At 65.7% G+C, this 113,773-nt stretch carries 91 protein-coding genes, 49 pseudogenes and 2 other annotated features (1 of these 142 cut by a window edge); of the genes and pseudogenes, 59 read left to right on the top strand and 81 right to left on the bottom strand.

Annotation, left to right across the window (positions count from 1 at the left end; all coding sequences use genetic code 11):
- Positions 1–79 precede the first annotated feature (79 nt).
- The 5 genes and pseudogenes from AC3IYI_RS41865 to AC3IYI_RS41845 all read left to right on the top strand — a co-directional run.
- Positions 80–265 (top strand): annotated as a pseudogene (locus AC3IYI_RS41865) (IS1380 family transposase); the annotation flags it as partial.
- Positions 266–380: 115 nt separating this feature from the next.
- Positions 381–638 carry a transposase gene (locus tag AC3IYI_RS41860; protein WP_489412261.1) on the top strand — a complete coding sequence of 86 codons (258 nt, stop codon included), beginning with the start codon at positions 381–383 and terminating at the stop codon, positions 636–638.
- Between the two features lie 143 nt (positions 639–781).
- Positions 782–868, top strand: a pseudogene (locus AC3IYI_RS41855) (IS3 family transposase); the annotation flags it as partial.
- Positions 869–1,287: 419 nt separating this feature from the next.
- The gene (locus AC3IYI_RS41850; RefSeq protein ID WP_489412119.1) at positions 1,288–1,551 is read left to right on the top strand and encodes an IS3 family transposase; all 264 of its coding nucleotides are present in this window, start codon (positions 1,288–1,290) and stop codon (positions 1,549–1,551) included.
- Positions 1,552–1,737: 186 nt separating this feature from the next.
- A complete protein-coding gene (locus AC3IYI_RS41845; protein ID WP_489411986.1) occupies positions 1,738–2,550 on the top strand; it encodes an IS5 family transposase in 813 nt (270 codons plus the stop codon).
- Here the strand turns inward: AC3IYI_RS41845 and AC3IYI_RS41840 are convergent.
- The gene (locus AC3IYI_RS41840; protein ID WP_489412256.1) at positions 2,525–3,001 is read right to left on the bottom strand and encodes a hypothetical protein; all 477 of its coding nucleotides are present in this window, start codon (positions 2,999–3,001) and stop codon (positions 2,525–2,527) included. The genes AC3IYI_RS41845 and AC3IYI_RS41840 overlap by 26 nt on opposite strands.
- 597 nt (positions 3,002–3,598) lie before the next feature.
- On the opposite strand from AC3IYI_RS41840, the gene AC3IYI_RS41835 reads away from it, so the two are divergent.
- Together AC3IYI_RS41835 and AC3IYI_RS41830 are read left to right on the top strand one after the other, a co-directional pair.
- Complete coding sequence (locus AC3IYI_RS41835) at positions 3,599–3,904, top strand: transposase (protein ID WP_489412164.1); 306 nt, start codon at positions 3,599–3,601, stop codon at positions 3,902–3,904.
- 11 nt (positions 3,905–3,915) lie between these two features.
- Positions 3,916–4,839, top strand: coding sequence for an IS3 family transposase (locus AC3IYI_RS41830; protein ID WP_489412163.1), 924 nt, complete (start codon positions 3,916–3,918; stop codon positions 4,837–4,839).
- A 17-nt stretch (positions 4,840–4,856) separates the two neighbouring features.
- Here AC3IYI_RS41830 and AC3IYI_RS41825 read toward each other — a convergent pair whose 3' ends face one another.
- The 3 genes and pseudogenes from AC3IYI_RS41825 to AC3IYI_RS41815 all read right to left on the bottom strand — a co-directional run bounded on the left by AC3IYI_RS41825 (position 4,857) and on the right by AC3IYI_RS41815 (position 6,718).
- Positions 4,857–5,513 (bottom strand): ISL3 family transposase, encoded by a 657-nt coding sequence (locus AC3IYI_RS41825; protein WP_489412193.1) that lies wholly within the window; start codon positions 5,511–5,513, stop codon positions 4,857–4,859.
- A 367-nt stretch (positions 5,514–5,880) separates the two neighbouring features.
- Positions 5,881–6,042, bottom strand: a pseudogene (locus tag AC3IYI_RS41820) (IS6 family transposase); the annotation flags it as partial.
- 79 nt (positions 6,043–6,121) lie between these two features.
- The gene (locus AC3IYI_RS41815; RefSeq protein WP_489412192.1) at positions 6,122–6,718 is read right to left on the bottom strand and encodes a short chain dehydrogenase; all 597 of its coding nucleotides are present in this window, start codon (positions 6,716–6,718) and stop codon (positions 6,122–6,124) included.
- Between the two features lie 292 nt (positions 6,719–7,010).
- Here AC3IYI_RS41815 and AC3IYI_RS41810 point away from each other — a divergent pair.
- The 5 genes and pseudogenes from AC3IYI_RS41810 to AC3IYI_RS41790 form a co-directional block, all read left to right on the top strand.
- Positions 7,011–7,418, top strand: a pseudogene (locus AC3IYI_RS41810) (IS6 family transposase); the annotation flags it as partial.
- Positions 7,419–7,536: 118 nt separating this feature from the next.
- Positions 7,537–8,287 (top strand): annotated as a pseudogene (locus AC3IYI_RS41805) (transposase).
- A gap of 315 nt (positions 8,288–8,602) precedes the next feature.
- Positions 8,603–9,694, top strand: a complete 1,092-nt coding sequence (locus AC3IYI_RS41800) for an IS110 family RNA-guided transposase (protein WP_489412276.1) — start codon at positions 8,603–8,605, stop codon at positions 9,692–9,694.
- A 75-nt stretch (positions 9,695–9,769) separates the two neighbouring features.
- Positions 9,770–9,862 (top strand): annotated as a pseudogene (locus AC3IYI_RS41795) (IS5/IS1182 family transposase); the annotation flags it as partial.
- A 129-nt stretch (positions 9,863–9,991) separates the two neighbouring features.
- On the top strand, positions 9,992–11,623 hold the full coding sequence (locus AC3IYI_RS41790) for an ISAzo13 family transposase (RefSeq protein WP_489412191.1): 1,632 nt from the start codon (positions 9,992–9,994) through the stop codon (positions 11,621–11,623).
- Positions 11,624–11,682: 59 nt separating this feature from the next.
- On the opposite strand, the gene AC3IYI_RS41785 is transcribed toward AC3IYI_RS41790, so the two are convergent.
- From AC3IYI_RS41785 to AC3IYI_RS41745, 9 genes and pseudogenes are all read right to left on the bottom strand, one after another.
- Entirely contained in the window at positions 11,683–12,009 is a 327-nt protein-coding gene (locus AC3IYI_RS41785; RefSeq protein ID WP_489412190.1) for a hypothetical protein, read from the bottom strand.
- 45 nt (positions 12,010–12,054) lie between these two features.
- Positions 12,055–12,866: pseudogene (locus AC3IYI_RS41780) on the bottom strand (IS5 family transposase).
- 55 nt (positions 12,867–12,921) lie between these two features.
- Entirely contained in the window at positions 12,922–13,167 is a 246-nt protein-coding gene (locus AC3IYI_RS41775) for a hypothetical protein (protein WP_489412189.1), read from the bottom strand.
- A 1,020-nt stretch (positions 13,168–14,187) separates the two neighbouring features.
- Positions 14,188–15,557: pseudogene (locus AC3IYI_RS41770) on the bottom strand (IS701 family transposase).
- An 87-nt stretch (positions 15,558–15,644) separates the two neighbouring features.
- A complete protein-coding gene (locus AC3IYI_RS41765) occupies positions 15,645–15,833 on the bottom strand; it encodes an IS3 family transposase (RefSeq protein WP_489412188.1) in 189 nt (62 codons plus the stop codon).
- Positions 15,834–15,886: 53 nt separating this feature from the next.
- Positions 15,887–16,213, bottom strand: coding sequence for a transposase (locus AC3IYI_RS41760; RefSeq protein WP_489412267.1), 327 nt, complete (start codon positions 16,211–16,213; stop codon positions 15,887–15,889).
- A gap of 28 nt (positions 16,214–16,241) precedes the next feature.
- Positions 16,242–16,643 (bottom strand): hypothetical protein, encoded by a 402-nt coding sequence (locus AC3IYI_RS41755; protein ID WP_489412187.1) that lies wholly within the window; start codon positions 16,641–16,643, stop codon positions 16,242–16,244.
- Between the two features lie 32 nt (positions 16,644–16,675).
- Complete coding sequence (locus AC3IYI_RS41750; RefSeq protein ID WP_489412186.1) at positions 16,676–16,852, bottom strand: transposase domain-containing protein; 177 nt, start codon at positions 16,850–16,852, stop codon at positions 16,676–16,678.
- Between the two features lie 615 nt (positions 16,853–17,467).
- On the bottom strand, positions 17,468–18,271 hold the full coding sequence (locus AC3IYI_RS41745; RefSeq protein ID WP_489412185.1) for a sigma-70 family RNA polymerase sigma factor: 804 nt from the start codon (positions 18,269–18,271) through the stop codon (positions 17,468–17,470).
- 127 nt (positions 18,272–18,398) lie between these two features.
- On the opposite strand from AC3IYI_RS41745, the pseudogene AC3IYI_RS41740 reads away from it, so the two are divergent.
- Positions 18,399–18,679, top strand: a pseudogene (locus AC3IYI_RS41740) (transposase); the annotation flags it as partial.
- On the opposite strand, the gene AC3IYI_RS41735 reads toward AC3IYI_RS41740, so the two are convergent.
- From AC3IYI_RS41735 to AC3IYI_RS41725, 3 genes and pseudogenes are all read right to left on the bottom strand, one after another.
- The gene (locus AC3IYI_RS41735; RefSeq protein WP_489412283.1) at positions 18,676–18,822 is read right to left on the bottom strand and encodes a hypothetical protein; all 147 of its coding nucleotides are present in this window, start codon (positions 18,820–18,822) and stop codon (positions 18,676–18,678) included. The pseudogene AC3IYI_RS41740 and the gene AC3IYI_RS41735 sit on opposite strands and share 4 nt — an antisense overlap.
- An 87-nt stretch (positions 18,823–18,909) precedes the next feature.
- Positions 18,910–19,539 carry an ISAs1 family transposase gene (locus tag AC3IYI_RS41730; RefSeq protein ID WP_489412184.1) on the bottom strand — a complete coding sequence of 210 codons (630 nt, stop codon included), beginning with the start codon at positions 19,537–19,539 and terminating at the stop codon, positions 18,910–18,912.
- A gap of 50 nt (positions 19,540–19,589) precedes the next feature.
- Positions 19,590–19,841, bottom strand: a pseudogene (locus AC3IYI_RS41725) (transposase family protein); the annotation flags it as partial.
- Positions 19,842–19,973: 132 nt separating this feature from the next.
- Between AC3IYI_RS41725 and AC3IYI_RS41720 the strand changes: the two are divergent.
- The 4 genes and pseudogenes from AC3IYI_RS41720 to AC3IYI_RS41705 form a co-directional block, all read left to right on the top strand.
- Positions 19,974–20,093, top strand: a pseudogene (locus AC3IYI_RS41720) (IS5/IS1182 family transposase); the annotation flags it as partial.
- Between the two features lie 181 nt (positions 20,094–20,274).
- Positions 20,275–20,496 (top strand): annotated as a pseudogene (locus AC3IYI_RS41715) (DDE-type integrase/transposase/recombinase); the annotation flags it as partial.
- A gap of 106 nt (positions 20,497–20,602) precedes the next feature.
- Entirely contained in the window at positions 20,603–21,382 is a 780-nt protein-coding gene (locus tag AC3IYI_RS41710) for a transposase family protein (RefSeq protein WP_489412183.1), read from the top strand.
- A gap of 91 nt (positions 21,383–21,473) precedes the next feature.
- A pseudogene (locus AC3IYI_RS41705) lies at positions 21,474–21,644 on the top strand (integrase core domain-containing protein); the annotation flags it as partial.
- A 371-nt stretch (positions 21,645–22,015) separates the two neighbouring features.
- On the opposite strand, the gene AC3IYI_RS41700 reads toward AC3IYI_RS41705, so the two are convergent.
- The 11 genes and pseudogenes from AC3IYI_RS41700 to AC3IYI_RS41650 all read right to left on the bottom strand — a co-directional run bounded on the left by AC3IYI_RS41700 (position 22,016) and on the right by AC3IYI_RS41650 (position 30,808).
- Positions 22,016–22,765, bottom strand: a complete 750-nt coding sequence (locus AC3IYI_RS41700; protein WP_489412159.1) for a transposase — start codon at positions 22,763–22,765, stop codon at positions 22,016–22,018.
- A gap of 88 nt (positions 22,766–22,853) precedes the next feature.
- Entirely contained in the window at positions 22,854–23,081 is a 228-nt protein-coding gene (locus AC3IYI_RS41695) for a hypothetical protein (RefSeq protein WP_489412182.1), read from the bottom strand.
- Positions 23,082–23,350: 269 nt separating this feature from the next.
- On the bottom strand, positions 23,351–24,223 hold the full coding sequence (locus tag AC3IYI_RS41690) for an IS3 family transposase (protein WP_489412021.1): 873 nt from the start codon (positions 24,221–24,223) through the stop codon (positions 23,351–23,353).
- Positions 24,220–24,519 carry a transposase gene (locus AC3IYI_RS41685; RefSeq protein ID WP_489412022.1) on the bottom strand — a complete coding sequence of 100 codons (300 nt, stop codon included), beginning with the start codon at positions 24,517–24,519 and terminating at the stop codon, positions 24,220–24,222. Before AC3IYI_RS41685 ends, AC3IYI_RS41690 begins: the two co-directional genes overlap by 4 nt.
- Positions 24,520–24,596: 77 nt before the next feature.
- A pseudogene (locus AC3IYI_RS41680) lies at positions 24,597–25,478 on the bottom strand (IS701 family transposase); the annotation flags it as partial.
- 77 nt (positions 25,479–25,555) lie between these two features.
- A complete protein-coding gene (locus tag AC3IYI_RS41675) occupies positions 25,556–26,827 on the bottom strand; it encodes an ISAs1 family transposase (protein WP_489411998.1) in 1,272 nt (423 codons plus the stop codon).
- A gap of 153 nt (positions 26,828–26,980) precedes the next feature.
- The gene (locus AC3IYI_RS41670; protein ID WP_489412181.1) at positions 26,981–28,699 is read right to left on the bottom strand and encodes a cation:proton antiporter domain-containing protein; all 1,719 of its coding nucleotides are present in this window, start codon (positions 28,697–28,699) and stop codon (positions 26,981–26,983) included.
- Complete coding sequence (gene mihF / locus AC3IYI_RS41665; RefSeq protein ID WP_489412180.1) at positions 28,696–29,034, bottom strand: integration host factor, actinobacterial type; 339 nt, start codon at positions 29,032–29,034, stop codon at positions 28,696–28,698. The genes AC3IYI_RS41670 and mihF overlap by 4 nt, the downstream gene beginning before the upstream one ends.
- Positions 29,035–29,172: 138 nt before the next feature.
- A pseudogene (locus tag AC3IYI_RS41660) lies at positions 29,173–29,535 on the bottom strand (ISL3 family transposase); the annotation flags it as partial.
- 32 nt (positions 29,536–29,567) lie between these two features.
- Positions 29,568–30,491, bottom strand: coding sequence for an IS3 family transposase (locus tag AC3IYI_RS41655; protein WP_489412163.1), 924 nt, complete (start codon positions 30,489–30,491; stop codon positions 29,568–29,570).
- Positions 30,492–30,502: 11 nt separating this feature from the next.
- Complete coding sequence (locus tag AC3IYI_RS41650) at positions 30,503–30,808, bottom strand: transposase (protein ID WP_489412164.1); 306 nt, start codon at positions 30,806–30,808, stop codon at positions 30,503–30,505.
- A 70-nt stretch (positions 30,809–30,878) separates the two neighbouring features.
- Between AC3IYI_RS41650 and AC3IYI_RS41645 the strand changes: the two are divergent.
- Positions 30,879–31,891, top strand: a pseudogene (locus AC3IYI_RS41645) (IS701 family transposase); the annotation flags it as partial.
- 12 nt (positions 31,892–31,903) lie between these two features.
- Here AC3IYI_RS41645 and AC3IYI_RS41640 read toward each other — a convergent pair.
- From AC3IYI_RS41640 to AC3IYI_RS41620, 5 genes and pseudogenes are all read right to left on the bottom strand, one after another.
- Positions 31,904–32,275, bottom strand: a pseudogene (locus AC3IYI_RS41640) (transposase); the annotation flags it as partial.
- 166 nt (positions 32,276–32,441) lie between these two features.
- Positions 32,442–33,951 (bottom strand): annotated as a pseudogene (locus tag AC3IYI_RS41635) (ISL3 family transposase).
- A 108-nt stretch (positions 33,952–34,059) separates the two neighbouring features.
- On the bottom strand, positions 34,060–35,151 hold the full coding sequence (locus AC3IYI_RS41630; RefSeq protein ID WP_489412179.1) for a class I SAM-dependent methyltransferase: 1,092 nt from the start codon (positions 35,149–35,151) through the stop codon (positions 34,060–34,062).
- A gap of 420 nt (positions 35,152–35,571) precedes the next feature.
- Positions 35,572–36,351 (bottom strand): transposase family protein, encoded by a 780-nt coding sequence (locus tag AC3IYI_RS41625; RefSeq protein WP_489411985.1) that lies wholly within the window; start codon positions 36,349–36,351, stop codon positions 35,572–35,574.
- Between the two features lie 477 nt (positions 36,352–36,828).
- Positions 36,829–37,686, bottom strand: a complete 858-nt coding sequence (locus AC3IYI_RS41620) for an ETX/MTX2 family pore-forming toxin (protein ID WP_489412178.1) — start codon at positions 37,684–37,686, stop codon at positions 36,829–36,831.
- A 416-nt stretch (positions 37,687–38,102) separates the two neighbouring features.
- Here AC3IYI_RS41620 and AC3IYI_RS41615 point away from each other — a divergent pair, with 416 nt between their 5' ends.
- From AC3IYI_RS41615 to AC3IYI_RS41595, 5 genes and pseudogenes are all read left to right on the top strand, one after another.
- The gene (locus AC3IYI_RS41615) at positions 38,103–39,413 is read left to right on the top strand and encodes an IS701 family transposase (protein ID WP_489412177.1); all 1,311 of its coding nucleotides are present in this window, start codon (positions 38,103–38,105) and stop codon (positions 39,411–39,413) included.
- Positions 39,414–39,438: 25 nt separating this feature from the next.
- Positions 39,439–39,690, top strand: a pseudogene (locus AC3IYI_RS41610) (transposase); the annotation flags it as partial.
- Positions 39,691–39,865: 175 nt separating this feature from the next.
- Complete coding sequence (locus AC3IYI_RS41605) at positions 39,866–40,165, top strand: transposase (protein ID WP_489408527.1); 300 nt, start codon at positions 39,866–39,868, stop codon at positions 40,163–40,165.
- Positions 40,162–41,049: an IS3 family transposase gene (locus tag AC3IYI_RS41600; protein ID WP_489408528.1), complete on the top strand. Its 888-nt coding sequence runs from the start codon at positions 40,162–40,164 to the stop codon at positions 41,047–41,049. The genes AC3IYI_RS41605 and AC3IYI_RS41600 overlap by 4 nt, the downstream gene beginning before the upstream one ends.
- A gap of 52 nt (positions 41,050–41,101) precedes the next feature.
- Positions 41,102–41,461, top strand: a pseudogene (locus AC3IYI_RS41595) (transposase); the annotation flags it as partial.
- 7 nt (positions 41,462–41,468) lie between these two features.
- Here AC3IYI_RS41595 and AC3IYI_RS41590 read toward each other — a convergent pair.
- On the bottom strand, positions 41,469–42,218 hold the full coding sequence (locus AC3IYI_RS41590; RefSeq protein ID WP_489412176.1) for a transposase: 750 nt from the start codon (positions 42,216–42,218) through the stop codon (positions 41,469–41,471).
- A 131-nt stretch (positions 42,219–42,349) separates the two neighbouring features.
- Between AC3IYI_RS41590 and AC3IYI_RS41585 the strand changes: the two genes are divergently transcribed.
- Positions 42,350–43,270 carry an ISAs1 family transposase gene (locus AC3IYI_RS41585; RefSeq protein ID WP_489412175.1) on the top strand — a complete coding sequence of 307 codons (921 nt, stop codon included), beginning with the start codon at positions 42,350–42,352 and terminating at the stop codon, positions 43,268–43,270.
- Positions 43,271–43,311: 41 nt separating this feature from the next.
- Positions 43,312–43,566 (top strand): annotated as a pseudogene (locus tag AC3IYI_RS41580) (transposase); the annotation flags it as partial.
- An 8-nt stretch (positions 43,567–43,574) separates the two neighbouring features.
- On the opposite strand, the gene AC3IYI_RS41575 reads toward AC3IYI_RS41580, so the two are convergent.
- A protein-coding gene (locus tag AC3IYI_RS41575) for an IS5 family transposase (RefSeq protein ID WP_489412170.1) occupies positions 43,575–44,383 on the bottom strand; the annotation gives its coding sequence in 2 pieces (ribosomal slippage) (positions 43,575–44,035 and positions 44,035–44,383; 810 coding nt in all).
- A gap of 39 nt (positions 44,384–44,422) precedes the next feature.
- Between AC3IYI_RS41575 and AC3IYI_RS41570 the strand changes: the two are divergent.
- The 3 genes and pseudogenes from AC3IYI_RS41570 to AC3IYI_RS41560 form a co-directional block, all read left to right on the top strand.
- Positions 44,423–44,982: pseudogene (locus AC3IYI_RS41570) on the top strand (IS5 family transposase); the annotation flags it as partial.
- Positions 44,983–45,309: 327 nt separating this feature from the next.
- Positions 45,310–45,441 carry a hypothetical protein gene (locus tag AC3IYI_RS41565; RefSeq protein ID WP_489412174.1) on the top strand — a complete coding sequence of 44 codons (132 nt, stop codon included), beginning with the start codon at positions 45,310–45,312 and terminating at the stop codon, positions 45,439–45,441.
- A 185-nt stretch (positions 45,442–45,626) separates the two neighbouring features.
- Positions 45,627–46,115, top strand: coding sequence for a beta-class carbonic anhydrase (locus AC3IYI_RS41560; RefSeq protein ID WP_489412173.1), 489 nt, complete (start codon positions 45,627–45,629; stop codon positions 46,113–46,115).
- A gap of 162 nt (positions 46,116–46,277) precedes the next feature.
- Here the strand turns inward: AC3IYI_RS41560 and AC3IYI_RS41555 are convergent, their stop codons facing one another.
- Positions 46,278–47,369: an IS110 family RNA-guided transposase gene (locus tag AC3IYI_RS41555; RefSeq protein WP_489412276.1), complete on the bottom strand. Its 1,092-nt coding sequence runs from the start codon at positions 47,367–47,369 to the stop codon at positions 46,278–46,280.
- 383 nt (positions 47,370–47,752) lie between these two features.
- Positions 47,753–48,442, bottom strand: a pseudogene (locus tag AC3IYI_RS41550) (transposase family protein); the annotation flags it as partial.
- 36 nt (positions 48,443–48,478) lie between these two features.
- Here AC3IYI_RS41550 and AC3IYI_RS41545 point away from each other — a divergent pair.
- Together AC3IYI_RS41545 and AC3IYI_RS41540 are read left to right on the top strand one after the other, a co-directional pair.
- Positions 48,479–48,820, top strand: a pseudogene (locus tag AC3IYI_RS41545) (transposase family protein); the annotation flags it as partial.
- A 12-nt stretch (positions 48,821–48,832) separates the two neighbouring features.
- Positions 48,833–49,318, top strand: a pseudogene (locus AC3IYI_RS41540) (IS6 family transposase); the annotation flags it as partial.
- A 146-nt stretch (positions 49,319–49,464) separates the two neighbouring features.
- Here AC3IYI_RS41540 and AC3IYI_RS41535 read toward each other — a convergent pair.
- From AC3IYI_RS41535 to AC3IYI_RS41495, 9 genes and pseudogenes are all read right to left on the bottom strand, one after another.
- Positions 49,465–50,656: pseudogene (locus tag AC3IYI_RS41535) on the bottom strand (IS3 family transposase).
- 67 nt (positions 50,657–50,723) lie between these two features.
- Positions 50,724–50,963 carry an integrase core domain-containing protein gene (locus tag AC3IYI_RS41530; RefSeq protein ID WP_489412275.1) on the bottom strand — a complete coding sequence of 80 codons (240 nt, stop codon included), beginning with the start codon at positions 50,961–50,963 and terminating at the stop codon, positions 50,724–50,726.
- A 44-nt stretch (positions 50,964–51,007) separates the two neighbouring features.
- Positions 51,008–51,757: a transposase gene (locus AC3IYI_RS41525; protein WP_489412172.1), complete on the bottom strand. Its 750-nt coding sequence runs from the start codon at positions 51,755–51,757 to the stop codon at positions 51,008–51,010.
- A 109-nt stretch (positions 51,758–51,866) separates the two neighbouring features.
- Positions 51,867–52,049, bottom strand: a pseudogene (locus AC3IYI_RS41520) (DDE-type integrase/transposase/recombinase); the annotation flags it as partial.
- A 43-nt stretch (positions 52,050–52,092) separates the two neighbouring features.
- Positions 52,093–52,383, bottom strand: a pseudogene (locus AC3IYI_RS41515) (integrase core domain-containing protein); the annotation flags it as partial.
- Between the two features lie 4 nt (positions 52,384–52,387).
- A pseudogene (locus AC3IYI_RS41510) lies at positions 52,388–53,748 on the bottom strand (IS30 family transposase).
- A 4-nt stretch (positions 53,749–53,752) separates the two neighbouring features.
- Positions 53,753–54,466 (bottom strand): IS3 family transposase, encoded by a 714-nt coding sequence (locus AC3IYI_RS41505; protein ID WP_489412171.1) that lies wholly within the window; start codon positions 54,464–54,466, stop codon positions 53,753–53,755.
- Entirely contained in the window at positions 54,463–54,756 is a 294-nt protein-coding gene (locus AC3IYI_RS41500) for a transposase (RefSeq protein ID WP_489411963.1), read from the bottom strand. The genes AC3IYI_RS41505 and AC3IYI_RS41500 overlap by 4 nt, the downstream gene beginning before the upstream one ends.
- 61 nt (positions 54,757–54,817) lie before the next feature.
- Positions 54,818–55,087 (bottom strand): annotated as a pseudogene (locus AC3IYI_RS41495) (IS3 family transposase); the annotation flags it as partial.
- Between the two features lie 91 nt (positions 55,088–55,178).
- On the opposite strand from AC3IYI_RS41495, the gene AC3IYI_RS41490 reads away from it, so the two are divergent.
- Positions 55,179–55,987 (top strand): IS5 family transposase gene (locus tag AC3IYI_RS41490; protein WP_489412170.1). Its coding sequence is split into 2 segments (ribosomal slippage): positions 55,179–55,527 and positions 55,527–55,987, totalling 810 coding nucleotides; the frame shifts between segments, so codons are not numbered across the junction.
- Positions 55,988–56,034: 47 nt separating this feature from the next.
- Here AC3IYI_RS41490 and AC3IYI_RS41485 read toward each other — a convergent pair.
- The 5 genes and pseudogenes from AC3IYI_RS41485 to AC3IYI_RS41465 form a co-directional block, all read right to left on the bottom strand.
- Positions 56,035–57,021: pseudogene (locus tag AC3IYI_RS41485) on the bottom strand (IS30 family transposase); the annotation flags it as partial.
- A gap of 26 nt (positions 57,022–57,047) precedes the next feature.
- On the bottom strand, positions 57,048–57,278 hold the full coding sequence (locus AC3IYI_RS41480) for a transposase (RefSeq protein WP_489412169.1): 231 nt from the start codon (positions 57,276–57,278) through the stop codon (positions 57,048–57,050).
- Between the two features lie 63 nt (positions 57,279–57,341).
- Complete coding sequence (locus AC3IYI_RS41475; RefSeq protein WP_489412168.1) at positions 57,342–58,073, bottom strand: transposase; 732 nt, start codon at positions 58,071–58,073, stop codon at positions 57,342–57,344.
- 295 nt (positions 58,074–58,368) lie between these two features.
- Complete coding sequence (locus AC3IYI_RS41470) at positions 58,369–58,752, bottom strand: transposase (RefSeq protein ID WP_489412167.1); 384 nt, start codon at positions 58,750–58,752, stop codon at positions 58,369–58,371.
- Between the two features lie 272 nt (positions 58,753–59,024).
- On the bottom strand, positions 59,025–59,852 hold the full coding sequence (locus tag AC3IYI_RS41465) for a DUF4396 domain-containing protein (protein WP_489412166.1): 828 nt from the start codon (positions 59,850–59,852) through the stop codon (positions 59,025–59,027).
- Between the two features lie 166 nt (positions 59,853–60,018).
- Here AC3IYI_RS41465 and AC3IYI_RS41460 point away from each other — a divergent pair, with 166 nt between their 5' ends.
- From AC3IYI_RS41460 to AC3IYI_RS41450, 3 genes are all read left to right on the top strand, one after another.
- Entirely contained in the window at positions 60,019–60,198 is a 180-nt protein-coding gene (locus AC3IYI_RS41460) for a hypothetical protein (RefSeq protein ID WP_489412165.1), read from the top strand.
- 131 nt (positions 60,199–60,329) lie between these two features.
- Positions 60,330–60,635 (top strand): transposase, encoded by a 306-nt coding sequence (locus AC3IYI_RS41455; protein WP_489412164.1) that lies wholly within the window; start codon positions 60,330–60,332, stop codon positions 60,633–60,635.
- A gap of 11 nt (positions 60,636–60,646) precedes the next feature.
- A complete protein-coding gene (locus AC3IYI_RS41450) occupies positions 60,647–61,570 on the top strand; it encodes an IS3 family transposase (RefSeq protein ID WP_489412163.1) in 924 nt (307 codons plus the stop codon).
- 32 nt (positions 61,571–61,602) lie between these two features.
- Here AC3IYI_RS41450 and AC3IYI_RS41445 read toward each other — a convergent pair.
- A pseudogene (locus tag AC3IYI_RS41445) lies at positions 61,603–61,971 on the bottom strand (transposase); the annotation flags it as partial.
- A gap of 81 nt (positions 61,972–62,052) precedes the next feature.
- Here AC3IYI_RS41445 and AC3IYI_RS41440 point away from each other — a divergent pair.
- Together AC3IYI_RS41440 and AC3IYI_RS41435 are read left to right on the top strand one after the other, a co-directional pair.
- Positions 62,053–62,835 (top strand): annotated as a pseudogene (locus tag AC3IYI_RS41440) (IS701 family transposase); the annotation flags it as partial.
- Between the two features lie 111 nt (positions 62,836–62,946).
- Positions 62,947–63,111, top strand: a pseudogene (locus AC3IYI_RS41435) (helix-turn-helix domain-containing protein); the annotation flags it as partial.
- A gap of 8 nt (positions 63,112–63,119) precedes the next feature.
- Here the strand turns inward: AC3IYI_RS41435 and AC3IYI_RS41430 are convergent.
- Entirely contained in the window at positions 63,120–63,899 is a 780-nt protein-coding gene (locus AC3IYI_RS41430) for a transposase family protein (RefSeq protein ID WP_489412073.1), read from the bottom strand.
- A gap of 106 nt (positions 63,900–64,005) precedes the next feature.
- Between AC3IYI_RS41430 and AC3IYI_RS41425 the strand changes: the two are divergent.
- A pseudogene (locus AC3IYI_RS41425) lies at positions 64,006–64,272 on the top strand (helix-turn-helix domain-containing protein); the annotation flags it as partial.
- 173 nt (positions 64,273–64,445) lie between these two features.
- Here AC3IYI_RS41425 and AC3IYI_RS41420 read toward each other — a convergent pair.
- Positions 64,446–65,663 (bottom strand): IS4 family transposase, encoded by a 1,218-nt coding sequence (locus AC3IYI_RS41420; RefSeq protein WP_489412120.1) that lies wholly within the window; start codon positions 65,661–65,663, stop codon positions 64,446–64,448.
- 59 nt (positions 65,664–65,722) lie between these two features.
- On the opposite strand from AC3IYI_RS41420, the pseudogene AC3IYI_RS41415 reads away from it, so the two are divergent.
- Positions 65,723–66,064 (top strand): annotated as a pseudogene (locus AC3IYI_RS41415) (transposase family protein); the annotation flags it as partial.
- Positions 66,065–66,070: 6 nt separating this feature from the next.
- Positions 66,071–66,322, top strand: a pseudogene (locus tag AC3IYI_RS41410) (IS701 family transposase); the annotation flags it as partial.
- Positions 66,323–66,355: 33 nt separating this feature from the next.
- Here AC3IYI_RS41410 and AC3IYI_RS41405 read toward each other — a convergent pair.
- Positions 66,356–66,568, bottom strand: a complete 213-nt coding sequence (locus AC3IYI_RS41405; RefSeq protein ID WP_489412162.1) for a hypothetical protein — start codon at positions 66,566–66,568, stop codon at positions 66,356–66,358.
- 381 nt (positions 66,569–66,949) lie between these two features.
- On the opposite strand from AC3IYI_RS41405, the gene AC3IYI_RS41400 reads away from it, so the two are divergent.
- On the top strand, positions 66,950–67,801 hold the full coding sequence (locus AC3IYI_RS41400) for an IS5 family transposase (protein ID WP_489409039.1): 852 nt from the start codon (positions 66,950–66,952) through the stop codon (positions 67,799–67,801).
- 78 nt (positions 67,802–67,879) lie between these two features.
- Positions 67,880–69,113: pseudogene (locus AC3IYI_RS41395) on the top strand (IS3 family transposase).
- On the opposite strand, the gene AC3IYI_RS41390 reads toward AC3IYI_RS41395, so the two are convergent.
- The 3 genes from AC3IYI_RS41390 to AC3IYI_RS41380 all read right to left on the bottom strand — a co-directional run bounded on the left by AC3IYI_RS41390 (position 69,017) and on the right by AC3IYI_RS41380 (position 71,809).
- Positions 69,017–69,301 (bottom strand): transposase domain-containing protein, encoded by a 285-nt coding sequence (locus AC3IYI_RS41390; protein WP_489412274.1) that lies wholly within the window; start codon positions 69,299–69,301, stop codon positions 69,017–69,019. The pseudogene AC3IYI_RS41395 and the gene AC3IYI_RS41390 sit on opposite strands and share 97 nt — an antisense overlap.
- A 387-nt stretch (positions 69,302–69,688) precedes the next feature.
- Positions 69,689–70,468, bottom strand: a complete 780-nt coding sequence (locus tag AC3IYI_RS41385; protein ID WP_489411985.1) for a transposase family protein — start codon at positions 70,466–70,468, stop codon at positions 69,689–69,691.
- A 132-nt stretch (positions 70,469–70,600) separates the two neighbouring features.
- Positions 70,601–71,809: a M23 family metallopeptidase gene (locus AC3IYI_RS41380; protein WP_489412273.1), complete on the bottom strand. Its 1,209-nt coding sequence runs from the start codon at positions 71,807–71,809 to the stop codon at positions 70,601–70,603.
- A gap of 258 nt (positions 71,810–72,067) precedes the next feature.
- Here AC3IYI_RS41380 and AC3IYI_RS41375 point away from each other — a divergent pair.
- Positions 72,068–72,876, top strand: a protein-coding gene (locus AC3IYI_RS41375; protein ID WP_489412161.1) for an IS5 family transposase whose coding sequence is annotated in 2 segments (ribosomal slippage) — positions 72,068–72,416 and positions 72,416–72,876 — 810 coding nt in all. Because the reading frame shifts where the segments join, the coding sequence is not laid out codon by codon here.
- 135 nt (positions 72,877–73,011) lie between these two features.
- Here AC3IYI_RS41375 and AC3IYI_RS41370 read toward each other — a convergent pair.
- Entirely contained in the window at positions 73,012–73,542 is a 531-nt protein-coding gene (locus AC3IYI_RS41370; protein WP_489412160.1) for a transposase family protein, read from the bottom strand.
- 145 nt (positions 73,543–73,687) lie between these two features.
- Between AC3IYI_RS41370 and AC3IYI_RS41365 the strand changes: the two genes are divergently transcribed.
- From AC3IYI_RS41365 to AC3IYI_RS41350, 4 genes and pseudogenes are all read left to right on the top strand, one after another.
- Positions 73,688–74,437: a transposase gene (locus AC3IYI_RS41365; RefSeq protein ID WP_489412159.1), complete on the top strand. Its 750-nt coding sequence runs from the start codon at positions 73,688–73,690 to the stop codon at positions 74,435–74,437.
- A gap of 215 nt (positions 74,438–74,652) precedes the next feature.
- Positions 74,653–74,808, top strand: a pseudogene (locus AC3IYI_RS41360) (ISL3 family transposase); the annotation flags it as partial.
- Positions 74,809–74,908: 100 nt separating this feature from the next.
- Positions 74,909–76,279 (top strand): IS701 family transposase, encoded by a 1,371-nt coding sequence (locus AC3IYI_RS41355; RefSeq protein WP_489412158.1) that lies wholly within the window; start codon positions 74,909–74,911, stop codon positions 76,277–76,279.
- A gap of 152 nt (positions 76,280–76,431) precedes the next feature.
- Positions 76,432–77,184: a transposase family protein gene (locus AC3IYI_RS41350; RefSeq protein WP_489412078.1), complete on the top strand. Its 753-nt coding sequence runs from the start codon at positions 76,432–76,434 to the stop codon at positions 77,182–77,184.
- Between the two features lie 1,436 nt (positions 77,185–78,620).
- Here AC3IYI_RS41350 and AC3IYI_RS41345 read toward each other — a convergent pair.
- The 3 genes and pseudogenes from AC3IYI_RS41345 to AC3IYI_RS41335 all read right to left on the bottom strand — a co-directional run.
- On the bottom strand, positions 78,621–79,865 hold the full coding sequence (locus AC3IYI_RS41345) for an outer membrane protein assembly factor BamB family protein (protein WP_489412272.1): 1,245 nt from the start codon (positions 79,863–79,865) through the stop codon (positions 78,621–78,623).
- 1,595 nt (positions 79,866–81,460) lie between these two features.
- Complete coding sequence (locus AC3IYI_RS41340) at positions 81,461–81,859, bottom strand: hypothetical protein (RefSeq protein ID WP_489412140.1); 399 nt, start codon at positions 81,857–81,859, stop codon at positions 81,461–81,463.
- Positions 81,856–82,545: pseudogene (locus AC3IYI_RS41335) on the bottom strand (IS5 family transposase); the annotation flags it as partial. The pseudogene AC3IYI_RS41335 and the gene AC3IYI_RS41340, both read right to left, overlap by 4 nt.
- A 135-nt stretch (positions 82,546–82,680) precedes the next feature.
- Here AC3IYI_RS41335 and AC3IYI_RS41330 point away from each other — a divergent pair.
- Positions 82,681–83,010, top strand: a complete 330-nt coding sequence (locus AC3IYI_RS41330) for a transposase (RefSeq protein WP_489412157.1) — start codon at positions 82,681–82,683, stop codon at positions 83,008–83,010.
- Positions 83,011–83,031: 21 nt separating this feature from the next.
- Here AC3IYI_RS41330 and AC3IYI_RS41325 read toward each other — a convergent pair whose 3' ends face one another.
- Together AC3IYI_RS41325 and AC3IYI_RS41320 are read right to left on the bottom strand one after the other, a co-directional pair.
- The gene (locus tag AC3IYI_RS41325) at positions 83,032–83,904 is read right to left on the bottom strand and encodes an IS3 family transposase (RefSeq protein ID WP_489412156.1); all 873 of its coding nucleotides are present in this window, start codon (positions 83,902–83,904) and stop codon (positions 83,032–83,034) included.
- Complete coding sequence (locus AC3IYI_RS41320) at positions 83,901–84,200, bottom strand: transposase (protein ID WP_489412022.1); 300 nt, start codon at positions 84,198–84,200, stop codon at positions 83,901–83,903. The genes AC3IYI_RS41325 and AC3IYI_RS41320 overlap by 4 nt, the downstream gene beginning before the upstream one ends.
- A gap of 50 nt (positions 84,201–84,250) precedes the next feature.
- Here AC3IYI_RS41320 and AC3IYI_RS41315 point away from each other — a divergent pair, with 50 nt between their 5' ends.
- A complete protein-coding gene (locus AC3IYI_RS41315; protein ID WP_489412155.1) occupies positions 84,251–84,694 on the top strand; it encodes a transposase in 444 nt (147 codons plus the stop codon).
- Here the strand turns inward: AC3IYI_RS41315 and AC3IYI_RS41310 are convergent.
- Complete coding sequence (locus AC3IYI_RS41310) at positions 84,672–85,421, bottom strand: transposase (RefSeq protein WP_489412154.1); 750 nt, start codon at positions 85,419–85,421, stop codon at positions 84,672–84,674. The two genes, AC3IYI_RS41315 and AC3IYI_RS41310, sit on opposite strands and share 23 nt — an antisense overlap.
- Before the next feature lie 125 nt (positions 85,422–85,546).
- Here AC3IYI_RS41310 and AC3IYI_RS41305 point away from each other — a divergent pair.
- Positions 85,547–85,780: pseudogene (locus AC3IYI_RS41305) on the top strand (transposase); the annotation flags it as partial.
- On the opposite strand, the gene AC3IYI_RS41300 reads toward AC3IYI_RS41305, so the two are convergent.
- From AC3IYI_RS41300 to AC3IYI_RS41285, 4 genes are all read right to left on the bottom strand, one after another.
- Positions 85,755–86,231, bottom strand: a complete 477-nt coding sequence (locus tag AC3IYI_RS41300; RefSeq protein WP_489412271.1) for a hypothetical protein — start codon at positions 86,229–86,231, stop codon at positions 85,755–85,757. The pseudogene AC3IYI_RS41305 and the gene AC3IYI_RS41300 sit on opposite strands and share 26 nt — an antisense overlap.
- A 297-nt stretch (positions 86,232–86,528) precedes the next feature.
- Positions 86,529–87,601, bottom strand: a protein-coding gene (locus tag AC3IYI_RS41295; protein ID WP_489406316.1) for an IS630 family transposase whose coding sequence is annotated in 2 segments (ribosomal slippage) — positions 86,529–87,091 and positions 87,091–87,601 — 1,074 coding nt in all. Because the reading frame shifts where the segments join, the coding sequence is not laid out codon by codon here.
- A gap of 497 nt (positions 87,602–88,098) precedes the next feature.
- Positions 88,099–89,361, bottom strand: coding sequence for an IS110 family RNA-guided transposase (locus AC3IYI_RS41290; protein WP_489412153.1), 1,263 nt, complete (start codon positions 89,359–89,361; stop codon positions 88,099–88,101).
- A 278-nt stretch (positions 89,362–89,639) separates the two neighbouring features.
- Positions 89,640–91,226 carry an ISL3 family transposase gene (locus AC3IYI_RS41285; protein WP_489412270.1) on the bottom strand — a complete coding sequence of 529 codons (1,587 nt, stop codon included), beginning with the start codon at positions 91,224–91,226 and terminating at the stop codon, positions 89,640–89,642.
- A 370-nt stretch (positions 91,227–91,596) separates the two neighbouring features.
- Between AC3IYI_RS41285 and AC3IYI_RS41280 the strand changes: the two genes are divergently transcribed.
- Positions 91,597–92,859 (top strand): IS110 family RNA-guided transposase, encoded by a 1,263-nt coding sequence (locus AC3IYI_RS41280; protein WP_489412153.1) that lies wholly within the window; start codon positions 91,597–91,599, stop codon positions 92,857–92,859.
- Positions 92,860–92,881: 22 nt separating this feature from the next.
- Here AC3IYI_RS41280 and AC3IYI_RS41275 read toward each other — a convergent pair.
- A pseudogene (locus AC3IYI_RS41275) lies at positions 92,882–93,298 on the bottom strand (winged helix-turn-helix domain-containing protein); the annotation flags it as partial.
- A 1,219-nt stretch (positions 93,299–94,517) separates the two neighbouring features.
- Between AC3IYI_RS41275 and AC3IYI_RS41270 the strand changes: the two are divergent.
- Positions 94,518–95,735 (top strand): annotated as a pseudogene (locus AC3IYI_RS41270) (IS3 family transposase).
- Positions 94,795–94,909: a sequence feature (AL1L pseudoknot), on the top strand. Its footprint overlaps the pseudogene before it by 115 nt.
- Positions 95,736–95,745: 10 nt before the next feature.
- Here AC3IYI_RS41270 and AC3IYI_RS41265 read toward each other — a convergent pair.
- The 5 genes and pseudogenes from AC3IYI_RS41265 to AC3IYI_RS41245 form a co-directional block, all read right to left on the bottom strand.
- Positions 95,746–96,557: pseudogene (locus tag AC3IYI_RS41265) on the bottom strand (IS5 family transposase).
- Entirely contained in the window at positions 96,542–97,573 is a 1,032-nt protein-coding gene (locus tag AC3IYI_RS41260) for an ISL3 family transposase (RefSeq protein WP_489412152.1), read from the bottom strand. Before AC3IYI_RS41260 ends, AC3IYI_RS41265 begins: the two are co-directional and overlap by 16 nt.
- Before the next feature lie 107 nt (positions 97,574–97,680).
- Positions 97,681–98,757, bottom strand: coding sequence for a ParB/RepB/Spo0J family partition protein (locus tag AC3IYI_RS41255; RefSeq protein ID WP_489412151.1), 1,077 nt, complete (start codon positions 98,755–98,757; stop codon positions 97,681–97,683).
- Entirely contained in the window at positions 98,754–99,938 is a 1,185-nt protein-coding gene (locus AC3IYI_RS41250) for a ParA family protein (protein WP_489412150.1), read from the bottom strand. The genes AC3IYI_RS41255 and AC3IYI_RS41250 overlap by 4 nt, the downstream gene beginning before the upstream one ends.
- Before the next feature lie 593 nt (positions 99,939–100,531).
- Positions 100,532–101,311 carry a transposase family protein gene (locus AC3IYI_RS41245; protein WP_489412073.1) on the bottom strand — a complete coding sequence of 260 codons (780 nt, stop codon included), beginning with the start codon at positions 101,309–101,311 and terminating at the stop codon, positions 100,532–100,534.
- 951 nt (positions 101,312–102,262) lie between these two features.
- Here AC3IYI_RS41245 and AC3IYI_RS41240 point away from each other — a divergent pair.
- Positions 102,263–103,015 carry a transposase family protein gene (locus AC3IYI_RS41240; protein WP_489412078.1) on the top strand — a complete coding sequence of 251 codons (753 nt, stop codon included), beginning with the start codon at positions 102,263–102,265 and terminating at the stop codon, positions 103,013–103,015.
- A gap of 51 nt (positions 103,016–103,066) precedes the next feature.
- Here AC3IYI_RS41240 and AC3IYI_RS41235 read toward each other — a convergent pair whose 3' ends face one another.
- Both AC3IYI_RS41235 and AC3IYI_RS41230 read right to left on the bottom strand, forming a co-directional pair.
- Positions 103,067–103,339: an IS3 family transposase gene (locus AC3IYI_RS41235; RefSeq protein WP_489412149.1), complete on the bottom strand. Its 273-nt coding sequence runs from the start codon at positions 103,337–103,339 to the stop codon at positions 103,067–103,069.
- 419 nt (positions 103,340–103,758) lie between these two features.
- Positions 103,759–103,845, bottom strand: a pseudogene (locus tag AC3IYI_RS41230) (IS3 family transposase); the annotation flags it as partial.
- A 228-nt stretch (positions 103,846–104,073) separates the two neighbouring features.
- Between AC3IYI_RS41230 and AC3IYI_RS41225 the strand changes: the two are divergent.
- The gene (locus AC3IYI_RS41225; protein WP_489412148.1) at positions 104,074–105,060 is read left to right on the top strand and encodes an IS481 family transposase; all 987 of its coding nucleotides are present in this window, start codon (positions 104,074–104,076) and stop codon (positions 105,058–105,060) included.
- 22 nt (positions 105,061–105,082) lie between these two features.
- Here AC3IYI_RS41225 and AC3IYI_RS41220 read toward each other — a convergent pair whose 3' ends face one another.
- Positions 105,083–105,316 (bottom strand): transposase, encoded by a 234-nt coding sequence (locus tag AC3IYI_RS41220; protein WP_489412269.1) that lies wholly within the window; start codon positions 105,314–105,316, stop codon positions 105,083–105,085.
- Between the two features lie 253 nt (positions 105,317–105,569).
- On the opposite strand from AC3IYI_RS41220, the pseudogene AC3IYI_RS41215 reads away from it, so the two are divergent.
- The 4 genes and pseudogenes from AC3IYI_RS41215 (at position 105,570) to AC3IYI_RS41200 (ending at position 109,304) form a co-directional block, all read left to right on the top strand.
- Positions 105,570–106,766 (top strand): annotated as a pseudogene (locus AC3IYI_RS41215) (IS3 family transposase).
- Positions 105,847–105,961 (top strand) — a sequence feature (AL1L pseudoknot). (Overlaps the previous pseudogene by 115 nt.)
- A 34-nt stretch (positions 106,767–106,800) precedes the next feature.
- Positions 106,801–108,310 (top strand): annotated as a pseudogene (locus tag AC3IYI_RS41210) (ISL3 family transposase).
- A 110-nt stretch (positions 108,311–108,420) separates the two neighbouring features.
- Positions 108,421–108,864 (top strand): transposase, encoded by a 444-nt coding sequence (locus tag AC3IYI_RS41205; protein ID WP_489412268.1) that lies wholly within the window; start codon positions 108,421–108,423, stop codon positions 108,862–108,864.
- A gap of 317 nt (positions 108,865–109,181) precedes the next feature.
- Positions 109,182–109,304 (top strand): hypothetical protein, encoded by a 123-nt coding sequence (locus AC3IYI_RS41200; RefSeq protein ID WP_489412147.1) that lies wholly within the window; start codon positions 109,182–109,184, stop codon positions 109,302–109,304.
- A 45-nt stretch (positions 109,305–109,349) separates the two neighbouring features.
- On the opposite strand, the gene AC3IYI_RS41195 is transcribed toward AC3IYI_RS41200, so the two are convergent.
- Positions 109,350–110,587, bottom strand: a protein-coding gene (locus tag AC3IYI_RS41195; RefSeq protein WP_489412064.1) for an IS3 family transposase whose coding sequence is annotated in 2 segments (ribosomal slippage) — positions 109,350–110,257 and positions 110,257–110,587 — 1,239 coding nt in all. Because the reading frame shifts where the segments join, the coding sequence is not laid out codon by codon here.
- Positions 110,588–110,653: 66 nt separating this feature from the next.
- Positions 110,654–110,923, bottom strand: a pseudogene (locus AC3IYI_RS41190) (IS30 family transposase); the annotation flags it as partial.
- Positions 110,924–111,129: 206 nt separating this feature from the next.
- Between AC3IYI_RS41190 and AC3IYI_RS41185 the strand changes: the two are divergent.
- A pseudogene (locus AC3IYI_RS41185) lies at positions 111,130–112,302 on the top strand (IS3 family transposase).
- Positions 112,303–112,341: 39 nt separating this feature from the next.
- Here AC3IYI_RS41185 and AC3IYI_RS41180 read toward each other — a convergent pair.
- The gene (locus tag AC3IYI_RS41180) at positions 112,342–112,863 is read right to left on the bottom strand and encodes an IS3 family transposase (RefSeq protein WP_489412146.1); all 522 of its coding nucleotides are present in this window, start codon (positions 112,861–112,863) and stop codon (positions 112,342–112,344) included.
- Positions 112,860–113,150 carry a transposase gene (locus AC3IYI_RS41175; protein WP_489412145.1) on the bottom strand — a complete coding sequence of 97 codons (291 nt, stop codon included), beginning with the start codon at positions 113,148–113,150 and terminating at the stop codon, positions 112,860–112,862. Before AC3IYI_RS41175 ends, AC3IYI_RS41180 begins: the two co-directional genes overlap by 4 nt.
- Before the next feature lie 459 nt (positions 113,151–113,609).
- On the opposite strand from AC3IYI_RS41175, the gene AC3IYI_RS41170 reads away from it, so the two are divergent.
- Positions 113,610–113,773, top strand: the 5' portion of a protein-coding gene (locus tag AC3IYI_RS41170) for a hypothetical protein (RefSeq protein WP_489412144.1). 145 nt of this gene lie beyond the right edge of the window; only the first 164 of its 309 coding nucleotides appear in the window; its start codon is at positions 113,610–113,612; its stop codon lies beyond the right edge, outside the window.

Raw genomic sequence — 113,773 nt, 5'->3', positions numbered from 1 at the left:
CACCTGGTATGAGGCCGATTGGTGGACGGGAACGCGAAAGTGCCTTCTGAACTGGGACGATGAACCTTGTCGAGGGGTTCTGTCGGTCCAAGCGGAAGGCACTTTCTGCGTGCAGGGTATCGGTTCGCGTCCCAGGCTCCATGTCTCGGCTGGCGGCACGGGGGCAGTTGGTCACGCCGGGGCACGTTTGCCGGCTGATCTCGCTGATGCCACCGGGCTGGCCAGCGCGTACTCCATCACGTTGAGACCACTTCGGCCACGTGAGATTCCCCCGGGGTGCGGAAGTGGCTGGTGGAGTGTCAGATGGGGATCGTGAAGGGAGATGTCACGATGTCCGCACCGATGAAGTACCCGCTGGAGTTGCGTGAGCGGCGGTGGCCATGTATCGGGCCGCTGATCCGGAGCCGGTGATCCGTCACATGGCGAGGGATCTGGGCGTGCACCACGAGGCCCTGCGCAACTGGATCCGCCAGGACGAGGCCGACCGCGGTGAGCGCGGGGATCGGCTGACCAGCGAGGAGAACAGCGAGCTGGTGGCTCTGCGGAAGGAGGTCCGGGACCTGCGCCGGGCAAACGAGGTCCTGCGCACTGCCTCGGCGTTTTTCGCGGCCCAGCTCGACCCGACCCGGCCCAGGTGACCGCGCTCATCGACGAGCACCCCCACCTGGGAATCGAGCTGGTACTCCGGGAGACGAACACCCTGCCCTCCACCTACTACCGTCGGCGCCGCAGGCAGAAGAACCCGTGCCGCCGTGAGCGCGAGGACGCTGCACTCCTGGAGATGATCAGAGAGATCCACACCCAGTCGCACGGTGTCTACGGCTCGCCGCGAATCCACGCGGCACTGGCCCGGCGCGGGATGAGGGTGGGCCGCAAACGGGTGGAGCGGCTGATGCGCCAGGCCGGCATCCAGGGTGTCAGCCCCCGCACCCGGCGCTGGAAGACCACCATCGCCGACCCGTCCGCCACTTTGGCTCCCGATCTGGTCAAGCGGGACTTCACCGCCCCGGCCCCGGACCGGCTGTGGGTCACCGACCTGACCGTGATCGACACCGCCGAAGGACCCTTGTGGCTCTCGGCGATCCGTGACGCGTTCTCCCGCCGCGTGGTGGCCCGGGAAACCTCCGCCCGAGCGGACACCGACCTGGTCCCCTCGCGTCACTCGAGTACGCCCTCGCCTCCCGCAGCCCCGAGCACGGACGGCTGGTCCATCACGCCGATCACGGCTGTCAATACACGAGCATCAAGCTCACAACTCGCCTGCTCAGAGCGGGGATCGCGGCTTCGATGGGATCGGTGGGCGACTCGTACGACAACGCCCTCGCCGAGAACCTGTGGACCCTCATCAAGAGCGAAGGGATCCGCGGCCGCGTCTTCGCCACCCGGGCCCAGGCCAACCAGGCCCTGTTCGAGTACATCGACGGCTCCTACAACACCACCCGCATCCAAAAACGCCCCGGCTACCTGAGTAGCCGTTGTCGTACCGAGAGGTTCGCTTGGTGGTCGAACGAGGGTTCCCGGGCGGGTGGTCTTCTGGTGGCACGGGCATGAAGGCAGGGCCTCCTGCACAGCTCGTGGGTGTCGAATCCATCCGAGCAACAGGAGGCCCTGTTGTCGCAGTCTTCCGTGCCGACGCCCGCCGGGTCCAACTCGGTTACCCGGTCGTGTGATTGCCTCGCCCATCAGTACGGGAACGCGGGCGACCATGCCGAGCGTGCGCCCGCCTATCCCTCCGACATGACGGATGAGGAATGGGCGGCGGTGCGCGATCAGCTGCCCGTGCCCGCATGGCTGAACGGGAAGGGCAGACAGCCTGAGGGCTACTGCCACCGGCAGATGATCGACGCGATCCGCTACCTGGTCGACAACGGCATCAAGTGGCGGGCGATGCCGGTCGATTTTCCCACCTGGGACCGGGGCTACGCCTTCTTCCGGCGCTGGCGCGACAAGGGGCTGATCACCGAGTTCCACGACCGGCTGCGCGGGAAGGTCCGCGCGAGCGAGGGCCGCGCCCCGGAGCCGGCCGCCGCGATCATCGACTCGCAGTCGGTGAAAGCAGCCGCGTCGGTGCCGGCCGCCTCACGCGGCTTCGACGGCGGCAAGAAAATCAACGGGCGTAAGCGGCACGTCATCGTGGACACGCTCGGCCTGCTGCTGATGGTGCTGGTCACGGCGGCCGACGTGACCGACCGCGATGCCGCCTGCAGCATGCTGGAAAAGCTCCGTGCCCGCTACCGGAAGATCAGCCTGGTCTGGGCCGACGGCGGCTACACCGGCCGCCTGGTCGACTGGGCGAAGGAGACACTCCGGCTCACGCTGGAGATCGTCAAACGCAGTGACGACATGAGCGGGTTCGTGGTGCTTCCGCGCAGGTGGGTGGTGGAGAGGACGCTGAGCTGGCTGATGCGCTCGCGGCGCCTGGGCCGGGACTACGAGACCCGGCCCGAAAGCAGCGAAGCCGCCGCCCTGTGGTCGATGACCATGCTCATGGGGCGCCGCCTCGCCCGCCACCGGAGCCGAAACGTCACCCGGCCACCCGCCGCGGCGTGAACACCCCAGGACGCTCCTCGGCCAGCCAGCCCCGCTCCACCAGCCGCTTAACCTTCGACCGCACCCCCTCAACCTTCGCCGGCACCCCCTCCAGACCCAGCCGCCCGGCCAACTCCCGTGCCCGCAGCCCGGACCCGCCCGCCTCCGCCTCCAGCACGCCCACCAGCCGCTGGTAGTCCGGCGCGAGCGCCTCCACCGCCAGGCCCTCCCGCCAGTGCGGCACCACCGACCCCGCCACCGGCGCCTTCGCCACAGCCGACCCCGCCTCCGGCGGCTGTTCGGCCTCCGGCTCCGGCGCGGCCAGGGCCTCGGCCAGCTCCACGCGGGCGATGGCCCGCCGCTCCAGCACCGCCTCCGCCTCCGCAAGCTCGGCCAGCACCCGCTCCACCTCCTCGCGAAGCTCTTCGACCCGAACCTGCGCAGCCGTCTCGCGTGCTTCCAACAAGCCCATGACCGAAGCCATCGACGACCTCCGTGTCATCCCGACAAACGTGACGGCCCGACTCTTCCTCGATGCCACGGAGTGCATGCCTGACCAGCGGAAACCCACCGATCACGTCCGGAAAGACAACGGCTACTCAGCCCCATCGAATACGAGGAGAAGTTCTACGCCGAACAGGCAGCGGCCGAACGAGCGAACCTGAATACCCATCAACCCATCACGGCCAGCTGATCAGCACCCCCAGCTCACCGGGGGAACCTCACGGCGGCTTGACCCGCAACGTGACTGGCCGTGTGCCTTGGCGCTGATCTGTCGGCCGCCTGCTCGGAGCGGCACGTGCTGCCGCCGGGCAGGGGACGTGTCCCGATAGGGGCCTCGCGACAGGCACCGTCACAGTCTTGACCGCCCCGGCCCGGCGGCGGCCACCCGGCTTCCCAGGCGATCAGGAGAGGGCGACCATGCCCAGCATCACGTACCCCGATGCCCCGTGTCACTTCCCGGGCCAGCCCGCCGAACAGGTGCTGCTCGGCGTCGACTGAAGTTTTCCCCTGAACTTGGACAGCCTCATACTGGGACGAATCGTTCCGGAGGAAGCAGTTCCAGGCAGTGAGTAAGAAGAGCAACAGCAACAAGCGATACACGGCCGAGTTCAAACGGGATGCCATCGCGTTGGCCCGCTCGTCGGACAAGACGGTGACCGAGGTCGCCCGCGACCTCGGGGTCAGTCCCGAAGGCCTGCGGGGTTGGGTAAAGCAGGAGGCCGTTGACCGAGGTCAGGGCAGTTCCGGGGCGCTGACCAGCGCCGAGCGGGAGGAACTGGGACGGCTCCGTCGGCGCAACCGCGAGCTGGAGCAGACGGTGACCATCCTGAAAAAAGCCACGGCTCTCTTCGCGACGGACACGTTGAAGTAGACACCGCCACAGTGTGCGGCTTCATCGACGCGCAGAGAGCCGATTCCCACCCCGACACCCCCGATGACCAGCCGATACCCGGGCTGTCGCTGCTATGCCGCGTGCTGGAGGTGCCACGCTCGACGTACTACGCCTGGAAGGCCGCGCGCCCGGCGGCCCGGGCGCGGCAGGCCTCCGAGGACGAGCTGGCCAACGAGATCCGGGCGATCCACGGCGGCCCTGGCTCCCGAAGAGCCTACGGCGCCCCACGCATCCACGCCGAACTGCGCAGACGAGGCCGGACGGTCAACAGGAAGAAGGTGGTGCGGATCATGGCCGAGCGTGACATCCATGGCGTCACGCGCCGCAAGCGGCGCGGCCTGACCAAGCCCGACCGCAAGGCCAAACCCGCTCCTGACCTGGTCGGACGCGACTTCACCGCTCCTCAGCCGGGCGTGAAGCTGGTCGGGGACATCACGTTCCTGCCGACGCTCCAGGGCTGGTGGTACCTGGCGACCGTGCTCGACCTGGGGACACGCGAGATCATCGGGTACGCGATGGCCAGTCACCACCGGGCCGGACTGGTCACCGACGCACTGCGCATGGCCGCCGGCCGCGGCGACCTCCAGCCCGGCTGCATCATGCACAGCGACCGCGGGTCGGAGTACACCTCGGGCGAATTCCGCCAGGCGGTACAGGAGTTGGGCCTGAGGCAGAGCATGGGACGAACCGGCTCATGTTACGATAACGCCGCAGCTGAGAGCTTTTTCGGCTTGATGAAAGCGGAGATCGGCACCACCGTCTGGGAGAACCACGAGGCCGCCCGCACCGACGTCTTCCGCTTCATCGAGGTCGAGTACAACCGCGCCAGGCTCCGCAAGCACCCCGAGTTCGGATACCTCACCCCACTCGAAACCCGGACCCTGCTGCAGCAAGACCTCACCCCCGCAGCGTAAGCACACGCTGTCCAAGTTCAGGGGTCAACTTCAGAGCGGTCGCGGCAGATCACCTGGACGCCCGGGTGCTCGATCAGCCAGCGGGCGACGGTCTCGACGGTGCGGTCGGGCAGCAGATCGACGGGGCGACGCGTCTCGATGTCGACCAGGATCGTCGCGTAGACGTGTCCTTTACGCAGTGCGAACTCGTCCACGCCAAGCACGCGGGGCGTCGTCGGCGCGCTTTCGGGTAACGCTCGTATCAGCCGCAGCAACGTGGAACGGCTCACCGGAGCGGCGAGCGCGTCCGCCAACCGGGCGCCGGCACGGCCCGCGAGCATGAGGGCCACCTGCTGCAGAGCGCTCTGCAGGCCCTGACTCCGCCGCCCGTGACGGAAGGTCAAACCTGGCACCTGCTCTGCGAACGTTGCCTGAGGGCAGGCCTGTTGGCGGCATCGGAACCGTCGGACCTGCAACTCGATGACCACACGGCGCTGGCCCGCCGCGGTGTCGTCGAGACGGCGCACGTACCGGCTGTGCACCCGCGTCGAGCTGGTTCCACAGGCCGGGCACTCAGCCCGGCCGGCCCTCGCGGCGGCCTGGACGGTCACCAGCTCGCCGGGGATGGCGATGGTGTCGAGCACGACGTCGTCGGCCCGGTGGAACCAGAGGTCTTGGAGGAACGCGTCAGTCACGAAGGTTCATGATCGCGGTTTCGGTGACCCTCCGTGGCCCTGGCACGGAAAGTGATCCAGAACCACGGTTCAAGCGACGCCGACAATGGGACCGGTCCCCGGGCGGGACAGCAAAGATACGAGGGACCCGCCCGGGCCGGTGTGCATTTCCCAGCCCTTCAACGACCCGCCCCCGTCCCGGACACGGCATCACCCCGAACCACACCGCGGGTATGCGTACCCCCTTCGCAGGGAACTTCCTCAACTCTCCGCCGCGCCCCGGGCGGTCCTGGGACCGTGGCTTCATGGACACCACCACCGGCCCCCGGCCAGCCACCGCGCAGCGGGTGCAGCCATGGTGAGGGCGGGTCGCTCGCCACCTCAGGCACCAGCGCCGGACCGTCTCGTAGGAGACGGTCACCCCGCGCTCGAGCGTCAGCTCCTCGACCTCGCGGAAGCTGAGCGGGAAGCGGAAGTACAGCCACACGCAGTGCGAGATGATCTCCGCCGGGTACCGGAACCCCTTGTGCGACGGCGCCGCCGTGTCCATGAACAGCCCATCCCCAACACCCCACCACCGGCAAGATGATCATCCTACGGGCAGGCCTCAGCCAAGTTGACAGTGCCCTCTACAAAGCGTAGACCTGCCCGGTCTGGGCGCCCTCGACGGAACGGACGTAGGCCTGGGCGACATCGGCTACATCGACCGACGCCATGCCCGGGAAGTAGTCCCCGTACCTGGCGAGGCTCTCGGTGAAGACCGTGGGGCTGACCGCGTTGATGCGCTGCGGGGCGATCTCGATGGCGGCGGCGCGTACGAATGCCTCCAGCGCGCCGTTGGCCATGGAGGCCGCGCTGCCAGTGGGGATCGGCTCGCGGCTCAGGATACCTGTGATCAGGGTGAAGGAGCCGCGCTCCGCAATGCGGGGGATCCCCTGCCGCACCAGGTCGATCTGGCTGAGCACCTTGCCCAGGAAGGCCGCCAGGTAGTCCTCGGCCGTCATCTCGGTGAGCGGTCGGTACGGCACGCTACCGGCGGCGCTGACGACCGCGTCCACCCGGCCTACCCGGTCGTACAGTTCCGTGATCTGTGCCGGGTCAGCGATGTCGTAGCGCAGGTCACCGCCAGTGCGCCCAACGGTGAGGATCTCGTGGCCACGCGTAGCCAACTCCTTGTTGACGGCCGTGCCGAGCATGCCGGTGGCGCCTATGAGAAGAACCTTCATGACTGCGACACTAGGCCTCGCCCGCACGGCAAGGGAAATGCCGACTTGTGGCGCCAAGCCCGCATAAACCGCTCCTGGGTCGGCAGAGATCTCAGATTGTGGCTTTGACCTGGGGTTTTATAGTTGCTCGAGGCGTTGTCACGTTGCCCGGGCGGGGGTGGGATGATCTTCAGGTTGTCCGTGTCCTGGGAGGGGGCCGTCGTGTCCGACGTGGTGCCGTCGTACAGGAATCACCGGTACCCGGTCGAGGTGATCTCGCACTGTGTGTGGCTGCACTTCCGCATTTTGAAACGATCAGTTGGTCCAGAACCGGCGTGACAAGGCCGCGGCCAGCAGGTTCTTCCGCCGACTCCTCACCACCACCGCGACGATGCCCAGAGTGATCGTCACCGACAAGCTCCGCTCCTACGGGGCTGCGCACCGTGAGGTGATGCCCTCGGTCGAACACCGCTCCCACAAGGGATTGAACAACCGGGCCGAGAACTCCCACCAGCCGACCAGGCAACGAGAGCGCGCAATGAAGGGCTTCCGGTCGGTCTGGGCAGCGCAGCGGTTCCTGTCCGCGTTCACCGTCATCTCACCCCACTTCCGACCCCACCGGCACCTCATGACCGCCAGCCGATACCGCTTCGAGATGAGCATCCGCTTCACCATCTGGAACCACATCACCGGTACTGCCGGCCTGCCCGCCACCGCCTGAACCACAGAGCATTTTCAACTTGGCCACTGATCGGGTGACGAGGTGGTGGTGAAACGGGCAGAGCCCCCGGGCTGTTGAGCAAGGTATCGATGCTCAACTCTTCAGCCTGGGGGCTCTGTTGGTTCCCTGTCGTGCCGTACTCGATGTTGCGCATGCCCTCGTGGAGTGGGTGACGATGCTGATCGTCACCCGGGAGGGTGACCGCCGGTGCAAGCTGCCGCCCTCCGAGCGGGCCCTGGCCGCACTGGTGTACCTGAAGAAGAACGACACCCTGACTCAGATCGCGGCGGGTTTCGGGATCAGCGTGGGTACCACCCACGCCTACGTTCACGGCGTTGTGGCGCTCCTGGCAGGCCGGGCGCCGGGCCTGACCGCGGCTTTGAGAACGGCCGGACGCCCGGTATGTCCTGCTGGACGGGACCCTCGCCGAGTGCGACCGGGTTGGTGACGGCCGCGCCGACTACTCGGGCAAACACCGCCGCCACGGGGTAAACATGCAGGTCATCACCGCGCCGGACGGAGCCCTGGTCTGGATCTCACCCGCTCTCGCGGGCCGGATCCACGATCTCACCGCGGCCCGTCGGCACCGGATCATCGCCACATGCATCCGCCTCGGCATCCCCGTCCTGGCGGACAAGGCCTACCAGGGAGCCGGCGACATCGTCGCCGTCCCACACCGCCGGCGACCCGGCAAAGACCTCACCGTCAAACAGAAGTCCGTCAACCGGGCACACTCCCGACTCCGGTGGCCCGTCGAGAGAGCCATCGCCCGGATCAAGACCTGGCGCATCCTCCGCAAAGCCCGAACCAGCCCGAACAAACTCACGTCAATCACCAAAGCCATCCTCACCCTGGAGGGGCACCGCTGAAAAGGTTCACAGACCGCCCCGGCCCCAGCACACCCTGACGCACCATCAAACCGATCATGCCGCCGACAACGTGACTGTGAGGATGTTGGGGTGCTGTTCCGGGTGGCGGTCTGGCCCGCAACGTGACTGGCTGTAGTGCCTTGGCGTTGATCTGCCGGCTGGCGTCCGGGACGGTGCGTGCTGCCGCCGGGCAGAGGGGTGTGTCCCGATAGGGGCCTTCGCGACAGGCACCGTCACAGTCTTGACCGCCCTCTCGGCCCGGCGGCGGCCATCGGTTCCCGGAGCAATCAGGAGACAGCGGCCTTGCCCAGCATCATGCAGTCCACCATCCCTTGTCATCTCCCGGCAGACACTGCGGAGGATGTCCTGCTCGGTGTGGACACCCATAAGGACGTCCATGCCGCCGCGGTCATCACCGTGCTCGGCGCGGTCCTGGAGGGCCGCAGCTTCCCGGCGACGGCCGATGGATACCGGCAGCTCCTCGACTGGGCCCGCTCGTTCGGCACGCTTCGGCGGGCCGGGGTGGAGTGCACCGGCTCCTACGGAGCCGCCCTGGCACGGCACCTGCGGGCCGGGGGCATTGAGGTGACCGAGGTCAACCAGCCCGACCGGGCGGCCCGGCGCCGTCACGGCAAGACCGACGCTGCCGATGCCGAGGCGGCCGCACGCGCTGTGCTGTCCGGACGCGCCACCGCCACGGCGAAGACCAGCGACGGCCCCGTCGAGACGCTGAGGCTGTTCAAGCTGGCCAAGAGCTCCGCGGTCAAGTCCCGCACCCAGGCCATCAACCAGCTCAAAAGCATCCTGGTCTCTACCGACACGCCTCTGCGCGAGTCACTGGCGGGGCTGAGCAACCCGCACCTGATCAAGCGATGCGCCGACCTCGACGCCACCGCAACGACAGGTCCGGCAGCGGCCGCCCGCCACACCCTGCGGCTCCTGGCCCGCCGTATCCGGCACCTCACCGAGGAGATCGACGAGCTGGGCAAACGGATAACCGAAGCCGTCCAGGCCAGCGTCCCGAGCCTGCTCGAGGTCTACGGCGTCGGCCCGGACAGTGCCGCCGCCCTGCTCATCTCTGCCGGCGACAACCCCGAACGCCTGGCCAGCGAGGCATCCTTCGCAGCCTTGTGCGGTACCAGCCCGGTCGAGGCATCCTCCGGCAAGACCCAGCGCCGCAGACTCAACCGCGGAGGCGACCGCCAGGCCAACGCCGCCCTCTACCGCATCGTCCTCAGCCGCCTGCGCTGCGACCACCGAACCCGCACCTACCTGCAACGACGCCTCACCGAAGGCAAAACCCGACGAGAGATCATCCGCTGTCTCAAACGCTACGTCGCACGAGAGATCTACCGGCACATCGTCACTCCGAGAACCGAGCCAACTCAGCCCAACACCCCCGCTTGACATCCATAGGGGCATCAACACCCCGTCACCGCACTTGCCTTCTTCCGAATCGCCTGGTGAGGCTCGTGAATAACCCTCCCGGACTGGAAAGAGGAGCACAACAAGTCCCACAAACAGGTCCGCGCCCGCGTCGAGCACACCTTCGCCCGCATGCACAGCCTCGCCATCGCCGGATAGGCCAGAGGACCCGACCGCGGCCGCCCGACCCCGGCGACTCGAAGATCACTTACGGGACAACCCTTAGGGGTTGCAGATCATCAAGGTGTTGCTTCCTGACCTGGGGCTCGTTGGTGTGGTATGCGCATCCCGGACGAGACCCGTGACCAACTCTCCGCGAAGTTCGCGGTGTTGTTCCCGCATCTGGACGAGCGGCAGCGACGGCTGCTGATGGGGACCGAGGCCCGGCTGCTGGGGCACGGTGGTATCCGTGCTGTTGCACGTGCGGCCCAGGTCAGCGAGACGACGGTTCGCAATGGCGTGCTCGAGCTGGAATCCGGCGAGGAGCCACTGGGACGGGTCCGGCGTCCCGGCGGAGGACGCAAACGGGTCGCTGATCTGGATCCGCGGTTGCGACCGGCGCTGCTGGCGCTGGTCGAGCCCGATGAGAGGGGCGATCCGATGTCGCCGCTGCGGTGGACGGTGAAATCCACTCGCACGCTCGCGGCGGAGCTGGCGCGGGCCGGGCACCGGATCTGCGCCGATACCGTGGGTGACCTGCTCCGGGAGGAAGGCTTCAGCCTGCAGGCGAACGTCAAGACTCTCGAGGGCAGTCAGCACCCCGACCGGGACGCCCAGTTCCGCTACCTCAACGAGCAGGCCCGCGAGCACGGGGACGCTGGGCAGCCGGTGATCAGCGTGGACACCAAGAAGAAGGAACTCGTCGGCGAGTTCAAGAACAGCGGCCGTCAGTGGCGTCCTGCCGGTGAGCCTGCTTCGGTAAGCGTCCTCGACTTCGCCGACCCGCAGTTGGGCAAAGCCGTTCCCTACGGGATCTACGACCTGTCCGCGAACACCGGCTGGGTCAATGTCGGCACCGATCACGACACCGCCGCGTTCGCCGTGGAATCGATCCGCCGCTGGTGGCTCGGCCAGGGCCAGGCTGCCTACCCGCGGGCGACACGGCTGCTGATCACCGCTGACGCCGGCGGATCCAACGGCTACCGCACCCGGGCCTGGAAGCTCGAGCTGGCCCGACTCGCCGCTGAAACCGGGCTGACGATCACCGTGTGTCATCTACCGCCCGGCACATCGAAGTGGAACAAGATCGAGCACCGGCTCTTCTCGCACATCACCATGAACTGGAGCGGCCGCCCGCTGACCAGCCACGAAGTCATCGTGCAGTCGATCGCGGCGACCACCACCCGCACCGGACTGAGAGTGACGGCCGGGCTGGACACCAACACCTACCCGACCGGAGTCCGCATCAAAGACACCGAGATGGCCGCCCTGCCGCTGACCCGGCATGCCTTCCACGGCGACTGGAACTATGCCCTGCACCCCCAGCCATCCCCCGTGACCCCGTCGGCCCGCACCCTGCAGAAGCCGGAGCCGGAGCCGGAGTGGGATCAGGCCCTGCTTTCCGACCCCGCCCTGACCGGGATGACCCGTCGGCAGCTGATCGACCTCACCGAGACTCTGGCCCCGGATGGGGATACCCGGTGCGGCCGCCCGCCCCGGCTGACCTTCCCCGATCAGGTCCTGGCCACCGTGCTTCATCTACGGGCCGCCCTGGCCGCGGAGCCCCTCGCCGTGCTGTTCGGCACCAGCCGCACCGCGATGCACCGCACCCTCCTGAAGCACCGGCGGCTACTCGAGAAGCAAGGCATCACCATCCCACCCGCGACAACCCCGCCCACAGCCCTCGCCGTTCTCCAGACCCGGGTCCAGGCCCAGACCGGCGAGGACAGCGACACCAAAACAACGTGTTAATGATCTGCAAGCCCTTAGCAATTAGGGGATAAGAGGGCCTAACACAATGAGGTGGCCGACTACATGCAGGCGATGCAGCGGGTGAGGTCTTCGGTGAGGAAGACGATGAACCGCTGTTGTGACCCGATGATGTTGGCCGAGTAGATCCGGTCTGTTCCCTCGGCATGGAGTCTGCCGACGGCTTCGGCCAGTCCGGGCCAATGGGCGGCTCCATCGTCGAGCAAGTTCTGGTGGCGGGCGGACCAGATGGCCCAGAGCAGGCGCGCGGAGGAGCTTTGACTTCGGAAGACCTCAAAGTCTGCGCCTCCCTGGAGTTCGGCCAGGGCGAGACGTGCCAAGGTGCTGTCGTCTCGATCGAGTACGGCTTCCAGGTCGTCGCGGTTCATGCGATCAGTTTGCCGGGCCCTTCCCGCATGGGCGGAGGCGGCCGGTCAGGTAAGCGACAGCACTTGGCGGTGGGCGATCAGGCAGCAGGCGAGTTTGAGGAAGGCTTCGTGGATGTCCGCTCGGCGTTCCCAGCGGACACGAAGTCGTTTGAAGCCGTGGAGCCAGGCGAACGTGCGCTCGACGACCCATCGGTAGACGCCCAGGCCGCTGCCGTGGGGTGTGCCGCGTCGGGCGATGGCGGGGATGATCCGGCGGGCCCGCACCTGGTCACGGTAGATGTCGTGGTCGTAGCCACGGTCGGCGAAGACGGCCTGGGGCTTGCGGCGTGGCCGGCCGGGCCTGCCCCGGACGGGCGGGATGGCATCGAGGAGGGGCATGAGCTGGGTGACGTCGTTGCGGTTGCCGCCGGTGAGGATGGCCGCGAGGGGTGTGCCGTGTCCGTCGGTGATCAGGTGATGCTTGGAGCCGGCCCGCCCCCGGTCGACTGGGGACGGGCCCGTCTGGAGCCCCCTTTTAACGCCCTGACGTGGCTGGAATCGACGACCGCCCGCGACCAGTCGAGTCGGGCCGCGGCGTTCAGTTCGGCCAACAGCACTTCGTGGAGTCGCTGCCAGACTCCGGCCTCGTGCCAGTCCCGCAGCCGCCTCCAGCACGTCATGCCCGAGCCGAAGCCGAGCTCCTGAGGCAAGTGCTCCCACTGGATGCCGGTGTGTATGACGAAGAGGATCCCGCACAGCACCTGCCGGTCCGGTACCGGCTTGCGGCCCGGGTACCTGAACCGTCGCTCCTTCTTCGGCAACAGCGGCTCGATCCGCTCCCACAGGTCATCCGACACGATCCACGGTGAAGCCCCCATGGCCTGGACAACACCCAACCCGCAGAACGGACACGGCTTCCAGGACCGATCTACCTCATTGTGTTAGGCGTTCTAAGCCGCTGACAAGTGGAGTGATTTCAGACTGTTCGTAGTTACGCAACGCCTGTCGTGCCATGTCCCTCAGCCCTGCCACTACTTCCTCGATCCTATCTACAGGTACGAAGAATGAATGGCCATCGATATGTACTTCCACGACTGCCATTTGTTCGTGCACCATGCGCAATGCAACCGGTTTTGCTTCCAAAACACTGCCCTGCGGGTCAATGAAATTGAAACTCACGGTGATGCTCCAATCAAGTTTTTGAGCACACGCGATTATGCATGGCAATGCGGTAGCGGCGTCATATTAAGTGGGTAGTTTGACCTAGAGAATGCTATATGATACCGGCCGCGTCGATGCGAGGTGACTCTATCATCAATAGGTGCGGCCATGATCGCCTGCGCTAATGATCACCAATGGCGTCTGGAGGGTATCGGGGGTGATCATGGAGCGGATCCTGGTTGAATCCTATCTAGTTTTTGCATGAGTGTGAGTCCGTGAACAGCTGCGGTACAAATCGGGTTCGCGGCCGGACGCCCGGTGGATAGTCGGGCAACCGTCCCGCTAGCAGCTCGTCTACCTGGACAGACTCACTAAAAACATCTGTTACCCTATCCTTTCAAGGATAGGCAGGAACGGATGTTGCGTCTAATGCCCTTGCGTGAGCGATGAGAAGTCAACCTCCTCCAGGACTCTGTCTAGCGTACCCTGGGTCTCCGGTGGCAAGAATTTCCGAACGAACTTGAGTAGGGCGGCGGGGTTTTCTAGATTTCTTAGTTCTTTGGGAATCCCTTGAATGCAGCGTCGGCATCGGTTCCGCGTAGGACTGCGAGGGCCGCAAACGTTTCTCGCATTCACGGGATGCTTTATGTGCATGACGGACTCGCATTGAGCTTCACATTCTGGCTTTCCGTCCTGATGAATCCAAACAGGCCCTTGGCGTGAGATGTCAGTCTTGCTGCCGTGCCACGAAAAGGCCAAAGCGTGCATTGTTCGGCACTCGTCCTTATTCATTCCCGAAGCGGCCGCGTGATTACTTCGGGAAGTGTCAATATGGCGTTTTTCCCCCGCTGTACCCGTCCAGTCACTTGTCCTCCAAGATAGTTCGCTCGGCTAATCCCAGGTGAGCAGTGATTGGCGTAGACCGACTGGTATCCTGGGTTACGTCTACACAGTGGGCAGTTTTCCTCCAGAGGCAGCGCGCCCGTCCCCGAGAAGGCTGACACGGCAGCTGTAGTTCGTGACGGGTGAGGTTCCTGGTCATGTGGTGGCTGGTGCGGTGATGTCGTTCCAGCGGCGGTGGCAGGCTGTTGCGCGATGCTGGTGATGGCGACGCCATCGCGACCAGTGCAGGGCGTGGGCGGGGTCGGTGTCCTGGCGGGGTCGGGGCAGGGCGAAGGCCCGGAGCAAGGCGAGGAGTTCACGCGGGCTGACGGGCCCCATCGCCCTGTCGGCATCAGTCTCGTCGGTCTCGGGGTTGGCCCGTTGCCTCTCGTGGAGGGCGCCGATGGCCAGGAGGGCGTAGGCGAGGACGCTCATCAGGCTCCAGCGATGCCAGGAGGTCCAGGAGGTGACCTGGCCGGTGTCGAGGTGGGCCAGGCCCTTGGCTCCCTGGAAGTCCTCCTCGACGCGCCAGCGGCGGCAGACCGCGCTGACCAGCACGGATGTCGGCTGCGGGTCGGGGTGCCAGGTGCGGTAGAAGGAGAGGGTGCCGGTGCGGCGGTGGCGGCGGACCAGGACGTGGCTGTGTCCGGCGGCCTGGCCGGGCGGGTGTCGTCGGCGTTCACGTCGATCACCGCCCAGTCGTAGAGCCGCTCACCCTTTGTGCCGTTGCCGGTCTTCAACCGCATCCAGGCCTTCTTGGGGACCCGCTCCAGCAGGTCGGTGACCTTGGCTTTCCCGCCCGGTGTGGTGACTCGGTGGCTCGTGGGCACAGCGATCGCGTAGCCGTAGCCCAGGCTACGGATCCCCTCGCGCAACTCGCGTCCGCCATAGACCTCGTCGGCGGCCACCCACGCGGTGCGCACGCCCGAGGCATACGCGTCCTTGAGCATGTCGCCGGCCAGCTGCGGCTTGGTGGCGAACACCGTCTCGTCGGGCACCCCGGTAAGTTCACGGCGCTCGTCGTCGCCAGCCCATGCCTCGCCGAGGTAGAGACGGTGGCCGATCAGCGCGTGTCCGTCGGCGCTCACGTAGGACAGATGCACCGCGACCTGACACAACCCGATCCCTCCCAGCGCGCCGGAGTACTGCCGGGCCGCACCGACCGCGTCGGAGGAGGACTTCTCGTCGCCCGTCTCGTCCACCACAAGCATCACGTCCATGGAGCCGAGTTGCTCCACCGTCCATGCCGCGGCCGACCGACGTATCGCCTCGGTGTCGAAGCGGGCACGGGAGAGGAAATGCTGCAGAACGTGCGGACCGGTGTGGCCGATGGCCTCGGCCAGCGACCAGCAGTTCGCCGAGTCCTTGACCATCAGTAGCCCCTGAACCATGTTCCGGCAGGTCAGCCGCGTCTCCCGGCGTGGGAAACAGCCCGCGACCCGGCCCATCAAGGCCTCGAAGGACTCGCCCCACAGGGCGTGTACTACCGTGGCCTGCGCGGCCACCGCCTCTTGATTCGTCTTCACAAACGATCACGATGCAGGTGGCCGCACCTCTGCCCGCAGGCACCCACCCGCCACGCTGACCAGCGACGACGTCCAATGCCTCACGAACTACAGCTGCCGGTTCAGTTCGCGCCAGATCTTCCGCGCTCCGTAGACACGGTAGTTGGCCTCGGAAGCCTCGCGGATCAGCTCTTTCAGTTCGGCGTCACGCACGGTCCTGGCGGATGGCAGGGCTGTGCGTTTGTGGTGGGCGTAGTAGGTGGAGGGTGCGATCTTGCAGTCGTGTGCGGTCAGCACGCGGCAGATCGGCTCGACGCCGCCGAAGCGGTCCCGGTGCTCGTCGATGAACGCTACGAGCGTGTGTGTGGCCGGTCGAGCTCGGCCGCGAAGAAACTCGCCGCGGCTTTGAGGATGTCGTTCGCCCGCTTCAGCTCGGCGTTCTCCTTCTTCAGCGCCTTGAGCTGGACGGATTCCTCCGTCGTCGCCCCCGGACGCGTCCCCGCGTCGATCTCTTGTTGCTTGACCCAGTTTCTCAGGGTCTCGCGCGACCCGATGCCGAGTTTCTCGGCCACCGTCTGCAGTGCGGCCGTCTCGTTCGGGTGATCGTCGCGGACCTCGGCGAACATGCGCACCGCACGGCGTCGGAACTCGAGGGGGTAGCGGGAAGGTCGTGCAATGACTCGATCCTTTCACGGAATCGAGTCTCTATCCAACCCGGAACGGTTCAATCCGCCACAGCAGGTGGGCACCCTGTTCGTGCAGGCGGTGCCACCTGGCCAATCCCCACAGCCCACGGTCGGCCAGGAGCGGTGTTCTCTCGCCGGCATGCCGGTCCAGTCCGTCGGAGACGACCCGCCCGGAGTCCTTCCATCCTCCGATCACCGCGTCCAGCACCGTATGGGACGAGCATTCCGCGACGGCAGCCACCCGTGCCATGGGATAGCCCAACGGGCTGCGCTGCGAGCCCGACTTGCCGAAGGCCTCCCGGTTTCCGGCCGAATCAGGAACCGCCAGCAGCATCCCGTCCAAGGCCAGTACACGCAGACCTTGAAAGAGGTCGCTGTCCTGGCCCAGCGGGCGGACGACAACTCGGTGCAGGCCGCGCATCACCTGCCACCCCAGCCGTTGCCGGGCTCTGGTTACAGTAGCTTCACTGCGGCCCACGCCCGCAGTCCCCGCTCGCCGGCTTTGAGCAGCCGCAGAACCTCGAGGTAGTCGACCCGCGGGAACAGGCACAACGCGAGGACGAAGTACACGGTGAACCGGGCCGGCAACAGGCGGCGACGCTTCTCCCCGCACCCCGTCTCACCAACCACCCGGTCCACCAGCTCAGGCGGACACGACCGGGTCAAGATCCAAAGGCCCAGCCGCTCCAGACGCGACACTAATACGAAAGGCCCAACGCCCACCCCGCCCCAAAAGCAACGGCATTGCATCGCAGGGCCTGGGGGGTGTCACGAAACACTCAACAGAAATATTACGAGCTTGACGGGTTGTCATCCTTGCTGTTGCCATCACGCCAAAAGCGGATGCGTCGCCTCCATAGGAGCGACGCTGCCGCTTATCTTCCATCTTCGCTTCGACCTCATGGAGTCGATAGAGCAGCCTATCCGGAATTATCAAGCCCGCCAAATTTTCCTGGACTTAAGTGCGACACAGGGGGCTTAAAATATGCTGCCAGAATACCGACGATCCCACACGCCAGCGTGGCTAGACCCAAAATAGAGGAGTTGATACGAAGCAGCATAACTGTCCCGCAGACAGTGGACCCGCACGCCGATAGTGCGTAGAGGGCGCTTATTTGCCTGCTCCAGCGAGCAGCAAATCTGGTGCGAAATGTCAAATCAGTGGCGCGATTCTTTGAATTACCAGTGTCTTCCATGGTATTCCGTAAATTCTCTGAATAGGGTGGCGACGGGACGGCGAAAACTTCAGCTACAGTTCATTGATTTGCGAATGCAGGAGAATATCTTGTGCAGCGACCTGGAGACCTGCATCTGGGATATTCCCAAACGAACGCCTATCTCTTCCTGTGTCATGTCTTCGTAAAAGCGCCAATATAGCATTGCCCGCTCTCTTCCGTTAATTGTGGCGCATACTATATTTTTTAGCGTCAAAATGTCGTCGATAAGATCAAGTGTTGGATCTTCGTAACCCGTAAGCCGCCCCAGCATCAGCTCACTACCCACGCCTGAGCTACCTGAATCGAATATTGATTTACACGAAAAACCATTTGCTGCGACGCGAGCCTGATTCACTTGCGTCTCAGTGATTTCCAAATACTCGGAAATCTCGCTACTGGTAGGCTTTCGGGAGAGGGAGCGCAAAAGCGTCTCGTCGGCTTTAGCCACTGCCGCAGCACGTTCTTGCTGTGTGCGAGGGACGTGAACAGCCCACAGGGAGTCCCGATAGAATCGCTTGATCTCTCCAGACACGTAGAAATTAGCGAATTGCCGGAATGGAGTTCCACGATAAGGGTCGAATCTCTCGACAGCCTTAATCAACCCTATCGATCCCACCTGAATTAAATCATCGAGGTCCGCGAAATTCGATCGAAATTTTCTTGCGATTGGGAAAATCATTGATGAATGGATCTCGATTAAGCGATTTCGCACGCGCTTGTAATTTGGAGCGTTTACCTCCATGTGGGCTAGTTGGGTAAATAGCTCGCGACTCTCAGCATTCTCCTTAAGCTCGCTGTGATTCCCGAGCTGCTGAATATCTGGCACGCCCATTTGAACTCCCCAGTGAATCGCGTTGAGATGACCCGTCTAGGACTACTTCGTGTACCTCCCTAGGATGATCAGTGGGTAAAAAGTACTTAGACCGTGTCCTATGTGGTGAGGCGTCGTTGTGCCACTCATGGGGCGGGGTACGTGGAGTTGGATTGGTCCGGACGGATTGTGGGAGATCGCGGAGCCGCTGAGTCCCAACCATCGCGGGTGCGGCCGTAGGGCGGCGGAACACCGGATACGCCTCATGAGACGCTGTTCGCGGCGATCATCTACGTCCTGGCCAGCGGGTGCGCCGGGCGGGCGTTGCCGCCGTGCTTCGGGATATCGAAGTCGACAGCCCACTGCAGGTTCCTGATCTGGTCACGGGCCGGGGTCTGGGCAGGGCTGATTCATAGTCGTGTTGATCATGCTGCGTCGCAGGTCAGGGGCAGCCCGAGGAGGTCGAGTGGGCGGGTGAAGGGTGTGCAGGAGGTCTCTCGGAGTCCGGCGGCGATGTTGTGGTGGCCGACGTCGCGGAGGGTGTTGATCGCGAGGTTGCGCAGGGTGACCATGCTCGGGGGTCCGTGTCCGGTCCGGATCTTGGAGGCGTCCTCGGCGAACGTGGTGTCCCTGATGTGGTGGACGGCCTCGATGCCCCATTATGCTCTGGCGATACGGCCGATGAGCTGCGGTGATGCTTGGCGTGCTGTCATGTCGGTGATGGCGTAGACGGTCTGGCGGGTGACCTTGCCGGTCTTCAGGTCGGTGCGGTGCCGGAGGATTTTCACGGTTTGGACGACGTGGGGGAAGTCCAGGTGGAGGCCGGTGACGGTGCGGGTGCGGATCGGGAGGGTCTCGCGTCGGCCGTGCCCGGTCTCGCGGTCGTAGTGGCGGGCGGTCACTTCCTTCCATGGCAGGGCCTTGATCGCCGTGTGGAGGTTCGGCTGGTTGCCCTTGACCACTATCAGGTAGTGCGCCTTCTTCACCTCCACCAGCCATTTCGCATGCTCGCGCTGGGTGTGGAGGGCGTCGGCGGTGACCACCGTGCCGGTCAGGTCGAACGGGGCGGGCAGGGCGACGAAGCCGGTGATCTCGTTGGTTTTGTCCGGCACTCTGAGCTGGCTGACGGTCCGGCCGGTGGCCGTGACCGCTGACAGGAGGTGGGCGGCCGGGACGGTATCGGTGCGTGAGCCGCGGGAACACTTGCCGTCCACCGCGACCGATTCCGTGCCGGCCGGGCTGTGTCCGAAGAGGTCGGCGAGGCCGCCGGGACACACACCGACCAGCACCCGGCGCACAGTCGAAGGCGAGGCCGCACGGCGAACCCCGAGGGGCTGCGCGGATGAAACCCCAGGCGGGCCAGGGTGTCCTGGGGTGCGTGACGGGCCCACTGCCCGATCGCGGCCCAGGAGCGGGCACCAGCCAGGACCGCGCACGCGGCGGTCAAGAGCACCGGGACGAGGCTATGAAGCTGACCCCGCCGGGCGCGTGGATCCGGCAGGGAGGCCAGCCACGCCGCCGCACCGGGAAGCTCACGGAGTCCGCGCGAGGGCGACTTGAACAGACAGACGGTGTCAGACTGACGGCACATCGGAGCTCCGGTGATCGGGTGACTTGGTCGGTCCCCTTGATCATCGGAGCTCCGGTGCATGTGCCAATGCCGTACTGAAGGTTCGTCACATCCCTGTGACCAGCAGGTTCTCCGGGCCATCAGGACTATGAATCAGCCCTGGGGGTCTGGGGCAGGCTCCACGAGGAGATCCTGCACCGCCTGGACGACGTCGGCCTGCTCGATCTGTCCCGCGTGGTCCTGGGTTCCGCTCACGTGAGGGCCAAAAAAGGTGCCTCTATGCTTTTCGTCAAGCCGTAGCGGGCGTGGGTGTCTGGTAGAAGGTGCCGTCGCGGAGTATGGCGAAGAGGACGTCGATGCGGCGTCGGGCGAGTGCTGTGAGGGCGGCGATATGGTGTTTGCCCTTGCGGCGGTGAGGTCGGCCCGGACCGGCCGGAATTTCACCGCCGACGCCCCCGGCGAAAAACTTGTCGGCGACATAACCTATGTCAAAACTGGGGAAGGCTGGCTTTATCTCGCGACCGTCATCGACTGCTGCACCAAGGAAGTCATCGGATACGCGATGGACGACCACTGCCAAACCCCTCTCATATCGCGCGCCATCCACAACGCAGCACGGAACAGAAACTCACCGACGGCGCGATATTCCACTCCGATCGCGGATCGAACTACATGAGGCTTATTCACGGGGGTTCGTAGCCCGATTTCCTTGATCGTGAAGAGGGCCCTGCTCCGTAGCCTGATGTTTGCGAAGACGTCAGATCATTACCGGGGCAGGGCCGTTGAGCTGGGACGTTACGACAGGGCTGGACAAGGATCAACTGGGCGGGCTGGTGGAACAGGTCCACCGGGCGTTGGTGGAGGATCCGGACCGGACGGTGACGCCGGGGCGGATGTGGGTGCTGGGGCTGTACAAGTCGGTGGTACTGGTGCTGTTCCTGCTGCGGCAGAACCCCGTCCAGGAGGCGGCCGCGGAGCTGTTCGGGATCTCCCAGGCCACTGTCTCCAGGCGGTGGACGACGCTACTGCCGGTGGTGGAGAAGGTCCTGGCCGGACACGTCCCGGACCCCACGGAGATCTCAGCCGGCCGCATCGTCCTGATCGACGGCACCCTGGTGACCACCTGGGACGGGGCAAGCGAGGGCACAACAATGTTCTCCGGCAAGCCCAGGGACACCGGCTTCAACCTGCAGGTCGCGGCCACTTTGTCAGGGGATCTGCTCGCGGTCCCGGCGCCCGTCCCGGGCTCACGGCACGACATGCATGCCTGGCGGCAGTCCCACTTTCCCGGGACGTTCGCCAACCGGGAGGACATCGGTGACCTGGGCTACCTCGGCTCCGGGATGCTGACCGCGAGACGCAAGCCCCCAGGCCGGGAACGGCCCGCCGGAGACAAGGTCTACAACCAGAGCATCGGCAAACTCCGCGCCGCGGTCGAGCGGGCGATCGCGCACCTGAAGGACTGGAAGATCCTCGCCACCCGCTACCGCGGCGCCCTCCAAACCTTCCCCCTCATCACCAGGACCATCACCGCCCTCGCCTTCTACAAGAAGGGCTGGTGAACCCCGTGAATAGGCCTCCATGTCCGCCGAGTTCGCGGTAACGCTGGAGCGGTTCGGACTCCGCCGATCATCCGGGTGACCCGGCGTCTGCTGGAATAACGCGATGGCGGAATCATTCTTCGGCGCACTGAAGATCGAGCGGGTTTCCCGCGTGGCGTACCTGACCCGAGAGGCCGCCCGACGGGACATCACGCGATACATCGAACTCTGGTACGATCACAAACGCCTCCACTCGGCTGTCGGATACCGCCCACCGCGATAAGTCCACGCCGAATATACGGAGTTGCGCATAGCCGCATGAAATAAACGGTCAGATCACTGTCCGGAAAACGCGAGGCCTCTCAGTCACGGCAGCTGTAGTTCGTGATCATGGCTGGTCGTGACGGTCACGGCAGCTGTAGTTCGTGACGGATGAGGTTCCTGGTCATGTGGTGGCTGGTGCGGTGATGTCGTTCCAGCGGCGGTGGCAGGCTGTTGCGCGATGCTGGTGATGGCGACGCCATCGCGACCAGTGCAGGGCGTGGGCGGGGTCGGTGTCCTGGCGGGGTCGGGGCAGGGCGAAGGCCCGGAGCAAGGCGAGGAGTTCACGCGGGCTGACGGGCCCCATCGCCCTGTCGGCATCAGTGAACCTTTTCAGCGGTGCCCCTCCAGGGTGAGGATGGCTTTGGTGATTGACGTGAGTTTGTTCGGGCTGGTTCGGGCTTTGCGGAGGATGCGCCAGGTCTTGATCCGGGCGATGGCTCTCTCGACGGGCCACCGGAGTCGGGAGTGTGCCCGGTTGACGGACTTCTGTTTGACGGTGAGGTCTTTGCCGGGTCGCCGGCGGTGTGGGACGGCGACGATGTCGCCGGCTCCCTGGTAGGCCTTGTCCGCCAGGACGGGGATGCCGAGGCGGATGCATGTGGCGATGATCCGGTGCCGACGGGCCGCGGTGAGATCGTGGATCCGGCCCGCGAGAGCGGGTGAGATCCAGACCAGGGCTCCGTCCGGCGCGGTGATGACCTGCATGTTTACCCCGTGGCGGCGGTGTTTGCCCGAGCAGTCGGCGCGGCCGTCACCAACCCGGTCGCACTCGGCGAGGGTCCCGTCCAGCAGGACATACCGGGCGTCCGCCGTTCTCAAAGCCGCGGTCAGGCCCGGCGCCCGGCCTGCCAGGAGCGCCACAACGCCGTGAACGTAGGCGTGGGTGGTACCCACGCTGATCCCGAAACCCGCCGCGATCTGAGTCAGGGTGTCGTTCTTCTTCAGGTACACCAGTGCGGCCAGGGCCCGCTCGGAGGGCGGCAGCTTGCACCGGCGGTCACCCTCCCGGGTGACGATCAGCATCGTCACCCACTCCACGAGGGCATGCGCAACATCGAGTACGGCACGACAGGGAACCAACAGAGCCCCCAGGCTGAAGAGTTGAGCATCGATACCTTGCTCAACAGCCCGGGGGCTCTGCCCGTTTCACCACCACCTCGTCACCCGATCAGTGGCCAAGTTGAAAATGCTCAGTCTCGTCGGTCTCGGGGTTGGCCCGTTGCCTCTCGTGGAGGGCGCCGATGGCCAGGAGGGCGTAGGCGAGGACGCTCATCAGGCTCCAGCGATGCCAGGAGGTCCAGGAGGTGACCTGGCCGGTGTCGAGGTGGGCCAGGCCCTTGGCTCCCTGGAAGTCCTCCTCGACGCGCCAGCGGCGGCAGACCGCGCTGACCAGCACGGATGTCGGCTGCGGGTCGGGGTGCCAGGTGCGGTAGAAGGAGAGGGTGCCGGTGCGGCGGTGGCGGCGGACCAGGACGTGGCTGTGTCCGGCGGCCTGGCCGGGCGGGTGTCGTCGGCGTTCACGTCGATCACCGCCCAGTCGTAGAGCCGCTCACCCTTTGTGCCGTTGCCGGTCTTCAACCGCATCCAGGCCTTCTTGGGGACCCGCTCCAGCAGGTCGGTGACCTTGAGCTTGTTCCGCTTTGACGGGCACCTTTGGTGTGGTGGTCAGGCCGCGAGAGCGGTCTCGTATTCAGCGGGACTGCGGTAGCCGAGGCTGCTGTGAAGCCGGTGCAAGTTGTACCAGCTCTCGATCCACTCGAATATCGCCGTGCGGGCAGCAGCCCGGCTCGGCCAGGGGTCGGTGTCGCCCAGCTCGTTCTTCAGGGTCGAGAAGAACGATTCCGCGAGCGCGTTGTCCCAGCATTGCCCAGTCCGTCCGACCGACAGGCGGATGCCGAACTCATCTGCCAGGACGGCGAGTTCACGGCTGGTGTATTGACAGCCTCGGTCGGAGTGGAAGATCACCGGACCGGATGGACGGCGAGTTCGGCAGGCGGTCCGCAGCGCGTCGGCGACGAGCTCGGTTCGCAGATGGTCGGCTGTCGCCCAGCCGACGACGCGGCGTGAGGCGATGTCGATCACGGTGGCCAGATAGAGCCAGCCCTCGCTCGTGGCGATATAGGTGATGTCCCCGCACCAGCGGGTGTCGAGGGCCGACAAATCGGGCTGGAAGTCACGAAGTACCAGGTCAGGCCGGGTGGACGCGTGTGGGTCGGGAATGGTGGTGCGGTGCCGGCGTCGTCGGTGCCTGCCGGTCAGACCGGCCTGTCGCATCAGGCGGGCCACCCGGCGGCGCCCGCAGCCGGCGCCTTCACGCTTCAGGACGGCGTGAACGCGCGGGGCCCCGTAGGTGCCGCGGGAACGCTGGTGAACAGCGGTGATCTGTTCGGTCAGCTCGGCGTCCCGCACCGCACGCGGGCCACGGGAGGCAATGCGTCGGGCGTAATAGGCGGTCCGGGAGACCTTGAGGAGTTCACACGTCCTTTTGACGTTGTGACCTGCGGTTTTCTCCGCCTCGATGAACGGGTGCACGTTCACCGGGTCTCCGTCGCGAAGAAAGCCGTCGCACGCTTGAGGATGTCGACGTCCTCGCGCAGCCGGCGGTTCTCCCGCCGCAGCGCGGCCAGTTCCTCACGTTCGCCGCTGGTCAGGCCGTCCCGTTCGCCGGCGTCGACCTCGGCCTGCCTCACCCAGCTCCGCACCGCGGTCTCGGTCAGCTCGAAATCCCTGGCGACCTGACCAACCGAGCGCGCGCCCCGCCGGCACAGCTCGACGATCTCCGCCTTGAACTCCGGCGTGAACGAACGGCGAGGGCGCGGCTTCCTCTTCCCCATGCTCTCCATGATGAACATCATCCTTCCGGGGCCCAAGCCCCTGATCTCAGATGTCCGTCAAAGCGGATCAAGCCCACGTTCTCGTTCTCGTCGGGAGTGTCGTCGGGGCGGACGTCGGGCCAGGCCCAGTCGTACTCGCGGGTGCCCTTGGTGCCGTGTCCGGTCTGCCGGCGCATCCACTGCCCGGGCCGCACTCTGTTGATCAGTTTGCGGGCCTCCCGGCGGTGGCCCGCCCCGTCGGTGACCTGGTACGAAGCCGGGACGGCGACCGCATAGCCGAGCCCCAGCGAGCGTATGCCCCGACGCAGTTCACGGCCGCAGTACACCTCGTCGCCCGCGAACCAGCGGGCTGCGATCCCCGTGGCGAGCGTGTTGGCGACCATGGCCAGCGCCTGCTGCGGTTTCGTCGCGAAGACGATCCGCTCCGGCACCCCGGCGGCCTCGCGGCGTTCCTCGTCTGCGGCCCAGTCCGCCGGGAGGTACAGGACCCGGTCAATGATCACCTTCGTGGTCGCGGTGACCGCCGCCAGGTGCACCGCCACCTGGCACAGACCCACACCACCGATCGCCCCCGAGTACTGCCTGCCGGCTCCCACACAGTCCGTGGACGATTTCGCATCCCCCGTCTCGTCCACCACCAACACCACTTCCTGCCCGGCAAGTTCATCGACGACCAGACCGACAATCTCCCTCCGGGCCAGGCCGTGATCGAACCGGGCCCGAGACAACAGGTGCTGCAACCGGTGAGGTCCCGGATGCCCCAGCGCCTGCCCGAGAGTCCAGCAATTGCGCGTATCCAGCTCCAGCAACAGCCCCGTGATCAGCTCCGCCGCCGTCGCACGTGCCTCACACCGTGCGAAACAGCCCGCGACCGCCTTCATCGCCCTTCCGAATGCCTCGCCCCACACCCGCTCGGTTATCGTGGCCTCCACGGCCACCGCGTCTTGATACGTCGTCACAAACGTTCATGATCACGGTGGCCGCCCTCACACCCGAACCCCAGGGCCCCGGAGTGTTCCGGGAATGTCCGGTTTGATTATGTGATGCCGTGGAGTTGGAGGATGGTGGCGGGGTTGGTGTGGGCGCGTCTGGCGCTTGCGGTGTTGACCCAGCCGGCCGCGCGGAGTGTGCTGCGGACGAGGTCGCCGAGGGTGGCCATGATGGCTGGGGTGTTGCGGGTGCGGATGGTGCGGGCGTCCTCGCCGAAGACGACGTCCCGGACCCAGTGGACGCTGTTCTCGATTGTCCAGTGGTCGCGGGCCCAGGCCGCGATCTCGTCGGCGCTCGCCTGCTCGGCGGGCAGGTCGGTGACCGCGTAGACGATCTCCTCCGTCCACTTCTTCGTGCCGAGTGGGCGGCGTCGGCGGCGGGTGCGGACGACCTGGCGGGCGTGCGGGAACAGGAGCCCGTTGACGCTGGCGACCTGGAGTTCGCGGATCTCCTCGCGGCCGTGGCCGTGGCCGCGTTCGCTGGTGCGGTGCAGGACCGGGATCTGTTTCCAGGGGAGGGACTTCAGCTGCCGGGCGAGGTTCTTCTGGTTGCCCTTCACGCTGAGCAGGTAGTGTGCGCCGCGCTCTTCAACGAGGTAGCGGGCGTGCTCGCGCTGGGCGTGCAGGGCGTCGAGGGTGACCACGGCATCCTCCAGTTCCTCGTCGGGGATCTGTTCCATCAGGGGCTGGATCTCGGGTATCTCGTTGGTCTTGGCGCCGACCTCGCGGGCGGCGACAGTCAGCGCGTCCTGGTGGCGCACCGCGGAGAAGACGTAGACCTTGGAGCCGTCTGGGCGCTTCGCCCCGCGCAGGCACTTGCCGTCGGCCGCGAGAGCCCGTCGCCGCGGGCGGGGCCGGGGTTCGCCGCCGGCGGAGCGGTGGGCACGGCACGGTTCGCGTTCGGCCAGTCCCTCTGGATTCTGCACGCTCGGTTCCTGGGCCGCTGTCTGCTGGGCCAGGACGGCCAGTCGTGCGTAGCCGGCCCGGGTCAGCTCAGCCGGGTCGACCCTGCCGTAGGCGTCGCGCAGGGTCTTCTCGTCGGGGCGCCGCACCCGCCCGCCGATCGGGTCGAAGGGACAGCCGAGGACGGCCAGGACCTGCTGGTCGCAGCGGCTCACCCACTCGCCGATCGCCACAAGGGAGTTGTGGCCGGCACTGGTCATCGCGCACACCCCGATCGCCAGCCGGTAGCGCACCCCACGCGGATCACGTGGATCAGGCACCTGGGCCAAGGCCTGCAGCAGGCCGTCCGGGACGGGCGGCTCCGACTCGGTCGGCGACCGCGCCAGCAGGGGCGCGCACACGGGCGCGACGGCCATACGGGAAGATGAAGCGACGAGCACGGCACCCCTGCAGATCGTGAAGCCTAGAGAACTCCATGATCCACAGGTGCCGTGCTCGCTTCATGCCCAGGACCAGCCGCCGCCCATGTGATCAAACCGGACATTCCCGGAACACTCCGGGGCCCTGGCTCAGCGCTGGATCTGAATTCGCAGTCCGTCCACAGTGGGGGTTCGTCGCTCGGTAACCGGTAGTAGCTGGCCGACCCGGTCCACGGTGAACAGCAGGTAGTGGCCCGGCAGCAAATGCTGGGCGGCGGTCAGTCGGGCGCCCTCGCGCAGTCGGGCCGTCACGGCGGGGCCGAAGAGAATCTGGTCGGGCGAGCCCGCGCTGGCAACTCTCTCTCCAGGGTCGTCGGAGGCCAGGCGATATACGGGCAGCTCGGTGTCCTTGCGCAGTATCAAGGTGGCCAGCGCGTTGAAGTCTTCCTGATGGGTTAGCAGATAGACGGCGGTGATGCTCTCCTGCTCAGCTCCCTCTAGGCTGGCGGTGGCGAGGAGCTCGCCGCGTGCCAGGTCCAGGCCAGCCGCGGTGATCCGCTCGCGTTCCGCCGCGGGGCCGGCCCAGAGCAGCACGTCCAGCCCTGCGGAGCGCAGTAGCAGGGCGAGTTCCACTGCCCATGGTTCGCCGCCGACAAGCAGCGGGCGCGAGCGCGCTGTACGGACCACGCCGAGTCGGTGGGCAACGGGCATTGCTGTCAGGCCGTAGAGAGTGACGGTGGCGACAATAACCACGAAGGTGGCGGGCAGAATCTGGTTGGCCCCGCCAACCCCGCTGGCAGCCAGTCCGGAGGAGAAAGCGGCCGCAGTGGAGGCCGCGACGATGCCCCGAGGGGCCATCCAGCCCAGGAAGGCCCGTTCAGCCAGGCGCAGATCGGTACCGAGGGTGGAGAGCACCGCCACGAGCGGCCGAGCAATCACGACCAGTACGCCCACCAAGCCCAGACCTGGCAAGATCACCGGCTGCAGCTCGCCCCAGGAGACACTGGCCGAGATAGAGATGAAGAGCACCCCGACGATCAGCGAAACCAGGGTCTCGAAGAACAGCCGCCGACTCGGCAGCTCAAACGCAGGCACGGTCGCCACCGCAACGCCCATGACGATCGCCGAGATCAGCCCGGCGTCGTCCCGGATCACGTCGACGCAGGCCGCTACCGCGATCACCGCCGCCAGCTGCACCAGGGTGCCGAGCACCTCACCCAGCCGCATGCGGACCAGCAGCAGCCAGAGCAGGCCTGCTCCAACCACACCCCCGACCAGACCCAAGCCCACGCTGGCAAGCAACTGCTGCAGCCCGCTCCCCACATCGCGCCGGACATGACCGAGCAGCGTGTGGAAGATCAGCGCGCCCATGATCCCGCCGATCGCGTCGATCAGCGAGCCCTCCCAGAGCAAGATCCGCTGCAGACGCTCGTTGGGCCGCACAAAGTTCAGCAGCGGGCCGACCACGGTGGGCCCGGAAACCACCAGGATCGTGCCGAGCATCGCAGCGGCCTCGCCTGAGATACCGAACAGCGCAGCGGCGGCGACCGCGGCGACCGGCACAGTGACCAACGCCCCGATCCAGACCAGCCGCACCACGGTGCGCCGGGTGTGGCCGGAGAGTTTACGCACGTTCAGGCCGAGCCCGGCGTCGTAGAGAATCACCGCCACCGCAAGCGAGACGAACGGTGAGAACGCCGGGCCGAGGAGCTTGTCCGGGTGGACGACGTCAGTGATCACTCCGGCAGCGAAGCCGAACGGAAGCAGCAGGATGATGGCGGGGATCCGCAGACGGGAAGCCAGCACCTGCGAAGCAACCGCGAGCAACAGGGTCAGCCCCGCGCCCATGAGGATCTGATCGGATGTCACGACGGACGACGAGACCAGCGTCCGGTACGCGACGCAACGAGTTTGAGCAACCGCTCCTTCTGGCGGGCCCCCAGCCCCTGGACACGGCGGCGCCCGGAAACCCCCGCCGCAGCCAGGAGCTGACCCGCACGAACGCCACCAACGCCGGGCAGGTACTCCAGCACACGGCGGACACGCGTCCTAGCGACCACAGCATCCTGACGCTCCAGTACGTCAGCGAGGAAGAGGAAGCCAGCCCTCCGGGCGGCCAGGACCTCAGCGCCCTCCTTACGCACCACCAGCGACTTCCTAAGCCCCTCAAACCGGGCCTCAGTAGATACCTCAGGCAAAACCATCTACACCGCTCCATATCTCATCGCATCAACCACAGACTGCCATCATTACTGACTTCGGCTTTCAGGGTGGGAGGTCGAGGGTGAGGGTCTGCGCGGTCAACGGCTCTGTCTCACATTCGGTGGTGACGGAGAGTGCCGCTATTCGAGGAGGATGCGGTGGCGGAGGAGCGGGAAGCCTGCTCGGCCGTACATTTGCCGCTTGATCAGCTTGGTCTTGTTGTTGACGCCTTCGGTGCTGCCGTTGTGGTGCGGAAGCGTGAGCGCGGCGATCACGGCGTCGCGGTCTCGGTCCAGGCCCCGGGCGAAAGCGTGCAGATGGGGCAGGTCGGCCGTCCGGACCTCGACGGTCCAGTGCTCGAAAGCGTCGGCATTTCCTGGGTCGGGCACCAGGAGCTGGGCGAAGGGCGGGATGCAGGCGGCGAGCCGGGTCATTTCGGGGCAGGCGGCGGTGAGTCGTGCCAGGAGGTCGTGGTGTTCGGTCTTGAGGTTGTCGGGCTTGGTGAAGTTGACCCCTGAACTTGGACAGCGTGTGCTTACGCTGCGGGGGTGAGGTCTTGCTGCAGCAGGGTCCGGGTTTCGAGTGGGGTGAGGTATCCGAACTCGGGGTGCTTGCGGAGCCTGGCGCGGTTGTACTCGACCTCGATGAAGCGGAAGACGTCGGTGCGGGCGGCCTCGTGGTTCTCCCAGACGGTGGTGCCGATCTCCGCTTTCATCAAGCCGAAAAAGCTCTCAGCTGCGGCGTTATCGTAACATGAGCCGGTTCGTCCCATGCTCTGCCTCAGGCCCAACTCCTGTACCGCCTGGCGGAATTCGCCCGAGGTGTACTCCGACCCGCGGTCGCTGTGCATGATGCAGCCGGGCTGGAGGTCGCCGCGGCCGGCGGCCATGCGCAGTGCGTCGGTGACCAGTCCGGCCCGGTGGTGACTGGCCATCGCGTACCCGATGATCTCGCGTGTCCCCAGGTCGAGCACGGTCGCCAGGTACCACCAGCCCTGGAGCGTCGGCAGGAACGTGATGTCCCCGACCAGCTTCACGCCCGGCTGAGGAGCGGTGAAGTCGCGTCCGACCAGGTCAGGAGCGGGTTTGGCCTTGCGGTCGGGCTTGGTCAGGCCGCGCCGCTTGCGGCGCGTGACGCCATGGATGTCACGCTCGGCCATGATCCGCACCACCTTCTTCCTGTTGACCGTCCGGCCTCGTCTGCGCAGTTCGGCGTGGATGCGTGGGGCGCCGTAGGCTCTTCGGGAGCCAGGGCCGCCGTGGATCGCCCGGATCTCGTTGGCCAGCTCGTCCTCGGAGGCCTGCCGCGCCCGGGCCGCCGGGCGCGCGGCCTTCCAGGCGTAGTACGTCGAGCGTGGCACCTCCAGCACGCGGCATAGCAGCGACAGCCCGGGTATCGGCTGGTCATCGGGGGTGTCGGGGTGGGAATCGGCTCTCTGCGCGTCGATGAAGCCGCACACTGTGGCGGTGTCTACTTCAACGTGTCCGTCGCGAAGAGAGCCGTGGCTTTTTTCAGGATGGTCACCGTCTGCTCCAGCTCGCGGTTGCGCCGACGGAGCCGTCCCAGTTCCTCCCGCTCGGCGCTGGTCAGCGCCCCGGAACTGCCCTGACCTCGGTCAACGGCCTCCTGCTTTACCCAACCCCGCAGGCCTTCGGGACTGACCCCGAGGTCGCGGGCGACCTCGGTCACCGTCTTGTCCGACGAGCGGGCCAACGCGATGGCATCCCGTTTGAACTCGGCCGTGTATCGCTTGTTGCTGTTGCTCTTCTTACTCACTGCCTGGAACTGCTTCCTCCGGAACGATTCGTCCCAGTATGAGGCTGTCCAAGTTCAGGGGAAAACTTCAGTGGGAGCCGGCAGGCAGTACTCGGGGGCGATCGGTGGTGTGGGTCTGTGCCAGGTGGCGGTGCACCTGGCGGCGGTCACCGCGACCACGAAGGTGATCATTGACCGGGTCCTGTACCTCCCGGCGGACTGGGCCGCAGACGAGGAACGCCGCGAGGCCGCCGGGGTGCCGGAGCGGATCGTCTTCGCGACGAAACCGCAGCAGGCGCTGGCCATGGTCGCCAACACGCTCGCCACGGGGATCGCAGCCCGCTGGTTCGCGGGCGACGAGGTGTACTGCGGCCGTGAACTGCGTCGGGGCATACGCTCGCTGGGGCTCGGCTATGCGGTCGCCGTCCCGGCTTCGTACCAGGTCACCGACGGGGCGGGCCACCGCCGGGAGGCCCGCAAACTGATCAACAGAGTGCGGCCCGGGCAGTGGATGCGCCGGCAGACCGGACACGGCACCAAGGGCACCCGCGAGTACGACTGGGCCTGGCCCGACGTCCGCCCCGACGACACTCCCGACGAGAACGAGAACGAGAACGAGAACGAGAACGAGAACGAGAACGCGGCCGGGGCGAGTGTGCTGGTCGCGCGCCGGCATCGCTACACCGGTGAGGTGTCCTATTTCCGCTGCTGGGCGCCCGGCGACGTCTCGCTGGCCACGCTGGTGGAAGTGATCTGCCGCAGGTGGAGGATCGAGGAAGCTTTCCAGTTCACCAAGGGCTTCACCGGGCTCGACCAGGGCCAGGTGACCTGCTGGAACTCCTGGATGCGCTGGTCACTGTTCTCCCTGATCGCCGCCGCCGTCCTCGCCCTCACGGCCGCAGCCGTCCATGAAGACTCCGAGCCGCAGCCTGGACTTGTCCCGCTGACCTGTCCCGAGCTCATCCGTCTCCTGCGGGCCCTCGTGCTACCCCCGCCAGCCCGCGACCGTGACCACGTCCTGACTGGATCGCTTTCAGACGCCATCACCAGGCCGTCGCAACCGCCTGCCACCAGCAACGACACCACCGTCACGACCAAGCGTGATCACGAACTACAGCTGCCGTGACAGTCCGTGGACGATTTCGCATCCCCCGTCTCGTCCACCACCAACACCACTTCCTGCCCGGCAAGTTCATCGACGACCAGACCGACAATCTCCCTCCGGGCCAGGCCGTGATCGAACCGGGCCCGAGACAACAGGTGCTGCAACCGGTGAGGTCCCGGATGCCCCAGCGCCTGCCCGAGAGTCCAGCAATTGCGCGTATCCAGCTCCAGCAACAGCCCCGTGATCAGCTCCGCCGCCGTCGCACGTGCCTCACACCGTGCGAAACAGCCCGCGACCGCCTTCATCGCCCTTCCGAATGCCTCGCCCCACACCCGCTCGGTTATCGCGGCCTCCACGGCCACCGCGTCTTGATACGTCGTCACAAACGTTCATGATCACGGTGGCCGCCCTCACACCCGAACCCACCCCGGCAAGCCCCCGAACAGCGAAAACAACGGAACTACAGCTGCCGTGACAGTAACCCTCAACACCGCGAGATACACCGCCCCTTTGGCTCTGTCTCACATTCGGTGGTGACGGAGAGTGCCGCTATTCGAGGAGGATGCGGTGGCGGAGGAGCGGGAAGCCTGCTCGGCCGTACATTTGCCGCTTGATCAGCTTGGTCTTGTTGTTGACGCCTTCGGTGCTGCCGTTGTGGTGCGGAAGCGTGAGCGCGGCGATCACGGCGTCGCGGTCTCGGTCCAGGCCCCGGGCGAAAGCGTGCAGATGGGGCAGGTCGGCCGTCCGGACCTCGACGGTCCAGTGCTCGAAAGCGTCGGCATTTCCTGGGTCGGGCACCAGGAGCTGGGCGAAGGGCGGGATGCAGGCGGCGAGCCGGGTCATTTCGGGGCAGGCGGCGGTGAGTCGTGCCAGGAGGTCGTGGTGTTCGGTCTTGAGGTTGTCGGGCTTGGTGAGGATCATCCGGGCCAGTCGGCGCGGGGAGATGTGGCTGCGGTCGGCGTCCGCGCGGCCTTGGTTGATGTACTTGTGCAGGAGGTTGAGGCAGCCGGTGAACCCGGGGGCCTTGATCTCTTCGAAGAGATGTCGGACGGGGGCGGCGGGGTCTTCGGCTCGGCGTTTGCGCAGGTGTTCGCGGTAGGGGTCGACGAGGCTGGCACGGTATTTGGGGACGCGGAGCATCCGCTCGGGTTGCTCGGCTCGGGCGTAGCGTTTGACGGTGTTCAGTGCCAGCTGCAGGCGGCGGGCGCATTCGAGCAGGCCAACGCCCGTGTCGAGCAGGTCGTGGACCTGGTGCCAGCGTTCGAGGGTGGTCTGTGCGCGGGGCCCGTCGTACAGGGGTGTGTCCAGCACGGCGGCCCAGCAGGTGCTGTGTGCCTTGACCTCGCTCAGGGCGGCCTCGCACAGGTTGTGCCACAAATGCCAGCGGTCGGCGACCTGTACCGCGTCGGGCAAGGCGCGACGGATGGCTTCGGGCGTAGGTCGTCGAGCCGTCGCGGCACACGATCTCGACGCCCGGATGGGTTCGCAGCCACGCCTCCAGAGTGTCGGCGGTGCGGTCGGGGAGCACGTCGATCCGTTCATGGGTTTCGGCGTCGATCACCACGGTGGCATAGCGGTGCCGCCGGCGCAGGGCGAAATCGTCGACACCAATCACCCGGTGCACACGCCCGGTGGGCAACGGGATGCGCAGCAGGGTGCGCAGGGCCGTGTGACGCGACAGGCCCACGGCGAGTATCGCCAGAAGACGCGATCCAGCCCGGCCCGCTAACTCTTTGACCACGGCCTTGACCTGCCTGGTCAGACGGGCCGTGCGTCGCTGGTATCGCTCCAACACCCCGGGCATCTGCTCGCGGAAGGTCTGCCGGCAGCCGCGTGTGGGACACACCAGACGCCGCACCCGCACACGGACCACCACCCGGCGGTCGTCGACCGGCACGTCGGCAACTGTCCGCCAGTGGTAGCCGTGCACCCGCCCCGCCGACGCCCCGCACACCGGACAGATCGCCGCCTCCTGCGGAGTCCGCGACCGCACCACGATCCGTTCACCCTCGTCGGCCACATCTTCGATGACCAGCGGGAACAGACCCGAAAACACCATCTGCACAAGCTCGTTGACTTCCTTCACGCGAAGGTCAACGACCCGCACGACTCTCCGTCACCACCGAATGTGAGACAGAGCCGCCCCTTTGACAGACCTTGCCTCGTGTCAGCGGCGAGTCGCCCGCAGCATCTGGACACGCCATCGGGCCACACCGCTGGCCGGTTGTGCCCGGACTCGGGCTGCGAGGCCTTCGGTGAAGCGCTGCCCAAGTTCGGGCACAGCGGCGAGGTCCGCGAACAGCGAAGGTCCGAAAGCAGCTATGAAGGAGGCCGCCACCTCATAGGCATACGCCTTTACGTTCCCGTCTACTACATAGCGCTCCCAGACCGGGTCATCCAGGATAACCAGTTCCGCCTCGGCGAGGCGGAACCTGTCCACGAACGCCCCTCCACGGCACAGTGGGCCAAGGTATTCCGAGGTCGTACGGTTCCACGTGGGTACGGTCATCGCGGTCAGTTGCTCGTCCGAGAGGAGGCCCTGGGCAACCATGCTTTCCAACTCGTCCAAAGCGAGATCAAACAGCTCTTCAGCACCACTGAGCCCGTCATCCGTAGCCGCTCCACCGGCCACGACCAGTTGTCCGCCCGGCATGAGCTCCTCGGCCCGATGTCCGAGAAACGCTGCCCAGTCCACGGCCGCCTGCTCGCGAAGGGCCTCGCGAGGTACGCCAACTGCGCGCGAACAATAGAGGTGCCCATCGATCGGCTGCGGAACACGAGAAAGCCAGTGCACTGCGATTGTGCTCCACGCCAAGTGCAACTCGTCGGGAGGGAATAGCGGCTCGTAGAAAGAGCGAGCTTGCGCGCAACCGAAAACGCCGGGTTGCCGAGTGTAGGAAGCATCCCCGGACAGATTGGCAAAGAGTGCCCCGAAGTCATTTTCGGGAATATCTGTATGCGTTACCAATACGGGCGTACCGGGCCGACGCGCCCGGATCGCAGCAACCACACGCCCCATCGGCACCATGGCGTTCGTACCCGAAGCGCAGCCCAAATCCGCCACACGAAAAGCCTGGCCATCTGCGGGTACAGCGATTTCCTCCAGCGCCCGGTCGAGCATGCCGATCGCCGCCGCCAGCCCCACGCGCTGCGCTGCGGAGTGGGCTCCGTAGCCGCTGCCCATTACGCCGGACTTGCTCCCACCCGATCGTTCTCTCATGACATTCAGGTGTTTCCGATTCGGCCCATCATCAGTCACTGCATCACCTGGCTATGCGCGAGGATCGGTAGATAAGCAGCTGGGTCAGCTGGCCAACATGCATCCAGTAACTGCCATTGGAATTCCCTCTCAATCCGTGCTGCGAGCAGAGGAAGTTCACGCGTTCGCATTATTATCTCTTCTTCCTTTGTCGTAACATCGCCAGCCTGTATACTCAATGAACTTGTCTGTGACGGTCGGGAGAATTGAGTCATAGGAAGTGTATCCGGATTGAGCGGCTGACGAAGCAGGCTCGCGAAGCTACCTGGAGCCAGTGAGGCACACTTGCCCGACACAATCTCTGCCGCTCGTTTGGGCGAATACGGCTGCGCGCGACTCACAGCACTCACGCTAGTTGTCAACAACCTTCGTCAGTTTTATAGTCGAGGCGGGAGATCCCGGGAGGCCTATTCACGGGGTTCACCAGCCCTTCTTGTAGAAGGCGAGGGCGGTGATGGTCCTGGTGATGAGGGGGAAGGTTTGGAGGGCGCCGCGGTAGCGGGTGGCGAGGATCTTCCAGTCCTTCAGGTGCGCGATCGCCCGCTCGACCGCGGCGCGGAGTTTGCCGATGCTCTGGTTGTAGACCTTGTCTCCGGCGGGCCGTTCCCGGCCTGGGGGCTTGCGTCTCGCGGTCAGCATCCCGGAGCCGAGGTAGCCCAGGTCACCGATGTCCTCCCGGTTGGCGAACGTCCCGGGAAAGTGGGACTGCCGCCAGGCATGCATGTCGTGCCGTGAGCCCGGGACGGGCGCCGGGACCGCGAGCAGATCCCCTGACAAAGTGGCCGCGACCTGCAGGTTGAAGCCGGTGTCCCTGTGCTTGCCGGAGAACATTGTTGTGCCCTCGCTTGCCCCGTCCCAGGTGGTCACCAGGGTGCCGTCGATCAGGACGATGCGGCCGGCTGAGATCTCCGTGGGGTCCGGGACGTGTCCGGCCAGGACCTTCTCCACCACCGGCAGTAGCGTCGTCCACCGCCTGGAGACAGTGGCCTGGGAGATCCCGAACAGCTCCGCGGCCGCCTCCTGGACGGGGTTCTGCCGCAGCAGGAACAGCACCAGTACCACCGACTTGTACAGCCCCAGCACCCACATCCGCCCCGGCGTCACCGTCCGGTCCGGATCCTCCACCAACGCCCGGTGGACCTGTTCCACCAGCCCGCCCAGTTGATCCTTGTCCAGCCCTGTCGTAACGTCCCAGCTCAACGGCCCTGCCCCGGTAATGATCTGACGTCTTCGCAAACATCAGGCTACGGAGCAGGGCCCTCTTCACGATCAAGGAAATCGGGCTACGAACCCCCGTGAATAAGCCTCCGGGCCTGGGTCGATCTGTGCAGGACCGAACTGGCAGCTCCTGCGCAGGTCACAGACCCAGGCCTCATGACGGTGCCGAGATGTATGCGTTATCGTGGCTGGTGGCAAAGCCGCGGGATCCTTTGAAACGGTTGATGGCGGGTTCAAAGAGGGCGCACTTCCCACAGCTCTCGCTGCCGAAGGGCGGCGACTGGTCGAATGGTGTGATGGGGGTGTGACGCGTCGTGGCAGATGGTGTTGATGCGCGCCCACGCGGGAGGGACTATTTCGGAGCCGGTGGGAGCATGGCGCTACGCCATCTCAGGCAAGAGAACCCAAAATAGGCGAGAGCCCGGTCGACCTAGAGGTCGTCCGGGCTCCATTTTGCTGTCAGCCACTCACCTTAGCAGTGGCTGTAGCAGCTCCACCTATGCCTTTCTTCTGGAGCACCTGAGCAGATGAGCTGCAAGATGCCGCTGATTCCTCCGGAGTCATCGGGCGCGAGGCGGCGATGAGGCCCACGACGGGCTGAGCGGCAAGTGCATAAGGATTAGATGGCTTTCCCATTTCTCCCGTAATATCAGTCACGACCTTGTACATGCCCGGAAACATATTGTCGGTTACGCCCCATCTGACCGCAGGTACGTACACGTCCGCAACTCCGTGGGAAGTCCCATAGTAGGTAGCCCGTTCCAGCCATCCCACCCTGCCAGGGCTCACATTCACCGTCGTGTTCCCACTCTGAGTGCTACTTGTCCCCCACGCGTAGCTGTAACTGGCCGTGACCGAAGTATTTATTGTGACATCTGCACCGACCCCAAAGGGTGCGACCTTCACTGCCACCGATGCCCCCACAGTCACGGCGCCGCCCACAGTGTTGGTCGCACTATTTGTGTAGGCCCATCCAAGAGACTGGCTTGCGGGCTGATCGGTGCAGTTGAAGACCAGGTCGCTGATTTGCTTTTTGTAGGAAGGCTTCCAGTCATAGCGGCCCTCTTCGTAGAATCCGGTAATTCTACACTGCCCCCATCCGGTGCCGTACCCTACCTTCTCGCAGTAATTGGTGGCCGTACCGTAACGCACTTTCAGTGCTTTATGCGTAGACGTATCCACGAAAAATGAATTCGCCTCCCCATGTGTCAGAAGGTACTGGTCATAAGCAGTGAGCCTGGACGCATCCATTGCGTAGGCTTGCGGGGCTCCAGCTACGATTGCTAGAGAAGCGGAGACGCAGATCAATCCCGACATTCGGCGGAAATTGAATCGTATGCTCATTGAAACCCTTCCGATGGAGTTGGCATAGGCCGAGTGTAGCGATCCCGCTTTACCGCGAGCGAGCCGCACGGCAAAAACCACCGTCACCTTGCCTGTGCGTGATTTGAAATCACGCGGCAATGCATGGCTACCATTAACTTGGGTAGCTATGCGGCACTGCGACTCACACGCCATGTTTACTTATGCCGACGCTAACAAGAAGGGGCGCAGGTGTAATAGATGGGGGCAATGCTTGACGCTAACGACAGATTTTTTGGGAGCCAATGATCCATAGGCCGTTTCCTATGTCACGGCAGCTGTAGTTCGTGAGGCATTGGACGTCGTCGCTGGTCAGCGTGGCGGGTGGGTGCCTGCGGGCAGAGGTGCGGCCACCTGCATCGTGATCGTTTGTGAAGACGAATCAAGAGGCGGTGGCCGCGCAGGCCACGGTAGTACACGCCCTGTGGGGCGAGTCCTTCGAGGCCTTGATGGGCCGGGTCGCGGGCTGTTTCCCACGCCGGGAGACGCGGCTGACCTGCCGGAACATGGTTCAGGGGCTACTGATGGTCAAGGACTCGGCGAACTGCTGGTCGCTGGCCGAGGCCATCGGCCACACCGGTCCGCACGTTCTGCAGCATTTCCTCTCCCGTGCCCGCTTCGACACCGAGGCGATACGTCGGTCGGCCGCGGCATGGACGGTGGAGCAACTCGGCTCCATGGACGTGATGCTTGTGGTGGACGAGACGGGCGACGAGAAGTCCTCCTCCGACGCGGTCGGTGCGGCCCGGCAGTACTCCGGCGCGCTGGGAGGGATCGGGTTGTGTCAGGTCGCGGTGCATCTGTCCTACGTGAGCGCCGACGGACACGCGCTGATCGGCCACCGTCTCTACCTCGGCGAGGCATGGGCTGGCGACGACGAGCGCCGTGAACTTACCGGGGTGCCCGACGAGACGGTGTTCGCCACCAAGCCGCAGCTGGCCGGCGACATGCTCAAGGACGCGTATGCCTCGGGCGTGCGCACCGCGTGGGTGGCCGCCGACGAGGTCTATGGCGGACGCGAGTTGCGCGAGGGGATCCGTAGCCTGGGCTACGGCTACGCGATCGCTGTGCCCACGAGCCACCGAGTCACCACACCGGGCGGGAAAGCCAAGGTCACCGACCTGCTGGAGCGGGTCCCCAAGAAGGCCTGGATGCGGTTGAAGACCGGCAACGGCACAAAGGGTGAGCGGCTCTACGACTGGGCGGTGATCGACGTGAACGCCGACGACACCCCGCCCGGCCAGGCCGCCGGACACAGCCACGTCCTGGTCCGCCGCCACCGCCGCACCGGCACCCTCTCCTTCTACCGCACCTGGCACCCCGACCCGCAGCCGACATCCGTGCTGGTCAGCGCGGTCTGCCGCCGCTGGCGCGTCGAGGAGGACTTCCAGGGAGCCAAGGGCCTGGCCCACCTCGACACCGGCCAGGTCACCTCCTGGACCTCCTGGCATCGCTGGAGCCTGATGAGCGTCCTCGCCTACGCCCTCCTGGCCATCGGCGCCCTCCACGAGAGGCAACGGGCCAACCCCGAGACCGACGAGACTGATGCCGACAGGGCGATGGGGCCCGTCAGCCCGCGTGAACTCCTCGCCTTGCTCCGGGCCTTCGCCCTGCCCCGACCCCGCCCACGCCCTGGGGGGCTCCCCCTGAGTGGTGGACACGCTGATACTGGATCTGCTTGATCCGGAGGAAGCGAGAAGACCGCCGATGGCGATGAAGGACTATTCGGACGAGTTCAAGGCCGATGCCGTGGCCCTGTACGAGTCCACACCTGGGGCGACGTACAAGAGCATCGCCGCTGACCTGGGTGTCAACCGGGCGACCCTGCGTGAGTGGGTGCTGCGGGACCGCGAACGCCGTGGGGTCACCGCCGCGGTCGCGAAGCCGGACGCCCGGCCTCAGGCGGCGGTGCCGTCCGCTGATCCGGACGAGCGGGTCCGGCAGCTGGAGGCCCGGGTGGCCGAGCTTGAGGCAAGTGAGGGACTGCCTCGCGGATGTCGGGATGCTGCGGGCCGAGCCCGGCGTGTTCGGGCCGGTGGCCTCCGACCCGACGGTCTCCCGCCTCATTGAAGCTTCCCCTTGGTCTTGGACACCTGGAGACTGGGACGTGTGGTTCCAGAGGAAGTAGTGCCAGGTGGGAAGTAAGTACACGAAGCGGTACTCGGCGGAGTACCGGCGGGACGCGATCGCGCTCGTCCGGTCTTCCGGCAGGACGGTGACCGAGGTCGCCCGGGAGCTCGGGGTCAGCCCGGAGAGTCTGCGCAACTGGGTCCGCCGCGATCAGGCCGACCGTGGCGAGGGCGCCCCGGGCGGGCTGACCAGCGCCGAACGCGAGGAACTCAAGCGCCTGCGCAGGCAGAACCGTGAGCAGCAGCAGACGATCGAGATCCTGAAAAAAGCGACGGCCTTCTTCGTGAAGGAGAGCGACCGGTGAGCGTGCTGTACCGGTTCATCCACACGGAGAAGGCCTGCTATCCGGTGACCCTGCTGTGCCGGACGGTGAAGATCGCCCGCTCCTCTTACTACGCCTGGTGCGAGGGCGAAGCCGGCCGCCAGGCCCGCCGGGCAGCCGACGACGCTCTCGCCCACGAGATCACCGTCCTGCACATCGCCTCCCGCAAGACTTACGGGGTGCCGCGGATCCACGCCGAGCTGCGGCGTGGGGGCCGGCGGGTGAACCGCAAGCGTGTCGCCCGGATCATGCGCCAGGCCGGCATCCAGGGTGTCACCCGCCGCAAGCGGCGTTCACTGACCCGAGCGGACAAGAAGGCCCGGCCGGCCCCGGACCTGATCGGCCGCGACTTCCACGCCGAGACCCCTGGTACCAAGCTGGTCGGGGACATCACCTGCCTGCCCACCGCCGAGGGCTGGCTCTACCTCGCCTGCTGGCTGGACCTGGCCACCCGCGAGATCGTCGGCTACGCCATGGCCGACCACCACCGGGCCTCCCTCGTCACCGACGCCCTGAAGATGGCCCAGGGGCGGGCTGAACTCCGCCCCGGATGCGTCATACACAGCGACCGCGGCAGCGAATACACATCAGCCGAATTCCGCAGTGAGATAGCGGAGTTGAACCTGCGGCAGAGCTGCGGACGCACCGGATCCTGCTTCGATAACGCCGCCGCGGAAAGCTTCTGGGCCCTCCTCAAAGAAGAGATCGGCACCCGCATCTGGCCCGACCGGGCCAGAGCCCGCGCCGACGTCTTCAACTTCATCGAAACCTTCTACAACCGCCGCCGCCTGCGCAAACACAAGACCCTCGGCTACCTCACCCCGGCCGAGACCAGGCAGCGACACCAGCACGCCCTCGCAGCGTAAACATCGAGTGTCCAGGATCACGGGGAAACTTCACATCAACACCCCCGCCACGGCTGGGCCGAAGGCCCTTCACGCGATACGGGCCGCGCGGGCCGAAGCGCGCGAACGCGTCTGGAACGTGGCCAAGAACGCGGCCCCGGATGCCTCAGGGCAGGTGATCGTGGACCTGGACGGGGTGCTCGTGCTGGCGCACTCCGAGAAGCAGGACGCCACCGCGACCTGGAAGAAGACCTTCGGACACCATCCTCTGATGGCCTTCGTCGATCACGGAAGCGGTGGGAGCGGGGAGCCGGTGGCCGGCCTGCTCAGGCCGGGCAACGCGGGCAGCAACACCGCCGCCGACCACATCACCACGACCCAACTCGCCCTGGCCCAGCTGCCGAAGAAGTACCGGCGTGGACGCCAGACGCTGAACCTTTTCAGCGGTGCCCCTCCAGGGTGAGGATGGCTTTGGTGATTGACGTGAGTTTGTTCGGGCTGGTTCGGGCTTTGCGGAGGATGCGCCAGGTCTTGATCCGGGCGATGGCTCTCTCGACGGGCCACCGGAGTCGGGAGTGTGCCCGGTTGACGGACTTCTGTTTGACGGTGAGGTCTTTGCCGGGTCGCCGGCGGTGTGGGACGGCGACGATGTCGCCGGCTCCCTGGTAGGCCTTGTCCGCCAGGACGGGGATGCCGAGGCGGATGCATGTGGCGATGATCCGGTGCCGACGGGCCGCGGTGAGATCGTGGATCCGGCCCGCGAGAGCGGGTGAGATCCAGACCAGGGCTCCGTCCGGCGCGGTGATGACCTGCATGTTTACCCCGTGGCGGCGGTGTTTGCCCGAGCAGTCGGCGCGGCCGTCACCAACCCGGTCGCACTCGGCGAGGGTCCCGTCCAGCAGGACATACCGGGCGTCCGCCGTTCTCAAAGCCGCGGTCAGGCCCGGCGCCCGGCCTGCCAGGAGCGCCACAACGCCGTGAACGTAGGCGTGGGTGGTACCCACGCTGATCCCGAAACCCGCCGCGATCTGAGTCAGGGTGTCGTTCTTCTTCAGGTACACCAGTGCGGCCAGGGCCCGCTCGGAGGGCGGCAGCTTGCACCGGCGGTCACCCTCCCGGGTGACGATCAGCATCGTCACCCACTCCACGAGGGCATGCGCAACATCGAGTACGGCACGATAGGGAACCAACAGAGCCCCCAGGCTGAAGAGTTGAGCATCGATACCTTGCTCAACAGCCCGGGGGCTCTGCCCGTTTCACCACCACCTCGTCACCCGATCAGTGGCCAAGTTGAAAATGCTCATTGATTCGTGAGTCTGCCATGCCCGCGTCGGTCCTGTCGCGTTCCGTCCTCCCGGCGGGTGATGCGGTGGAGGATGCCGATCCGCGTGGCCGTCGGGGGCGTCGGTATCCGCTGGTCGCGCTGGTGAGGGCGGCGGCCTGCGCGGTCGCGGCCTGGGCACGTTCGTACGCGGCAGTCGGGCACTGGCTGCGGCGGGCGCCCCAGGACGCTCTGACCCGGCTGGGGTTTCCAGTCCGTGGCGCGCTGGGGGTACGGCCGGCCGCGTCGATGGACACCGTCCGCCGGGTCATCGAGCGCCTGCACCCCTGCGGTCTGGCCGCGCTGCTGCGGCCTGCTGGTACGGATCGTGAGCGTCCTGTGCGGCTGGTGGCGGACGGCAAGAGCGCCCGGGGCTCGCGGACCCGGACGCGGACCGCGGCTCATCTCCTGGCCGCCATCGACCAGGACGATCAGGTCATCGCCCAGACAAGGATCCCCGACAAGACCAGCGAAGTCCCCTGCCTGCGCGCGATACTCGGCCCGCTGGACATCGAGGGCGCGTGGGTAAGCGCGGACGCACTGCACACACAGCGCGAGACTGCCCGCTTCCTGGTCGAGGACAAGAAGGCCCACTACCTGCTCACCGTCAAGCTCAACCAGCCCACCCTGCATGCCCGCTGCCGCCGTCTGCCCTGGGAGAAAGCCACCGCGAAGTACGACCGCACCGAAGGCCACGGCCGCAAAGAGACCCGCGTCATCCAGGTTCTGACCGTCCCACCTGGACTTTCCCCATGCCCGCCAGGTCGCCCGCGTCACCCGCCACCGCACCGACAAAACCACGGGCAAGCGGACCCGCGAAACCATCTACGTCATCACCGACCTGCCCTCACCCCAGGCGAAACCACACGACATCGCCCTGGCCCTGCGCAGCCACTACACATCGAAAACAAGATCCACTAAGAAGCCATCTCATTTGGTCCTCGCGGGGTAGGCTCTCGTTCATGGTGGGGATCGTTGAGCGGCTGGTGCCGGACGAGTTGTGGGTGCTGTTCCAGCGGGTGGTGCCGGAGGCGCCGTCGCGGCCCCAAGGCGGTGGACGGCGCCGGCACGGTGACCGTGAAGTACTGGCCGCGATCGTGTTCGTCGCGACGTCGGGTTGCACCTGGCAGCAGCTGCCCACGGCATCGTTCGGCCCTTCGGGGGCGACAGCCCACCGACGGTTCTCCGAGTGGAGCAAGGCCCGCGTGTGGGCTAAGACGTCATCTCATTTGGCCAGTCGGCGGTAGCAGATGAGGGTGCAGGCAAGGCTGGTGAAGGCGAGGAAGTGCTCGGCCTTGCGTTCGTAGCGGCGGTGGAGTCGTCGGCAGCCGGCGAGCCAGGACATGGTCCTTTCGATGACCCATCGGTGGCGGCCGAGCCGTTGTGAGGACTCGATGCCTCTGCGGGCGATGCGGTGTTTGATGCCGCGTCCGCGTAACCATCGTCGCAGGTGGGCGTAGTCGTAGCCCTTGTCCGCGTGGAGCTTGCCGGGCTTGCGTCGTCGGCGTCCGCGGCGGGAACGGATGGGCGGTATGCCGCGAACGAGGGGCTCGAGGGCCTGGCTGTCGTGCAGGTTGGCGCCCGAGATTGCGACGGACAGGGGCAGACCGGTCCGCTCGGTGATCAAGTGGATCTTCGAGCCATACTTGCCCCGATCGACAGGATTCGGACCTGTCAGATCCCCCTTCTCAAGGCCCTCATGTTCACCGAGTCGATCGCGCAGCGGGACCAGTCGAGCTCGCCGCGGGCGCCTCGTTCGTCGAGGACCAGGCGGTGGAGCTTAGCCCACACGCGGGCCTTGCTCCACTCGGAGAACCGTCGGTGGGCTGTCGCCCCCGAAGGGCCGAACGATGCCGTGGGCAGCTGCTGCCAGGTGCAACCCGACGTCGCGACGAACACGATCGCGGCCAGTACTTCACGGTCACCGTGCCGGCGCCGTCCACCGCCTTGGGGCCGCGACGGCGCCTCCGGCACCACCCGCTGGAACAGCACCCACAACTCGTCCGGCACCAGCCGCTCAACGATCCCCACCATGAACGAGAGCCTACCCCGCGAGGACCAAATGAGATGGCTTCTAAGCTCCACCGCCTGGTCCTTGACGAACTCGGCGCCCGCGGCGAGCTCGACTGGTCCCGCTGCGCGATTGACTCGGTGAACATGAGGGCCTTGAGAAGGGGGATCTGACAGGTCCGAATCCTGTCGATCAGGGCAAGTATGGCTCGAAGATCCACTTGATCACCGAGCGGACCGGTCTGCCCCTGTCCGTGGCAATCTCGGGCGCCAACCTGCACGACAGCCAGGCCCTCGAGCCCCTCGTTCGCGGCATACCGCCCATCCGTTCCCGCCGCGGACGCCGACGACGCAAGCCCGGCAAGCTCCACGCGGACAAGGGCTACGACTACGCCCACCTGCGACGATGGTTACGCGGACGCGGCATCAAACACCGCATCGCCCGCAGAGGCATCGAGTCCTCACAACGGCTCGGCCGCCACCGATGGGTCATCGAAAGGACCATGTCCTGGCTCGCCGGCTGCCGACGACTCCACCGCCGCTACGAACGCAAGGCCGAGCACTTCCTCGCCTTCACCAGCCTTGCCTGCACCCTCATCTGCTACCGCCGACTGGCCAAATGAGATGACGTCTAAGACCTGAGATTTCCGGCGCATCACACTAGGTCACCGGTCGTGCCCTTGGAGAGGTCCATGACGTCGGCGATCCCCTCTCACACATTGTGGCGTGAAACACCCCGTTTTGCCTTGTTAGCTGAGAGGGCACGACAGTAGGTCTGTCTGTATGACCAGCGAGAACGCCCCCGCGATAGACCTGGTCGCGAAGCCCAGGCGCAGCACAGTCAGCCCCGAGTGCAAGCTGCGGATCGTGGCCGAGTACGACGCCGCGCCCAAGAGCGAGAAGGGCGTCGTGCTGCGCCGCGAGCGCTTGTACGACTCCCACGTCAAGGAATGGCTGCGAAGGACGCCGGTGCCCTGGATGCGCCGGCCGACTGGCGGACGGCAGGTGTGCGGCCGAAGAAGTCGGCAGCCGAGCTCGAGAACGAGAAGCTGCGGCGGCGAATCGAACGCCTCCAGAAGTAGCTGGAGAAATGGGACGCCGCGCTGGAAGTGCTGGGAAAAGGAGTCCGGCTCTTGGAACTACTTCGTAAAGCGGTGGGTGGCTGGAGGCCATCGGTCGGAGCTGGGTGAGGTGCTGGAGGAAGCGAACAGCAACCGCTGCTGGCCTCGACCCAAGGTGGCACACTGGAAGGTAGCAGGAGGCGGATATGAGTACAGTAGACGAATATCTTAGTAATAATTCTTCCTATGCCGAGACTCATGCAGGGCCCCTACCGTTGCCGCCATCGCGAGGCGTAGCCATCGTGGCCTGTATGGATGCGCGCATCAACGTGCACGCCATCTTGGGCGTGCAGCAGGGAGAGGCTCACGTCATCAGAAACGCAGGCGGAGTGGTAACCGAAGACGTTATACGATCCCTAGCAATCAGCCAAAACCTCCTAGGGACCAAAGAGATAATACTGATCCACCACACCGACTGTGGAATGCTGACATTCGGAAACGATGACTTCACAAGGCAACTAAAAGATACTTGCGGAGTCACTCCGCCCTGGTCGCCGGAAGCCTTCAGGGGCCTTGAAGAAGATATTGGCGACTCTATGGCGAGGATAATTAGAAGCCCGTTTGTTCCGTACACAGATGCGATCCGGGGCTTCATATTCGACGTGGCAAGCGGATACCTGCGTGAGGTTAAGTGAGCACCCCGCTGGCGAACAGAAGCTCGCGGGTGAGCTTGCTCCGCTTTGGCGGACAACTTTGGTGTGGTGGTGAGGCCGCGAGGATGGTCTCGTATTCGGCGGGGCTGCGGTAGCCGAGGCTGCTGTGGAGCCGATGCAAGGGCTCTGATGCCCCTATGGATGTCAAGCGGGGGTGTTGGGCTGAGTTGGCTCGGTTCTCGGAGTGACGATGTGCCGGTAGATCTCTCGTGCGACGTAGCGTTTGAGACAGCGGATGATCTCTCGTCGGGTTTTGCCTTCGGTGAGGCGTCGTTGCAGGTAGGTGCGGGTTCGGTGGTCGCAGCGCAGGCGGCTGAGGACGATGCGGTAGAGGGCGGCGTTGGCCTGGCGGTCGCCTCCGCGGTTGAGTCTGCGGCGCTGGGTCTTGCCGGAGGATGCCTCGACCGGGCTGGTACCGCACAAGGCTGCGAAGGATGCCTCGCTGGCCAGGCGTTCGGGGTTGTCGCCGGCAGAGATGAGCAGGGCGGCGGCACTGTCCGGGCCGACGCCGTAGACCTCGAGCAGGCTCGGGACGCTGGCCTGGACGGCTTCGGTTATCCGTTTGCCCAGCTCGTCGATCTCCTCGGTGAGGTGCCGGATACGGCGGGCCAGGAGCCGCAGGGTGTGGCGGGCGGCCGCTGCCGGACCTGTCGTTGCGGTGGCGTCGAGGTCGGCGCATCGCTTGATCAGGTGCGGGTTGCTCAGCCCCGCCAGTGACTCGCGCAGAGGCGTGTCGGTAGAGACCAGGATGCTTTTGAGCTGGTTGATGGCCTGGGTGCGGGACTTGACCGCGGAGCTCTTGGCCAGCTTGAACAGCCTCAGCGTCTCGACGGGGCCGTCGCTGGTCTTCGCCGTGGCGGTGGCGCGTCCGGACAGCACAGCGCGTGCGGCCGCCTCGGCATCGGCAGCGTCGGTCTTGCCGTGACGGCGCCGGGCCGCCCGGTCGGGCTGGTTGACCTCGGTCACCTCAATGCCCCCAGCCCGCAGGTGCCGTGCCAGGGCGGCTCCGTAGGAGCCGGTGCACTCCACCCCGGCCCGCCGAAGCGTGCCGAACGAGCGGGCCCAGTCGAGGAGCTGCCGGTATCCATCGGCCGTCGCCGGGAAGCTGCGGCCCTCCAGGACCGCGCCGAGCACGGTGATGACCGCGGCGGCATGGACGTCCTTATGGGTGTCCACACCGAGCAGGACATCCTCCGCAGTGTCTGCCGGGAGATGACAAGGGATGGTGGACTGCATGATGCTGGGCAAGGCCGCTGTCTCCTGATTGCTCCGGGAACCGATGGCCGCCGCCGGGCCGAGAGGGCGGTCAAGACTGTGACGGTGCCTGTCGCGAAGGCCCCTATCGGGACACACCCCTCTGCCCGGCGGCAGCACGCACCGTCCCGGACGCCAGCCGGCAGATCAACGCCAAGGCACTACAGCCAGTCACGTTGCGGGCCAGACCGCCACCCGGAACAGCACCCCAACATCCTCACAGTCACGTTGTCGGGGCGGGGTGGGATGATCTTCGGGTTGTCTGCTTCAGGGAGGGGAGCCGGCCGTGTTGTCCGCACCGCGGTCGTACAGAAACCACTGCTACCCGGCGGAGATCATTGCGCACTGAGCCTTTTCCATCTTGATCAGTTGGCGAGTTCGAGGGCGACGACGGCTCGGACGACTGCGGTGATTCGGGTGGTGCTGCAGCGGAGCTTCCGCAGGAGTCGCCAGCACTTGAGGGTCGCCATGGCGCGTTCGCCGAGGCTGCGGATCTTGGCGTGGTCCCGGTTGTGACGTCGGCGCCAGCCGCGAAGGTTCTTGCCCCGGAACGGGACGCGGACGGCAGGACCCGCACCTTGGTAGGCCTTGTCCGCCCAGCACTTGACGCCGTCGGTGGCGAGAGCGGCGGGAATGCCATGGGTCCGGGCCGCGGTCAGGTCGTGAGTGGCCCCCGGCAGCGCGTCCGATGCCCAGATCAAACGCCCGGCCGGATCGGCGATGACCTGCACGTTCATGCCGTGATGCTTCTTCTTCCCCGAGTAGTACGGCCGGTCGGCGGCGATGCGGTCGATCGGCAGCACGGTGCCGTCGAGGATCACGTACGCCTTCTTCCGCACGGTCTGCATGGCCTGTTCGAGCGTGGGCGCGAGGGCGGCCAGGAGGTCGACGGCCTCGCGTATGTACCGGTAGACCGTCGCGATCCCAACCCGAAAACCCGCCGCGAGGCGGGCGTAGGTGTCGCCGCAGCGCAGGTGAGCGAGGACGAGCAGGGCCTGCCGGCTACAAGTGAGGCACCGCCAGCGGGAACCAATGCGGGGACGGTGACCTGCGAGAAGACCTGGAGGAGCAGGTTAACCTAACGGCATTGGGTCTGGATCTCACCCGCTCTCGCGGGCCGGATCCACGATCTCACCGCGGCCCGTCGGCACCGGATCATCGCCACATGCATCCGCCTCGGCATCCCCGTCCTGGCGGACAAGGCCTACCAGGGAGCCGGCGACATCGTCGCCGTCCCACACCGCCGGCGACCCGGCAAAGACCTCACCGTCAAACAGAAGTCCGTCAACCGGGCACACTCCCGACTCCGGTGGCCCGTCGAGAGAGCCATCGCCCGGATCAAGACCTGGCGCATCCTCCGCAAAGCCCGAACCAGCCCGAACAAACTCACGTCAATCACCAAAGCCATCCTCACCCTGGAGGGGCACCGCTGAAAGGTTCACTGTGTGTGGCTGTACTTCCGCTTCCCTCTGAGTTTCCGTGAGGTCGAGGAGCTGATGGTCGAGCGCGGCGTGATCGTCTCCTGCGAGACGATCCGTCGCTGGTGTCTGAACTTCGGCCAGACCTACGTGAACGCGCTGTGCCGGCGGCGCCCCCGCCCCGGCGATAAGTGGCATCTCGACGAGGTGTTCATCAAGATCAACGGGGAGTGGAAGTACCTGTGGCGGGCCGTCGACGAGGACGGCCATGTGGTGGACATCCTGGTCCAGAACCGGCGGGACAAGGCCGCGGCCAGGCGTTTCTTCCGCCGGTTGATGAAGACCACCGGGACGGTGCCCAGGATCGTTGTCACCGACAAGCTCCGCTCCTACGGGGCCGCACACGGTGAGGTGAGGCCATCGGTGGAACACCGCTCCCACAAGGGATTGAACAACCGGGCAGAGAACTCCCACCAACCGACCCGGCAGCGGGAACGCGCGATGAAAGGATTCTGTCGGCGGCGCTTGAATCGTGACCCACCCTGGCCGGTTGAAGATTGACCCCCGGTCCGTCAGTTGATGTTGTTCATTCCCCGGTGTTGGCGGGTGGAACCCGGACGGTGGGCCTTCCCCCGTGATGGTGGGCACGCGGTTATTGATCACGCGGCGAGCGTGAGTTTAGCGGCGTGGTGTCGGCGTTCGTATTCGTTGGGGCTGAGGTAGCCGTTGGCGGAGTGCCGGCGGCGGGTGTTGTAGCGGGTCAGCCAGGCGAAGACGGTTCTGCGGCAGGCGTCGGCGTTGCCGTAGTCGCGGGTGTCTTGGAGGGTCTCGCGTTTCAGGGACGCGTGGAAGCTCTCGCAGGCCGCGTTGTCGGCGCTGGTGCCGACCGCGCCCATGGATTGGGTGACCCCGAGCTGTTCGCAGAGGTCGGCGAAGGCCAACCGTATTGGGCCCCGTGGTCGGAGTGGAACACGGCGCCATCCAGGCCGCCGCGGGTCGAGGCGGCCATCTGCAGTGCGTCGGTGACCAGGCTGGTGCGCATGTGGCCGGCGATGGACCAGCCGACGACTTTGCGGCTGAAGCAGTCCAGCACGGTGGCGAGGTAGAGGAACTGCCCGCCCGCGAGCGGCAGATAGGTGATGTCGCCCATGTATTTCCGACCCGGTCCGGTGGCGGTGAAGTTCCGCTGGAACAGATCAGGAACCGGTGAGGCTGAGGGGTCTGGGACGGTGGTGCGGACGCGTCTGCGCAGGCGGATGCCGGTGATGGAGAACGTCCGCATGACGCGGGCGACCCGCTTCTCGTTGACCTGCCGCCCTTTCTCCCGGAGCTCGGCGGTCACTCGCGGGGAGCCGTAGGCGCCGCCAGACTCGCCGTGGATCCTACGGATCTCCTCGGCCAGGAATCGGTCCTCCCGCTGTCGGGTGACCCGGGCCTCGGCACCGGCGAGCCACTTGTAGTAACTGGACCGGTTCACGTCCAGGACTTGGCAGAGCCGCTTCACCTCGTAGGTGTTCCGGTGGTCGTCAACGAACTGGAAGCGGCTCCTCACCAGTTCGTCTCTCCGGCGAAATACTTGGCCGCCTTGCGGAGTATGTCCCGCTCAGTGGCGAGCTTGCACTCACTTGCCTCAAGCTCGGCCACCCGGGCCTCCAGCTGCCGGACCCGCTCGTCCGGATCAGCGGACGGCACCGCCGCCTGAGGCCGGGCGTCCGGCTTCGCGACCGCGGCGGTGACCCCACGGCGTTCGCGGTCCCGCAGCACCCACTCACGCAGGGTCGCCCGGTTGACACCCAGGTCAGCGGCGATGCTCTTGTACGTCGCCCCAGGTGTGGACTCGTACAGGGCCACGGCATCGGCCTTGAACTCGTCCGGATTGAACCGCCCCGGTTTTCGTGGAGGCGTTGATGTGTGGTTTTCAGGCTGCTTGGGCGGGCTGGTGTGAACGGTGGTGGACGGTCTCGTACTCAATCGGGGGGAGGTTGTCCGCGGAGCCGTGGAGTCGTCGCTCGTTGTACCAGTCGACCCAGGGCAGGGTGGCGATCTCGACCTCGTCCAACGTGCGCCAGGGGGCCTGCATCTTGATGAGCTCGGTCTTGCAGAGACCGGTCATCGACTCGGCCGCGGCGTTATCGTAGGCGTCGCCGACGGTGCCGATGCTGGGTGCGGCGCCGGCTTCGGCCAGGCGGTCAGTGAACCTTTTCAGCGGTGCCCCTCCAGGGTGAGGATGGCTTTGGTGATTGACGTGAGTTTGTTCGGGCTGGTTCGGGCTTTGCGGAGGATGCGCCAGGTCTTGATCCGGGCGATGGCTCTCTCGACGGGCCACCGGAGTCGGGAGTGTGCCCGGTTGACGGACTTCTGTTTGACGGTGAGGTCTTTGCCGGGTCGCCGGCGGTGTGGGACGGCGACGATGTCGCCGGCTCCCTGGTAGGCCTTGTCCGCCAGGACGGGGATGCCGAGGCGGATGCATGTGGCGATGATCCGGTGCCGACGGGCCGCGGTGAGATCGTGGATCCGGCCCGCGAGAGCGGGTGAGATCCAGACCAGGGCTCCGTCTGGCACGGTGATGACCTGCATGTTTACCCCGTGGCGGCGGTGTTTGCCCGAGTAGTCGGCGCGGCCGTCACCAACCCGGTCGCACTCGGCGAGGGTCCCGTCCAGCAGGACATACCGGGCGTCCGCCGTTCTCAAAGCCGCGGTCAGGCCCGGCGCCCGGCCTGCCAGGAGCGCCACAACGCCGTGAACGTAGGCGTGGGTGGTACCCACGCTGATCCCGAAACCCGCCGCGATCTGAGTCAGGGTGTCGTTCTTCTTCAGGTACACCAGTGCGGCCAGGGCCCGCTCGGAGGGCGGCAGCTTGCACCGGCGGTCACCCTCCCGGGTGACGATCAGCATCGTCACCCACTCCACGAGGGCATGCGGAACATCGAGTACGGCACGATAGGGAACCAACAGAGCCCCCAGGCTGAAGAGTTGAGCATCGATACCTTGCTCAACAGCCCGGGGGCTCTGCCCGTTTCACCACCACCTCGTCACCCGATCAGTGGCCAAGTTGAAAATGCTCACTGTAGCGAACCGACGTATATTGACTGCCCGCATCGCTGTGATGGATCAGCCCGGCCAGGTCATGGCGGCCTTCACGCCGACGCGTCCAGATGGCCATGTTGAGCGCGTCCATGACGAGTTCGGTCCGCATATGTCCGGCTGTGCGCCAGCCCAGGACCCGACGGGAGAACACGTCGATGTGAGGGGCACCGAGGAAAACGGACTGTGCTTGCGCGAGAAACTTACGCTGCGAGCTGTATCTTCTCGTATTCGCGGTGAACCTCTTGCGGGGTCTTGTACCCAAGTCCCGAGTGCAGGCGTCTACGGTTGTAGAAGACTTCTATGTACCGCACTATCGCCTTGCGTGCGTGTTCCCGGGACGGGAAGGTAGTGCGATACACGAGTTCGTTCTTCAGGGCTCCGAAAAAAGACTCGGCCATGGCGTTGTCCCAGCAGACTCCGGTCTTGCCGACCGAGGGCCGCATTTGCATCCTTTGAAGTTTCGTTCGGAACTCTTGTGAAGTGTACTGGGCGAGTTCAACCGATCGATGCAACACCAGGTTTTTGAAGTGAGCGTAGTTGCTCTTCGAAGACTTCGGCGGGTGTCTTCCACCCGAGGATCTTGCGGGGCCGGCTATTGAGTGCGTATGCGACGGCTTCGAGGTCTTCGGCGGACCACCGAGACAGGTCCGTGCCTTTCGGGAAGTACTGTCGCAGGAGCCCGTTGGTATTCTCGTTCGTCGGTCGCTGCCAGGGCGAGTGGGGGTCAGCAAAGAACACCCGCGTCCCGCTCTCCATGGCGAACTGGGCGTGACCGGAGAGCTCCTTCCCGCGGTCCCAGGTGAGGGTCTTGCGTAGCTGCTCGGGCAACTTGGTCATCGACTCCGTCAGTGCCGCGTTCATCGCGACGGCCCCGTATCCGCCGAGCGATGGCCCGTTCTTCACATACGGTTCCTCGCCCCAGCCATCCAGCCGTGGCAAATGGACCAAGAGCGTGGACCTGCTGCTGCGCTCGACGAGCGTGCCGATCGCGGACCTACCCGTCCCAATGATCAGGTCGCCCTCCCAATGGCCAGGGACAGCACGATCGTCGGCCTCGGCCGGGCGCTCACTCAAAACGACATCAGCGGTGACGTGGCCCTGCCGCTTGTTTCGGGACCGCGTCCTTGGCTCCCGCAGCGCACGGCCCGTGCGCAGACACGTGACCAGCTCGCGCTTGAGCGCGCCCCGGCCCTCGATGAACAGCGACTGGTAGATCGCCTCGTGGCTGATGCGCATGGACTCATCATCAGGGAAGTCGACCCGCAGCCGGCGCGCGATCTGCTCCGGGCTCCATGCCGTCGACCACCGCCTGTCCTGGCGGCGGGGCTTGTTCAGTCCCTTCCACGGTGCCGTCGCAGGACCTGAAACGATCGTGCCGTCGGGCCGACGGATGTCACCGGCGAGCCGGTCCTGCACATACTCACGCAAACGGTCGTTGTCCACGAGCTTCGCCGTCTTTGGGCGCTTCGCGGCCTGCTGCGCCTTCCACTGGGCTACCACAGCGCGGTAGACCGGCTTGCCGCTCCTGGTCGCGGCGTTGCGACGCAGTTCGCGAGAGATCGTTCCCGGAGCTCGCCCGATCGTGCGGGCGATCTCACGCACGCTCTTGTCCTGAGCTTTGAGCACTGCAATCTCCTCACGCTCGGCGAACGACAGGTACCGGCCCGAGGGCTCGTCCAGACTCAGCGGCGCCATCCCGCCAGCGTGTCGGAACCATCGGATCCCGACCGTGCCGACACCCCGACCTCCTCGGCAGCCTGGACAGAAGTGATCCCCGAGGCGATCAGGCGCCAGAAGTCTCGTTGCACAGCGCGCGATGGCTCAGGCCGGCCCGGTGAGCGCATCGGCGGCCGCATCGCCCTATCCGCAGCCCACTGCCGACGCAGACCTGCTGGCGGCTGCGACCCTTGCTTCCTCGGCAGACCCATTACACACCTCCATGATCACGAGGTGTTGCGACGACCAGTTGAATCCACCCTGGCTTCCTCTGTCAGAGTGAAATATGCATCCATCAGCGAGCTTGATATTGCCCGCTGCCATGTCGACGGCGTCCGAGATGAGGGATGTCTTCATGTGGTTCGCCATGGACCAGCCGACAACGGCCTTGGTGTGGCAGTCAATCACCGTCGCCAGGTAGAGGAAGCCGTCCCAGGTGTGGATGTATGTGATGTCTCCCACCAGTTTCTGTCCGGGAGCGGCGGCCGTGAAGTCGCGTCCGAGGAAGTCCCGGAGTGCCGGCTGATCATTGTCTGACACGGTCGTGATCCGCCAGGGCCTTGGCTGGCAGGGGACCAGGTCCAGGTCCCGCATCAGGAGACGCACCAGCTCGGGCCCTGCCTCGACGCCCTTGCGGCCGAGGGCGGCGTGAACTCGGCGGTATCCGTAGGTGCCATCGGATTCGTCGAAGACATGACGAATGATGAGCTTCAGTTTTTCACGCCGCTCAAAAGTGGGCGAAGCCGGTCGCATTTTCCAGGAGTAGAAACCAGAGGTGGAAACGTCAAGCCAGGTGCACATGCCCGTGATCGGGAAATTATCCTTCTCGCCGTCGATGAACTCATACTTCTCGGTCACCGATGGTCGCGGGCAAAGAAGGCTGCCGCTTTTTTTAGGAAGTCCCGTTCGGTGGTGACCTCCTGCAATTTCTTCTCCAACTCGCGGACACGCTCGTCCGCGGCGATGGAATCTGCCATCGGTTCGCCTGCGAGGTGCCGCTTCCGGTACTGGGCGACCCAACGACTCAACGAGCTCTCGGTGACACCGAACTCCTTGGCGACATCCGCGTGGGGGCGTGATTTGTCGAGTACTTCCCGCACTACTCGCTCTTTGAGTTCTGCCGAGTACGGGGTCGTGCGCTTTGCCACTTACCTATCCTTTGGTCAAGGTAAGTATCTCTTGCATGGCGGGAGTCCGCGAACTTCGGGGCACCTCAATGACGAACGCGACGTAGACCGTTCCCGCCCAGGTGGCGACGTAAGTGAAGCCGGTCACCCAGAATTCGTTGGGCGCCTCGGCGGTGAAGTTGCGGTTCACCAGGTCGTTCGGCCGGGCCGCGGCCGGATCCGGGACGGTGGTGAAGCGTTTCTTCCCGCGCACCGCGCCGGCCAGGCCGAGGACTCGCATGAGGCGCTCGACGGTGCACCGTGCGACATCGACGCCTTCCCGCCGGAGCTGACGCCAGACCTTGCGGGCCCCGTTGTCGTTGCTCCCGTAAGAATGACCCCCAGGTGCTCCTTGGGTTCTAAGAAGCCATCTCATTTGGTCCTCGCGGGGTAGGCTCTCGTTCATGGTGGGGATCGTTGAGCGGCTGGTGCCGGACGAGTTGTGGGTGCTGTTCCAGCGGGTGGTGCCGGAGGCGCCGTCGCGGCCCCAAGGCGGTGGACGGCGCCGGCACGGTGACCGTGAAGTACTGGCCGCGATCGTGTTCGTCGCGACGTCGGGTTGCACCTGGCAGCAGCTGCCCACGGCATCGTTCGGCCCTTCGGGGGCGACAGCCCACCGACGGTTCTCCGAGTGGAGCAAGGCCCGCGTGTGGGCTAAGCTCCACCGCCTGGTCCTCGACGAACGAGGCGCCCGCGGCGAGCTCGACTGGTCCCGCTGCGCGATCGACTCGGTGAACATGAGGGCCTTGAGAAGGGGGATCTGACAGGTCCGAATCCTGTCGATCGGGGCAAGTATGGCTCGAAGATCCACTTGATCACCGAGCGGACCGGTCTGCCCCTGTCCGTCGCAATCTCGGGCGCCAACCTGCACGACAGCCAGGCCCTCGAGCCCCTCGTTCGCGGCATACCGCCCATCCGTTCCCGCCGCGGACGCCGACGACGCAAGCCCGGCAAGCTCCACGCGGACAAGGGCTACGACTACGCCCACCTGCGACGATGGTTACGCGGACGCGGCATCAAACACCGCATCGCCCGCAGAGGCATCGAGTCCTCACAACGGCTCGGCCGCCACCGATGGGTCATCGAAAGGACCATGTCCTGGCTCGCCGGCTGCCGACGACTCCACCGCCGCTACGAACGCAAGGCCGAGCACTTCCTCGCCTTCACCAGCCTTGCCTGCACCCTCATCTGCTACCGCCGACTGGCCAAATGAGATGACGTCTAAGGTGGATTCGCATGATCGTCGCAACGTTGCTGGTGTCATGCTGTCAGAGCGCCTGCGAAGAGCTCGGCGGGGGTCTGCCATCCCAGTGTCTTTCGGGGTCGGTTGTTGAGGCGGTCCTCGATGGCTTGGAGGTCGTCGGCGGTGTGGACTGAGAGGTCGCTGCCCTTCGGCAGGTACTGGCGGAGCAGGCCGTTCGTGTTCTCGTTGGTGCCGCGTTGCCAGGGGCTGCCGCGGTGGGCGACGAAGACGCCGTCGCGGAACAGCGGTGCGAGGCGGTCGTGGCAGGCCATCTCGGCGCCCTGGTCCCAGGTGAGCGTCATACGTGCGAAATCGGGAAGGTCCTGAAGGGCCTCGGTGAGGCGGGCGTGGACCTGGTCCGCGCTGTGTCCGTCGGGCAAGGCGACGAGGCGGACGTAACGGGTGCGGCGGTCGACGAGTGTGGCGATGGCGGTGCGGTTGCTCCACCCGGTGATGAGATCGCCCTCCCAGTCGCCGGTGCGTTCGCGGAGCTCGACGACGGACGGGCGTTCGTCGATGAGTGTCGCCGGCACGGCGAACCGCGGAGCGCGCTAGTCGGCCTTGCGGCGCTGCTTGCGCAGCGGCCGGCCGGTCCGCAGCTTCTTGGTGAGTGTTCTGCTCAGGACGCCTTTCGCACCCTGGTAGAGCGCCCGGTAGATGCTCTCGTGGCACAGGTGTCGCTCGGGCCGGTCCGGCCACAGAGCGCGCAGGTGGGCGGCGATCTGTTCGGGGCTCCACTCCAGGTCGCTGACACCCTGGATGCCGGCCTGGCGCATCAGCCGCTCCACCCGTTTGCGGCCCACCCTCATCCCGCGCCGGGCCAGTGCCGCGTGGATTCGCGGCGAGCCGTAGACACCGTGCGACTGGGTGTGGATCTCTCTGATCATCTCCAGGAGTGCAGCGTCCTCGCGCTCACGGCGGCACGGGTTCTTCTGCCTGCGGCGCCGACGGTAGTAGGTGGAGGGCAGGGTGTTCGTCTCCCGGAGTACCAGCTCGATTCCCAGGTGGGGGTGCTCGTCGATGAGCGCGGTCACCTGGGCCGGGTCGGGTCGAGCTGGGCCGCGAAAAACGCCGAGGCAGTGCGCAGGACCTCGTTCGCCCGGCGCAGGTCCCGGACCTCCTTCCGCAGAGCCACCAGCTCGCTGTTCTCCTCGCTGGTCAGCCGATCCCCGCGCTCACCGCGGTCGGCCTCGTCCTGGCGGATCCAGTTGCGCAGGGCCTCGTGGTGCACGCCCAGATCCCTCGCCATGTGACGGATCACCGGCCCGATACATGGCCACCGCCCGCCCCGGAAGATTTCAAGTCAAGTGAGACGGTTGTGTCGCTATGAGGTTTGTAGTGCGGGTTCCTGGCGCTTGGCCGGGTCGTTGATCCATGCCTGCTGAGGGATCTGGGGTGGTCTGGGGCGGTGGCCGAAGCGTTCAGGGTGCCGGGCGTATGCCTCGGCGAGGGTGGTGGCTCGCTGATCGTGGACCTCGTCGGCGGTGCCGAAGTGGACGCTGGCCGGGGTGTGGTAGCCGATGCCGGAATGCCGGTGCTCGTGGTTGTAGTACGAGGTGAACGCGTCGAACCATTCGCGGGCGTGGGCCAGCGAATCGAACCGCTCGGGGTAGTCGGAAACGTACTTGGTGGTCTTGAACTGGGCCTCCGAGTAGGGGTTGTCGTTGGAGACCTTGGGGCGTGAGTGGCTTCTGGTGACGCCGAGGTCGATCAGGAGCTGGGAGACCTTCTTGCTGGTCATCGAGGTGCCGCGGTCGGCGTGCACGGTCTCGGGTATCAGGCCGTTGCACTCGATGGTCTCGCGGATCAGTTCCTCGGCCCGTTCGGCGGATTCGGCCTTCTCGACGGTGTGGCCGACGACGTAGCGGCTGAAGATGTCGATGACGACGTAGGCGTGATACCAGATGCCCTTGTCCGGTCCGGCGAGCTTGGTGATGTCCCAGGTGAACACCTGCGACGGTGCGGTGGCGACCAGCTCGGGCACGGCCTTCGCCGGGTGGGTGGCCTGGCGGCGGCGTTCGCCGCACTGCCTCCGCTCCCGCAGGATCCGGTACATCGTCGAGACACAGAGCAGTGGTAGCGGCCGGCGTCCAGCTCACGGGCCCAGATCTGGGCCGGTGGCAGCTCGGCGTACTCGGGCGAGTTCATCAGCTCCAGCACCGCGGCCCGCTCGTCCGCGTCCAGCGCCGAGGGCGGCGTTGGCCTCGGTGTGTGCTCGCGCAGCGGTGCGGGCTTGAGTCTGCGGTAGTGGGTGGCCCGTGAGCGGCCGGTCAGCCGGCACGCGGCGGTGACGCCCAGCTCGCCCTCAATCCCGTTGAACGCGGCGTCCACGACCGGCCCGGCGGCGTGCGTCAGTCCGCGCTCTCGGAGATCATTTCCAAGAGCGCCGACGCTTTTCCCAGGACTTCCAACGCGGCCTTGTTCCGGGCCAGTTCCTTCTCCAGCCGCTCCACCTGGCGCCGCAGTTTCTCGTTCTCCACCTCAAGGCCGGACTTCTTCGGACGGGCCGGACTCGTCCGGCGGTCGACCAGGTTCTCCAGAGCCCCAGCGTCCCGCGCGGCCCGCCACTCGGTGACGTGCGAGTGGTAAAGGCGCTCGCGGCGCAGGACCGCGCCCTTCTCGTTCTTGGGCGCGGCGTCGTACTCGGCCACGATCCGCAGCTTGTACTCGGGAGAGAAGGTGCGACGCTTCGGCCTCGGCGCTGGATCTATGCCGGAGGTGTTCTTGCTGGTCATGAGGGGTGGTACTCCTGTCGTGCCCTCTCAGGCTAACCCGACAAAGCGGGATGTCTCACCCAAGACTGACAGAGAGGGGCTCACGCAACTCCAGCGGGTACTTCATCGGTGCGGACATCGTGACATCTCCCTTCACGATCCCCATCTGACACTCCACCAGCCACTTCCGCACCCCGGGGGAATCTCAACCCACGAACAGACCAACGCGTCACACACCCAACAGACACTCACGGCTGCAGTACCAGCTGCCGTACCCAACCGAAACGGCGAGGTTAGGCTAGATGGCCGAAGAGTGCGGCGAGGATTACACCAAACGCGAGAAATAGGACGGTCAGCGTAGCCATGGCAGCCTTCTGCGCGCCAGTCACATCAGGCTCTGCCATGGCCATGGCGGCGGTCGGAGTTGCATGCTGAAGTAGGGAGTTACCGTCGCCATATACCGCCACGGTGCCCATACCGTGTTTGAGATGGTTGGCGACCAACCAGACGTTGACTGGGTACGCGCACACCAATCCGGCTAGCACGGCTAGTGAAAACGTCGCCCAGAAACCCACGTCGGAAACGCCCTGCGCACCTGGCACATGGCTGCGGATGATGACGTTCACGGCGACCATGGCACCCATCACACAATTCATCGACAGCCACTCGGCGAACACCGTCGAGCGGACCGCTTTTGCGTAGCTTCCACCAAGCTCGTCGCGCATGAACAAGGCCTGGAAGACCAGCAATCCGAGGCCGAAGCCCACAACGTACTCGAGCACTGCGTCGGCCCAGGGTGCGAGGCCCAGTAGGGAGGCAGCGACAGACGCCACCATGATGCCCGTCGCGTCACCGGCCACGCAATGGATTGTCGAGCCGAGAGCCTGCTTCCATAGTGGGGCTGTGAACTGCTCGTGGACACCCGGTCGCGGCTCTTTGCAGGACAGCACGTAAAGGGCCGCGCCAATCGGACCAATGTAGAGGGTGACCAGCACCCAGCCCCATTTCATCACCACGAGTTCCGGATTCTGTGTGAACGCGTCGTACGCCACATAGGCCGTGGACAGGATGGCCAAGAAGAACCAGGCGTACATGAGTGCGTCAGCTACGGTCCCGTTCATACGGCAATTTTCGATGCGGACGGCCGCCCAAGGGCACCGCGACACGCACAGGGATCACGATGGTGCTGTGTGCGGCCTTGGTAGCGGGTGAGGATCTTCCAGGTTATATGGTGGACTTTGGCCCGTTTGGCGGCGGCGGTGCTGGCTGATGGACTGGTCGGACATCTTGAACCGTTCTGAGGTTGGGTCTGCCGCGCGGGCGGGCAACCCGGATGGCGCGACGGCGATATGGGTGCGCGACCGGCTCGGTGGGCTGTGGCGCGACGAGGACTTCGCCGACTGGTACCCGCGCGACGGGCGCCCCGGCCTCTCGCCCGCCCAGCTGGCCACCGTCTGCGTGCTGTAGTTCCTGCCCGGTCTGTCGGACCGGCAGGCCGCCGAGGCTTCAAGTACGCCATGGCCATAGTGAAGTTTTTCCCCTGAACTTGGACAGCCTCATACTGGGACGAATCGTTCCGGAGGAAGCAGTTCCAGGCAGTGAGTAAGAAGAGCAACAGCAACAAGCGATACACGGCCGAGTTCAAACGGGATGCCATCGCGTTGGCCCGCTCGTCGGACAAGACGGTGACCGAGGTCGCCCGCGACCTCGGGGTCAGTCCCGAAGGCCTGCGGGGTTGGGTAAAGCAGGAGGCCGTTGACCGAGGTCAGGGCAGTTCCGGGGCGCTGACCAGCGCCGAGCGGGAGGAACTGGGACGGCTCCGTCGGCGCAACCGCGAGCTGGAGCAGACGGTGACCATCCTGAAAAAAGCCACGGCTCTCTTCGCGACGGACACGTTGAAGTAGACACCGCCACAGTGTGCGGCTTCATCGACGCGCAGAGAGCCGATTCCCACCCCGACACCCCCGATGACCAGCCGATACCCGGGCTGTCGCTGCTATGCCGCGTGCTGGAGGTGCCACGCTCGACGTACTACGCCTGGAAGGCCGCGCGCCCGGCGGCCCGGGCGCGGCAGGCCTCCGAGGACGAGCTGGCCAACGAGATCCGGGCGATCCACGGCGGCCCTGGCTCCCGAAGAGCCTACGGCGCCCCACGCATCCACGCCGAACTGCGCAGACGAGGCCGGACGGTCAACAGGAAGAAGGTGGTGCGGATCATGGCCGAGCGTGACATCCATGGCGTCACGCGCCGCAAGCGGCGCGGCCTGACCAAGCCCGACCGCAAGGCCAAACCCGCTCCTGACCTGGTCGGACGCGACTTCACCGCTCCTCAGCCGGGCGTGAAGCTGGTCGGGGACATCACGTTCCTGCCGACGCTCCAGGGCTGGTGGTACCTGGCGACCGTGCTCGACCTGGGGACACGCGAGATCATCGGGTACGCGATGGCCAGTCACCACCGGGCCGGACTGGTCACCGACGCACTGCGCATGGCCGCCGGCCGCGGCGACCTCCAGCCCGGCTGCATCATGCACAGCGACCGCGGGTCGGAGTACACCTCGGGCGAATTCCGCCAGGCGGTACAGGAGTTGGGCCTGAGGCAGAGCATGGGACGAACCGGCTCATGTTACGATAACGCCGCAGCTGAGAGCTTTTTCGGCTTGATGAAAGCGGAGATCGGCACCACCGTCTGGGAGAACCACGAGGCCGCCCGCACCGACGTCTTCCGCTTCATCGAGGTCGAGTACAACCGCGCCAGGCTCCGCAAGCACCCCGAGTTCGGATACCTCACCCCACTCGAAACCCGGACCCTGCTGCAGCAAGACCTCACCCCCGCAGCGTAAGCACACGCTGTCCAAGTTCAGGGGTCAACTTCACCCACACAGTCCGTGGACGATTTCGCATCCCCCGTCTCGTCCACCACCAACACCACTTTCTGCCCGGCAAGTTCATCGACGACCAGACCGACAATCTCCCTCCGGGCCAGGCCGTGATCGAACCGGGCCCGAGACAACAGGTGCTGCAACCGGTGAGGTCCCGGATGCCCCAGCGCCTGCCCGAGAGTCCAGCAATTGCGCGTATCCAGCTCCAGCAACAGCCCCGTGATCAGCTCCGCCGCCGTCGCACGTGCCTCACACCGTGCGAAACAGCCCGCGACCGCCTTCATCGCCCTTCCGAATGCCTCGCCCCACACCCGCTCGGTTATCGTGGCCTCCACGGCCACCGCGTCTTGATACGTCGTCACAAACGTTCATGATCACGGTGGCCGCCCTCACACCCGAACCCACCCCGGCAAGCCCCCGAACAGCGAAAACAACGGAACTACAGCTGCCGTGACTGTGTGGGAGCCGGCAGGCAGTACTCGGGGGCGATCGGTGGTGTGGGTCTGTGCCAGGTGGCGGTGCACCTGGCGGCGGTCACCGCGACCACGAAGGTGATCATTGACCGGGTCCTGTACCTCCCGGCGGACTGGGCCGCAGACGAGGAACGCCGCGAGGCCGCCGGGGTGCCGGAGCGGATCGTCTTCGCGACGAAACCGCAGCAGGCGCTGGCCATGGTCGCCAACACGCTCGCCACGGGGATCGCAGCCCGCTGGTTCGCGGGCGACGAGGTGTACTGCGGCCGTGAACTGCGTCGGGGCATACGCTCGCTGGGGCTCGGCTATGCGGTCGCCGTCCCGGCTTCGTACCAGGTCACCGACGGGGCGGGCCACCGCCGGGAGGCCCGCAAACTGATCAACAGAGTGCGGCCCGGGCAGTGGATGCGCCGGCAGACCGGACACGGCACCAAGGGCACCCGCGAGTACGACTGGGCCTGGCCCGACGTCCGCCCCGACGACACTCCCGACGAGAACGAGAACGAGAACGAGAACGAGAACGAGAACGAGAACGCGGCCGGGGCGAGTGTGCTGGTCGCGCGCCGGCATCGCTACACCGGTGAGGTGTCCTATTTCCGCTGCTGGGCGCCCGGCGACGTCTCGCTGGCCACGCTGGTGGAAGTGATCTGCCGCAGGTGGAGGATCGAGGAAGCTTTCCAGTTCACCAAGGGCTTCACCGGGCTCGACCAGGGCCAGGTGACCTGCTGGAACTCCTGGATGCGCTGGTCACTGAGCATTTTCAACTTGGCCACTGATCGGGTGACGAGGTGGTGGTGAAACGGGCAGAGCCCCCGGGCTGTTGAGCAAGGTATCGATGCTCAACTCTTCAGCCTGGGGGCTCTGTTGGTTCCCTATCGTGCCGTACTCGATGTTCCGCATGCCCTCGTGGAGTGGGTGACGATGCTGATCGTCACCCGGGAGGGTGACCGCCGGTGCAAGCTGCCGCCCTCCGAGCGGGCCCTGGCCGCACTGGTGTACCTGAAGAAGAACGACACCCTGAGGCCTATTCACGGGGTTCACCAGCCCTTCTTGTAGAAGGCGAGGGCGGTGATGGTCCTGGTGATGAGGGGGAAGGTTTGGAGGGCGCCGCGGTAGCGGGTGGCGAGGATCTTCCAGTCCTTCAGGTGCGCGATCGCCCGCTCGACCGCGGCGCGGAGTTTGCCGATGCTCTGGTTGTAGACCTTGTCTCCGGCGGGCCGTTCCCGGCCTGGGGGCTTGCGTCTCGCGGTCAGCATCCCGGAGCCGAGGTAGCCCAGGTCACCGATGTCCTCCCGGTTGGCGAACGTCCCGGGAAAGTGGGACTGCCGCCAGGCATGCATGTCGTGCCGTGAGCCCGGGACGGGCGCCGGGACCGCGAGCAGATCCCCTGACAAAGTGGCCGCGACCTGCAGGTTGAAGCCGGTGTCCCTGTGCTTGCCGGAGAACATTGTTGTGCCCTCGCTTGCCCCGTCCCAGGTGGTCACCAGGGTGCCGTCGATCAGGACGAGGCGGCCGGCTGAGATCTCCGTGGGGTCCGGGACGTGTCCGGCCAGGACCTTCTCCACCACCGGCAGTAGCGTCGTCCACCGCCTGGAGACAGTGGCCTGGGAGATCCCGAACAGCTCCGCGGCCGCCTCCTGGACGGGGTTCTGCCGCAGCAGGAACAGCACCAGTACCACCGACTTGTACAGCCCCAGCACCCACATCCGCCCCGGCGTCACCGTCCGGTCCGGATCCTCCACCAACGCCCGGTGGACCTGTTCCACCAGCCCGCCCAGTTGATCCTTGTCCAGCCCTGTCGTAACGTCCCAGCTCAACGGCCCTGCCCCGGTAATGATCTGACGTCTTCGCAAACATCAGGCTACGCAGCAGGGCCCTCTTCACGATCAAGGAAATCGGGCTACGAACCCCCGTGAATAAGCCTCCCTGACTCAGATCGCGGCGGGTTTCGGGATCAGCGTGGGTACCACCCACGCCTACGTTCACGGCGTTGTGGCGCTCCTGGCAGGCCGGGCGCCGGGCCTGACCGCGGCTTTGAGAACGGCGGACGCCCGGTATGTCCTGCTGGACGGGACCCTCGCCGAGTGCGACCGGGTTGGTGACGGCCGCGCCGACTACTCGGGCAAACACCGCCGCCACGGGGTAAACATGCAGGTCATCACCGCGCCGGACGGAGACCTGGTCTGGATCCAATGCCGTTAGGTTAAGGGCCGGGTGGGGGTGGTATGAGCGTGGGGTTGCGGGGTGGAGTGGGTGCCTGCCGGTCGTCAGGCTTCTTGATGAGGTATCGGGAGATGATGCGTTTGATGACACGAGGACTCGTCCGCGGTCGCCTGGGTGGGTTCACGTTGGCGAGGAGTTCATCAAGCATCAGGTGGGCAGGGCTGAGGTGATGAGGGGGAAAAGTCCGCCGGAGGCATCAAGGCGATGCGACGGGCGGCTCGCAGGCAGGTGGTGAAGGACAGCCGGTCGGGGTCGAGGGCATCGGCGTTGGCGCGGGCTGCTTCGAACATGTGCACGCGCAGTGCGTAGTGCACGAGCAGGTGGCCCCAGATCTGTTGGAGGATTCCGTCCACGGTCTTGCTGGCCAGGACCGTGCCCGCTCCGATCTGCTGGGTCTTGAGTTCTTTGAAGGTCGTCTCCACTTCCCACCGCTCGGTGTAGAGGGCGGCCAACTCCGCTCCGGGGTAATACTCATGGTCGAGCAGCGTGGTCAGCAGCGTGTAGGTTTCCTGACCCTCGTCGAGTTGGTAGCGCAGCGCGCGGACCTGGATACCGTGCTCCCGTCGACGGTCCTGGTACCCGTAGATCGTGGTGATCCAGGACCCGTCGGGCAGCAGCCGGTCAGGCTCGAGTTTGTAGCGTTGGCCGGCCAGCCGCAGGAGAAGATCGGCACCGGAGGCCTGCCAGGCCCGCCAGAGATCCACGCCTGGCAGGCCCCGGTCGCCCAGGATCAACATGCCCGGGCCCATCGACCGGGCCAGGCCCTGGGCGGTCAGCGACTCGTGGACCGAGTACGCGCTGACCACCGCGTCGACGACGGCGTGTGTGCCGCACTCCACCAGTCCCACGATCTTGGCCTGCGGGAACGCCGCCCGCTTGTACGGCTCCTTGCCCGCCTTCGGCCGGCCGCCATGTCGGCCGAACTCCTCTTCGTTGGCCGCAGTGTCCGCCAAGTCGACGCAGGTGCCGTCCACCGCCATCAACCGCAGCCCACGCCAGAAGGCCCAGGTGTCCGCAGGCCCGCCCAGCGGTACGGCGGCGCGGGTGAACAGTTCCCGCAACGGTTCGGCTCCCAGCCGCTGACGCGCCAGAAAGATGGACGGCTTGCTCGGCTCCCGCCACGCCCCCAGCAGGCCGATCTGCCGCAGCCCGAACGTCGTCTTGCGCATGACCTCCAGATACGGATCCGGCGAAAACAACGCCATCCCGAGGACGAAGTACACCATCAGCCGGGCCGGCAGAAGCCGAGACCGCCGCTCCACCCGCCCGCACACCTCAAGCACTTCGTCAACGAGCCCAGCCGGATACACCCGCGCCAGCAGCCCAACGCTGACCACATCACGCAACTCGGGCTCCACGAGCACCCCTGAACGTCCGTCATACACGATGGAGGAGCAGGTTAACCTAACGGCATTGGGTCTGGATCTCACCCGCTCTCGCGGGCCGGATCCACGATCTCACCGCGGCCCGTCGGCACCGGATCATCGCCACATGCATCCGCCTCGGCATCCCCGTCCTGGCGGACAAGGCCTACCAGGGAGCCGGCGACATCGTCGCCGTCCCACACCGCCGGCGACCCGGCAAAGACCTCACCGTCAAACAGAAGTCCGTCAACCGGGCACACTCCCGACTCCGGTGGCCCGTCGAGAGAGCCATCGCCCGGATCAAGACCTGGCGCATCCTCCGCAAAGCCCGAACCAGCCCGAACAAACTCACGTCAATCACCAAAGCCATCCTCACCCTGGAGGGGCACCGCTGAAAAGGTTCACTGTTCTCCCTGATCGCCGCCGCCGTCCTCGCCCTCACGGCCGCAGCCGTCCATGAAGACTCCGAGCCGCAGCCTGGACTTGTCCCGCTGACCTGTCCCGAGCTCATCCGTCTCCTGCGGGCCCTCGTGCTACCCCCGCCAGCCCGCGACCGTGACCACGTCCTGCACTGGATCGCTTTCAGACGCCATCACCAGGCCGTCGCAACCGCCTGCCACCAGCAACGACACCACCGTCACGACCAGCCATGATCACGAACTACAGCTGCCGTGACCGAGGCTAAGTCACATTAGCAGCATCTCGAGGTCTATTTGCTCTGCAACCCTGTTGAGTCGGCGTATTTCGTTGACGACTATCGCAAATTCCCCTTCACCTGGCTCGCCTAGCGCTTCGTTAATAGAATCAGCCAGTGTGTGCAGTAAGGAGCTTATCTCTTCGGCTGGAATGTAGATATCTCCGTCAGTGGCCAAAATTAGCGTCACGTTGAAGGTGTGCATACGGATCCTTTGATCGCTTGGCTGGGGGTCAACTCATAGAGTGGGCATTTTAGAGAGCGATAGGAGAGACGCTTAGAGGTCCTGGCGTAGGCGCTGGACGTGTCGGTGGGTGATGAGGCGGGTGGCGAGGCCGAGGTGGGGCCTTGACCCCGGATTTTGTACATGTCTATGCGGCTCGGGCCAGGGTAGTTTCTGTTCATTGGAAGTCGTTCTCGTAGGCGATCGGAGATCGCTGACCGAGGCGGGAGTGCCGGCTCGGCTGGGGAAGGGCGGGATGGAGGGCTTCGGCCTGGAACCACGCACCAGGAATGGGGGGCCTCCCCCTGAGACCGCGTTTGAGATCTGGCGTTGCGGCGGCGGGACTGGCTCGTTGAGTGGTGCATGAGCGCTGTCGGGGAGGGCTACCCGTCGGATCTGACGGATGAACAGTGGGCACTGATCGATGAGTTGCTGCCGCCGCCGCGGACCGGGCCGAAGGGTGGACGGCGGGAGAAACACCCCAGACGCCGGGTCGTGGACGCGATCTTCTACGTGGTGCGGACGGGCTGCTCCTGGAGGCAGTTGCCGAAGGACTTTCCCCCGTGGGAGACGGTGTACTGGTACTTCAGCAGGTGGCATGACGGGGGCACGGTGGAGAAGATCCACGACACGCTGCGTGCAAAGGTTCGCGAGGCGGACGGTCGGGACGCGGAACCGTCGGCCGCTCTGATCGACTCGCAGTCCGTGCGGGCCGCCGACACCGTGCCGAAGGAGACCAGCGGTTACGACGCGGGCAAGAAGACCAAGGGCCGCAAGCGGTTCATCGTCACCGACACCCTCGGCCTGCTGCTGGCCGTGCACGTCGTTGCAGCGAGTGTCCAGGACCGGGACGGCGCCAAGCGGCCATTGCTGTGGACCCGCCTGGACCACCCGACGGTACGGCTGATCTGGGCAGACCAGGGATTCGCCGGCCGCCTCGTGGTCTGGGCCCAGGAGATCCTCGGCCGCACCGTGGAGATCGTCCGTAAACAGCCCGGACAGCGCGGCTTCCAGGTCCAGCCCAAGCGGTGGGCGGTAGAGCGTACGTTCAGCTGGATCACCATGCGCCGGCGCCTGGCCTGCGACTACGAACGCAGCCCGGCCCACTCCGAAACCATGATCCGCTGGGCCATGACCGACGTCATACTGCGACGGCTCACACGCGGCAGGCCCGTCGTCCGGACCGGACGACGACCACTGCAACGCATCCGCTGACAGATCTCAAACGCGGTCTGAGTGGTGGACACGCTGATACTGGATCTGCTTGATCCGGAGGAAGCGAGAAGACCGTCGATGGCGCTAAAGGACTATTCGGACGAGTTCAAGGCTGATGCCGTGGCCCTGTACGCGTCCACACCCGGGGCGACGTATAAGAACATCGCCGCTGACCTGGGCATCAACCGGGCGACCCTGCGCGAATGGGTGCTGCGGGACCGCGAACGTCGCGGCGTCACCGCCGCAGGTGCGAAGCCGGCCGCCCACCGGGCGGCGGTGACGCCTGCGGATCCGGACGAGCGGGTCCGGCGCCTGGAGGCCCGGGTGGCGGAACTCGAGGCCAGTGAGCGCAAGCTCGCCACCGAGCGGGACATCCTCCGCAAGGCGGCCAAGTATTTCGCCGGAGAGACGAACTGGTGAGGAGCCGCTTCCAGTTTGTTGACGACCACCGGGCCACCTTTGAGGTGAAGCGGCTCTGCCAGGTCCTGGACGTCAACCGGTCCAGCTACTACAAGTGGCTCGCCGGTGCCGAGGCCCGGGCCGCCCGGAAGCAGGAGGACCGGGTCCTGGCCGAGGAGATCCGTGAGGTCCACGGCGAGTCCGGCGGCGCCTACGGCTCCCCGCGCGTGACCGCCGAGCTCCGCGAGAAAGGGCGGCGGGTCAACGAGAAGCGGGTCGCCCGGGTCATGCGGACGTACTCCATCGCCGGGATCCGCCTGCGCGGACGCGTCCGCACCACGGTCCCCGACCCGGCAGCCTCACCGGTTCCAGACCTGTTCCAGCGGGACTTCACCGCCCCCGAGCCGGACGCAAGTACATGGCTGACATCATGTATCTCCCGCTCGCGGGCGGGAAGTTCCTCTATCTCGCGACGGTGCTGGACTGCTTCAGCCGCAAGATCGTCGGCTGGTACATCGCCGACCACATGCGCACCGATCTGGTCGCCGACGCTCTGCGGATGGCCGCCCGCACCCGCGGCTCGCTGGACGGGGCGGTGTTCCACTCCGATCACGGACCCCAATATGGATCAAGGGCCTTCGCCGGCCTCTGCGACCAGCTCAAGGTCACCCGGTCGATGGGCGCGGTCGGCACCAGCGCCGACAACGCGGCCTGCGAAAGCTTCCACGCGTCCCTGAAACGCGAGACCCTCCAAGGCGCCCACGACTACGGCGACGCCGACACCTGTCGCAGGACCGTCTTCGCCTGGCTGACCCGCTACAGCACCCGCCGCCGGCACTCCACCAACGGCCACCTCAGCCCCGACGAATACGAACGACGACACCACACCGCTAAACTCACGCTCGCCGCGTGACCAATAGCCGCGTGCCCACCTTCACGGGGGAAGGCCCGTCGGCGCTTCTCACCGCAACCCGTCACACCAACGACCTGGTCCACCAGCTCCGGCGGGCACGATCGGGTCAAGCTCCCAATCCCCAGCCGCTCCAGACGCGACACCAACACGAACGGCTCAACGCCCGCCCACCCCAAAAGCAACGGCATTGTCATCCGTTCGACAGGGGGACACAGTCATGCCGGGCCTGGAGGCCAGCGGCCCTCTTGCAGGACCGCGAAGAACATAACGGGGGTCTCTCCGAGATGTGAGGCTTCGGCGGCGAGCGTCCATGGAGCGAGATGTTCACCGCTCTGGAGCCACTCCCCGATCATCCGGATGCCGGCGGTGACGACCTCTCGCCTGCCGAGTGCGCTTCGATTCTGGTCCGGCTGGAGGCGATCACCGGCCACTGGGCACGGGAAGGCGGCAAACCAGCTCCTGCAGCACATCGGGGGTGCCCGCCAGCTGGCGGGCACCCTGCGGCTCTGTATTGAGAAGGACGTCCCGCTGGCCTTCCTCTGATGCCACCAGCCACGGAGGCCTATTCACGGGGTTCACCAGCCCTTCTTGTAGAAGGCGAGGGCGGTGATGGTCCTGGTGATGAGGGGGAAGGTTTGGAGGGCGCCGCGGTAGCGGGTGGCGAGGATCTTCCAGTCCTTCAGGTGCGCGATCGCCCGCTCGACCGCGGCGCGGAGTTTGCCGATGCTCTGGTTGTAGACCTTGTCTCCGGCGGGCCGTTCCCGGCCTGGGGGCTTGCGTCTCGCGGTCAGCATCCCGGAGCCGAGGTAGCCCAGGTCACCGATGTCCTCCCGGTTGGCGAACGTCCCGGGAAAGTGGGACTGCCGCCAGGCATGCATGTCGTGCCGTGAGCCCGGGACGGGCGCCGGGACCGCGAGCAGATCCCCTGACAAAGTGGCCGCGACCTGCAGGTTGAAGCCGGTGTCCCTGTGCTTGCCGGAGAACATTGTTGTGCCCTCGCTTGCCCCGTCCCAGGTGGTCACCAGGGTGCCGTCGATCAGGACGATGCGGCCGGCTGAGATCTCCGTGGGGTCCGGGACGTGTCCGGCCAGGACCTTCTCCACCACCGGCAGTAGCGTCGTCCACCGCCTGGAGACAGTGGCCTGGGAGATCCCGAACAGCTCCGCGGCCGCCTCCTGGACGGGGTTCTGCCGCAGCAGGAACAGCACCAGTACCACCGACTTGTACAGCCCCAGCACCCACATCCGCCCCGGCGTCACCGTCCGGTCCGGATCCTCCACCAACGCCCGGTGGACCTGTTCCACCAGCCCGCCCAGTTGATCCTTGTCCAGCCCTGTCGTAACGTCCCAGCTCAACGGCCCTGCCCCGGTAATGATCTGACGTCTTCGCAAACATCAGGCTACGCAGCAGGGCCCTCTTCACGATCAAGGAAATCGGGCTACGAACCCCCGTGAATAAGCCTCACGGAACCACTTACGCGACAACTCTTACCATTGCGGCTCTCGCACCTCCCCATACTTAAACACGCCTTCGGGATGGTCTTCAAAGTGAAGGTGCGGACCGATTGCGTGCCCCGTCGAACCTACGGAGCCAATCGCGTCGCCTGCGGAGACGTGCGCTCCAGCCTGCACGCTGATCTGCGAGAGATGAGCGTATACATACAGCCGTCCGTTGTCCGCTCGAAGTCCGATCCACTTGCCATACCCCGTCGGGTCAGATTTAGTATATTCAATTTTTCCTGCTCGGACAGCATATACACTCGCCCCTGCAGGTGCCGCATAGTCAACTCCTGTGTGAAAACCCGCCGCATACCTCTCATGACGTACTCCGAATTTGTACGAGACCGTATTGCTTGCCAAAGGCGAAGCAAGCCGGGTCGTTTCAAGTGGGCCGGCTGGCTGCAGTCCGAGGAGCGCGAACACCCTTTCCCGAGGCACATTTTTCGAAATTTTCCGGTGTTCTTTGAAGGCGGCATAGGCTGCCTGAGTCTGTTTTCCGAATAGGCCAGTTGCGCCCGCAGGGATGTTACTGCTATGGTCAATCAGGGCGCGCTGGAATAGGCGGATGCTTTCGTTTTCCTCGCCGAATCGCACATCGTCGATGCATGCCGCCTTAATTGAACCATTCTTTTGGTTTGAGGCGAGAAAAACGGAGCTTCCTGCCGTCCTGAGGGCGGGGACTGGTTGCGGGCCAAGTCGACGGCGTTGCGTGCTATCTGAGTGTGGAACTCTCGCGGAGACGGATTCCGTACCATTAGCCAGCTCAAGCGTTGATGAGCCTTGCAGATTGCAGCGTGGACTTGCCACGGCTTCGATAGGCTGTGCTATTACCCTCGCCTCGCGAGTTCCAGTAGTCTGGCGGCTCCTCTTGCTTTTCTCCGCCTCACCCTTGCCCCAGTAATTACGTGGGAGGTCTTTAGTGGGCGAGGTGGTGATAGCGGTCGATTCAGCGGGCTGGTCGTTCCCCGGGTGGTGAAAGGAGAAGGGGAGGCCGAATAGGTGCACAGTCAGAACCAGGCAGGTAAGGATGGCACCCGCTACGACTCTAGATGTTTCGCGGGAGAGTGAATGATTCCAGAAGATTGTCCCTTCAGAGGGTGTGGGGGTGATTCGACCCTTACGTGCGCGAACGGCTTGCCGTGGGATCACCGCCCTGCGGTGCCTCCCTGTCGGTTGCAAGAACACAGATTTATACATCGGATCTCCTCTGCTCTGGGGGTGGTGCCTTCCAGCAGCATCGGTAAGCCGGTACGAAAAACTGATGATGGCGCGCCGCTCGACATGCAACTTAGGTAACTGTAGGCAAACACCTGAAAGGCGTTTGCCTACAGCAGTTGGAGCTCCAAAAGTCTGCATCGAGGATCTCGCAGCGAGGACCCTACGAGGGTATTTCTGTGACGTCGGGTCGGGCTAAGAAGTCATCTCATTTGGTCCTCGCGGGGTAGGCTCTCGTTCATGGTGGGGATCGTTGAGCGGCTGGTGCCGGACGAGTTGTGGGTGCTGTTCCAGCGGGTGGTGCCGGAGGCGCCGTCGCGGCCCCAAGGCGGTGGACGGCGCCGGCACGGTGACCGTGAAGTACTGGCCGCGATCGTGTTCGTCGCGACGTCGGGTTGCACCTGGCAGCAGCTGCCCACGGCATCGTTCGGCCCTTCGGGGGCGACAGCCCACCGACGGTTCTCCGAGTGGAGCAAGGCCCGCGTGTGGGCTAAGCTCCACCGCCTGGTCCTCGACGAACGAGGCGCCCGCGGCGAGCTCGACTGGTCCCGCTGCGCGATCGACTCGGTGAACATGAGGGCCTTGAAAAGGGGGATCTGACAGGTCCGAATCCTGTCGATCGGGGCAAGTATGGCTCGAAGATCCACTTGATCACCGAGCGGACCGGTCTGCCCCTGTCCGTCGCAATCTCGGGCGCCAACCTGCACGACAGCCAGGCCCTCGAGCCCCTCGTTCGCGGCATACCGCCCATCCGTTCCCGCCACGGACGCCGACGACGCAAGCCCGGCAAGCTCCACGCGGACAAGGGCTACGACTACGCCCACCTGCGACGATGGTTACGCGGACGCGGCATCAAACACCGCATCGCCCGCAGAGGCATCGAGTCCTCACAACGGCTCGGCCGCCACCGATGGGTCATCGAAAGGACCATGTCCTGGCTCGCCGGCTGCCGACGACTCCACCGCCGCTACGAACGCAAGGCCGAGCACTTCCTCGCCTTCTCCAGCCTTGCCTGCACCCTCATCTGCTACCGCCGACTGGCCAAATGAGATGATGTCTAAAGGGTGTTGCAGAAGGCCCGGTTCGGGCAGGCTTGAATGGTGTTTGACCTGCTATTTCGCCCGGCCATGGCGAGGCGGCCGCCTCCAGCCGCACACCCTCGCCAGGAGGCCTATTCACGGGGTTCACCAGCCCTTCTTGTAGAAGGCGAGGGCGGTGATGGTCCTGGTGATGAGGGGGAAGGTTTGGAGGGCGCCGCGGTAGCGGGTGGCGAGGATCTTCCAGTCCTTCAGGTGCGCGATCGCCCGCTCGACCGCGGCGCGGAGTTTGCCGATGCTCTGGTTGTAGACCTTGTCTCCGGCGGGCCGTTCCCGGCCTGGGGGCTTGCGTCTCGCGGTCAGCATCCCGGAGCCGAGGTAGCCCAGGTCACCGATGTCCTCCCGGTTGGCGAACGTCCCGGGAAAGTGGGACTGCCGCCAGGCATGCATGTCGTGCCGTGAGCCCGGGACGGGCGCCGGGACCGCGAGCAGATCCCCTGACAAAGTGGCCGCGACCTGCAGGTTGAAGCCGGTGTCCCTGTGCTTGCCGGAGAACATTGTTGTGCCCTCGCTTGCCCCGTCCCAGGTGGTCACCAGGGTGCCGTAGATCAGGACGAGGCGGCCGGCTGAGATCTCCGTGGGGTCCGGGACGTGTCCGGCCAGGACCTTCTCCACCACCGGCAGTAGCGTCGTCCACCGCCTGGAGACAGTGAGCATTTTCAACTTGGCCACTGATCGGGTGACGAGGTGGTGGTGAAACGGGCAGAGCCCCCGGGCTGTTGAGCAAGGTATCGATGCTCAACTCTTCAGCCTGGGGGCTCTGTTGGTTCCCTGTCGTGCCGTACTCGATGTTGCGCATGCCCTCGTGGAGTGGGTGACGATGCTGATCGTCACCCGGGAGGGTGACCGCCGGTGCAAGCTGCCGCCCTCCGAGCGGGCCCTGGCCGCACTGGTGTACCTGAAGAAGAACGACACCCTGACTCAGATCGCGGCGGGTTTCGGGATCAGCGTGGGTACCACCCACGCCTACGTTCACGGCGTTGTGGCGCTCCTGGCAGGCCGGGCGCCGGGCCTGACCGCGGCTTTGAGAACGGCGGACGCCCGGTATGTCCTGCTGGACGGGACCCTCGCCGAGTGCGACCGGGTTGGTGACGGCCGCGCCGACTGCTCGGGCAAACACCGCCGCCACGGGGTAAACATGCAGGTCATCACCGCGCCGGACGGAGCCCTGGTCTGGATCTCACCCGCTCTCGCGGGCCGGATCCACGATCTCACCGCGGCCCGTCGGCACCGGATCATCGCCACATGCATCCGCCTCGGCATCCCCGTCCTGGCGGACAAGGCCTACCAGGGAGCCGGCGACATCGTCGCCGTCCCACACCGCCGGCGACCCGGCAAAGACCTCACCGTCAAACAGAAGTCCGTCAACCGGGCACACTCCCGACTCCGGTGGCCCGTCGAGAGAGCCATCGCCCGGATCAAGACCTGGCGCATCCTCCGCAAAGCCCGAACCAGCCCGAACAAACTCACGTCAATCACCAAAGCCATCCTCACCCTGGAGGGGCACCGCTGAAAAGGTTCAGTACTTCCGACTTGTATTGGGGATAGCGGTGTCGTGATCGGGTTGGCCGCCCGTAGCGTGCCGTAGGACGCCGGGCAGGCTGACTCGAGTACTTCCTGCCGCCCGCAGGGGCTGGCTCTCTTTGGGCTCTGTCTCACATTCGGTGGTGACGGAGAGTCGTGCGGGTCGTTGACCTTCGCGTGAAGGAAGTCAACGAGCTTGTGCAGATGGTGTTTTCGGGTCTGTTCCCGCTGGTCATCGAAGATGTGGCCGACGAGGGTGAACGGATCGTGGTGCGGTCGCGGACTCCGCAGGAGGCGGCGATCTGTCCGGTGTGCGGGGCGTCGGCGGGGCGGGTGCACGGCTACCACTGGCGGACAGTCACGGCAGCTGTAGTTCGTGAGGCATTGGACGTCGTCGCTGGTCAGCGTGGCGGGTGGGTGCCTGCGGGCAGAGGTGCGGCCACCTGCATCGTGATCGTTTGTGAAGACGAATCAAGAGGCGGTGGCCGCGCAGGCCACGGTAGTACACGCCCTGTGGGGCGAGTCCTTCGAGGCCTTGATGGGCCGGGTCGCGGGCTGTTTCCCACGCCGGGAGACGCGGCTGACCTGCCGGAACATGGTTCAGGGGCTACTGATGGTCAAGGACTCGGCGAACTGCTGGTCGCTGGCCGAGGCCATCGGCCACACCGGTCCGCACGTTCTGCAGCATTTCCTCTCCCGTGCCCGCTTCGACACCGAGGCGATACGTCGGTCGGCCGCGGCATGGACGGTGGAGCAACTCGGCTCCATGGACGTGATGCTTGTGGTGGACGAGACGGGCGACGAGAAGTCCTCCTCCGACGCGGTCGGTGCGGCCCGGCAGTACTCCGGCGCGCTGGGAGGGATCGGGTTGTGTCAGGTCGCGGTGCATCTGTCCTACGTGAGCGCCGACGGACACGCGCTGATCGGCCACCGTCTCTACCTCGGCGAGGCATGGGCTGGCGACGACGAGCGCCGTGAACTTACCGGGGTGCCCGACGAGACGGTGTTCGCCACCAAGCCGCAGCTGGCCGGCGACATGCTCAAGGACGCGTATGCCTCGGGCGTGCGCACCGCGTGGGTGGCCGCCGACGAGGTCTATGGCGGACGCGAGTTGCGCGAGGGGATCCGTAGCCTGGGCTACGGCTACGCGATCGCTGTGCCCACGAGCCACCGAGTCACCACACCGGGCGGGAAAGCCAAGGTCACCGACCTGCTGGAGCGGGTCCCCAAGAAGGCCTGGATGCGGTTGAAGACCGGCAACGGCACAAAGGGTGAGCGGCTCTACGACTGGGCGGTGATCGACGTGAACGCCGACGACACCCCGCCCGGCCAGGCCGCCGGACACAGCCACGTCCTGGTCCGCCGCCACCGCCGCACCGGCACCCTCTCCTTCTACCGCACCTGGCACCCCGACCCGCAGCCGACATCCGTGCTGGTCAGCGCGGTCTGCCGCCGCTGGCGCGTCGAGGAGGACTTCCAGGGAGCCAAGGGCCTGGCCCACCTCGACACCGGCCAGGTCACCTCCTGGACCTCCTGGCATCGCTGGAGCCTGATGAGCGTCCTCGCCTACGCCCTCCTGGCCATCGGCGCCCTCCACGAGAGGCAACGGGCCAACCCCGAGACCGACGAGACTGATGCCGACAGGGCGATGGGGCCCGTCAGCCCGCGTGAACTCCTCGCCTTGCTCCGGGCCTTCGCCCTGCCCCGACCCCGCCAGGACACCGACCCCGCCCACGCCCTGCACTGGTCGCGATGGCGTCGCCATCACCAGCATCGCGCAACAGCCTGCCACCGCCGCTGGAACGACATCACCGCACCAGCCACCACATGACCAGGAACCTCACCCGTCACGAACTACAGCTGCCGTGACTGAACCTCTTCCAACCTGACGGGTGGTTGGATCGGGGTTCCCGGTGGTGGGCATGAAGAAAGCTCCTGGTAGACGGGTTCACGACCAAGATCACCAGTCCGCCAGGAGCTCTCGTGCTTGTCTGCCCGTCCGCCATCGATCTGTCCAGCCGCACCCTGCAGCACCTCTCCGGTCTTCTCGCAGGTCACCGCCGCCGCATTGGTTCCCGCTGGCGGTGCCTCACTTGTAGCCGGCAGGCCCTGCTCGTCCTCGCTCACCTGCGCTGCGGCGACACCTACGCCCGCCTCGCGGCGGGTTTTCGGGTTGGGATCGCGACGGTCTACCGGTACATACGCGAGGCCGTCGACCTCCTGGCCGCCCTCGCGCCCACGCTCGAACAGGCCATGCAGACCGTGCGGAAGAAGGCGTACGTGATCCTCGACGGCACCGTGCTGCCGATCGACCGCATCGCCGCCGACCGGCCGTACTACTCGGGGAAGAAGAAGCATCACGGCATGAACGTGCAGGTCATCGCCGATCCGGCCGGGCGTTTGATCTGGGCATCGGACGCGCTGCCGGGGGCCACTCACGACCTGACCGCGGCCCGGACCCATGGCATTCCCGCCGCTCTCGCCACCGACGGCGTCAAGTGCTGGGCGGACAAGGCCTACCAAGGTGCGGGTCCTGCCGTCCGCGTCCCGTTCCGGGGCAAGAACCTTCGCGGCTGGCGCCGACGTCACAACCGGGACCACGCCAAGATCCGCAGCCTCGGCGAACGCGCCATGGCGACCCTCAAGTGCTGGCGACTCCTGCGGAAGCTCCGCTGCAGCACCACCCGAATCACCGCAGTCGTCCGAGCCGTCGTCGCCCTCGAACTCGCCAACTGATCAAGATGGAAAAGGCTCAATCAGTAGAGGCTGGGGATCAACGGCACAGAAAAGTCGCATTATCCAGACGCCTTAAGCGCCCGGGGGAGAAACTCGCTCCCACCCTGTCGGGCCATGCGAATGAAAAGAGAACACCCCAAGGTGATTCATTGTGCATACGGCCGGACGGGAGTAAGGATGCATCACTGGAAAAAATTCCAATACCCCACGCCTATAGAACGTGATCCTAGCGTGTTCAGGCTCCCACTTCCCCGATGGGGTTCGCCCGATTGACGCTATGTACCCGTCACCGTTTACATCGACCGCATAGATTTCCGCACTGTCGAAATGGCTTACAATTTGCACACTTGCTACTGGACTCGGGAACGAAATGTCACATTCTTTCATACTCTTGGAATCCACGAAAAAGACGACCCCATCGCTGCCAAGAAGAATCAGAGACGGGAATTTTTCGCCCTCTGACCGGATCGCCCCGGCGATGGAGACCACGTGACGCGCTCCGTAAAACCCGACTTCTTCGAGCGCAGCCTGTCCTTGAGTGCCTAGAAATTTCCTAATGATCCCATTTTCTATCAGGTCGACAGAAAATTCACCGCCACTCGACATATTCAGATTATAGTTCGAAGAAAACTCGCCTTTCGGAAGCTGGTAAAAGTCGCGCGGTTCATTAGGGGACCGCCGAATCCACAACCTTTTGCACCTCTCCTTCATATCGAAAGATGTTCCATGTACGAGGCTCGCGACCTTTCCATCCCGAGTGATCAAGTAATCCGAGGATAGCCGGAGAAGCGCATCAGGGTAGACATGTTTAGCCCACGCTTGGCAGCCAGTTTCCTTTATTTCGGTAACCCAAAGGTTCCCAGAGGAATCAGCAATCTCGAAGGTCACAATCCAGTCGATGAGCACATTAGAAATCATAGAGCTCGCCCGACATGCCTCCAGGTTGAACCGCATCCAGCCGGACCGGTTAAGATCGGCTGCCATGTAGAGGAGGTAGCTTTCACCTCCCTCGGAAATTATAGCAAAAGCCTCTACCGCCCAGTTCTTTGCTGGATTCGAGAAAAGCGTGAGTGGAGCAGGATGTGTAATATCTGCTTGCGGGGTAACGCTACTACCTCTGCAAGCCTTTCCGCCTCGTCTCTCGGGAATCAAAACATCCCCTTCTCTTGGTGATCTATGGGTACAAGATCGTCTCGCCGGAATTTAGATTATCGGTTAATGCTGCACCAATTACGTCTTTGCATTTTTTGCCCCGGTCCGTCAGGGCAGATGTTCCTTCGCGTAGCGCGCAGTAGTCGGCTGGGAACGATATACTGACATCGTTCCCAGCCCGGGAATCCATGGCTTTCTTTTCTATGTCGGCCAGCGGATCTTGCGTTATTCCTGTTTCCTGCCGACAAAATGTGCCCGTCGCTGCGTCAGGCCTAGCCATTACCTCATTTGTGAGGAACCAGGGTGGAAGGAGGCGAAGGGAGACTGGGACACACGGTTGCGGCACACATGGACGGAGTGGGTGAGGGTACGGGAACCGTGGGCTGGAGGGCAGCGCAACCCGGCGTCAAACACGCAGGTGAGGGTACGGGAACCGTGGGCTGGAGGGCGGCACAACCCGGCGTCAAACACGCAGGTGAGGGCGCAGGAGTCGTGCATGTAGAACAGGGCGGAACGGGGGTCGGCGTGGCGAAGGCGTAGAGGTGATGGTTGGCGGAGCCCACCACAACAACCCCCTGCGACAGCGAAGGAGAGGCAGCGACTTCACCACCCAAGGCGGCGCTCCATTGCACGCTTCCGTCCGTCCTGTTCAGAGCCCAGAGCGAGGTCCCTGCTCCTACGAAGACCACTCCCTGTGTCGTGTGAGCCACGGAGGAGAGCACAGATCCGGCGAAGATACGACACCAGACCTGGGCTCCTGTCAGGCTGGATACAGCATGGAGCCTTCCAGGCTCGTTGGGTGCTCCGCTTCGAGTGCCGATGTAGACTTTTCTGTCGCCTGCTGCGTCCGCATCACTGAGGGCCGGCGAAGCAACAATCGTTTGACCGGTGTGATAGGTCCAGAGTTGGTTCCCCGTCGAGGCATCGAAGGAGTACAAAGTACCTGCTGTCGTCGCGGCGTAGACCCGAACCTGATCCGTAGCGACAGCTCCTACGACAGCTCCATTCGTCACAACGCGCCAGAGGCATGCTCCCGTGCTGGCCTGCAGTGCGAAGACCTCACCAGCACTGTTAGCAGCTAGGATTACATCGACATTTCCCAGTCTGGTAGAAGCCGGCGATGAGAGTACTTCGGCCTGTGTCTGGAAGCTCCACATCGCCTGGCCGTTGTGACTAAGGGCTACGATTTTGCCCGTGGAGGTTCCAACGAACACTCGATGCTCACTGAAGGTTGTGCCGTACGTGACGAGCGGCGAGGAAGAGTTGTACTCGCCTGGTTGGCCGTGCACCCACAAGCGAGCACCTGTTGCCCCATCCACTGCATGCAATACCCCATCAGATGATGAGACGAACACCCTTCCCCGTGAATAGGCTGGAGACGATTCGACGAGTCCGTTTGTCGCATATCGCCACTTCACCGCGCCAGTCTCTCGATCTAGCGCATAGAGGCCTCCATCATTGGAGCCCACGAAAACCGTGTTTCGCACAATGGCAGCGGATGACTTGATGTACCCGTTAAGGTTACTCATCCATTTGACCTGAAGATCCTTCGTGGTGAACGGATCCGCCAATGAGAACGTAGGGTGACTACCCGTTCTCTGTGGGTTGTGGCGAAACATCGACCAGTCAGATGAGGTTTCAGCTTCTCCAGAAAGAGGCGTAATTGAACCTCCCGGAGTAGGAGCCGGTACAGGCGTGGGGCCTCCAAATTTCCCGGTTTGGGAAACCTTGAGCATTTTAGTTTCCGCAGCCACCGCCGTAGAGTTAGCGACAGTTGCTACGCGATTGACCCTACGCCCATCGCTCCCTTCTAGGCCTCTTGGTGTAGCCGCAGTTTCGGTACCCACGACCAGCAGGAGGGTGACCATCACGACGCATAGCCGATTGACCCACGGTCGTCGGCCACAATGGCCAGCAGGTTTCATGAACACCTAGAATATCCCTTCTTTCGCCAGTGGCACACGGCCTGGTTCGTGAGGCCGTTGTCATTGAAGTCTTTCTCGCAATTTCGGGGCGAACTGCTGGAGCTGTCTGCGTTTTGCGGCGGGAATACTGTCCCGTCCTTCTGATAGCCAGTCCCTCACATATTCCGCGAGTGAAGGTGGGAGGTCCTGAGATATCCACTTCCCCAGAGCTTCCTGCTCCTCTCTGGCTAGAACTGACTCATCTGGAGTCGGAAGGATGCCGGGCGCATTGTCATACACGCCAACATCTTGGATACTTACTAGGGTCCGATTTCCGTACAGGCAGGCATATAGTCCACCCCGCGGGCTGAGTCTTGCTGCGATCGCTACGCGTTCGGTCCAGGTTGGAAAGCGATGGTGAATTTGCAGAAAGAGATCTTCTTCATGTAGGTACCTCTTTCTGGCGGATCGCTGACCTCTGGTGAGTTGGTCCTCTGAGCGCGCTACGGCGGTACACGCGCCTCTGATGTGAGACTTGAGCAGCGCGGGCCATTGCTGAAAACGGGGCCAATCGATGCGATCGATGGCCTGGTAAGATTCAAAGAATATCTCGCTCCGAATCGAGTCGCGGTCAGCTCTCGGTGGGGCAATTGATGATAGATAATCTGCCGTCCTCGACAGCCACGGAAACAACTTGACGAGCAGCTCGAGTTTCAAGGTATCTTGATTTTCCCCTGAAATCGCCCGGCGTGCGAGGCCCCCTAGATAGTTTTCGATCCACGGTCGGGAGTAAGGGTTTACTGCGAGAGCCTTATTCTGGCTGCTCGATGCAGGAATGGGACGGCCGGTCCAGTCAAGCGACAGGTAGTCGAAACCACAGCCTGTGACGCTCATGCTTTCTCCCTAACCTACCTACATGCCATTTGATTGCCGGTACCTACGCAGATTTCGTAGGTAATGTACAGCGACGTCTGCAATTGACTGCTCTCAGGTCAGCGAAATTACGTACGGCTTCACCTGACTCAAAATGAGATTGTCACACTAGCTGCGACGCGGCATGGCTGGGGGTTAGGGAAATGCCTGCAATCTCGGTTATGGAACACATGTTCGTATGTCTGCAAATGCAATGCCGAGAACCTCTTGAAGACCACGCCAAATGCTCGACTTTTCGTAACTAGTACGAGTGGTCTTGACGACCTTCGCGCCTATCTGAGTGGGCGTTAAGTCTGTTTCTGGTAGCGGCCTCGTCCGGGTTGGGTGAGGAAGCCTTGGCGGGTGAGGCGTCTGAGGCGGCTGCGGGTGATGTTGACGGATGCTTCGTCGGTGGGCATGTCGAGGAGTTCGTGCAGGTCGCTGGCCCGGAACGCCTGGTCGGGGTGCTGGTTGAAGGCGTCGCCGATGGTCTGGTAGGCGGTGCTCGACTCGGGCGGATCGGGTTCGGTGCCGGTAGGTGCGAGTTCGATGATGACCTTGCGGGTGGTGGCGAGGTCCGCGAGGCGAGCTTCGGTCTCGGTGAGGGCGGCGGTGAAGTGTGCGATCTGACGGCGGAGTTCGTCTGCCCGGGCTGTGGCCTGGTTCTCCCGGAGGTGAAGGTCCACCAGGAGTTCGGTGATGTTCACGCGGCCAGCCCGATGGTGTCGCGCCAGGTCGGCGTGGGTGTGGCGAGGCGGCGGGCCATGTTGGCGGTGGAGGCCCAGTAGACGCGCGAGGCGGAGGTGTCGGGCCGGTGGTCGTACTCACGGGTCAGACGCCGGTGGAGCATCAGCGTGCCGTTCGTCTGCTCGACCACCCACCGCTTGGGCTGCGGGACGAACCCTTTGCCCTGGTCGGCAGGGTTGCGGCGGACGACCTCGACGCCGATGTCCAGCAGGGCGCCATGAACGATGACCGCTTCCTTGAAGCCCTGGTCCACCAGCACCTTCTCCAGGCGCATTCCGCACCGCTCGGCGGCCTGGTCGAGCAGGGCGATGCCGACTGCGTTGTCGTGCGCCGAGGCAGCCATGACGACGACGCCGATGATCAGCCCCAGAACGTCGACGGCCAGTCCCCGCTTGCGCCCCGACACCTTCTTGTTCGCATCCAGCCCCGTCGTGGCCCTGGGAACACCCGCCGCAGCACGGACGGACTGGGTATCGATGATCACGAGGGACGGGTCCTCTAATCGGCGGGCCTTCTCCCTGACTTGGCAGCGAAGGAGTTCCTGGATCCCCTGGTCAAGCCCGTCCTCGCGCCACAACCTGAAGTAGTAGAACACCGCCGACCAGGCCGGCAGGTCATGCGGCAGCATGCGCCACTGAGTAGCCGTTGTCGTACCGAGAGGTTCGCTTGGTGGTCGAACGAGGGTTCCCGGTCGGGTGGTCTTCTGGTGGCACGGGCATGAAGGCAGGGCCTCCTGCACAGCTCGTGGGTGTCGAATCCATCCGAGCAACAGGAGGCCCTGTTGTCGCAGTCTTCCGTGCCGACGCCCGCCGGGTCCAACTCGGTTACCCGGTCGTGTGATTGCCTCGCCCATCAGTACGGGAACGCGGGCGACCATGCCGAGCGTGCGCCCGCCTATCCCTCCGACATGACGGATGAGGAATGGGCGGCGGTGCGCGATCAGCTGCCCGTGCCCGCATGGCTGAACGGGAAGGGCAGACAGCCTGAGGGCTACTGCCACCGGCAGATGATCGACGCGATCCGCTACCTGGTCGACAACGGCATCAAGTGGCGGGCGATGCCGGTCGATTTTCCCACCTGGGACCGGGGCTATGAGCTTGTTCCGCTTTGACGGGCACCTTTGGTGTGGTGGTCAGGCCGCGAGAGCGGTCTCGTATTCAGCGGGACTGCGGTAGCCGAGGCTGCTGTGAAGCCGGTGCAAGTTGTACCAGCTCTCGATCCACTCGAATATCGCCGTGCGGGCAGCAGCCCGGCTCGGCCAGGGGTCGGTGTCGCCCAGCTCGTTCTTCAGGGTCGAGAAGAACGATTCCGCGAGCGCGTTGTCCCAGCATTGCCCAGTCCGTCCGACCGACAGGCGGATGCCGAACTCATCTGCCAGGACGGCGAGTTCACGGCTGGTGTATTGACAGCCTCGGTCGGAGTGGAAGATCACCGGACCGGATGGACGGCGAGTTCGGCAGGCGGTCCGCAGCGCGTCGGCGACGAGCTCGGTTCGCAGATGGTCGGCTGTCGCCCAGCGGACGACGCGGCGTGAGGCGATGTCGATCACGGTGGCCAGATAGAGCCAGCCCTCGCTCGTGGCGATATAGGTGATGTCCCCGCACCAGCGGGTGTCGAGGGCCGACAAATCGGGCTGGAAGTCACGAAGTACCAGGTCAGGCCGGGTGGACGCGTGTGGGTCGGGAAGGGTGGTGCGGTGCCGGCGTCGTCGGTGCCTGCCGGTCAGACCGGCCTGTCGCATCAGGCGGGCCACCCGGCGGCGCCCGCAGCCGGCGCCTTCACGCTTCAGGACGGCGTGAACGCGCGGGGCCCCGTAGGTGCCGCGGGAACGCTGGTGAACAGCGGTGATCTGTTCGGTCAGCTCGGCGTCCCGCACCGCACGCGGGCCACGGGAGGCAATGCGTCGGGCGTAATAGGCGGTCCGGGAGACCTTGAGGAGTTCACACGTCCTTTTGACGTTGTGACCTGCGGTTTTCTCCGCCTCGATGAACGGGTGCACGTTCACCGGGTCTCCGTCGCGAAGAAAGCCGTCGCACGCTTGAGGATGTCGACGTCCTCGCGCAGCCGGCGGTTCTCCCGCCGCAGCGCGGCCAGTTCCTCACGTTCGCCGCTGGTCAGGCCGTCCCGTTCGCCGGCGTCGACCTCGGCCTGCCTCACCCAGCTCCGCACCGCGGTCTCGGTCAGCTCGAAATCCCTGGCGACCTGACCAACCGAGCGCGCGCCCCGCCGGCACAGCTCGACGATCTCCGCCTTGAACTCCGGCGTGAACGAGCGGCGAGGGCGCGGCTTCCTCTTCCCCATGCTCTCCATGATGAACATCATCCTTCCGGGGCCCAAGCCCCTGATCTCAGATGTCCGTCAAAGCGGATCAAGCCCACTACGCCTTCTTCCGGCGCTGGCGCGACAAGGGGCTGATCACCGAGTTCCACGACCGGCTGCGCGGGAAGGTCCGCGCGAGCGAGGGCCGCGCCCCGGAGCCGACCGCCGCGATCATCGACTCGCAGTCGGTGAAAGCAGCCGCGTCGGTGCCGGCCGCCTCACGCGGCTTCGACGGCGGCAAGAAAATCAACGGGCGTAAGCGGCACGTCATCGTGGACACGCTCGGCCTGCTGCTGATGGTGCTGGTCACGGCGGCCGACGTGACCGACCGCGATGCCGCCTGCGGCATGCTGGAAAAGCTCCGTGCCCACTACCGGAAGATCAGCCTGGTCTGGGCCGACGGCGGCTACACCGGCCGCCTGGTCGACTGGGCGAAGGAGACATTGAACCTTTTCAGCGGTGCCCCTCCAGGGTGAGGATGGCTTTGGTGATTGACGTGAGTTTGTTCGGGCTGGTTCGGGCTTTGCGGAGGATGCGCCAGGTCTTGATCCGGGCGATGGCTCTCTCGACGGGCCACCGGAGTCGGGAGTGTGCCCGGTTGACGGACTTCTGTTTGACGGTGAGGTCTTTGCCGGGTCGCCGGCGGTGTGGGACGGCGACGATGTCGCCGGCTCCCTGGTAGGCCTTGTCCGCCAGGACGGGGATGCCGAGGCGGATGCATGTGGCGATGATCCGGTGCCGACGGGCCGCGGTGAGATCGTGGATCCGGCCCGCGAGAGCGGGTGAGATCCAGACCAGGGCTCCGTCCGGCGCGGTGATGACCTGCATGTTTACCCCGTGGCGGCGGTGTTTGCCCGAGTAGTCGGCGCGGCCGTCACCAACCCGGTCGCACTCGGCGAGGGTCCCGTCCAGCAGGACATACCGGGCGTCCGCCGTTCTCAAAGCCGCGGTCAGGCCCGGCGCCCGGCCTGCCAGGAGCGCCACAACGCCGTGAACGTAGGCGTGGGTGGTACCCACGCTGATCCCGAAACCCGCCGCGATCTGAGTCAGGGTGTCGTTCTTCTTCAGGTACACCAGTGCGGCCAGGGCCCGCTCGGAGGGCGGCAGCTTGCACCGGCGGTCACCCTCCCGGGTGACGATCAGCATCGTCACCCACTCCACGAGGGCATGCGCAACATCGAGTACGGCACGATAGGGAACCAACAGAGCCCCCAGGCTGAAGAGTTGAGCATCGATACCTTGCTCAACAGCCCGGGGGCTCTGCCCGTTTCACCACCACCTCGTCACCCGATCAGTGGCCAAGTTGAAAATGCTCACTCCGGCTCACGCTGGAGATCGTCAAACGCAGTGACGACATGAGCGGGTTCGTGGTGCTTCCGCGCAGGTGGGTGGTGGAGAGGACGCTGAGCTGGCTGATGCGCTCGCGGCGCCTGGGCCGGGACTACGAGACCCGGCCCGAAAGCAGCGAAGCCGCCGTCCTGTGGTCGATGACCATGCTCATGGGGCGCCGCCTCGCCCGCCACCGGAGCCGAAACGTCACCCGGCCACCCGCCGCGGCGTGAACACCCCAGGACGCTCCTCGGCCAGCCAGCCCCGCTCCACCAGCCGCTTAACCTTCGACCGCACCCCCTCAACCTTCGCCGGCACCCCCTCCAGACCCAGCCGCCCGGCCAACTCCCGTGCCCGCAGCCCGGACCCGCCCGCCTCCGCCTCCAGCACGCCCACCAGCCGCTGGTAGTCCGGCGCGAGCGCCTCCACCGCCAGGCCCTCCCGCCAGTGCGGCACCACCGACCCCGCCACCGGCGCCTTCGCCACAGCCGCCTCCGCCTCCGGCCGCTGTTCGGCCTCCGGCTCCGGCGCGGCCAGGGCCTCGGCCAGCTCCACGCGGGCGATGGCCCGCCGCTCCAGCACCGCCTCCGCCTCCGCAAGCTCGGCCAGCACCCGCTCCACCTCCTCGCGAAGCTCTTCGACCCGAACCTGCGCAGCCGTCTCGCGTGCTTCCAACAAGCCCATGACCGAAGCCATCGACGACCTCCGTGTCATCCCGACAAACGTGACGGCCCGACTCTTCCTCGATGCCACGGAGTGCATGCCTGACCAGCGGAAACCCACCGATCACGTCCGGAAAGACAACGGCTACTCAGAGAGCTGTGCACTGGTTGACTGTTTGGATGAGGCTTGCGTCGACGTGGCCAGTCATCGCTGTCGGGGTGCGACTTCGGGAGCGCGGCGAGGTGTCATCGGCCAGGGCGCTATGCATCGGTCCTGGGGATGGTCTTGGACGTGCCCCTTCGGAGATTACTGAGGTTTTCAGGGTGGGGTCGGTGGGTCGATGGTCAGGTCTGTGGCGGTGAGGCAGCCGTCGATCAGGTGGGGCCGGAGCTGGATTCTGCGTAACTCGCGGCGGAGTGTGCGGTCGAGGTCGTCGGGTGTGTCGAAAGCGGTGTTGGCCATCGCTCTGCGCACGAGTGACCAGATGGCCTCGACGGGATTCAGGTCGGGTGCATAGGGCGGGAGCCGGACGGTAGTGAGCCAGTCGTGCTCGGCCTCATACCGCTTCAGTCCGGCGGCCAGGTGGGTGTTGAGGTTGTCCCAGACGACCACGATTGGGCCGCCGAGCTGGATGTGTGCCCTCACCAGCAGGTCGCGGTAGTCCTGCCAGGAGAAGCTCTTGCGGGCGCCCTTGAGCAGGAGGTGGGTGCGGGGCCGGTGGATGAGACGGCTCGGCTCGCCGGGTTTGTAGCAGCACAGGGCGGCGACCGAGGTCCGGCGGCGGGACCTGCCACGAACGCGGATGACGGGGGTGTGTCCGCGCCGGCCCCAGGTGCGGGCGCGGGGCGGCGTCATCGAGAATCCGGCTTCGTCCTCGAAGACGATCCAGCCGTCACACGCCGCCGCGAGCCTTTTACCTGGGGCCACACCTCCTTCTTCCACAGCTCCACCGCGTGCTCGTCGCGTTCGAGTGCTCTGCGGGCGGGTGCCTGCCAGGACCAGCCGTGCCGTTTCAGCAGCCGCCACACCGTCGTCACTGACAGGCTCATCCGCAGACGGCGGCGGATCACCGTCTGGACCCGGGCCAGGGTCCACCGCTGATCGTCGAAGCCGTGCGCTGACGGCCCCTTGCCGAGTTCCTCCTCAAGCGCGGCGAACTGGGCCTCGGTGACGGTCGGGGAGTTGGCCGGGCCCGCGGAGCGCAGGGCCTCCATGCCACCATCGCGCCAGGCACGGCGCCAGCGTTCCACCGACCGCACACTCACCCGCAGATCCTTCGCGATCACCGCGGTCTTCTCACCCGCCGCGAACCGTTCCCCGGCCTGGAGCCGGATCCTCTCCCGAGACGCCCGACGCTCAGCAGTCAGGCCCCCACCCTCCGGATAGCGCATACCACCGGCGTACCGCAGGGATCATGAACCGTCACCACCCGACGACAACCCGAAAACCTCAGTAGCTGGGCATCCGCCGGGGCAATTGCCTGAAAGAGGGAGGGGTCACCTGTGGAAGCGTTTTACTGGATAACGCAGTTGGGGTAAGCGCTGACAACTTTTCTCAGGTGTTTTCGGGCCCGAATGATGGGCCGGCTGCGTTACATGGCCAGTCCGAGATCATCATGGACGTCAGCGACATCGTAGTGTCCGTGATATCCGTGACCGCCAACGTCAACGTACCCGCGCCGCACGCACCGCCCCAGCCCGGGAGACAGGGCTGATTCAAGGTCTGGGTGATCTTGACGGAGTGCAGGTCAGGCCACGCCGAATAGGTCCAGTGGGCAGGTGAAGGGCGCGTAGGAGACTTCGCGCAGGCCGACGGCGATGCTGCGGTGCCCCGTGTCGGCGTACAAGGAACGTGGCTCTGACACGAAAATAGGATGCACCTGGGCAGGTCAGGTAGCTGTGATGGGGTCAAAGCGGATGGTCAGGCCGAGACTGTTGGCTTCCTTGGTCATGCGGCGCATGGCGCGGGCGGGATCGCGTTTGGTGAAGTGGTCGGCGCCGAGTTCGCGGTAGGGGGCGTGGTCGCTCAGGACGTGCCAGATGGCGATTGCGATCTTGTGCATGACGGCGACCAGGGCTCGTTTGCCGCCTCGGCGGGCGGAGATGCGGCGGAAGAACACCGACAGGTAAGACGCCTTGTTGCGGATTGCGGCCATGGCGGCGACGCCGAGCAGGCGCTTGAGGTTGTGGTTGCCGTGCCGGGTCCGCCCTGACTTGCTCACCCCGGCCGATTCGTTCTGCCCCGGGCAGACGCCGATCCAGGAGGCGAGGTGCTGGGAGGTGGCGAACTGGGCCATATCCCCGCCGGTCTCCGCGAGGATCACCTCGGCTGCGAGGCGGCCGACCCCGGGGATGGTGTCAAGCAGGTCCAGGTCCTCTTCCCGCTCAATCAGCAGGGTGGCGATGCGTGTGTCGAACGCGGTCGTGGTGGAGCGGAGCCTGTCGATCTCGTCGAGGTAGTGCCTGATCATGAAGGCGTGATGGCCGGTGAAGTCTCCGTCCACGGCCACGATCAGGGCGGGGATCTTGGCGCGGGCCTTGCCAACGGCGAGGGCCGCGAGCTGTTCGGGATCACGCTCGCCGGCGATCAGCGCCTCGAGGATGGCCCTCCCCGAGACCCCGGTCACGTCGGTCAGGACCGAGGTGAGCTTCATGCCGGTGTCCTCGAGCTCCTTCTCCAGCCGCTGTGCTTCCCGCCCCGCGGCGCGGACGATCTCGGTGCGCCGACGTGTCAGGTCACGCAGCTCGCGGACCGCTCGCTCGGGGACGAAGGAGGCCATCACCATCCCGGACGCGCCGGCCCGGGCCAGGAATGCCGCGTCGTTCGGATCGGTCTTGCGGCCCCGGATTCCCTTGAGATGGGCCGGGTTGACAAGCATCAGGTTCAGGTGCGGCTGCAGCAGGTAGTACACACCCCGCCAGTAGTCGGAGGTCGCCTCCATGACAACAACCTCGACCTGACGTTCGACCAGCCACGCCAGCAGTCGGCGCAGCTCGGCCCGGGTGGTGCCGAACCGTTCGCTCTCCAGGCTCCACGTCCCAGTCCGCGCCGAGCTGGGCGTACGCACGCACGCCATCAGGAACCGCTTGCCCAAGTCCACTCCCGCGGAACGCAGATGGATGACTTCGTCCTTCATGTCCTGCCGCGCCATGACCCCTCCCGACTGCCTCACACGACCGAGCAGAGCGGGCACCCCGGAGAGGTCAAGGGGAGAATCGGAGTCTGACACGCGTGCTCCGGGCAGCGAACGACACTGCCGTGGCGACAATCCGTGGTCCCCTGGCTGACCCCCATCGCCATCCTGGCAAACGAGTTCACTGACATCGCAGAGCTATCGGCTGACCGAGGCACCCATCATCAATTTTCTCGTCTCCGAGGTGATCAGCGCAGCCACTCAGGCGGTCCTGGCAAGATTTTCGTAGGCGGAGATCATCTTGGTGACACAGTCGGCCGGTCTGCATAGCGTCGGCGGAGGTGGGCGATCAGGACGACGCGGTGTCTGAGGAGACGGATGCCGGCGCGTCCGGCCATGATTCGTTTCTGCAGTTTGACGTCGGTGATGCGGCCTTCGTTGACCCCGGAGTTGTAAGAGGTCGTGATGCCCTGGGCAACTGCATGTCGGTCTTCGTGCAGGGCTCCGGCGAGGCCGGCGAGTGGTGCCAGTCCGCTGCTTGCGAGATCGCTCAGCCAGCCTGGCAGGGGTGCCGCCTCGCGGTTGTCTAGCATGGTGGCGAAGCGGCGGACCAGGTCGTGGGCGAGTTTGAGTTCGGGGCAGTGGGCGAGGAGCCGGGGCAGGCGCTCGTTGATGTGCGGGCTGCGCCGGTGCGGGTGGGTGGTGATCCAGCGGGCCGTTTCGCGAGGTGAGGGCGGTCGCTCGCGTGGCTCGTCGATGGGCAGACCTCGACGGAGTGGTGCGACGGCCATCTTCACGCGCTGGTAGTGGCCGAGGTAACCCTTGGTCTGCAGTTCTTCGTGCAGCACCTTCGCGCTGTGCTGTCCCTCGTCCCAGCGTTGCCGCAGGTAGTCGAGGTAGGGGTCCAGCGTGGAGGGCTTGCGGGGCGGCCGGCGCATGACTTCCTGCCAGGTGCGGGCGCGGGCGTACTTGCCGACGGTACGGCGATCCAGGCCGAGCTCGCGGGCCACGGAGCTGTGGCTCCGGCCGTCCCGGACCAGGGCCTGGATCGCCTCGAACAGGCTATGGGCATGGCGCCCGGCCCGACTACCCGCCGCGGCGTTTTGGGTGGTCTCCTCCGCCGGTGGGTGATCGTCTTCGCTGACCCGGGGCAGGGCTGCGGGCAGGCATCCGCGGTGGGCGGAGGCGATGTCCTGAACGCGGCGGGAAAGGCCCTGCCAGAGGTGAAAGCGGTCGCTGACCTGCACTGCCTCAGGGGCGCCCGTGGTGATGCCCTGCCGATAGGTGAGGGAGCCGTCGCGGCAGACGATCTCGATTCCTGGGTGTTCACGGAGCCAGCGGCCGAGCTGTTCAGCGTCGCGCCCTTCCCAGAGGGTCAGCGGGAGGCGGGTGGTGGCGTCGACCAGGAGAGTTCCGTAGGTGCCTCCGTAGAGAGCGAAGTCGTCGACCCCCAGGACCTGGGGCGTGACCAGTGGCGGAAGCGGCATCCGCATCAGCTGGGACAGGAGGGCGACCCGGGAAAGCTTGATGTTCAAGATCCGAAGCATCCGGGACCCGCCCCGGCCGGCCAAGACCACACTGACGTCCTCGACCAGGCACTGCAGTCGTGGTGTCCGCCGCTGGTAGCGCACGGTCAGGCCCGACACTTGCTCAGCGAAGGTCGCCTTCGGGCAGGTCGTGTTCTCGCAGTACAGGCGGCGTACGGACAGGTCGATACGCAGAGGGCGGCCTGCGAGCGTGACGTCGGCGAGGCGCCGTGCGTAGCGGCTGTGGCACCACTCGCTGAGCTGGCCGCATCCCGTGCATCCCGCCGGTTCACCGGATCTTGTGCGGGCACGGACCGCCACCGCGGTATCGGATACCTCAACCGAAACCACCTGCACATCGGACAACTGCGGTAACAGGCTGACCAGTTCAACAGAGCACAATCACAGGCTGCCCGTCCTGCCGTCGGCTGACCATGACGCCGAGACGATCTCCACCTACGAAAATCTTGCCAGGACCGCCTGAGTGGCTGCGCTGATCACCTCGGAGACGAGAAAATTGATGATGGGTGCCTCGGTCAGCCGATAGCTCTGCGATGTCAGTGAACTCGTTTGCCAGGATGGCGATGGGGGTCAGCCAGGGGACCACGGATTGTCGCCACGGCAGTGTCGTTCGCTGCCCGGAGCACGCGTGTCAGACTCCGATTCTCCCCTTGACCTCTCCGGGGTGCCCGCTCTGCTCGGTCGTGTGAGGCAGTCGGGAGGGGTCATGGCGCGGCAGGACATGAAGGACGAAGTCATCCATCTGCGTTCCGCGGGAGTGGACTTGGGCAAGCGGTTCCTGATGGCGTGCGTGCGTACGCCCAGCTCGGCGCGGACTGGGACGTGGAGCCTGGAGAGCGAACGGTTCGGCACCACCCGGGCCGAGCTGCGCCGACTGCTGGCGTGGCTGGTCGAACGTCAGGTCGAGGTTGTTGTCATGGAGGCGACCTCCGACTACTGGCGGGGTGTGTACTACCTGCTGCAGCCGCACCTGAACCTGATGCTTGTCAACCCGGCCCATCTCAAGGGAATCCGGGGCCGCAAGACCGATCCGAACGACGCGGCATTCCTGGCCCGGGCCGGCGCGTCCGGGATGGTGATGGCCTCCTTCGTCCCCGAGCGAGCGGTCCGCGAGCTGCGTGACCTGACACGTCGGCGCACCGAGATCGTCCGCGCCGCGGGGCGGGAAGCACAGCGGCTGGAGAAGGAGCTCGAGGACACCGGCATGAAGCTCACCTCGGTCCTGACCGACGTGACCGGGGTCTCGGGGAGGGCCATCCTCGAGGCGCTGATCGCCGGCGAGCGTGATCCCGAACAGCTCGCGGCCCTCGCCGTTGGCAAGGCCCGCGCCAAGATCCCCGCCCTGATCGTGGCCGTGGACGGAGACTTCACCGGCCATCACGCCTTCATGATCAGGCACTACCTCGACGAGATCGACAGGCTCCGCTCCACCACGACCGCGTTCGACACACGCATCGCCACCCTGCTGATTGAGCGGGAAGAGGACCTGGACCTGCTTGACACCATCCCCGGGGTCGGCCGCCTCGCAGCCGAGGTGATCCTCGCGGAGACCGGCGGGGATATGGCCCAGTTCGCCACCTCCCAGCACCTCGCCTCCTGGATCGGCGTCTGCCCGGGGCAGAACGAATCGGCCGGGGTGAGCAAGTCAGGGCGGACCCGGCACGGCAACCACAACCTCAAGCGCCTGCTCGGCGTCGCCGCCATGGCCGCAATCCGCAACAAGGCGTCTTACCTGTCGGTGTTCTTCCGCCGCATCTCCGCCCGCCGAGGCGGCAAACGAGCCCTGGTCGCCGTCATGCACAAGATCGCAATCGCCATCTGGCACGTCCTGAGCGACCACGCCCCCTACCGCGAACTCGGCGCCGACCACTTCACCAAACGCGATCCCGCCCGCGCCATGCGCCGCATGACCAAGGAAGCCAACAGTCTCGGCCTGACCATCCGCTTTGACCCCATCACAGCTACCTGACCTGCCCAGGTGCATCCTATTTTCGTGTCAGAGCCACTCTCATGGACCAGCCGTGCCGTTTCAGCAGCCGCCACACCGTCGTCACTGACAGGCTCATCCGCAGACGGCGGCGGATCACCGTCTGGACCCGGGCCAGGGTCCACCGCTGATCGTCGAAGCCGTGCGCTGACGGCCCCTTGCCGAGTTCCTCCTCAAGCGCGGCGAACTGGGCCTCGGTGACGGTCGGGGAGTTGGCCGGGCCCGCGGAGCGCAGGGCCTCCATGCCACCATCGCGCCAGGCACGGCGCCAGCGTTCCACCGACCGCACACTCACCCGCAGATCCTTCGCGATCACCGCGGTCTTCTCACCCGCCGCGAACCGTTCCCCGGCCTGGAGCCGGATCCTCTCCCGAGACGCCCGACGCTCAGCAGTCAGGCCCCCACCCTCCGGATAGCGCATACCACCGGCGTACCGCAGGGATCATGAACCGTCACCACCCGACGACAACCCGAAAACCTCAGTAGAAGCGGCGGCCGGCTGTCGCACGCTCTGAACGCGCCTCCTACTGGAGGGACCGCGCCGGGGCCGGATCCCCGGGCCGCGGACCGGGAAGTCCCGCGCCTGTGTTGGCTGCGGTCCAGCCGCCCGTTCCCTGGATGGCCAGTCCGTGTGCGGCCAGGCCCTCGAGGTGCTTGAGTACCGTGCGCTGGGTGAACCCGGCTGTGTCGCAGAGTTCGTGAATGCTGCTCTCCCGCGGGCCTGCTGCCCGCAGTGCGTTCCATGTGCGCTGCGCGGGGTGGCCGAGGCCTCCGTCTGCCTTGCTTGCGAAGACCGGCGTCTGCGTCCCGGGCACCGGACCACCAGTGCCGGCCCTTCCCTGCGGCGTCTGTGTCCCGGGCAGCGGACCAGTGCCGGGTTTTCCCTGCAGGGGCAGCGTCACGCTGCCGGGCCCGTCCGCGACCGGGCCGCCCGCGCTTCTCTGGGCGGCCCGGCCTGCACCGGACCTGCTTACCGGCCGGGGTGTCCGGTTCACGCGGCGGTGTCTGCGGCTCTTCTTACGCTTGCCCATGTCGGCTCCTCCAGCGTTTCGCATCCAGTTTTCGCTCTAACGAGGCGGCCAGCCCGGAGAAGCGACTACGGGTGCAGACGGCACGGAGGATCACTGGCATGGCTCAGCATCAGGGGTGCCGGCTACCGGGAGGACTTCTGCGCCGCTGTGTGGGCGGTGTGGTGGGCCTTTGCGTTCGTACGCTCACCCGGCACCGCTCAGCTGCACGCTGACTTCCGGTCCGGCACAGCCTCCGGCCGCCCCGGTGGCCCCGGGCGTGGTGCGCGCCCGGGGTCCGGGCTCCCGGGCGCGGGTGGGCTCCCGGGGTCGGGTGGCGGTACCCGGCTTCCGAGCTGGAAGGGGGGTGAGGGTCTGGTGTCAGGTGGGGTTCTGTTTGGGTGGGGTGGGTTGTGGGGTGTCTGGGGTGAGGTGGGGGCTCTGGTCTGGGGGAGGGGTGGCTCCGGCCTTCGGCGTTCATTGTTCGTTTATCGGGTTGTGTTAGAGGTCGTTTTTCGTCCGTTGTTTCATCCCGGGATGGTCCGGTTGGTGGGCTTCTTCGGGTCGCGCCAGGAGACGGTGTGAACCGCCCCGGGGATCTTGGAGGTTCTGAACCCTGGAAGGGTTGGAGTCATGCCGGCACCGAGGGAATACCCCGCTGAGCTGCGGGAGCGAGCGATCCGGCTCGTGTTCGAGATACGTCGGGAGACCGGGACGAAGACCGGCTCGATCTCCCGGGTCGCCGATCAGCTCGGGGTCCATCGTGAGGCCCTGCGCGGGTGGGTGCAACGGGCGGAGACCGATGCCGGGCAGCGGCCCGGGACCTCGTCGGCGGATGCCGCGCGGATCGCGGAGCTGGAGCGGACGGTCAAGGACCTGGAACGGTCGAACGCAATTCTGCGGGCGGCGTCGATTTTCTTCGCCCGGGAGCTCGACCCGAAACTGCCCAGGTGACCGCCTTCGTGGACGAGATCTGCGACGAGCACGGGGTCGAGCCGGTCTGCCGAGAGCTGCAGATCGCCCCGTCGACCTACTACGCCGCCAGGAACCGGCAGGCCGTTCCGTCCGCCCGCGAGGTCCGTGACGAGGAACTGAAGAAGGAGATCGCCCGGGTGCACCAGGAGAACTACGGCGTCTACGGGGCCCGCAAGGTCTGGCGTCAGCTCCGGCGGGAAGGCGTCGATGTCGCACGGTGCACCGTCGAGCGCCTCATGCGAGTCCTCGGCCTGGCCGGCGCGGTGCGCGGGAAGAAACGCTTCACCACCGTCCCGGATCCGGCCGCGGCCCGGCCGAACGACCTGGTGAACCGCAACTTCACCGCCGAGGCGCCCAACGAACTCTGGGTGACCGGTTTCACTTACGTCGCCACCTGGGCGGGAACGGTCTACGTCGCGTTCGTCATCGACGTGTTCTCCCGTCGGGTCCTGGGCTGGCGCACAGCCGGACATGCGGACCGAACTCGTCATGGACGCGCTCAACATGGCCATCTGGACGCGTCGGCGTGAAGGCCGCCATGACCTGGCCGGGCTGATCCATCACAGCGATGCGGGCAGTCAATATACGTCGGTTCGCTACACTGACCGCCTGGCCGAAGCCGGCGCCGCACCCAGCATCGGCACCGTCGGCGACGCCTACGATAACGCCGCGGCCGAGTCGATGACCGGTCTCTGCAAGACCGAGCTCATCAAGATGCAGGCCCCCTGGCGCACGTTGGACGAGGTCGAGATCGCCACCCTGCCCTGGGTCGACTGGTACAACGAGCGACGACTCCACGGCTCCGCGGACAACCTCCCCCCGATTGAGTACGAGACCGTCCACCACCGTTCACACCAGCCCGCCCAAGCAGCCTGAAAACCACACATCAACGCCTCCACGAAAACCGGGGCGGTTCAGTGTTCTCACTGGTAATGCGGCGGGTCATGAGGTCGGTCATGGCGAGGTGGATGATGGCTTCGGATCGGGTGGGCAGGGTTTCGTAGTCGCGGGCGAGACGCCTGTGCAGCATGAGCCAGCCGTAGGTCCTCTCGACTGCCCAGCGTTTCGGGATCGGGGAGAAACCCCTGGTCCCGAGCTTGCGAGTGGTGATCTCCATGTCGATGCCGAGGGTGGCGGCGTGTTCGACGAGGTGCTGGCGGTAGCCGCCGTCGACCCAGACCTTGCGGATTCCGGGATGTTCAGCGGCGACGCGGTCGATGAGCCGGGTCCCGGCGACGGAGTCCTGCACGCTGGCTGCAGTGACCAGCACCGTGAGGAGAAGCCCGAGCGTGTCGGTGACGATGCTCCGTTCGCGGCCCGCGATCTTCTTGCCCGCGTCGATGCCCTGGCTGGCGGCGGGAACGCTTTTGGAGGTCTTGATGCCCTGGGCGTCGATCACACACGCTGAGGGCTCCGCGTCCCGTCCTTCCTTCTCGCGGAGCATTTGCCGCAGGAGTCCGTTGAGCTGGGCAAACACGCGCTCGTCTGCCCACCTGGCGAAGTAGCCGCAGACGCTCTGGTGCGGCGGGAAATCATGCGGTAGGTAGGCCCACTGGCAGCCGGTGCGGTCCACATAGAGGATCGCATTCATGATCTCGCGCAGGTCATGCCGCGGCTGCCGGCCCCGAAGTCCAGAGCCCTGCCACGGCGCTCGAAGCGTCACGCGGACAGCACCGGCTCGATCAACTCCCAGCGCATCGGACTGCCCAGGCGAGCCAGGCGTCCAGCAGGTGCACGCGTTCCGCGCCACCGGGCCCGAACACCTGCCGCAGCTGCTCTTTGAGCAGGTAGGCGAGGTAGAGCGGCTTGTTGGCAGCCTGGATCAGGGACAGCTTGGCCCGCTGCCGGTCGGTGAGGTCCTCCGGTTTCTTCCACAGCGCGTAGCGGGAGTCCTTGAGCTGGCCGGCCAGGGCCTTCATGCCCGCCCGGCGGGCGTCGTTCCAGACCTGGCGGCGGACCGCGTCCAGGGCGTCGCCTGCCCACTTGACGACGTGGAACGGGTCCAGGCACAGGGCCGAGTTCGGGGTGCATTGGGCGACCACGTCCGCGATCCACTCGGCCCCGTCCGCGGAAACGTGGGTCAGCGCCCGGGAGCGTTCGGCACCGAGGAGGTCGAAGAAGACGCGGACGGTCTTCTTCGAACGGCCCTCGACGACGTACAGCAGCTTCCCCGTGTCGTGGTCCACGACCACGGTCAGGTACTTCTGGCCCCTGGCGAAGGAGACCTCGTCGATGCCGATCCGCCTGACGTCGGCGAGGCGGCCGCCGTCCTGACCGTCCCGCTCAGCCATCACCCGGGCCAGGACGGAACCGACGGTGTGCCAGTTGATCCGCAGCAGTACCGAGATCAGCTTCTTCGAGGCGCCGGGGGGCGAACCAGGCGACCGTCTCGTCGAAGGGGACCGTACGTCCGGCGCCGTGCCGGGCCCACGGACGGCCACTATCACCACGCCGTGCGCGGGGCAGTCCACCCGCGGCAGGTCCGCCTCGAAGTAGACCCGCAGCAGCCCCTCGTCCACCGAGCGCCAGCGCCTGCGGCGGCCCCGGTCATACAGCGGCGCCCGCCGGCGGCACACCCCGCAGGCCGGCCGGCGCTCCCACCTGCGGTCCGGCCACACCGAGACGATCTTCACGGGTTCGACCGGGTGAACACGCACCTCCTCGACCACCGTGCACCCGACCCCGGCCGCCCTCACCAGTACGTTCGCAGACACGCCGCACCCTTCGGCAGGTTCCTGATCATCACAATCAGAAACCTACGCAGGGCGCGGCGCTCGTCATCTCAGGACACGAACCGACCCACACATATGAGCGAAGAGCCCTATTTGTCTCCATGGTCTTCGAGGAGCTTCTCGAGTAGGACAGTGCGCTGTGACCTGTCCATCTTTTCGAAGATCAGCTCAGCGACGGCTTGTCCGTCGTGCCAGGGGACTCGGGGGAGCCTCCGGATGTCCACGAGGTGGGTCGTGGTCTCCCCATCACTCACGGCTGGGTTATCACCGACGGGGTACGCAGCCGTAGCACTCTCGGTGCTAACGCCGCTAGCACCTCCCGCTTCGACCGGCTCGGCGCTCTCCGGTCCGGGAGCGCTAACGGCGTTAGCACCGAGAGGCGTCTCAGGGGTGCTAACGGCGTTAGCACCCTGCTTGCTCTGCCGACGTCGTTTGATCTCAGCCCGCTTGGCCATGGCTTCTTCAGCGGCGCTCTGCTGCTGTTGTGCCGGGAGCTGTCCCACGTTGCGAGCGATCTCGACCGGCAGAGTGCGGTCCTCGACGGCTTCCTGGAGCTCCGGAGTGAGCTTGAGCAGGGCGACGCGCTGGGTGACCCATGGGCTCGACTTGCCCAGGGCGCGCGCGACGGCCCGTTGGGAGCCGTGGACGCCGACGAGGCGCTGAAGGGCTTTCGCTTCGTCGAGCGGGTCGAGGTTCTCATGCTGGACGGCCGCGATGAGGGCCGTTTCGAGGAGGGTGTCCGCGTCCTGCGCGAGGGCGTCGTCGACGTGGACGGGGACGTCGTCCAGCCCGGTGAGGTTTGCGGCTGCCAGACGTCGGTTGCCATCGACGACAACGTATGTGGCCTGGCCGATCTGATCCTCATGGTCGGGGTGCGCTGCTAGAAAGGCCTGTCGCGTTACGGCCGTGAGAGGCTGGATGACGCCTCGGGAGGCCAGACTGTCGGCAAGGTCCTCGACCGACTTCAGTTCCTCACGCGGGTTGTAGGGGTTGTGCGCGAGGGCATCCAGCGGAACACGGAGTGTCCCGGCTGACGTAGCGGGAGCCGGTTCCGCGGCGGGACCGTCCTGGCCGGCGAACCGGGCGAAGGACGCCGCGCGGCTGCTCATGGGCCGGGCGACCGCGTTGAAGGTGGGGGAGTCCCCAAGCATGTCTGCCTTGCTCATACGGTGTTCACCCCACGGGCGATCTGCCGCATCTGGTGGGACTGTTCGCAGTCGGGTGCGTAGTCCAGGAGCGCGCGCTGCTTGCGGACGGCTTCGCGCTGTTCCTTGACGTCGGGGACTACGGCGAGGACCGGGGGAGTGCCGAGCGACTTCCATTTGTCCAGTGAGGACGTGGCAATGTAGCCGCGGCGGCTGTCGAACTTGTTGACGACGAGGCCGAGCTGCTCGATTTCGATGTCGAAGTCCCGGGAGAGGGAGTCGATCTGCTGGATGAGCATTCCGTATGCCTGGGCGGAGGTGTCCTCGGCTTCGACGGGGATGACGAGGCCGGAGGAGCTGGGCTTCTGTCCGTCGCGCTGGCGGCCGTAGTTGAGGGCTGCGTCCATTGCCAGTCCGAGGCTGGGGGGCGAGTCCACGACGATGACGTCGAAGTGCTCTTCGAGGGGGGCGAGGGCCCGCTCGAGTGCGGCTTCGCGCGGGCCGCGGAAGACGGTGAGGCCCGAGTCGAGGAGGAAGGCGTCGAAGGCTGCGGGCAGGATTCGCAGGCGGCCGCCGAAGCGGTCACCGCTTATGGCGATGGTCAGGTCGACCAGTGCCTGCTTCGCCTGCTCTCGGTGCAGCATGTGCGTGATGAGGCTTTCCTCGCCGGCGGGGATGGCGGTGAGGCCCAGCTGGTGGGTGAGGTGGCCTTGGGGGTCGTAGTCGACGAGGAGGACTCGCAGGCCGCCGATCGCTGCGGAGGCTGCGGCGCCGGTGGCGGACGGGTCTTCGGCGAGCGCCTCGGCAAGGCCAGCGGAGATGGCTGTCTTACCGACGCCGCCCTTCTGGTTGCAGACGATGATCCGTCGGGTGGTCTTCTGTCCTTCTGCGGGGTTGTCGGCGAGCCAGAGGACGACGGACTGGGCAAGCCCCTGGATGTAGGAGACGCCTCGTTCGCGGCAGTCGGTCTTGAAGTCCTCGTAGAGGCCTTCTGGGAGGTAGGTGCCGAAAGAGTCGGCTCCGGCGGTGTTGATGGCGGGAAGCGCGTCCGGGCAGTCACGCCAGGCCTGGATACCGGCCGCGACTGCGTCCTGCATATCGGTCTGGAGCTGTGCTGCACGGACCTTGAGTCCCTGCTGGAGGTGGGCGGGCAGCTTGGAGGCGAGTTTCTCCCGCTCAGCTCCCGAGTTCGGAGATGACATGGACGGCAGCATACTGCCGCGCTCGGCGTTTCCGGAGATCCAATGGGGGTGTTTTGCTCGCTCTCCATGGCAGTTGCTACTCCAGTGCTAACGGCGTTAGCACCATCCTCAACTCCCAGCTGAGGTCCCATCTTTTCGAAGCCTGACTAGCAACTTGCGGACCATGCACACACCCACTTGGCGCGCCTCCCCGCCGTGTCCAGCAACCGACCTGCACTGAAGCTCGCTACGACTGGCCGGGCCGCTGACGGCCTGCTGCGGCCGGTGTCGGAGGCCCTGGCTACGGTTGCCGGGTGAACGGATCGAATGCAACGGCCGGCGTGCCCGCCCACCACGGCGCGTTGCTGCCTCTCCTGGGTACCTACGAGGAGGTCGTGTAATTGATCAATGAGCTACTTCATGTACGACGTTATGGGCGGACGGTCGACGAGCCTGATCCGGAGACGATGAGGAGAGTGCTCGACGGTCTGGCGCAGGCCGATGACGAGCACCTCGCTGTCTCGCTCGCTCATGAGAGCGGGTGGTGCCTCAGCGCCTTCGGCAGCGGTCTATTGGTCTGGGAAAGCCCGGACGAGGAGGCCTATTCACGGGGTTCACCAGCCCTTCTTGTAGAAGGCGAGGGCGGTGATGGTCCTGGTGATGAGGGGGAAGGTTTGGAGGGCGCCGCGGTAGCGGGTGGCGAGGATCTTCCAGTCCTTCAGGTGCGCGATCGCCCGCTCGACCGCGGCGCGGAGTTTGCCGATGCTCTGGTTGTAGACCTTGTCTCCGGCGGGCCGTTCCCGGCCTGGGGGCTTGCGTCTCGCGGTCAGCATCCCGGAGCCGAGGTAGCCCAGGTCACCGATGTCCTCCCGGTTGGCGAACGTCCCGGGAAAGTGGGACTGCCGCCAGGCATGCATGTCGTGCCGTGAGCCCGGGACGGGCGCCGGGACCGCGAGCAGATCCCCTGACAAAGTGGCCGCGACCTGCAGGTTGAAGCCGGTGTCCCTGTGCTTGCCGGAGAACATTGTTGTGCCCTCGCTTGCCCCGTCCCAGGTGGTCACCAGGGTGCCGTCGATCAGGACGAGGCGGCCGGCTGAGATCTCCGTGGGGTCCGGGACGTGTCCGGCCAGGACCTTCTCCACCACCGGCAGTAGCGTCGTCCACCGCCTGGAGACAGTGGCCTGGGAGATCCCGAACAGCTCCGCGGCCGCCTCCTGGACGGGGTTCTGCCGCAGCAGGAACAGCACCAGTACCACCGACTTGTACAGCCCCAGCACCCACATCCGCCCCGGCGTCACCGTCCGGTCCGGATCCTCCACCAACGCCCGGTGGACCTGTTCCACCAGCCCGCCCAGTTGATCCTTGTCCAGCCCTGTCGTAACGTCCCAGCTCAACGGCCCTGCCCCGGTAATGATCTGACGTCTTCGCAAACATCAGGCTACGGAGCAGGGCCCTCTTCACGATCAAGGAAATCGGGCTACGAACCCCCGTGAATAAGCCTCACGGACTCGGGGGCCCAGGGGAGATGCTCGATGTCGCCCGCGAGGAGACTCTCCGGCTCTTCGGCTCTTCGGACTGCTGGCGGCAGGTGACAGCGCATCGGTTTGAGGCGCTCTCCTGGCAGAGGTGACCGGCCCAACCGGCAGGTTCGCGCCCAAGGGAAGATCACCGCGACCTGAAGTGCACGGCGAGCTTGTCGGAGCGCATCGAGATACCGCGCCACTGCTTGAGCCGGTTGATGCATCGCTCGACAGTGTTGCGGTGCTTGTATGCCTGGCAGCCGAAGCCGAGTGGGCGGCCGCCGCGCTGCTTGCGGTTGGCGATCTTGCGGCAGGTTCAGGGGTCAGCGCAGTGATGCCGCGACGGCGTACGTAGGCGCGGATCGCGCGGGAGGAGTACGCACTATCCGCGCTCACGCTGTCTGGTCTCGTCCTGGGTCTGCCATTCCCGATTCTGGGTATGGGGATGCCGGCCATGACGGCCTCGAAGTGGAGGGAGTCGTCGCGGTGTCCGGCTGCGACCAGCGGGCAACGGCACCGGCCGTCGATCAAACGACCATCCGACCCACAGGACACTGCCTACAGTAATCGGCGGTTGTGGACCCGCAGGCCTGTCCAGCCATGACACCTGCCCCGGTGTTTCGCAGCGAATTTATCTACCCGTCACCCTTCGGCCGCAGGCATGACAATTGGCCCCATGAACGTCTTCTCCATCAGGGCAAAACCCTTATACTGAACCTCTTCCAACCTGACGGGTGGTTGGATCGGGGTTCCCGGTGGTGGGCATGAAGAAAGCTCCTGGTAGACGGGTTCACGACCAAGATCACCAGTCCGCCAGGAGCTCTCGTGCTTGTCTGCCCGTCCGCCATCGATCTGTCCAGCCGCACCCTGCAGCACCTCTCCGGTCTTCTCGCAGGTCACCGCCGCCGCATTGGTTCCCGCTGGCGGTGCCTCACTTGTAGCCGGCAGGCCCTGCTCGTCCTCGCTCACCTGCGCTGCGGCGACACCTACGCCCGCCTCGCGGCGGGTTTTCGGGTTGGGATCGCGACGGTCTACCGGTACATACGCGAGGCCGTCGACCTCCTGGCCGCCCTCGCGCCCACGCTCGAACAGGCCATGCAGACCGTGCGGAAGAAGGCGTACGTGATCCTCGACGGCACCGTGCTGCCGATCGACCGCATCGCCGCCGACCGGCCGTACTACTCGGGGAAGAAGAAGCATCACGGCATGAACGTGCAGGTCATCGCCGATCCGGCCGGGCGTTTGATCTGGGCATCGGACGCGCTGCCCGGGGCCACTCACGACCTGACCGCGGCCCGGACCCATGGCATTCCCGCCGCTCTCGCCACCGACGGCGTCAAGTGCTGGGCGGACAAGGCCTACCAAGGTGCGGGTCCTGCCGTCCGCGTCCCGTTCCGGGGCAAGAACCTTCGCGGCTGGCGCCGACGTCACAACCGGGACCACGCCAAGATCCGCAGCCTCGGCGAACGCGCCATGGCGACCCTCAAGTGCTGGCGACTCCTGCGGAAGCTCCGCTGCAGCACCACCCGAATCACCGCAGTCGTCCGAGCCGTCGTCGCCCTCGAACTCGCCAACTGATCAAGATGGAAAAGGCTCACTGAGGTTCCCCCGGTGAGCTGGGGGTGCTGATCAGCTGGCCGTGATGGGTTGATGGGTATTCAGGTTCGCTCGTTCGGCCGCTGCCTGTTCGGCGTAGAACTTCTCCTCGTATTCGATGGGGCTGAGGTAGCCGGGGCGTTTTTGGATGCGGGTGGTGTTGTAGGAGCCGTCGATGTACTCGAACAGGGCCTGGTTGGCCTGGGCCCGGGTGGCGAAGACGCGGCCGCGGATCCCTTCGCTCTTGATGAGGGTCCACAGGTTCTCGGCGAGGGCGTTGTCGTACGAGTCGCCCACCGATCCCATCGAAGCCGCGATCCCCGCTCTGAGCAGGCGAGTTGTGAGCTTGATGCTCGTGTATTGACAGCCGTGATCGGCGTGATGGACCAGCCGTCCGTGCTCGGGGCTGCGGGAGGCGAGGGCGTACTCGAGTGACGCGAGGGGACCAGGTCGGTGTCCGCTCGGGCGGAGGTTTCCCGGGCCACCACGCGGCGGGAGAACGCGTCACGGATCGCCGAGAGCCACAAGGGTCCTTCGGCGGTGTCGATCACGGTCAGGTCGGTGACCCACAGCCGGTCCGGGGCCGGGGCGGTGAAGTCCCGCTTGACCAGATCGGGAGCGAAAGTGGCGGACGGGTCGGCGATGGTGGTCTTCCAGCGCCGGGTGCGGGGGCTGACACCCTGGATGCCGGCCTGGCGCATCAGCCGCTCCACCCGTTTGCGGCCCACCCTCATCCCGCGCCGGGCCAGTGCCGCGTGGATTCGCGGCGAGCCGTAGACACCGTGCGACTGGGTGTGGATCTCTCTGATCATCTCCAGGAGTGCAGCGTCCTCGCGCTCACGGCGGCACGGGTTCTTCTGCCTGCGGCGCCGACGGTAGTAGGTGGAGGGCAGGGTGTTCGTCTCCCGGAGTACCAGCTCGATTCCCAGGTGGGGGTGCTCGTCGATGAGCGCGGTCACCTGGGCCGGGTCGGGTCGAGCTAGGTATAAAACTGCCTGACGTTGGTTACACATGGGTCTCTGAGTAGACGGAGATCTGCCATGCCCCCTTCGCCGCAACAGCAGCGGGACCGCCAGGCCCAACATCGGCTGGCGGTCCTGCGCCACGCCGAGGAAGTCACCGGGAACGTCGCACTGACCTGCCGCTACTACGGCATCAGTCGCACGTGCTTCTACAAGTGGCTGCGCCGGTACCAGGACGAGGGCCTCGAGGGCCTGCGGGATCGCTCCAGCAAGCCCCACCACTGCCCCCACGCCGCCGAGGCCGACGTCGTCAACAAGATCGTCTACCTGCGGAAGCACTACCACTTCGGCCCGATGAAGATCAAGATGTACCTCAAGCGGTACCACGACATCGACATCGCCTGCTCCGCCGTCTACCGCATCCTCAAGAGACTCGGGATGAACCGCTTGCCGGCCTCTCAGCGCTACAAACGGCACGACAAGCGCTACACCCGCTACGAGAAGCAGCAGCCCGGCAACCGAGTCCAGATCGACGTAAAATTCATCGAACCGATCGGCGTCCCGGAAAGGACCCCGTCCGCGGCCCCGGTCACCGCAACTCTGCCCAAGCGGCGGCGGCGAGCGAAGTACTACCAGTTCACCGCCATCGACGACTGCACCCGTCTTCGGGTCCTGCGGATCTACCCGCGATGCGACCAGAAGACCGCCGTGCAGTTCCTCGACTACGTCCTGGAGCGTCTACCGTTCCGCGTCGAGGTGATCCAGACCGACAACGGAGCCGAGTTCCAGTCCGCCTTCCACTGGAACATCCTCGACAAGGGCATCGCCCACACCTACATCAAACCGGCATCACCGCACCTCAACGGCAAGGTCGAGCGCTCCCACCGCATCGACGCTGAGGAGTTCTACCGCATGCTCGACGGTGTCGTCATCGACGACACCGGGGTCTTCAACGACAAGCTCCGCGAGTGGGAGGACTACTACAACTACCACCGCCCCCACGGCGCCCTCGGCGGCCAAACGCCCTACGAACGCCTGAAGCAGAAGACCCAGACCCCGCTGTAATCAAGCTCCGGCAAATGCACACCTAGGCCGCGAAAAACGCCGAGGCAGTGCGCAGGACCTCGTTCGCCCGGCGCAGGTCCCGGACCTCCTTCCGCAGAGCCACCAGCTCGCTGTTCTCCTCGCTGGTCAGCCGATCCCCGCGCTCACCGCGGTCGGCCTCGTCCTGGCGGATCCAGTTGCGCAGGGCCTCGTGGTGCACGCCCAGATCCCTCGCCATGTGACGGATCACCGGCTCCGGATCAGCGGCCCGATACATGGCCACCGCCGCTCACGCAACTCCAGCGGGTACTTCATCGGTGCGGACATCGTGACATCTCCCTTTCACGATCCCCATCTGACACTCCACCAGCCACTTCCGCATCCCGGGGGAATCTCACCAGGGCAACCTCAGCCGCGAGTGGCGACCCCTGCACATCAACGGCCACGACTACATCCAGACCAAGTTCGACAAAGCCACCTGAACCGCCCCGGGGATCTTGGAGGTTCTGAACCCTGGAAGGGTTGGAGTCATGCCGGCACCGAGGGAATACCCCGCTGAGCTGCGGGAGCGAGCGATCCGGCTCGTGTTCGAGATACGTCGGGAGACCGGGACGAAGACCGGCTCGATCTCCCGGGTCGCCGATCAGCTCGGGGTCCATCGTGAGGCCCTGCGCGGGTGGGTGCAACGGGCGGAGACCGATGCCGGGCAGCGGCCCGGGACCTCGTCGGCGGATGCCGCGCGGATCGCGGAGCTGGAGCGGACGGTCAAGGACCTGGAACGGTCGAACGCAATTCTGCGGGCGGCGTCGATTTTCTTCGCCCGGGAGCTCGACCCGAAACTGCCCAGGTGACCGCCTTCGTGGACGAGATCTGCGACGAGCACGGGGTCGAGCCGGTCTGCCGAGAGCTGCAGATCGCCCCGTCGACCTACTACGCCGCCAGGAACCGGCAGGCCGTTCCGTCCGCCCGCGAGGTCCGTGACGAGGAACTGAAGAAGGAGATCGCCCGGGTGCACCAGGAGAACTACGGCGTCTACGGGGCCCGCAAGGTCTGGCGTCAGCTCCGGCGGGAAGGCGTCGATGTCGCACGGTGCACCGTCGAGCGCCTCATGCGAGTCCTCGGCCTGGCCGGCGCGGTGCGCGGGAAGAAACGCTTCACCACCGTCCCGGATCCGGCCGCGGCCCGGCCGAACGACCTGGTGAACCGCAACTTCACCGCCGAGGCGCCCAACGAACTCTGGGTGACCGGCTTCACTTACGTCGCCACCTGGGCGGGAACGGTCTACGTCGCGTTCGTCATCGACGTGTTCTCCCGTCGGGTCCTGGGCTGGCGCACAGCCGGACATGCGGACCGAACTCGTCATGGACGCGCTCAACATGGCCATCTGGACGCGTCGGCGTGAAGGCCGCCATGACCTGGCCGGGCTGATCCATCACAGCGATGCGGGCAGTCAATATACGTCGGTTCGCTACACTGACCGCCTGGCCGAAGCCGGCGCCGCACCCAGCATCGGCACCGTCGGCGACGCCTACGATAACGCCGCGGCCGAGTCGATGACCGGTCTCTGCAAGACCGAGCTCATCAAGATGCAGGCCCCCTGGCGCACGTTGGACGAGGTCGAGATCGCCACCCTGCCCTGGGTCGACTGGTACAACGAGCGACGACTCCACGGCTCCACGGGCTCTGTCTCACATTCGGTGGTGACGGAGAGTCGTGCGGGTCGTTGACCTTCGCGTGAAGGAAGTCAACGAGCTTGTGCAGATGGTGTTTTCGGGTCTGTTCCCGCTGGTCATCGAAGATGTGGCCGACGAGGGTGAACGGATCGTGGTGCGGTCGCGGACTCCGCAGGAGGCGGCGATCTGTCCGGTGTGCGGGGCGTCGGCGGGGCGGGTGCACGGCTACCACTGGCGGACAGTTGCCGACGTGCCGGTCGACGACCGCCGGGTGGTGGTCCGTGTGCGGGTGCGGCGTCTGGTGTGTCCCACACGCGGCTGCCGGCAGACCTTCCGCGAGCAGATGCCCGGGGTGTTGGAGCGATACCAGCGACGCACGGCCCGTCTGACCAGGCAGGTCAAGGCCGTGGTCAAAGAGTTAGCGGGCCGGGCTGGATCGCGTCTTCTGGCGATACTCGCCGTGGGCCTGTCGCGTCACACGGCCCTGCGCACCCTGCTGCGCATCCCGTTGCCCACCGGGCGTGTGCACCGGGTGATTGGTGTCGACGATTTCGCCCTGCGCCGGCGGCACCGCTATGCCACCGTGGTGATCGACGCCGAAACCCATGAACGGATCGACGTGCTCCCCGACCGCACCGCCGACACTCTGGAGGCGTGGCTGCGAACCCATCCGGGCGTCGAGATCGTGTGCCGCGACGGCTCGACGACCTACGCCCGAAGCCATCCGTCGCGCCTTGCCCGACGCGGTACAGGTCGCCGACCGCTGGCATTTGTGGCACAACCTGTGCGAGGCCGCCCTGAGCGAGGTCAAGGCACACAGCACCTGCTGGGCCGCCGTGCTGGACACACCCCTGTACGACGGGCCCCGCGCACAGACCACCCTCGAACGCTGGCACCAGGTCCACGACCTGCTCGACACGGGCGTTGGCCTGCTCGAATGCGCCCGCCGCCTGCAGCTGGCACTGAACACCGTCAAACGCTACGCCCGAGCCGAGCAACCCGAGCGGATGCTCCGCGTCCCCAAATACCGTGCCAGCCTCGTCGACCCCTACCGCGAACACCTGCGCAAACGCCGAGCCGAAGACCCCGCCGCCCCCGTCCGACATCTCTTCGAAGAGATCAAGGCCCCCGGGTTCACCGGCTGCCTCAACCTCCTGCACAAGTACATCAACCAAGGCCGCGCGGACGCCGACCGCAGCCACATCTCCCCGCGCCGACTGGCCCGGATGATCCTCACCAAGCCCGACAACCTCAAGACCGAACACCACGACCTCCTGGCACGACTCACCGCCGCCTGCCCCGAAATGACCCGGCTCGCCGCCTGCATCCCGCCCTTCGCCCAGCTCCTGGTGCCCGACCCAGGAAATGCCGACGCTTTCGAGCACTGGACCGTCGAGGTCCGGACGGCCGACCTGCCCCATCTGCACGCTTTCGCCCGGGGCCTGGACCGAGACCGCGACGCCGTGATCGCCGCGCTCACGCTTCCGCACCACAACGGCAGCACCGAAGGCGTCAACAACAAGACCAAGCTGATCAAGCGGCAAATGTACGGCCGAGCAGGCTTCCCGCTCCTCCGCCACCGCATCCTCCTCGAATAGCGGCACTCTCCGTCACCACCGAATGTGAGACAGAGCCGCTCCGCGGACAACCTCCCCCCGACTGAGTACGAGACCGTCCACCACCGTTCACACCAGCCCGCCCAAGCAGCCTGAAAACCACACATCAACGCCTCCACGAAAACCGGGGCGGTTCAACCTGCCCGGCCTGCCCCGTCCGCCCCCAGTGCACCAACGCGGCCAGCGGTCCCCGCCCACTCGCGCCGCTGCCCACCCGCGAACGGCACGAGATCCAGCAACGGAACCGTCTGGACCAGCAAACCAAGGATCGGCAGCGCCGATACGCGATCCGCGCCGGCATCGAAGCCACCCTCTCCCAGAACGTCCGCACCTGCGGCCTGCGCCGGATCCGCTACCGAGGCCTGCCAAGAACACACGTCCAGCACGTACTCGGCCTGGCCTGCAACGTCACTCGCGTCACCGACTGGATCACCGACCCGACCCGCCCCGACGACCCCCCAGTCGTTTCCACGCCCTCTGCACGGCCGCCAGTTGCCCCCTCACAAGATCGCCAACAGGGTCCTGGTATTGGCTAAAGGGAGCGAATACCCCATCCGAGCAGATTGAAAGAAGCTTGGAAGCCGTGCGCCGCCGCCTGACGCCCTCTCATGCCACTCAAGGTCCTATCACACCAAGCACATGCTGAACGGCCGCGTAGAGGCCCATTATGTAGGTCTGCTTTCTGACAGAAGCTGCCAGAACTTGTGCTGGAGACCTTCCCTCCTGTCTCGGTGGACCCTGACCTGCCTCATCATTTTCTACGAGTGTGTCTGAAGGTTTGCGTAAGTCCGTGATGTGAAAGCCTGGCCCGGGGCTCGGCCTCGTGCCTGTGGGCAGGCGGATCGGATGAGTCATGGCAGACAAGACGGAACCAGCCGCCTCGGTGGCGGCCGGAGAGAAGATGGCTGACGAGGTGGTCGAGCGGCCGCCCGGCAGGGCTGATGCCTCGGGGCAGCTCTGCTCGGTGGGCAGGTGAGGTTCCCCGGGCCTTCCCCCGTGATGGTGGGCACGCGGTTATTGATCACGCGGCGAGCGTGAGTTTAGCGGCGTGGTGTCGGCGTTCGTATTCGTTGGGGCTGAGGTAGCCGTTGGCGGAGTGCCGGCGGCGGGTGTTGTAGCGGGTCAGCCAGGCGAAGACGGTTCTGCGGCAGGCGTCGGCGTTGCCGTAGTCGCGGGTGTCTTGGAGGGTCTCGCGTTTCAGGGACGCGTGGAAGCTCTCGCAGGCCGCGTTGTCGGCGCTGGTGCCGACCGCGCCCATGGATTGGGTGACCCCGAGCTGTTCGCAGAGGTCGGCGAAGGCCCGGGAACCGTATTGGGCCCCGTGGTCGGAGTGGAACACGGCGCCATCCAGGCCGCCGCGGGTCGAGGCGGCCATCTGCAGTGCGTCGGTGACCAGGCTGGTGCGCATGTGGCCGGCGATGGACCAGCCGACGACTTTGCGGCTGAAGCAGTCCAGCACGGTGGCGAGGTAGAGGAACTGCCCGCCCGCGAGCGGCAGATAGGTGATGTCGCCCATGTATTTCCGACCCGGTCCGGTGGCGGTGAAGTTCCGCTGGAACAGATCAGGAACCGGTGAGGCTGAGGGGTCTGGGACGGTGGTGCGGACGCGTCTGCGCAGGCGGATGCCGGTGATGGAGAACGTCCGCATGACGCGGGCGACCCGCTTCTCGTTGACCTGCCGCCCTTTCTCCCGGAGCTCGGCGGTCACTCGCGGGGAGCCGTAGGCGCCGCCAGACTCGCCGTGGATCCTACGGATCTCCTCGGCCAGGAATCGGTCCTCCCGCTGTCGGGTGACCCGGGCCTCGGCACCGGCGAGCCACTTGTAGTAACTGGACCGGTTCACGTCCAGGACTTGGCAGAGCCGCTTCACCTCGTAGGTGTTCCGGTGGTCGTCAACGAACTGGAAGCGGCTCCTCACCAGTTCGTCTCTCCGGCGAAATACTTGGCCGCCTTGCGGAGTATGTCCCGCTCAGTGGCGAGCTTGCACTCACTTGCCTCAAGCTCGGCCACCCGGGCCTCCAGCTGCCGGACCCGCTCGTCCGGATCAGCGGACGGCACCGCCGCCTGAGGCCGGGCGTCCGGCTTCGCGACCGCGGCGGTGACCCCACGGCGTTCGCGGTCCCGCAGCACCCACTCACGCAGGGTCGCCCGGTTGACACCCAGGTCAGCGGCGATGCTCTTGTACGTCGCCCCAGGTGTGGACTCGTACAGGGCCACGGCATCGGCCTTGAACTCGTCCGAATAGTCCTTCATCGCCATCGGCGGTCTTCTCGCTTCCTCCGGATCAAGCAGATCCAGTATCAGCGTGTCCACCACTCAGGGGGAGCCCCCGAGCTCGTCCAGGCTTATCGGTGGCATACCGCCAGCGTGACGGAACCACCGTGTTCCGACCGGACATGAAACACCCACGGCCAGCGCGGCCTCTGCCGACGTCACTCCCGACGCGATCCGCCGCCAGAAGTGGCGCTGCACCGCACGAGAGGGCTCCGGCCGGCCCGGTGAACGCATCGGCGGTCGCATCGCCCGATCCGCCGCCCACTGCCGTCGCACTCCCGCCGGCACCTCCGGCACCTTCTGCTTCTCGTCTCGTCCCATCGCGCACCTCCATGATCAAGGTGTTGCGACGACCGATTGAATCCACCCTGTGTTCCGCGATCGGAATGGAAGATGACGCCTTCGACGGTGCCACCACGGGTGGCCACGGCCGCTTCCAGGGCGTCGACGACGAGGGTCTGAGGTGCCCCGAAGTTCGCGGACTCCCGCCATGCAAGAGATACTTACCTTGACCAAAGGATAGGTAAGTGGCAAAGCGCACGACCCCGTACTCGGCAGAACTCAAAGAGCGAGTAGTGCGGGAAGTACTCGACAAATCACGCCCCCACGCGGATGTCGCCAAGGAGTTCGGTGTCACCGAGAGCTCGTTGAGTCGTTGGGTCGCCCAGTACCGGAAGCGGCACCTCGCAGGCGAACCGATGGCAGATTCCATCGCCGCGGACGAGCGTGTCCGCGAGTTGGAGAAGAAATTGCAGGAGGTCACCACCGAACGGGACTTCCTAAAAAAAGCGGCAGCCTTCTTTGCCCGCGACCATCGGTGACCGAGAAGTATGAGTTCATCGACGGCGAGAAGGACAATTTCCCGATCACGGGCATGTGCACCTGGCTTGACGTTTCCACCTCTGGTTTCTACTCCTGGAAAATGCGACCGGCTTCGCCCACTTTTCGAGCGGCGTGAAAAACTGAAGCTCATCATTCGTCATGTCTTCGACGAATCCGATGGCACCTACGGATACCGCCGAGTTCACGCCGCCCTCGGCCGCAAGGGCGTCGAGGCAGGGCCCGAGCTGGTGCGTCTCCTGATGCGGGACCTGGACCTGGTCCCCTGCCAGCCAAGGCCCTGGCGGATCACGACCGTGTCAGACAATGATCAGCCGGCACTCCGGGACTTCCTCGGACGCGACTTCACGGCCGCCGCTCCCGGACAGAAACTGGTGGGAGACATCACATACATCCACACCTGGGACGGCTTCCTCTACCTGGCGACGGTGATTGACTGCCACACCAAGGCCGTTGTCGGCTGGTCCATGGCGAACCACATGAAGACATCCCTCATCTCGGACGCCGTCGACATGGCAGCGGGCAATATCAAGCTCGCTGATGGATGCATATTTCACTCTGACAGAGGAAGCCAGTACACTTCACAAGAGTTCCGAACGAAACTTCAAAGGATGCAAATGCGGCCCTCGGTCGGCAAGACCGGAGTCTGCTGGGACAACGCCATGGCCGAGTCTTTTTTCGGAGCCCTGAAGAACGAACTCGTGTATCGCACTACCTTCCCGTCCCGGGAACACGCACGCAAGGCGATAGTGCGGTACATAGAAGTCTTCTACAACCGTAGACGCCTGCACTCGGGACTTGGGTACAAGACCCCGCAAGAGGTTCACCGCGAATACGAGAAGATACAGCTCGCAGCGTAAGTTTCTCGCGCAAGCACAGTCCGTTTTCTTCGGTGCCCCTCAGTCGGTCCGCATGTGGTCGGCCATCGACCAGCCCACGACCCGTCGCGAGTGGATGTCGATGACGGTCGCCAGATACATCCAGTCTTTTCCGACCGGCAGATACGTGATGTCCCCGCACCAGCGCACATCCGTCCGTGGGGCGGTGAAGTCGCGTTCCAGCAGGTCCGGGGCCTTCGGCGTCCGCGCGTCCTGCACCGTGGTCCGTTTTCCCCTGCGGAGGTGACGGCCGGTGATGCCGGCCGCGCGCATCAGTCTCGCGACCCGCTTGTGGTTCACGGCCGGGCCGGTTTCCCGTAGCTCGCGGGTAATCCGCGGCACTCCGTAGGCACCCCGCGTTGTGCCGTGGATGGTCCGGATCTGCTCCGTGAGAGCCGCCTCGGCTTCCGCCCTGGCGGCGAGGGTCGGCCCTGCCAGGCGCCAGCGGTAGAAGCCCGAGCGGGAAACCTGCAGGATTCTGCACAGCCGCTGGATGCCGTACTCCACATGGTGGTCGGAGATGAACCGCCAGCGGCCGGTCAACGACCCATCTCCTTCGCAAAATACTGGGCAGCCTGGCGGAGAATCTCCTTCTCCAGCTCCAGCTCACGGACCTGCTTGCGCAGCCGCTCCAGCTCTTTACGCTCCGACGGTGTCACCGCGTCACCGTCCGCGCCAGCGGCGGGCTGGGCCTTGCGGACCCACTGGCGCAGCGACTCGCCGTTGACCCCGACCTCCTTGGCCACCGAGCCGACCGTCCGGCCGGTGGACAACACCAGCTCGACCGCGTCCCGCTTGAACTCCTCCGAATACCGGGCAGCACCCACCACGACACCTCCATCTCGGATCCCACGATCTGATCCTTAAGAGATGTCCACAAACAGGGGCAAACCCCAAAGCGGACCAAGCCCACAGCACGAGCCGGCGCGGTGGCTCGGGTCGGGCGCCGAAGCTGAGGTTTCCTCAGTGCCAGCTCGCTCGTTGGCAAAGCATGAATATGGACCGCAGAACCGTTCCCGCGCCACGGTCGGCTTCTTCCGGACCGGGCAGTGGCTACGGAAGCGTCTCGGACACGCCGATCTACGACGAGGTCGTACGGATCTGGCTTCAGGCGGGGCGCGAAGTACCACGGCCTTCCGGGCAGGACCCGAGGCGGCAGGTAGCCTGATAGCGCACACGGTCCTACAACCGAAGCTTTCCGGCAGAGCGGGGTGCGGCGTAAGGCTTCGGCGTGCGGTTCCTGGGTAAGGCTGGCCTGCAGACGGTCCACGGTAAGGGAGCAGCAGGCAGTGGCAGTGATCATGTCGGTCGGTACCGGAGCCACCATGAAGGTCCGTCCTTATGCACAGCGGGACTTGGAACGGGTGGTGGAGCTGTTCGAGAACGACCGGCTGCCCGGCCGTCCGGCAGCGACCGCAGACATGCTCAGGCCTGTGCTTGCCGAAAGCCGTCC

The organism is Streptomyces sp. GL_148, assembly GCF_057834205.1.
The sequence above is the reverse complement of the archived record's forward strand: the minus strand, read 5'-3'. Positions and strand labels throughout refer to the sequence as shown.

Excerpts from the sequence above, each read along its gene's own strand:
- AC3IYI_RS41860 (WP_489412261.1), top strand. The coding sequence starts at position 381 with ATGTATCGGGCCGCTGATCCGGAGCCGGTGATCCGTCACATGGCGAGG.
- AC3IYI_RS41850 (WP_489412119.1), top strand. The coding sequence starts at position 1,288 with ATGGGATCGGTGGGCGACTCGTACGACAACGCCCTCGCCGAGAACCTG.
- AC3IYI_RS41845 (WP_489411986.1), top strand. The coding sequence starts at position 1,738 with ATGACGGATGAGGAATGGGCGGCGGTGCGCGATCAGCTGCCCGTGCCC.
- AC3IYI_RS41840 (WP_489412256.1), bottom strand. The coding sequence starts at position 3,001 with ATGGGCTTGTTGGAAGCACGCGAGACGGCTGCGCAGGTTCGGGTCGAA.
- AC3IYI_RS41815 (WP_489412192.1), bottom strand. The coding sequence starts at position 6,718 with ATGAAGGTTCTTCTCATAGGCGCCACCGGCATGCTCGGCACGGCCGTC.
- AC3IYI_RS41800 (WP_489412276.1), top strand. The coding sequence starts at position 8,603 with ATGCAGTCCACCATCCCTTGTCATCTCCCGGCAGACACTGCGGAGGAT.
- AC3IYI_RS41790 (WP_489412191.1), top strand. The coding sequence starts at position 9,992 with ATGCGCATCCCGGACGAGACCCGTGACCAACTCTCCGCGAAGTTCGCG.
- AC3IYI_RS41785 (WP_489412190.1), bottom strand. The coding sequence starts at position 12,009 with ATGAACCGCGACGACCTGGAAGCCGTACTCGATCGAGACGACAGCACC.
- AC3IYI_RS41755 (WP_489412187.1), bottom strand. The coding sequence starts at position 16,643 with ATGCGCGGCCTGCACCGAGTTGTCGTCCGCCCGCTGGGCCAGGACAGC.
- AC3IYI_RS41745 (WP_489412185.1), bottom strand. The coding sequence starts at position 18,271 with ATGGGCGTGCCAGATATTCAGCAGCTCGGGAATCACAGCGAGCTTAAG.
- AC3IYI_RS41735 (WP_489412283.1), bottom strand. The coding sequence starts at position 18,822 with ATGGTCACCCTGCGCAACCTCGCGATCAACACCCTCCGCGACGTCGGC.
- AC3IYI_RS41685 (WP_489412022.1), bottom strand. The coding sequence starts at position 24,519 with ATGGGGAAGAGGAAGCCGCGCCCTCGCCGTTCGTTCACGCCGGAGTTC.
- AC3IYI_RS41675 (WP_489411998.1), bottom strand. The coding sequence starts at position 26,827 with ATGGCCGTCGCGCCCGTGTGCGCGCCCCTGCTGGCGCGGTCGCCGACC.
- mihF (WP_489412180.1), bottom strand. The coding sequence starts at position 29,034 with ATGGTTTTGCCTGAGGTATCTACTGAGGCCCGGTTTGAGGGGCTTAGG.
- AC3IYI_RS41620 (WP_489412178.1), bottom strand. The coding sequence starts at position 37,686 with ATGTCGGGATTGATCTGCGTCTCCGCTTCTCTAGCAATCGTAGCTGGA.
- AC3IYI_RS41585 (WP_489412175.1), top strand. The coding sequence starts at position 42,350 with ATGCCCGCGTCGGTCCTGTCGCGTTCCGTCCTCCCGGCGGGTGATGCG.
- AC3IYI_RS41565 (WP_489412174.1), top strand. The coding sequence starts at position 45,310 with ATGGCTGCGAAGGACGCCGGTGCCCTGGATGCGCCGGCCGACTGGCGG.
- AC3IYI_RS41560 (WP_489412173.1), top strand. The coding sequence starts at position 45,627 with ATGAGTACAGTAGACGAATATCTTAGTAATAATTCTTCCTATGCCGAG.
- AC3IYI_RS41555 (WP_489412276.1), bottom strand. The coding sequence starts at position 47,369 with ATGCAGTCCACCATCCCTTGTCATCTCCCGGCAGACACTGCGGAGGAT.
- AC3IYI_RS41475 (WP_489412168.1), bottom strand. The coding sequence starts at position 58,073 with ATGTACCGGATCCTGCGGGAGCGGAGGCAGTGCGGCGAACGCCGCCGC.
- AC3IYI_RS41470 (WP_489412167.1), bottom strand. The coding sequence starts at position 58,752 with ATGACCAGCAAGAACACCTCCGGCATAGATCCAGCGCCGAGGCCGAAG.
- AC3IYI_RS41465 (WP_489412166.1), bottom strand. The coding sequence starts at position 59,852 with ATGAACGGGACCGTAGCTGACGCACTCATGTACGCCTGGTTCTTCTTG.
- AC3IYI_RS41405 (WP_489412162.1), bottom strand. The coding sequence starts at position 66,568 with ATGCACACCTTCAACGTGACGCTAATTTTGGCCACTGACGGAGATATC.
- AC3IYI_RS41400 (WP_489409039.1), top strand. The coding sequence starts at position 66,950 with ATGAGCGCTGTCGGGGAGGGCTACCCGTCGGATCTGACGGATGAACAG.
- AC3IYI_RS41390 (WP_489412274.1), bottom strand. The coding sequence starts at position 69,301 with ATGCCGTTGCTTTTGGGGTGGGCGGGCGTTGAGCCGTTCGTGTTGGTG.
- AC3IYI_RS41380 (WP_489412273.1), bottom strand. The coding sequence starts at position 71,809 with ATGTATAAATCTGTGTTCTTGCAACCGACAGGGAGGCACCGCAGGGCG.
- AC3IYI_RS41345 (WP_489412272.1), bottom strand. The coding sequence starts at position 79,865 with ATGAGTAACCTTAACGGGTACATCAAGTCATCCGCTGCCATTGTGCGA.
- AC3IYI_RS41320 (WP_489412022.1), bottom strand. The coding sequence starts at position 84,200 with ATGGGGAAGAGGAAGCCGCGCCCTCGCCGCTCGTTCACGCCGGAGTTC.
- AC3IYI_RS41315 (WP_489412155.1), top strand. The coding sequence starts at position 84,251 with ATGTCCGTCAAAGCGGATCAAGCCCACTACGCCTTCTTCCGGCGCTGG.
- AC3IYI_RS41300 (WP_489412271.1), bottom strand. The coding sequence starts at position 86,231 with ATGGGCTTGTTGGAAGCACGCGAGACGGCTGCGCAGGTTCGGGTCGAA.
- AC3IYI_RS41290 (WP_489412153.1), bottom strand. The coding sequence starts at position 89,361 with ATGGCGCGGCAGGACATGAAGGACGAAGTCATCCATCTGCGTTCCGCG.
- AC3IYI_RS41280 (WP_489412153.1), top strand. The coding sequence starts at position 91,597 with ATGGCGCGGCAGGACATGAAGGACGAAGTCATCCATCTGCGTTCCGCG.
- AC3IYI_RS41255 (WP_489412151.1), bottom strand. The coding sequence starts at position 98,757 with ATGAGCAAGGCAGACATGCTTGGGGACTCCCCCACCTTCAACGCGGTC.
- AC3IYI_RS41250 (WP_489412150.1), bottom strand. The coding sequence starts at position 99,938 with ATGTCATCTCCGAACTCGGGAGCTGAGCGGGAGAAACTCGCCTCCAAG.
- AC3IYI_RS41235 (WP_489412149.1), bottom strand. The coding sequence starts at position 103,339 with ATGGGATCGGTGGGCGACTCGTACGACAACGCCCTCGCCGAGAACCTG.
- AC3IYI_RS41225 (WP_489412148.1), top strand. The coding sequence starts at position 104,074 with ATGCCCCCTTCGCCGCAACAGCAGCGGGACCGCCAGGCCCAACATCGG.
- AC3IYI_RS41220 (WP_489412269.1), bottom strand. The coding sequence starts at position 105,316 with ATGTATCGGGCCGCTGATCCGGAGCCGGTGATCCGTCACATGGCGAGG.
- AC3IYI_RS41200 (WP_489412147.1), top strand. The coding sequence starts at position 109,182 with ATGGCAGACAAGACGGAACCAGCCGCCTCGGTGGCGGCCGGAGAGAAG.